Origin of the sequence: Edaphobacter modestus (assembly GCF_004217555.1) — a bacterium.
In the GTDB taxonomy this organism is placed as follows: domain Bacteria; phylum Acidobacteriota; class Terriglobia; order Terriglobales; family Acidobacteriaceae; genus Edaphobacter; species Edaphobacter modestus.
On record NZ_SHKW01000007.1, the window covers coordinates 173,015 to 288,357 of the forward strand.

Here is a 115,343-nt window from a genome sequence, read left to right on the forward strand (position 1 = left end):
CCCCCTGATGTTTATCCGACTATCGAAGATAGCAACAGTTCCGCCCATATCACTCTCCTGAGGGAGATGATACTTATCAGAGAGCTGGAGCAAAGGTCACTAGATCTGAGCACTGCTTCACCTCCAACTGTTGTGGGCTCTGTACACCTGTGCGCTGGTCAGGAAGCGGTTCCGGTTGGAACACTTGCCGGCCTTGGAACTGCTGATCAAATCGTTGCGACATATCGTGGCCATGGATGGGCGCTATCGTCTGGTTTGTCTCTAGTCGAGCTCATGGGTGAGATTTGTCACCGAACCATTGGCATTAACCAAGGCCGCGGAGGATCAGCGTACATGATGGCCCCAGAAAGGCGCTTCATCGGAGAAAATTCCATTGTGGGCGCCGGCCTTCCCATTGCTTGCGGCGTAGCCTTGTCAAATCTGGCTTATAAGAATGGGAGGGTAGTTGCAGTTTCTCTTGGCGATGGAGCATTCAATCAAGGAGCGACTCATGAGGGTATCGCATTCGCCGCAGCGAAGAATCTCCCGGTCCTTATTATCTGCGAAAACAATCGTTGGTCAGAGCTGACCCCTTCCTCTTTGACTTTCAAAGTAGACCGTATAGCCCAGAGAGCAAATGGGTACGGAATTCAGGGTGTAACTATCGATGGGACAGATCCAGTAGTTGTACGCGACACGGTGATACAGGCTGCGGGGTGGGCTCGAGAGAATCGCGGCCCTGTGCTGATTGAATGTCGAGTACCCCGCTTGTGGGGCCACTACAACCGAGATATCGAACACTACCGGCCAAAGGAAGATCGTGACGAAGCAAGGGCCCGAGATCCGATTGTTCAATTTTCTAATAAGTTGCTCGGTGCAGGTTTGATTAGTCAAAATACTTTGACCGAATTGTCCATCGGTGTAAAGAACGAGATGGACGAAGCCGTAGCGATAGTTCTCAACTCGCCCATTCCCGATCCTGCAAGTGCAGCCAGACATGTTTGGGCCTTGCCAAATCCCACCTCTGTCCCTGATAGAGCACCTGAGCTCAAACAGAGCTATGGTTCAAAGACAGCTAGCTATATTCAAGCGGTAAACGAGGCACTCTCAAGGGAATTGGAAACTCGCCCGGAAGTAGTCATATTTGGTGAAGATGTTGGATTCGCTGGTGGCATCTTCGGAGCTTCAAGAGGACTTCAGAAACGTTATGGCATTGAACGCGTTTTTGACACGCCTATCTCAGAGAGCGCGATTCTCGGCTCCGCGGTAGGTGCTGCAATGATGGGAATGAAACCGATTGTAGAAATCATGTGGGCTGACTTTCTGCTCGTCGCGTTAGATCAAATCATCAATCAAGCTGCGAATGTTCGTTATATTACCGGTGGCCGGGCGGGTGCTCCCATCGTCGTCCGTACTCAACAAGGAGCGACGCTCGGATCGTGCGCCCAGCATTCACAATGTTTGGAGGCTGTTCTGGCACATATTCCGGGGCTGAGAATTGCTATACCGGCAACGCCGCAGGACGCATACGATCTTTTACGTTCAGCAGTCGCATCACCAGATCCTTGTATCATTTTCGAGTCGAGAGCACTGTATCAAACAACGAGCATGGTTTCTTTTTCAGATGAAATAGAGCCTATCGGTATATCTCGCCTGCGTAAATCTGGCCGTGACGTGATGATCATCACATGGGGAACAATGCTTTCCGTGGCATTGGGTGCCGCCGAAAGACTCGTAGAAGAAGGTGTCGACGCCGGAGTTCTCGATTTACGCTGGTTATGCCCTTTGGACACTAAAGCGCTGCGTATAGCTGTCGAAGAGGCAAACGGAAAGGCAGTCGTTGTACATGAGGCAAATCGCACAGGTGGCTTCGGAGCCGAGATCGTAGCGACACTTCACGAGTTATTCGATAATAACATTCATCTTGACGTGGTTAGGGTTGCCACTCCAGACGTGAGAATCCCTGCCGCGCCCAATCTACAGCGGGAACTTATACCAACAATCGATGACGTCGTTAGAGTAGTCCGTCAACTGCTTGTCTCAACACAGAGTCGCGTTTGACTCTATTAGGTGATTGTATGGAGTTTTTAGTATTCATGGAGCTTACAAAAACGATTGAAGGTGGTAGCAAGAAGGAAGTTGTCTTGCGTGAACAAGAAAGGTTGCGGAGCCGTCAGCTTTCCGAAAAAGGCGTTCTACTCCGCCTCTGGCGAGTACCAGGACGCCGAGCAAACTGGGGAATCTGGAATGCTAACAGTTGCGATGAACTTCACGATGCAATCGTGTCCTTACCTCTGTTCCACTACATGACGATTACTGTACATCCTTTGGCATCGCACCCTAACGATCCCATACCTTTGTATTCAGGAGCAGGAAAATGAGGTCTATAGAGAAGCTATTCCGACTTGAAGACAAGGTGGCTCTAGTTACAGGGGGCTATGGTGGCATCGGAGAGGCTGTTTGTGAAGGAATGGCACTGGCTGGAGCTAAGGTGGCCGTAGCTGGACATAACGGTCAGCGTGCAGCCGCATGCGCGAAGTCTCTTTCAGATCAAGGCTACGATGCTTGGTCAACCAACTTCGAAGCGACCTCGGTTTCTGAAACACAAAGAATGGTAGATCAAACGATTTCCCGGTTCGGTCGTCTAGACATTCTCGTGAATTGTGTCGGCCTAAATCGTGAAGAGAAGGCCGGACAGGTTACAGAAGAGATGTTCGACTATGTCTATAGCGTTAATCTGAAAAGTGCCATGTTTCAGGCGCAGGCTGCTGCTAACTACATGATTCAGCAGGGCGGCGGACGGCAGATTCACCTTGGTTCTGTTCGTTCGGTTCTTGCTTTACGTGGTCGTGGCTATGCTGCATACTGCGCCGCCAAAGGCGGTCTGATTACTTTGTGCCGGCAGTTATCAGCCGAGTGGGCATCCGACAACATCACTGTTAATGTAGTCGCTCCTACGTTCATCCGCACTGAACAAGTGGGCAGGATGCTTGCCGATCCAGTATTTTCCTCAAAGCTAGTCGAGCGAATACCCCTCGGGCGGATTGGCGAACCGACGGATGTTATGAGCGCGGTCCTCTTCCTCGCATCTCCAGCCTCCAGCTTTATTACTGGCCACACCCTCTATCTGGACGGAGGACTCACAGTAACACAATAAATTCAAATCACTGGGAAAGGTTCAACACGGGAACTATTCTGATGCCTACAAAGTTTATAGATTTGAGCATGGCAGTACACAACGAGATGATAACTTTTCCGCGAGTCGTCCGACCTGCTCTCGTCATGTATGAGACTTGGAAGGGATTTGCCGAACGTATCGGGGCTGCTGAGCACGGTATTGATTCGCTAACAGCGCACTACATGGTAGTGTTGGGCGATCACATTGGGACCCATATGGATTCACTTCGTCACATGCGAGAAGATGCACCTGGGCCTGAGGCGATACCGCTTGAATACTGCTACGGCGACGGTGTTTGCCTTGACTTTCGACACCTTCCGAAGGGAGCTGGCATAAGTGTTGGAGACGTTCTTGAGGCGTTAACCAGGATCGATTACACGCTGAAACCTCTTGACATCGTCTTAATTCATACGGGCGCAGGGAAAATACAGGATAGCGACAGGTATCTCACTGATCATGTCGGAATGACCGGAGAGGCTACAATCTGGTTGCTGGATCAAGGTATCAAGATGATGGGCATCGATGCTGTCACTTTTGACCCTCCTATTTGGGCTATGTTTGAACGTAAGAAGTTCTGGGAAGCTCATCGGGTTATGAATACGCGCGAATATTATCACCTCGAAAATCTTACAAATCTCGACCAACTTCCGAGTCACGGATTCACACTTAGTTTGTTTCCCGTCAAATGGGTTAACACTACAGGCGCTCCGGTAAGGGCTGTTGCCATTCTTAATCAATAGGTCAGCCGTTAGAGGACATAGCTTGCTATCAGAAATACGGTGATATCGGGAGATCGAATGCAATTCCTTTCCATTTCGCGCCCTCACAGAAGTTTTACTGAAAGCCAGTACCTGGAGTTAGTCGATGCCGAAGGCAGACAAGCTCGAACACTCTATACAAATGGCACGATTAGACAGCTATGGCATCGTATGGACGCTCCGGGTGTTTGCATTCTATGGGAAGCAAATGATGCTAAAGATGTCAAGGAGATGCTAGATGCCCTTCCATTTGCGAAAGCAGGAATCGTCGAATTTACGGTAATTCCTCTCAAGCCGTACAAAGGTTTCGGATCGTGATGATTAGCTGTAGTGCAAGGTAGAGGTTCGCTGAGCATGTGTCGAAAACCAAGAGCTAGGAGCCAAGTATGCACGAAGTACCGAATCGTCGAAGATTAGTGAAGCAGTTAGCCATGGGAACGATCGCCGGATTAGTTGGAGGTCCAAAAAGCGTATTCGCTCGGAAGCACGCCAGCTCAAATCAAAAGCTGAAGATTGGTCACACATGCATAACCTGGGGCACCTTTCCCCGTACAGGCGCCGACACGACTCTTGAAACAGCATTGAAGGACATCTCAGCTGAAGGCTTTTGGTCTTTTGAGACATTTCCGGAAGTTCTGGACAGCTGGGATCGGAGAGGTACGCTGACGCCACTTCTTGAAAAATATCCGGTGCCGTTGCGGTCCGGCTACATAACACCTAACCTTATTGATTCGACGCTCAGAAAAGACGAAATTGCCCGCGTAATTCGGCTGTCGAAAATCGTTCAAAAGCTTGGCGGAACTTTCGTTGTTCTGGCACCAAACAGCGTAAAGCGCGATTCCTACTCTTTCAAGGAAAACCAATCGAATATCGTAGCGGCTTTGAATGATTATGCTAGTGCTGTCGTGGATCTCGGTCTAGGCACCGGTCTTCATCAGCACACCGGAACCTGTATTGAAAGCCGCGATGAAGTCTACGCAGTGATGAACGCGGTCGACACCAAAAATCTGAAATTCGCCCCCGATGTCGGGCAACTACAGAAGGGCGGTGCTGACGCTGCGCAAGTGGTGAAAGACTTCCTACCGCTCGTTAAGCATATGCACTTGAAAGACTACAAAGGTTGGGATGCCTATGTTGGATACTGTCCATTAGGTATGGGCACTGTAGATATAGAAGCAATCCTAAATATGGTCGAAAGCGGCGGCCAACAGCCGGACATTCTGGTTGAGCTTGATCCCTCGAAAGATGAGCCGATGGCACCCTTGCAAACCGTACAAAAGACCAAAACTTATTTGCAAAAGCTAGGTTACGCATTTCGATCATAATTCTCCGGAATAGGAAAGAGATCTATGTACAAGAAAGCCGTACGTTTTCTTAGCTTACTCTGTTCTATAGTTGTTGTTACTTCATCGATAAGCACAATAAATACTATCTCTGCCAAGTCACACAAAGAAACCTACTCCAACTGGAGTGACTACGGTGGCTCAGCTGATTCGATGCAGTATTCAGCTATTAAGCAAATTAATAAGAGCAATGTAGGTCAACTCAAGTTGGCATGGTTTATGCCAGCTCCAGGTCCAGTCGGCAGGTTTTCATTTAATCCACTTGTCGTGGATGGAGTGATGTACGTAGTTGGTAAAGACATGGGAATCTATGCGCTGGATGGAGAGACTGGGAAGCAGATCTGGGTGCATGAGGTAAAAGGAGGTCAGCCAACGAATCGAGGATTCAATTGGTGGTCCTCAAAAGATGGCAGAGATCGTCGGTTGATCTTTGCAGTCGATGGATACATGCAAGAATTGGATTTGAAAACTGGTTTACCAATCGAGTCATTTGGCGATCATGGCAAAGTGAACCTGCGTGAAGGACTTGGGCGTGATCCTGCCAGCATTGGGGAGATTCAAAACGGTACTCCGGGGCGTGTGTTCGACAACCTAATTATCCTCGGTTCGGCGCCAGGAGAAATGTACGGCTCGCCTCCAGGTGACTTACGAGCATACGATGTCCTGACTGGAAATATCGTATGGACATTCCACACTGTCCCGCATCCCGGCGAATTCGGGTATGACACGATGCCCCCGGACGCTTGGAAATACGTTGGTGGTAACAATACATGGGGCGAAATTTCCATCGACGAGGAGCGGGGGATTGCCTATTTCCCACTTGGTTCGCCTACTTACGATCTTTATGGTGCTGATCGCAAAGGTGCTGATCTTTTTGGTGATTGCTTGTTGGCACTTGATGCTCGGACCGGGAAACGATTATGGCATTTCCAACTCGTACATCATGACCTTTGGGATTACGACCCAACTGCCGCGCCAAAACTTCTAACTGTACGTCACGACGGAACGATGACCGATGTCGTGGCACTTGCTGGTAAGACAGGATTCCTCTATGTTTTCGACCGTGTAACTGGGAAGCCACTCTGGCCAATCGAGGAGAGGGCCGTTCCGAAGTCCGACATGCCGGACGAAGAATCGTGGCCGACGCAACCGTTTCCGACTGCGCCGCAACCTTTTGCCCGCCAGCAGTTCACCGTGAAAGATATCAATCCTTATCTCGATTCGATCGAAAAAGAGCGTATCCATGATCTAGTCACCAATGCCCGCAACGAGGGAATTTTTACCCCGGTCACTGATAAGGGCAACCAGATTTCAGTTCCTGGTGAATTTGGTGGGGTGAATCAGGGAAGCACAGCTGCAGACCCATCGACAGGAATGATGTATGTCAAAGCGTATGATCTGCCCACCATTCACGCTATGACAAAGACGCCACCGATCAAAGCAAAAAGCGTGACTGGAGGAACACCGGAGCAGAGGGGTTATGGTCTGTATACGAAGAATTGCATAGGTTGTCACGGGCCGAACCGCGAACGAATTACATTTCCGAAACAAATCGATGTGAACCGCTTTACCACCGTCCTCCGGAGTGGAAACGGAGAAATGCCTGCATTTTCTGAAACCACTCTGAAGCCCGAAGATGTAACCTTCCTCGCAGCATATTTAACGGATCCTGTCGCTGGAGAAGCGGCCGCTGTCGCATCAGTCCGGAAAGCCTCGGCTCCTGCAGGCCCAGCACCGGAAGGGCAAACACGGTACTACGGTCCGTTTGGAAATATTTTTCGCACCAATAATGGACTTCCCGCATTCAGCCCTCCATGGTCCTCCATCGTGGCTTACGACCTTAATGATGGGTCTATCAAGTGGAGACGCCCTATTGGGACGACCCCTGGTCTCGCCGAAAAAGGTATTACGGACACGGGGAGCTCTCTGGCAATTCGAAATGGTCCGGTGGTTACAGCTGGTGGCCTAATCATCATCGGGACTGGGCCAGATCGTATGGTACACGCTCTCGATAAAGATACGGGTCGCACTCTGTGGGAGACCGAATTGGATGCAAATCCCGATGGGATTCCAGCGATCTATGAAGCTGGTGGAAACGAATACATCGCCTTTTATGCGTCCGTAGACGGAAAGCCTCAATCAGTATCTTACAAACCTGGCAAAGCAGGCACGCAAGGTTACTACGTCTTTTCGTTATCCCGAGCGCCGTCTACTTCGCATTGATTCAGCTTGCTGTGATTCTCCAACGTGGAAAGTGGAAATTCCAGTCGATGTCATACCGTATCACGGAGTCAATTTCTATGAAGCTTTCAGGCAAAGTTGCCCTTATTACCGGAGGGGGTCAAGGGATAGGGAGAGGAATCGCCGAGGTGTTCGCGGAGGAAGGTGCTGACGTTGCTTTGAACGATATAGATATCACGACAACGGCTGTGAATGATGTCGTGGAGTGGATTCGTTCTAGAGGAAGAAGATCGAAGCCATTTCAAGCAGATGTCGCCAATCGCCTTGAAGTAGAGGTGATGTTCGAGCAGGCGTGGAGAGAATTCGGACACATCGACATATTAGTTAACAACGCTGGTATAGAAACTATAGTTCCCTTCCTCGATCTCACGGATGAACAATGGACTCGGGTCACAGATGTTGATTTGCGCGGTCCATGGCTTTGTTCTCAAGTGTTCTGCAAACGTGCCGTCGCCGAAAATCGAAAGGGTAACATTGTGAACATTGGCTCAATTCAAGCGGCGAAAGTTCTTCCTGGAAGAACACATTATGCCCCAGCGAAACTTGGCATTGAGGCTATGACTCGTAATATATCCGCTGAGATGACGCCGCTAGGGATACGCGTGAACTGTGTTCATCCTGGCTTCATTGCGACAAATATGACCGCATGGATACTCAATAACCCGCAAATTCTTCCCGACATTCTGAAACAAATTTCCTCAGCGCGACCAGGCCAACCCCGAGAAATCGGAACCGCAGCCGCGTTCTTTGCCTCCGAAGAGGCAAGCTACATAACTGGACAGTCGATTCATGTAGATGGCGGGTGGGCTCTTAAATGAGCACATGTTCGCAGTTGATTTGTCAGAGAAATGATCATTCTAAAGAGTTCGGAAAGGAACAAATCATGGTTAAGATAGCTCGGCTCACACTTGCCGCAACCGCAATGTGCGCCATCTCGTCGATACATCTGGTTAGTGCAGCGCAGACTCCGCAAGGGACAAAGTCGGTGCGACAGGGGCAAATTCGCTCATCAATTAATCATTTGCTCGGATGGCGTGTTGGAATACCGTCGAATGCTTTCCGGTCGCTTAGCTTCTCTGAAGCAGCCGCTTTAGCCGACGCGCTAGGACTCTCAAGCATCGAGGGCGTTAGTAGCCAGAAAGTGAGTCCGCAGACCAATAAGAATCTCAATTTCGACCTGACATCTGAAGACATATCTGTAGTTAAAGAGAGGCTCGTTGAATTGAATCTCAAAATGCCGGCTTACCGCGTTGAATCCATACCGGCAGACGAAGGGTCGGCCCATAAACTCTTCGCATTCGCAAAAGAGATGGGTGTGGAAACAATCATTGCGAACACGGTGCCGGCGGAATTGAGTGCAATCGATAAACTTTCGGTGGAAACGGGCATCAATGTGGCTATTGATAGTTCGAGCGATCCTCAAGCTTTAATGAAGGCCATTGGCAACGCAACTCCGCGGATAGGTGTAAATGCCAATTTGGCCAAATGGATGGAAAACGGAGTTCGTCCCATTGAGGGGCTAAGCATTATCAAAGATCGATTGATGGCTGTTGAGGTCCGGGACCGTAATGCTCTCGGGCCAAATGGCCGTGATGTTCCATTAGGCACAGGGGTCGCAGGTCTGGAACAGTTTTTTCTGCAGATCGCGAAGCAAGAACCTCCCCCTCAAGAGGAGCCGGGGAAATGTGTCAATTGTAGCCGGCCTTATGGTGGCACCAAACCGTTGTTCATTTCACTTGAAGTTGACCCATGGCAGATTATCACCACTAGGGAACCACAAAGCGGGACTTCGGGAAATGTCTTTTCAGATCTGTGGTGTTCGGCAGAAAACTTCGAGAAAGTTGTTCGTCCGGCTATGGGATTCCGCGTCGAGCAAGATGCCCTGTTGATTCCCATCACGCCGACAGATCGGATCCCGAGCGATGTGAAAGCGAAGATTGAGGCCGCCCTGCCTAAGAAGCCGCTCGTAACACCAAAGAAACCACGAAAACTTCTCGTTATCGATGTGGCTCCAGCTGGTGCCTACTATCATGACACGGCAGCCCACGCAAACTTCGCGATTAGCAAGCTGTCTACTTCTACTGGAGCGTTCGAGGCTGTATTCAACAATGATCTGAATAACCTAAAGTACCCCAATATACTCCAATACGACGCCGTCTTCCTTAATAGTGGAGACGGTCCAGTATTTTCCGATCCAGACGTAATGAACGGCCTGATTCGTTTCGTACATGAGGGCGGCGGGTTAGCCGGCCTCCATGGAGCAAGCTATGCGTCGCCAGACGTTCCTGAATTTGGGGAGTTAATAGGTGCTCAAACCGGACCTCACCACGTTGAGAAGGCAACCTTGAAAATTGATGATCCTAACAGTCCATTGACGAAACAATTTTCCACTAGTCCACTAACAGCTGATCTCGGAGGAAAAGGCTTTGTGTACACAGATGAGTTTTATCATTTCCTTCCCTCTGGACCTTATTCCCGAGAGAAGCTGCACGTTCTGCTTAGCATTGACGCTGACAAGACGGACTTGAGTCCATGGCGCGTCCGACCTGATAAAGATTATGGGCTTGTCTGGATCAAAAGCTATGGTCATGGCCGAGTGTTTAACTGCGCGATGGGACATACTCCAACTCTTTTCGAGACACCCGCACTCGCCCAGATGATGTTCGCTGCAATTCAATTTGTGTTGGGTGACCTTCCGGCAGACACGACGCCCAGTGCAATGCTGGCTACTAAATAAAATCTCAGGTCGACGTTTATTGGTTTATTGAGAGTATGAGCCTCGACGATAGCCGAGGCTCATACTCGAGCTTTCGCTAAGATCAGCAATTGTCGTCCGGCTCGTGTTGAACCTGAGATCCTTCCCTCGAACGGAAAATCATCTTTCAAAAGCGCTCTGGACGGCCGTGACTGAATTCCATCCAGCTCGCTGCAGTGCCCTACTCCCGGCGGAAAGGGATATCTTCTTCTTCGTTAGCCTTAAATGAGGTAGTCAACTTTTGACCTTGCAATAAGAGCCGCGGGTGATTATCTAACATTTGTCATCTTGCACAAATGTAGATAATCTATCAATAAGATTTACTATTATCATATAGTGATAAAAACGCATCATCCTTTGTCCAATAGCTCACTAAAGGAGGGACAAGGGCTCCCAGAGAGCGACATGCCAAGAAAAGGGCGGGCTTTAGTGCAAGGATCGGAATGCAGTATATCCAATTGGAGGAACTGAAAGTGCGTGCAGAATCCTTCGATTCTCCAGCCGAGAATCCAAAAGAAAACGAACCAAAGCCGAGGATTCAGTCTGCGGAGCGGACTGTTTCGGTTCTACTTGCCGTAGCCGAAAGCTCCAATGGTCTTAAAACTAAGGAGATCATGCACCAGGTTGGGCTCTCTCGGCAGGTAACATATCATCTCATTCATACGCTACTGACAACAGGGATCATTCGTAAGAATGACAACAGTCGTTATGTGCTTGGTCTTGCTGCACTTTCGATTGCAGAAGGTTTCCGTCGTCAATTGGACCCTCCAGAACATTTGGCTCCAAGGGTTCGTTCGATCGTTGCGGCCACTGGGGAAACGGCCTATGCCGGCGGCTGGGTTCATGACGAAATCGTGGCGCTTGCAACGGCTCGGGGAGAATCACCAGTGGGAGCCGCCGAAATTCCTCAAGGATTCAGCGGACACGCACATGCACGGGCGTCAGGAAAACTGCTTCTCGCGTTGGCAGATCCCAAGGTATGTGAAGAATACCTCGCTAGCCATCCTCTGGAAGCGAGGACAAGAAAAACCATCACGAAATACAGGAAGCTCATGGAGGAGTTTGCGCAAATTCGGAAGCAAGGCTATGCCCTTGATAACGAGGAATTCAATGAAGGTCTACGTTGTCTGGCTGTGCCCGTTGAAGGCCTCGCCGGCCGATTTGCGTTGGGAATTTCTGTGCCTAGTGGCCGTTTTGAAGCAAACTTCAAGCGTTACCTAGAAGTATTGTTCAACGCCGCGAAGATAAAAGGCTAACGAAGTCAGTTGCGATAGGGTATGAGACGCATTCATCTCCTGGCGAGTTGAAGATTCTCGCTTCGACCATTGATTTTCTTTCGGTCCAAATTATGCAGATGGGTTTGCCGGATGCCAAAGTCGCGTGGAAGTAGTAGCTTCATATCCTTTCCCCTTTGGAAAGCTGACTAGCTCAAATTGCATCCCCCAAGGCGACAAAAAATAGATCCAGGTCTGACCGGCATTCGGCCCAGATGTTCTGATCGTCGGTTCCCCTAAAAGCCGAACGTTTTTAGACAAGAGATACTTAACCGCCGCATCAAAATCGTCGACGTAGAAAGCCAGATGATGACCTCCTACGTCGCTATTCTTCGGTTGGACCAGGTTTTGGTCGGGCGACTCATACTGAAATACTTCGAAGTTTGGCCCGTATTTGCACCGGAAGAAGCGCAATCTCTGCATGACAGTTCCGGGGGAAACATTGAGGTGGGTGTTCATCCAGGTGTCATCTGAGATAAAAGGTCCAAGTTCGAACACGTATTCGCAGCCAATAACATCTGTGAAAAAAGAGGTCGCTTCCTCTAGATCAGGGACTGTGAAACCAACATGTTCCGTCCCCCGAAGACCTGGCAAGCCCGATGAAGGTGAATGAACCAATTGGGCTCTCCTTAATAGCCCCGAGATCGTTATGAATCTCAGAGAAGTCTAAAAATATTCTGTTCAATGGCCGGTAAAATGTATCACAATATGATTACTATATCAAATAGTACATCATTAATTGATGATTTGAGCGGTGACAATTGAAATGAATATTTCCAAAATATTAGTCGCTGAATGTTCTATACCTCTGCCGCGGGTCCTTCGCCTTGGCGCAGTCGAGATCCGCACAAGAGACTATGTCGTCATTCGGATTGAAACTGAGGAGGGGCCAGCAGGAGAAGCGATCGGCTACCCTCGTGGAACACCACTCTTTGAAACCTTAAACGGTATGGGTCGCCGCATCCTTGGCAAGGATGTGCAGATGAGAAGGCGCGTTATGTCTGATCTTGAACATTCAAACATCCCGGCAAGGGCCGCACTCACCCGCGGACTAAGTTTGATTGATATTGCTCTTTGGGATATTGCATGCAAAAGTGCGGCGCAACCGCTCTTTCAATACGTGGGTGGCCTTAGGACATCCACTGAGACGACACAAGTGGCTGGCTACTATATCGATCAACGTTCCATCTCCGAAGTCGTTGATGAGATCGGTCATTTGCAAGACGAAGGTTGTAGCAGGGTAAAGATCATGCTCAAAGGAGATGACTCAAAGTTCGACGTTAAATATGCGGAGGCGGCAGCCCAGAAAATGCCAGGTCGTGTTGCAGCGGATGCACATTGGAGTTGGACTACTTTGACCGAGGCTCGGAGAACATCCCGTTATCTCGACTGCCTTGGATTAGATTTTCTTGAAGATCCTTTCCCTGCGTCCGATTGGCGCCTGACTCACGAATTGCGCCGTGACATGGTGACCCCAATTGCTGCAGGCGAAGATGTCTTCGGTGCACAAACGATTTCAGATTTAGTAGCCGGTATAGACATCTTGCGCGTCGATGCCACGACGATGGGAGGGATTACCGGCGCGATCGAAGCAATTAGCCTGGCGGCCGGCAGAGGAAGAACGGTCCTACCTCATGTTTTCTGGCCACTTCATGTACATTTGGCCAGTGCCTTTCCCACTGTAGAGGGAGTTGAGGTAATTCCTATAACTTATGGTGCAGATCCGCTGGACCGCCTGCTTACGCACATGCCTGTCACTAAGGACGGGAGAATGATCCCAAATGAGCAGCCGGGTGTAGGAATCCACATCCGATGGGATGCCGTAGAGCAGCTTTCCAGTCGCCACGCCGTCATAGCCTAAGGTCTACTAAGTCGGTTATTTAAAGTAGTAGCGATTCTTTCAGCTCCGTACAAGCGAGTGTGGTCTAATGGGTGCCGTTAGCTACCTATCTCAAAGGAGCCCACATTGGCCTGATCGGCCCCGGTAATTCTGAGCCAGTTGCGATGTTAGTCTTCGGCAAAATCTGAAGGGAGATTTTGCATGAAGAAGAAGCGCTTTTCAGTGGAGCAGATTGTGGCCGTGCTGAAGCAGGCAGAACTGGGCGTGCCTGTGGCGGAGGTGATTCGCAAGGTTGGGATCAGCGAGCAGACCTTTTATCGATGGAAGAAGCAATACGTTGGCATGGAGACCGATCAGGCTCGGCAGATGAAGCAACTGCAGGAAGAGAACAGCCGGTTGAAACAACTGGTTGCAGATCTGAGCCTGGATAAGACGATGCTGCAGGATGTGCTCAGAAAAAAGTTCTGTAGCCCTCGGGACGCCGTCCGATGGTCGATCATTTACGCGACCGGTATCGGGCGAGCGAGCGCATGCCTGCCGGGTTCTTCTGATGGTGCGAGGCACGTATCGCTATCAGAGTCATCAGGAACCCTGGACGGAGTTGCGGATGCGGATACGCGAGATCGCACAGAGCAGAGTGCGTTACGGGTACCGCAAGATCCGCGTACTGCTGAACCGCGAGGGCTGGGCTGTTGGGAAGCATCTGGTGTATCGGCTGTATAAGGAAGAGGGCTTGGCCTTGAAGAAGCGGCCACAGCGCAAGAGAAAAGCGGTACGGCACCGGGAAGAACGCTTCGTCGCGACAGCGCCCAACCAGGCATGGAGCGTCGACTTCGTGGCCGATCAGTTGCACGATGGCACACGCTTCCGCGCCTTGACGATCCTCGATGTTTACACGCGGGAAGGCGTTGCTATCGAAGCTGGCCAGAGCTTGAAAGGAGAAGATGTGGTGCGAGTGCTAAACCGAGTAAAACAGCAACGTGGAGTGCCGAAGTTCTTGTTCTGCGACAACGGAAGCGAGTTCACCAGTCAAGCCATGGACCTATGGGCCTACCAGAATGGAATGAAGATCGACTTCTCCCGCCCTGGCAAGCCGACCGACAACGCGTACGTGGAATCGTTCAACGGAACCTTCCGAGCCGAGTGCTTGAATGCCCACTGGTTTGGGACGCTGGCCGAAGCAAAAACGGCTGATCGAGGAATGGCGTCAGGAATACAATGAGAGTCGTCCTCACCGATCTCTCGGTGAACGAACGCCGAGCGAGTTCGCCAGTGAGTACGCGGCTAGCCGCGTACTCACTGCAACCTAAACCAGCCGAAGACTAACTCTAGGCTTGGTACAGAAATCCTGGTCCGATCATCGAGAAGCTTTGAAAAGAGAGTTTCGGCAGAGTAATATTGCGGGACTGTTTAGAACTATTGGTTATTGAGCGCCAAATGCCCGTTCCCCAAAACGCCGCCTCAAATCAGCGAGGCGCACCCTGTTTCCACATGGAACGTCTACGTGTCCGACGCAGAGCGCCGCTCGATCAGGTTGTTACCACCATTCAGTGGTGGGAGCGAGCTGTTTCTGTTGCGATCTTCACCACGGTTATAGCTGGCTTGTCCGGCTGCCGGCAGAAACCAACCAATGGTGTGAACATAGCCAATGGTCAGTTACATCTGGACTTTAATCAGGATGTTCAGCCCATTCTGGCTAGTTCCTGTTTCAGTTGCCATGGACCGGATCCTGCAGCACGTAAAGCTGGGTTGCGACTTGACCTTGAGGAATCAGCTTTTCGTAAACGCCCAGGAAAACCTGACGCGATCGTTCCGGGTGATCCGGAGAAGAGCGAACTCATTAGGAGAATCGAATCGACCGACCCGCATCATTTGATGCCGCAGTCTTCCGAGGGCGAGGCGAAACCGATGAAGCCGCAAGAGATCGCGATACTGAAACAATGGGTTGCCGAGGGAGCCCATTACAAGCCCCATTGGGCCTTTGACGCTCCCGTGGTTACAGCTCCACTTAAACATGACGCATCCTGGGCAAAAACACCCATCGACGACTACATCCTTGGGCGGCTTGAAAAAGAAAGCCTGCACCCATCGCCCGAAGCTGACAAGGCAACGCTGATTCGTCGTGTCACTCTTGACCTCACCGGCCTTCTTCCGACACCACAGCAGGTACGCGATTATGTACAGGACAACTCTGCATATGAACAACTAGTCGATCGGCTACTTGCCAGTCCGTCGTTTGGTGAACAACGAGCACGTTACTGGATGGACTATGCTCGCTACGCGGACACTTACGGTCTGCACTTCGACAATAGCCGCTATCTCTGGCCCTATCGCGACTACGTCATCAAGGCGTTCAACACAAATGTGCCCTTTGACCGATTTGTGAAGGAGCAGATCGCTGGCGATCTCATGCCCGCAAAGGATATCGACACTCTGATTGCCAGCGGGTATGTGCGCGCGGGCGTCAGCTCCAACGAGGGAGGGACGATTCCGGAGGAACTCCGAGTCAACCTTGCGCGAGAGCGCGCCGAAGCCTACGGAGGGGCTTTTCTTGGGCTAACTGTTGGATGCGCCGTTTGCCACGACCATAAGTACGATCCGACTACGCAGAAGGACTTCTATCGGCTGAGCGCTTTCTTCAACAATATTAACGAGCTTCCATTCAACGGCGACCGTCCGGATTGGGCTCCAGTCGTTCATATTCCGAAATCTCAAAATGTCGAAGCGTTTAACCGAGTGTTGTCGAAGAGATCCGAGCTCGCAACGGCTTTGCAACAGGAGCAGATGCAGGCGGCCTCACGTATTAAACAGTGGCTGGAGTCCCGGCAGAACACTCCGCAGCCAGTTTCCACGGAAGGCTTGAAGCTGCGGCTTCGCCTTGATGAGGGTGGCGGTGACGTGCTGAAGAACGTCGCTCCGAATGCGAATCCCGGAACATTCTCTCTGGGCAAATCAAAACCGCTGTGGGGGGAGACGACGTGGCTGTGGCCAGATTTTCGCATGGACACCAGCGCTCATGTGGATCTCGGCCAGACTGGAGACTTCGAGTGGAGCCAGAGGTTCTCAAGCGGTGGTTGGTTCATGATCCGTTCGACACCCAATTTTCCGGCGGCGAAGATTAATGGTTCTCTTTTTTCGAAGATGGACATAACGAAGATGAATCGCGGCTGGGATCTGGCGGCCGATCAAGGTGTCATCAGTGTAGACCTGGTCAACAGTGCGGCGAACATTGACCCTGTATTCTCTAAGCCAACGAAGGCCAAGTCGAAGCCTGATAAAAAGCCTGCGATCAAGAAGGTCTCGAACGAACTAGCTCCCATACAGTGGCCAGTCATCCGAGGGCGTGCGATCAGGGTTTCCACTGCAGACAGGGTTCTGAAGGACGGGCAGTGGCAACATATTTTCTTCACTTACGATGGTTCCGGCAAAGCCTCCGGCATAAGAATCTATGTGAATGGTGAGCCTGTGCCTACTAAGGTCATCTCCGACACCCTGGATCATTCGAGCATTGAAACAACTGTTCCGATGCAATTCGGGTGGAGATATCCGAATGCAAGACCCGCCAAAGAGACGAGGTATCAGGACTTCCGCTTGTACGCGAGAGATCTGAATCCGCAGGAGGCAAAACGTCTCCCATACGAAGATGAAGTCGCAGCGATCACTCGCAAGCCGCCAGTGGCGTGGAACCGCGACCAGTGGCACACAGTCACCATGTTCTATTTCAACGAAATCAACGCGTCGACAAAGGTGATGGAGAAGCAGATCGCAGACCTGGACCTTGAACTAGGGAAGCTCTCGGAGGGTGGCGAAGTTTCCATCGTGTCTCAAGAGAAAGATACCGTAGCCTACGCCGATGTTCTCGATCGCGGTATCTATTCTGCAAGGAAGGAAAGGGTCGAGGCGGATACGCCTCACTTCCTTCCTCCTTTGCCGGCAGACAAGCCACATAATCGATTGGCGTTGGCGGAGTGGACGGTAAGTGAGAATAATCCGCTTACCGCTCGAGTTACCGTCAACCGAATGTGGACCGAGCTGTTTGGAATAGGGCTAGTGGAAACGACTGAGGACTTCGGCATCATGGGGCAGAGGCCATCCAATCCTCAATTGCTCGATTGGCTTGCTGTTGAGTTCCGCCGTAGTGGGTGGAATGTCAAGCAAATGTACAAGCTGATGGTGATGTCGGCAGTATATCGCCAGAGTGCGAAGTCAACGCCGGAGCAACTTGCAAAAGATCCCCGTAACCTGCTGTTGGCACACGGTCCGCGCTTTCGTATGGATGCGGAGATGCTTCGCGATATTGCACTTCAATCCAGCGGTCTTTTGGTTAATAAAATAGGCGGCCCGAGCGTGAAGCCATATCAGCCTGAGAATGTTTGGGAATCCGTCGGCTATCCCAGCAGCGACACGACCCACTACACACAAGAGCACGGCGATGCCTTGTATCGTCGCAGTCTCTACACCTACTGGAAGCGGATGGCGATGGAGCCGGATATGGACGCATTCGATGCTCCTACCCGGGATACAGTTTGCACGCGTCGTCAGAGGACCAATACTCCGCTGCAGGCTCTCGTAACTATGAACGGAATTCAGTACATCGAAGCATCGCGAATGTTGGCGGAACGCGTTCTCGTTGAGGGCGGAAGAGACACTAAACAGAGGATTGATTATCTCGGCCAGATTTTACTGGCGCACGATCCTTCGCCTGAGGTGGAGACTACTTTGGAAGAGTCACTGAAACAGATGGAGCATCACTACGCGGCGAATCCAAAAGCGGCCAGAGATTTGGTAGCAGTTGGCGAGCGCGCAGCAAAATCAGCGATTGCCGTGCCTGAACTGGCTGCCTGGACGATGTTGGTGAACGAAACCTTGAATCTCGACGAGACTTTGAACAAGTAAGATGACCAATTCGCGACTGCATGAGTTACCACAATTCGTTGCGAGGAAAGCATTATGAAACAGCATCCTTTTTGCACTGATCCAGAGCATGGCCCGACAATTATGGATCTTCCAATCGTGGAGGGTATCAAGCGAGAGTGGGCTGAGTTACAGACGCGACGCCATTTCCTCGGAAGGGCCGGCAAGGTATTGGGATGGGCTGCCTGCGCGAGTCTGCTTGGTGACAGGGCGGTGACCGGTGTAGCACAGGTAGCAGGACCAGCTATTCCTTCGCGAGAATCTCTGAAGCTGCCCCACTTTGCTCCGAAGGCGCAGCGAGCGATCTATCTTTTCATGTCAGGGGCACCGCCGCAGATGGATTTACTGGACTATAAGCCGGGTCTTGCAAAGCTGTACGACAAGGACATTCCTGATTCTGTGCGTGGAACGCAGCAACTTACAGGCATGACGGCCGGGCAAGCACGCTTCCCCATTGCGCCGTCCCATTGGGCCTTCAAACAATATGGCAAGACGGGAACGTGGGTTAGCGATCTTTTGCCCTATACAGCAAAGGTTGTCGACGATCTGACCATCATCAAATCGATGAATACGGACGCCATCAATCACGAACCTGCGATCATGCTCTTGAACACCGGAAACATGAATGCGGGAAAGCCGTGCCTAGGGTCATGGCTGTCGTATGGACTTGGCAGCATGAATGACAATCTGCCGACGTTCATGGTCCTGCTGAGCAAGACCAATCCGAAGGAAAACAATCAACCGGTCTCCTCTCGTCTTTGGAGCAGCGGTTTCCTGTCATCCGAATATTCCGGGGTGGGCTTGCGGTCTGCCGGGGATCCTGTCCTCTACCTGAGTGATCCCCGAGGAGTCGACCGCGAGGTTCGCCGCAACATGCTTGATGCCGTCAATAAGATCAACTTGAAAACGTATCAGGAACTGGGTGATCCTGAAACTAACTCGCGCATCTCGCAGTATGAGATGGCATATCGTATGCAAGCCTCCGTACCGGAGCTAACCGACATGAGCAAGGAACCTCAGTCAACATGGGATCTGTACGGACCAGATGCTAAGGAACCGGGAACCTTTGCCTACAATTGCCTGATGTCGCGCCGCATGGCGGAGCGTGGTGTCCGATTCACGCAAATCTATAAGCGAGGATGGGATGTCCACTCCGATGTTACAGGTGTCCTCCCCGTGCTCTGTCAGGAGACTGATCGTGGATGCTATGCACTGATCACTGATCTAAAACAGCGAGGACTCCTTGACGATACCTTGGTGGTTTGGGGTGCAGAGTTCGGCCGAACTGTATACAGTCAAGGTGGTCTCTCGCCAACCAACTACGGCCGCGACCATCATCCGCGCTGCTTTACAACCTGGATGGCAGGTGGCGGGGTAAAGCCAGGTATCTCGTACGGAGAGACGGACGACTTCAGCTACAACGTGGTGAAGGATCCTGTTCACGTAAGAGATTTCAACGCCACCCTTCTTCATTGCCTCGGCATCGATCACAACAAACTGACTTATAAAGTTCAAGGACTGGATCAGAAATTAACTGGAACGACTCCGGCCTACGTAGTCCCTGGACTGCTTGCATAGTGAATTCAGGAGATAGTGTGAGCATGGTTGCCAAGATCACCGCATCTACCAAGCTTCTTGACCTCATAGCCGTGTTTAACTTGAACCCAGTATCAACTCGGTGGCACCGATACCAATAACCTGCGACAGATCTTGGTCAGAGCCACGTGAACTGGTCAAGATCGGGGAAGGCGAAGTCTGGAGCACTCTCCTATGCCCCCTTCATTCTTACCATGAATATTGAATCGGATCGGGATCTGGACATCCAGCTTCAGGTGGCACCAAGCAGGTTGTTCTTCTCTCGCCCGACCCTTCTTCAAACTAGTAACGAGATGAGTCCAAAGGAGATCTAAATAGAACGGCGTTCCAATTTAGTGATGCGGCCTGTCTTATTCCAGTCAGATACATAAATATTTGCGTTGCTGTCGATGTAGCAGCCGTGTGCGGCACTGAAGACGGTGGCTCCAATACTGCTGGGTTCGAGCCTATAACTGGCCCATTGTGACTTGTCAGGGTTGTCACCGAGGAATGCGACAGGCACATTGTTCTTATCGAGGATCGTGACGCGGCCTTGCAGCTCCGAAACTATCGCGTTGTCCCCGTGAAAGCTGACCTGGCAAGGACGGCGCATATGCTGAGTTACATGTCCCACAAATCCCCCGTCAAAGTCGAAGTGGCTGAGCCGAAGATTTTCGCGGTCGCATACGATAAGTAGCGGCTGATCATAGCGCATATCTACAGCGAGACCATGACTACAGTTGCACAATCCGTCGCCATCTCCTTTACCAGCGAAGCTGGACTTGTAGTTTCCTTGCTTATCGAAACGGAAGATCCTTGAATCGCCATAACCGTTAGCAATAAAGATTGAACCGTCTGGACCGGGCACAGCCGAGGTGATACGCCACTCGTTAGAGGCTTTGAAACCTGCCTCTTTGGGAGCCGTAATCTTTTGCAGGATCGAACCATCTGTTTTCATCTTGAGAAACAGCCAGTTCTCTTTCGGAGTTCCCTTTTGCACTACGGTGTAGATGACTTCATTTCCGTCCTCAACGGTATATTGCATCGAGTGAACTTCGGGATAATCCGTGGCGATCTGGCGGATTAGAGTTCCATCCGCAGAGTAGACAATGATCCCTGTGTCGCTCTGCGTGCTGATATAGATGTTTCCATCCTTATCGCTGGTAATGGCACCGTGAGTTCCGCCAAACTTCTTCCCTTCGGGTAGCATTCCCCAATGAGGAACGAGATCATAGGTCCATTCGCCGTTGCCCGTACTAAGGCGTGCAGAGTTGGTGGATGCGTTTTTCGACTGTGCTTGCATCTTTGCGCCGCCCGTGACTACTGCAAGAGTAGAGGCTGCTCCAAAAGAGCAGAACGCGCGGCGGTTCACCATAAAACCCTTTGAACCCATCTGAGGGTGCATGGAGTGATCTCCTTATTTGATTGGACTGCTTGAGGGTTGCGCAGGCGTATTGAAAGCGTAGATATGCAGCAAGGGTTGTACCGACGCGAACTGATCGAGCGCCTGGTGTGTCACGCGCGTGCTGCTCAGATTGAGGTAACGGAGTTCATGGAGAACCGCTAACTTCTGTAAATCTCGACCGGTGATTGAGGTATCTTCAAGGTGAATCGCGCGTGCATGGTTGAATTTTGCAAGAGAAGCGAAGCATGCATCCGTCACTTTCGTATGCCCCAGTTCAACGTTCACGATATAAGGAGCGAACGGTTCAAGTCTGGCCAAGTCGGAGTCGCCAAATTTGGGCGCTACATCAATCGTGCGCAGAATAAGCCCGTCCGCAGCTTTACTCGAGACGCGGTCAAGGCGAATGCCCAGAGTCTTCTCTATCTGGATCATTTGAGGCGTGAGAGCGTTGTAGTCACCTACCTGAGGGATACGCTCCGCTGCACCGGGTGCGCGTACTTCCATCCCTGGCAGGGCAGTCGCTTTGGGCGAAGCACCCTGCTGGATCCACCCCTTGATCCATGCAATATCTTTGGCAGCCAAGGGCTTTCCTTCCGACGGCATGAATTTAGGGTGATCCGCCGGTAGGGTGATCCTCGTGAGCAGCAAGCTCTTCTCTGCATGCCCCGGACTGACGACTTCGCCATCGTTGCCGCCGTCCATCACATGAGCATAGTTATCCAATTGCAATCCACCCTTGATCTTTGACCCGCTGTGACAGGAGAGGCAGTTGGAATCCAGGATTGGTTGAACCCGCATCGCATACACGGATGCCGGATCGACCGGTGGATAGTTTTTTTGCGGTTGTAGCCGCTTAATGAATGCCGGCGCAAACTCCGTGAGATACGTCTTGCCGTAAATGAGCGAACCGCCTTGATGGCCCGTCCATGCGGTCAAGATAAGAACTACGATCAGTGATGCTGGGTAGACCCAGCCAACTCTTCCCATAGCCCACGACGGACGGATGAGAGCGCACCAGATCACCCCAAGGCAGAGAAATAGACCGCCCCACATATGTATTCGAACTGCATCCGGTGAGAATCCACCGCCATGAGCCAGTAGCATCCCGAAGACGACCGCTCCTGCGCTACACAGCACGGCGCAACCAAGCACAACTGATGCAGCTTCGCGCCATGCCGAGCGAAATCGTCCACCGAACTCAAGCACAGGGAGCAGCAAAATCAGGCCGATCGGGAGATGCACGACAAGCGGATGAAACCTGCCTAGAAATTGCTGCCAGCTGCCGTGTGTCTGACCGTCGGGTGAGAGGAGCCATGGCAACGACAGCAACGCCAAGGCCAGCAGTACACCAGTAACCCAGTAACTCTTTCGCAAGGCTGCGAACGACAGCCCCCGTGATCTTGTTTTCGGGTCCCTTTGAGTCACAAAGCTCATGCAAAGAGCTCGTCGACGACCCTCGCCGGGGTGGTCCCTGTTAGTTTCTGGTCGAGCCCTTGCGACTTAAACGTCAGCTTATTGTGATCTATTCCAAGGCTATGCAGAATTGTCGCATTGAAGTCGCGAACCGGAACCGAGTCTTTCACCACGTTGTAGCTGAAGTCGTCTGTCTCTCCAAAGGTAATGCCCGGTCGAATACCGCCGCCTGCCATCCAGGTTGTGAAGCAGCGCGGATGATGGTCGCGTCCGTAGTCCTCTTTGGACAGACCACCTTGACTGTAGACGGTGCGACCGAACTCCCCTGACCATATGACGAGTGTGTCGTCCAACAACCCACGCTGCTTCAAGTCTGTGACCAGCGCATAGGCACCGCGATCGGTCTCCTGGCACAACATCGGGAGTAAGCCAACCGCGTGCGCGTGTACATCCCACCCCCGTTTGTAGATCTGCGTAAAGCGCACTCCACGTTCTGCCATGCGACGGGCCATCAGGCAATTGTTCGCAAAGGTGCCGGGAATCTTTGCCTCCGGTCCGTATAAGTCCCAGGTAGTCCTGGGTTCCCTGCTCAGATCGGTTAGCTCTGGCACTGATGTCTGCATACGAAATGCCATCTCGTACTGAGATATACGGGTGTTCGTCTCTGGATCACCCAGGTCCTGGTAGGTTTCGCGATTTAGTTCATTGACGGCATCCAACATCTTACGTCGCGTAGCGGTGTCTACTCCTCCGGGGTTGTTAAGGTAAAGTACGGGGTCCCCGGCGGATCGCAGACTCACACCTGCGTGCTCCGAAGGAAGAAAGCCGCTGCTCCAAAGTCGTGAGGAGGTCGGCTGATTGTTCTCTTCCTCGTTCTTCTTGCTCATCATCACCATAAAGGTAGGCAGATTGTTGTTCATGCTGCCGAGGCCATATGAGAGCCACGCGCCAAGACAGGGTTTACCAGTATTCATGTTGCCGGTATTCATCAGCATGATAGCCGGCTCGTGATTGATGGCATCTGTATTGGTTGAGCGGATGATGGCAATGTCATCGACCATGCGAGCGGTATAAGGCAGCAGATCGCTGATCCATGCACCCTGCTTGCCGTACTGGCTAAAATTCCAGTGAGAGGGAGCAACGGGAAAGCGGGCCTGCCCGGAGCTCATACCCAAAAGGCTGTTGTAGTCACTAACTGGCAGCATGTCGCCGGCGATCTGCTCCTTTACAAAGCGATCGAAAGGCCGATTATCGTTGAAGGCCCTGATCAGATAATCGCGATACGGCCATATCATCCGAAAATTATCCCAGTGCAAACCGTGAGTATCTGAGTATCGGGCGTAATCGAGCCAGGATCGGGCACGCTGCTCTCCATATTGGGGGCTCGCAAGCAAACGATCTGCAACCGTTTCATATGCCTTCGGACTGCTGTCTTTCTCGAATCCATTGACCTCTGTCGTCGTAGGAAGCAGCCCTGTCAAGTCCAGTGTCACGCGGCGAATGAGAGTCGCCTTGTCTGCCTCCACCGAAGGATGCATGCTTTGCGAATCGAGCTTTGCCAACACTAATAGATCTACGGGCGTTTTGCTCCAGCCAGCATCTTTGACCTTAGGAATCGCTGGCCGCGATGGGGCGTCGAACGCCCAATGTGGCTCATAGTGAGCTCCCTCTGAGATCCACTCTTTCAAGATTGCGACCTCCTCTGTCTTCATGGGCTTCGCTTCGCCTTCGGCTGTCTGGGGCATCAGGTGGTGAGGGTCCTTCGATTCGATGCGAGCGATCATCTCGCTCAACTCCGGATGGCCGGGAACGATGGCATCCTTCTTGCCAGATCTCTTCTTGAGGGCCGTCTCTTCGAGGTCGAGTCTAATCCCGCCTTGCGATTACCCGGATCGGGACCATGGCAGCTAAAGCAGTTGGCTGCGAGGATTGGTTGAACATTGGCATTGAAGCTGAGACTCGAACTATTCCGTTGGTTGGAATTCTTGCGTTTTTCGTCAAAACACCCAGACTCCACTACACACACGGCTGAGAGACTTAACACTCCCAACAAGCAGAAAAACTGTTTGATTCTATCTCTACCAATTACGAAAGAACTGCGCACCAAAAGCATGAGCACCACCCTCACGTGAGCACATTACACTGCGCATTTGTCGGTTGCCAATGCCTTTCTGGTCTCTAAATTAATTTCAAGAGGTGAAATTGTAAAAATGACGGGAACCTGACGAACAAACCACCGGTAGAAAACGTGCTTATTTGTCGACGGCCAGTCCGCATCTTAGTTCTCTAAGTATAGAGACGTCGTCTTATGGAAAGCTACCGACAAACCATGCCGACACCGATCCCTGTTACATGCACGCCTGTTTTTGAGGCAGGTTCAGGTCTATCCGTACGATGCGCCCGTTTGCACGAATGAAGGCATTCAACGGCTCTGTTGCATTAACTGGCGCACAGGCCCTTACAGATGCTGCAGATCAGGCAGCAACATCGAACAGCTTGTGATCGAGTGCGGCGGCCAGTTGTGCATCGTCTTTAGTGCCTTGCCCAGGAAGCGGTGTGCCGCGCGTGTTACGGCGGTCCACAGCATGAAGTCGATCAACCGGCCATGCTTGTCGGGCTCTGTTGCATTAACTTTTTTGGCTACGACCTGTAGCGGTCGGACCATGACTAGTCACTCCACTCCTTGTATGCTGATCGCCTAATTTCGAGTTAATGCAACAGTGCCCTTTGCTCTCGGCCTAACCGTCTTGACAGGTCTAGTTTGCGGATTAGCGCCTGCATTCGCAGCCATACGGACCAGCGTAAACGAAACCCTGAAGGAGGGTGGAAGAACCGGCACTCCGGGTAGTGGACACGGGAGGCTGCGTTCAACGCTCGTTGTTGCGGAGATCGCCGTCGCACTGGTTCTGCTAACGGCTTCCGGGCTGCTATTGCGTAGCTTTGAGAAGATGCGCCAGGTCGATCTTGGATTTCGGGTGGACCACACGCTCTCTGCGTTTTATATCCTCCCACAGAAGCGATATGCCATTCAGTCCGCAGTCTATAACTTTACTGACAACTTGATGCGGAATCTACGACACTTACCGGGAGTCAAAGCCGCAGGCATATCTTCCTCATTGCCTGCTGCAGGTGATGGCGGAGGGATCGCAATCACCGTGGAGGGATATGTCCCTCAGAAAGGCGCGGGACTGAATATGGCGAAGGTATCGCTGATGCAGGGCGATCCCTTCCAGGCGCTCGGAATCCGCTTGCTGCGAGGGCGATTTTTCACTGAATCAGACAAGTCAGATTCTCAACTAGTTGCGATCGTGAACCGGAAGTTGGCCGAACATTTCTGGCCCGGTCAGGACCCTATAGGAAAACGGCTGCGCCGCGGCATGCCCGAGACTCCGACTCCCTGGTTGACGGTAGTGGGCATAGTGGATGACGTAAAGCTCGGAGCAGCCGATGGCGGAACTGCAGAACAGTTTTATCAACCTGTAACCCAGCAAGTCGTCTCAGAAGGGGCTTTTGCCTCGGCTGGTGAGTTGACCGCAACCTACGGATACATCGTATTGCACACTGACATCCCCCCCGAGCAATTAGAGAACTCGCTTCGAGCGGCAGTACGAGATGTCGATCCTCAGCTCCCCCTTATACAGATGCAGACGATGGAACACGTGATCTCGGGTAGCGAAGCTCCACGCTTGTTCAACACCGTCCTGATTTCAGCCTTTGCGATGGTTGCATTACTGCTCGCAGTACTGGGGATTTACAGTGTAATCGCATTTTCGATTGCCTTGCGGGAGCAAGAGATGGCGATCCGTATGGCGCTCGGCTGTCAGCGCCAGGGTGTACTCCACCTTGTTCTTATCTCCGCCGCGAAGCTCGGTGCTATTGGATGTCTCGTAGGGCTCCTTGCCGCAGCAGGTGTATCTCACCTCTTGCGTTCTTTCCTTTTTGGGGTCAGCCCTTTCGATCCACTTGTGCTAATGCTTTCTGCCGTCGCCATGCTGTCGTTTGCGCTCGCAGCATCTGCCCTTCCCGCGACCCGAGCAACGAAGATAGACCCGATGATCGCCTTGCGGGGCGACTAGGAGCATCGCGCCGAAAACATAACCCAATGACTCGTCGTGAAGAGGAGGAAATCTTGGCGCACCATGCGAACCGTCCGCAGCGGATGGCGATTATAGATTGCAGGCTCAATCGTCAGAGCTTCGTTCGACTGGCGGCAACTTTCGCCTCCTAACCCGAATCCTCACCCAGATCGAACGAGTGCTCGACGTAAATCAACTTCACACAGTTTCGACTGAGGTCGTCGAGGCCGCACGAGACAGTTTGGTAATCGGTCAAGGATGATCTATCAGACCGCCACGCGCCAAATAGCTTGCAAAGATCTACGCCAGATAATTTTCCAAGCTACAGGATAGCGACCCCCTAGTGTGAGTGCATCCGCGAACCACGAGCTTACGACCTCGGGTGAGTCTGAGGAGATATCCAGAAGCGTCTCGCTTCGTTCGAGTTGCTGATGCGCAAGAATCGCCGTCATGAATCATGAGATTATTTCTCTTCTGCATCTGCCGATTAAAGGTGAACACACAACCGGTTACCACGAGCAGGATCGCGGCGACGGCGGTCAAAGACCACACTCGCATCAGCGAAGAGTTCCGCTGGACGATCCTGGGCCCACTTCCGGCGCGCGCAGCATCCTGCAACTTCAAAGTCACGGCGTTACGGAGAGAATCCGGCGCAGACACCGAGGAGCGAGCTCCGCGGATGTACGCGGACTGAGCTTTCGCTTCCTCAAGCGCAATGGAGCAGGTTAAACAATGCTCCACATGCGCCAAGAGATCGTCTCTCCTCTTCCTGCATGAGCTCTCCATCGACATAGGGCTGAATCCTAGTTTGATTCTCATTGCGAGCGCCTGCCTTGATATGAACTGTTTCCGCCCGCTCCGACGGAAGACAGGGAGAAAACCAAGCCCACCACCACATCCGCCACCCACGATCTCGAGATTGAACTGTACGAATAGACTTCTGACGACGGGTCACCTTTGCCGAAGAGGGTGCGCTGTCAGCATGAATCTCACGAACCTCATGAGCCATGGTGACAGCGCGCTCTCTTTACTAGGCAAAACCTGGCCAGATGGGCAACTTGATTGCATCTAAGACAGACCCTGGTATGTTTTTAGAACAGGTACTTCACCGCGAGCTGCAGTTCGCGGTTGTTGATTTTCGTCGAAGAGATCTGGCCGAACGCTGCCGCTCCAAACGAAGAGTTCGGATTGGAGAACTGCGGAGTGTTCAAGGCATTGAACGCCTCGAATCGCACTTGTAGATTATGGCTTTCAGCATAAGGCATCGCGAAGTTCTTCATCACGGACAGGTTCACCGTCTTCACTCCAGTGCCGATTAGGTAGTTCCTCGGCGTCGTACCAAAGGCGTACCCACTCAACGCGAAGGCGTTTCGGTTGTACCAGCCGTTGATCGCCGATTTATTCGCAATGTATGGGCTGACCCCCTGGACCAGACTCGGTCTCTGCCATGGATTATCGACATTCTGACTGTCTGTGCTTTGCGTCACGTTCACCGGGCTTCCGCTGGCCAGGCCTATCAAACCGTTTAGCGTCCATCCGTTCACGCCGTAGCCAGCCAGCTTATTCTGCGAGAAGTCTGGCAGACGATACACATAAGCCAACACAAAATTATGTCGCTGGTCGTTCGTTCCCGAAGCCCACTCATGCGGATTGCGAACATCCTGGCAGGTGCATCCTCCTGCATTGGTCGAATTGCCCTGGTTGTCGAACATGTGTGACCACACGTACGAGACCGTTATATTCGACCTGGCGTTCACCCTCCACTCCAGGTGCTCCTGAAGCGCGTTGTAGTTCGATGCTCCTGTGAAGTCGAGGGCACGAATACGTGCAAACGTCGGGTATGGTCTCCGCGTCTGAATCGTCCCCGGCCCCGGAGGTGGCGAATTGAAATATTGGATGCTCGTATCGAGATCCGTGCCCTTGGTGCCTACATACGACGTAGCCAGCACTGCGCGTCCAAACTGCTGCTCGATCGTCGCGTTCCACGTCTGTATCATCGCATCCGGCCTGCGCCTGTCCGCCGGCATCGTCACCACGTTGAAGAACGGTGGATTAGGATACAGCGATGCCGGAACCGGAGTCTGGATTATTGCCACCGGCCCAAGCGTCGGATTCGTGATCGTCAGGCTTCCCGCCGTCGGAGGATTCAACTGCAGGATATTGATGTTGTCGAACTGCCCACCGTAGTAAGTAATGCCGTAGCCGCCTCGGATGACCATCGTAGGAGTTGCGCTGTACGCAAAGCCAACGCGAGGCGCGATGTCCTTATGGGTGATCGCCCAGATGTTGTTGAGTCGCTGTCCGGGAGCAGGAGTCAGCACCGGAGGGTTCTGACTGAAGTCCAACGTACGCGAGACATTGTTTGTATCTACAGGCGGAGCATAAATCTCATACCGGATACCCAAGTTCAGTGTCAGCTTGTCGTTCATTCTGTAATTGTCCTGAAAGTACTCCGCCGTCCTCCACTGCCGAGCCGCCGTAATCGGCACCCCCTCCGGGGTAACGGAAGTGCGTGGAACCCCCAGCATAAAGTCCGCCGGAGCAAATCCCGTCATATCGCCGGTAAAGCTCTGCTGTCCGAACGGAGTGTTGTTCGTCGTTGCATTGCCCGCCACCTTGCGAATATCCGCGCCGAAGAGCAATGTGTGCTTGCCCTTGGTCAGCGTTACGTTGTCGGCAAACATAAACGTTCTGCTGTAGTCGAGGTTCGAAGCTGCACGCGAATCGCCCATCCCGAGGAAGCCCGAGATCGTCAGCAGCGGAAAACCTTCCTCGTTCGATGTCAGCGGGCGTCCGTTCGGCCCGCCAACAAGGAATCCGTTAATTCCCAACGACTCGATTGTGAAGCCCGTTCCAGTCCGTACGCTCAACTGTTTCACGTGCTCCAGATTCACACCCGCTCGAGCCTCGTTCACCAGCGCAGGCGAGAAGACATGGATATACTGCAGCGCTGCGTTGTGCATCGGATATGTTCCCGTGTAGCGGAAGTTCGGGTTCGTATCCGTGTTCGGAAAGTCACGCATGCCATAGATGTAATGAACCACGATTGAGTTCTTGTCGTTGAACTTGTGATCCACTCGACCAATGTACTGATTGTTCGACTGGTTGCCGATGCTTACACCTGAGTAGTTCTGCCCGCCAGCAAACGCCCCGTTCGGCAGCGGCATATATGTGTTGATGATGTTCTGCGCTACCGCATTCAACGGGATTTGTTTGTTTGCATAAGTTCCGCCCGTATACGGATTTTTCAGCGTCCCCGAGTACGCGGAAAAGTCGCCATTGCGTTGCGCCGGTGTCAGCACGTTCGCCAGCGAAGGCACTTCAGCAATCGAACGCAATCCCTCATAGCTGACAAAGAAGAACGTCTTGTTGCGATAGATCGGTCCACCCAGCGTTGCGCCAAACTGATTCTGCTTTAGCACGTTATTTTTCAGCGGAGCCACACGGAAGTAGTTCCTCGCATCGACAGCATCATTGCGTATGAACTCGAATGCACTTCCATGAAAGGCATTCGTTCCGCTCTTCAGTTGCACGTTGATGTTCGTGCCTGCGGAGAAACCATACTCAGCCGAAAAGTTTCCTGTCTGCACACGAAATTCTTCAATCGCATCCACGGAGGGATAGCTGTTCACATAGGCCGACCGGGTATTCGTCATCACGATGCCGTCCACCTGCACTGCGCCCCAGTCTGCGCGTCCGCTGTTCGATGCAATCGTGGAACCGGCAGTCGACGACGAGTGGTTGTCCGGGTTCGAAACCCTCACACCCGGAGTCAAAACCGCGAGATCGTTAAACTTTCGGCCATTTAACGGCAGGTTTACCGTACGATTTGTGTCTACGGTTGCTCCAAGAGTTGCGTTCTCGCTCTGCAGTAAAGCCTGCGTAGCGCTGACATCCACCGACTGCTGCGTTCCGCTCAGTGACATCGGAATGTCGAGGTGAATCTGTTGCGAAAGCGCAAGCTGAATTCCACTGCGTACCGTCGGTGCAAAGCCAGGCGCGTTCACCGTTACCGTGTAACGTCCGGGAACCAGGTACTGAACGCGATACTGTCCATCGCCAGTGGTCGTCACAGACTTTTCCTGACCGGTTGCCTCGGCTCGCACGATTACGGTCGCATTGGGGATTACCGATCCTTGGGGGTCCATCACCGATCCAAGAATCGAAGTATCGACCGTCTGTCCGAAAAGGGCCGAGCAAGAGAGGAAAGAGAGTACAACAAAGGCACAGCCGAGCAACTTTCGCATAACACCCTCCAGAAAATGGGTAGCGGCGGCCATCAGGTACACGAAGGACGCGCCCGAGATACTGCGTTGAGTTGTAGGTCGTAACGTGGGGATTTGAGAGATTCTGATGGGATTAGAACGCAGGATTCGTAACCGTGCCTATGGCATTTGTCTTACAGAATCGCGAAAAACGCTCCTGCACTGTTCAACATTACCTTTACCACTAGGGTGCCGCCGAAGTGATTTAGAACCTAGTTGATTCTCCTGGTAGAGATGTCCATTAGGCAGGCGCCACAATCACAATCGCAACAATCCCCTAAGTCACGCAGGTGAGCGAGATAGCCTGGTACGAGCAATTGGCCAGATGTACACATTCGTCGGCGCATTGCTTCAGCTGTTCAGAACGGGGGCCTGATGACGACCGACTTGCCCGCGGATCCATCCGGTCAATCGTTTTCGGCAATAACTCCAAGTGCCGATTCGAACTTGTTCGGGCGCGAGGACTTTCGCTACGAACCCGATACCAATACCTATATCTGCCCCGGTGAAAAGACGCTCCGACGAAAGAAGATCCATCGAAAAGATCGCTACATCGTTTATGAGGCTGCGGCCAGCGACTGCGGTATATCTTCGCTGAAACCGCGCTGCACGCAGGCTCAGAAGCGCAGCGTATCTCGACACCTGTACGAAGAAGCGTTAAACCGGATGCAGGAGCGAGTGACGCCTGCAGCAATGAGACTACGCCGATGTACTGTCGAGCATCCCTTCGCAACCATCAAGTACCGCATCTTCGGACACAGTGGACAACAGTACCCGATGGCGGAGGCCTTCGGGCAAGAGATAACGATGCTCTACGAGGCCCGCGAGCAGCAACACGAGGCGAGGCATCTGCAAAGTTCTCTTTCTCCCCGAAGGGGACCGAAGTTATCGAACCTATCTCTTGAGCGATTCCGAAGCTCAACCAGGTACCAGAACCGTCCCGCCGCCGCCGACATCGCTTTCTGTGTCGCCGCTTTTGCCAATGGCATGACCGAGGACCGGATCGGATGTGCCCTTGAAGACGATTACCTCTCCCGCGATCCCAGCCCTTCCAAGCGAGCTGCCTACATCCGAGAACCATGGAGAAGGCGAGGAGATGGGCCGGGCAAGGAGCATCGATGTCGCGATTCGCCTTACAGCGAAACCCTCCCTCTATTGGTAAAGAGCTCTTTGAAGGCCTGATCTGGGACCGTTGATGCGTGTTGAAACTGTCTATTTTCTACGGCTCGTTGGACAAAATGGCAGCTCTGCAAATCGACCCGGTTCCAAAGCTGCATGCCCGTCACGATGACGACGCATACTCACAGTATCGATTTCTCGGTAAACGGTCGGGTGTCAGAAATGAGTTCATCGAGCGCACTCTTGCTCCCGAATAGATAACGAAGGCTTCGTAGACTGCAAGTTGTGACGCACTTCTCATCTGTCTGAACCGTTTTTTTTCAGATCACGCAGGCAGTCATTTGCAAGCTACGGGTCGAGCCCCATCGTTCCCATCGCCAACAATGTGCTCAGTTCATCCGCAAACTGAGGTTCGTCAAGCGATCCCCAGCGTTCCCATCGAAGTTCGCTCTCGACGGTCTCGAAGATAGCGCAGGACGGAAGACTTAGTTCGTGTCTGGACGGGAAGAGAATGCCATCGGGCTTCTCAGGATGTCTTCGGAGTGCGTCGGACCATGCTTGTGCCACCGCATACGAACCGGTGCAGATTCGGCCGTCGAGTCCCAGCCTCATCTGGCCGCCTTTAGCGAACAAATCGATAAATCGCAGCGGACGTTGAGGATAGATCAGCGCGACTGGGCGTTCGCGCAGCTCTTTTATAGAGACGCTGGTTCTTCCAACTCTTGCATGAATGTCTCTACAAAGGCGCCTGCCAGCACTGGTGATGCATACAACACCCCGCAGTCGCCACTGGCGGAGTCAAACCTATAGTTCAGTGTCTTGCCGAAGAACATCGGACTCTTGTGCTTTTCCCGATAGATGCGAAAGAGTGGACCGTTGAGTGAGGTAATGATAGGTGTGCGCATGTCTATCGCTGCCGATGGCAGCGGTAGATCCCCTGGCCTGGTCAGTGGTGTTGAAGTCAAGCTGCCCCGTGTTCTCCAAGCGACCGTGCCGCCTTCAGCACATCCTCATATTCGCCAGCTCGCATAACCTCCAGAGGAGACTTCCCGTCTAGACGGATATTTCCATTAACAAAGAAGGACAATTTCCGCCACTCATCCTGATTGTGAAGTGCTGCCAACACCTCCTCGAGGTGAGGAACAGTACGGTTTCCTTCGATCTGCCAGGCTGGAAAGACGAACCGGTTTCCAAGCTCGAGCGCCAACAACGTCCCGGCCTTGCGGCGCTTATCTACCGACTGTCTTTGGATACCAAGGAGATTGCCTACCTCCTCCGGCCCAAGAACGCCTCCTTCGGCCTCCAGCAGTTCCTTCCGCATTCTCTGCCCACGGAGCTTTGCTTCCGCCAGAGGGTCCTGTTTCAAAAGCGAATTGAGCACGCTCGGTTGCTGGAGGGCCGAGAGCAGCACTTCCGTGTCTGTGGGGGCTGAGGCTGCTTCTACCAATACCGATGAATCAAGTGTGGCCAACAAATGGTCAACCGCCCGTGTCGCTCGCGCTTGGAAGATCGCGTGCTCTTTTGTCGCAAACATGCCGACGTTCATCTGGATCTCTTTTCTCCACGAGGTGGCATTACCTACAGAGACTCTCTCTGTTTTTGGAGGGATTGCACCGGAGCTCATGAACTTTCCGGACGCCACCGAACGTTTTAGGCCCTGCCCGGAGGCCCTAATCCCGGCCTTTGGCTTGTTCGCTCTCAGTGTCTTGTCCATTTTGGTTTACCTCTTACATGTAATTGTACTCCTCGTAATAAGTAAACCTAGTCTGAAACATATGGAAATGCAGCGATGGACTTTTCCGGCCTGCGGCTCTTTCCTGGGCTTCCCCCATTGGGGTCACAACCCTAAATTGTCGTTCACCGCTACGGCGATCTCCTGATCCGAGCCCAAGTACCTCTCGGTCGTTTGGATGGACGAGTGTCCCAGCAGGAATTTGATCTGCTCGAGATTCCCGCCATTCTTCCGGCATAATTTGGCACAGGTCCGGCGGAGATCGTGGGCCCGAAGTGCTCGATCCTTTGATCTTGGAGCGGTCCGGGACGGTGAGCAGCTCCTTGGCCTGCTCCCGTGTGAGCCAGTACCCCACCCTGATTCCCTTCTGGAAGAGGTTGGGCACGCCGGCGAGGTTGGCGGCCTCTTCCGCGCCGATGATTCCATTGCGCTACGCCTCGCCGATTAGTTGCGAACGGCAGACAAACGAACGTTCACGGTGGAGGCGCTCAGCTTCTTCTCCAACATGGCGGCACGGTACTCCATCAAAAGTGCGCGAGATAACGGTTGCTTTCGCTCCTCGCACAACGCGAAGACCTCATCCAGGGCCTTGGCATAGTTGCGTTTGGAGTGTTCTGATACAACAGAGTTCAGCCATCTCCCGTAGCTCCCGAAATGCAGCAGTGCGATTGAGCTGCGATTCCACCGCTGAAGGGATTAAGGCCAGGGATTCTGTCATATGAGCACGTCGGTTGGTTTCAATTTATGGCGACCAAGCGTGCTAAAGGGCAAATGAGTGTTCAAGATCCAATTTGGCAATGGGCCATTGCCAAATTGACCGGACCTGACGATCCATCGTTTCCCACTGACACGGAACGCTTTATTCCACATCGGGCACTTCCTTCCGCAAGGCTTCTATCTCCGACCGTAGCTTGTGGACGACCTCCTGTAGGTCCTCTACCGTGGGAAGTTCCTCACGCATGGGCGCCGGTAGCTCGCGGGTCACGCGATACGTTGAGACGCCGATCGGCTGATTGATGGTCTCAAGAGCGAATTCCACGATGGGACCGCTCCGGCTCTCGCAAAGGAGAACTCCGATGCTCGGCCCTTCGACTGGCGTTCGCATCGTGCCGTTCACCGCAAGGTAGAAGCCAAGCTTGCCGGCATGTTCTGGCTGGAAAGCCCCCACTTTCAGCTCGATGGCGGTTGTCGTTGCCGATCTTCGTGCAAGGCTTGAATTGGTGCAAAAAAGCCTCCAACTCCCCTCCGGCTACACCGAACTCCTCCAGGAGCTCAAAACACGCATCCGTGGTGCCCAGGTCCGGGCCGCCTTCGCCGTTACCCGGGAGTTGGTGCTACTGTACTGGTCGATCGGCCAGGAGATCAGCCGGAGATTCGACCGGGAAGACTGGGGCGGAAAGATCATCGACCGGCTATCAAAGGACCTGCAGGCCGAGTTTCCGGGTGTCGAGGGCTTCAGTCCCCGTAACCTTCGTTATATGAGGACTTCGCGGAGGCTTGGCCGGACCAGCCAATTTTGCAGCAGCTTGCTGCAAAATTGCCGTGGGGTCACCACATGGTCCTCCTCGACCGCGTGAAGGAGGGCGAGGCTAGGGAATGGTATCTCCGCGGCGCCCTGCAGAACGGCTGGAGCCGGAATGTCCTAGTCCACATGATCTCCGGCCAACTTCACGAGAGGGAAGGAAAGGCACTGACCAACTTCCACCGAGAGCTGCCCACTCCAGAGTCCGATCTGGCGGAGCAGACCCTCAAAGATCCCTACAACTTCGATTTTCTGACTGTGACGGCGGCGGCGAAGGAGCGGGAGATCGAGCGGGGTCTCTTGACCCATCTTCGCGACCTTCTCCTTCGTGGGGAGCCAAGTCCCGTTAGTAGTGGACGGCCCAGACCTTCTACATCGATCTGCTCTTCTACCATGTCCGACTGCACCGATAGATATTTCGTGTTCGATAGATAAAGATTTACTGGTAAATTGGGCGGACGGCAAGGCGTCTTTTGCGATCGAAACACTATCCATATATCTATTCAGGAAAGTATGCGGGCGTGTTCTTGAGCGATCGCATCTTAATAGATCATGTCAGTTAAATACGGCCGCTGGGAGAAGGATGGAATGGTTCACTACTCGAGGCGTCATTTCCTAAAAACCGGGCTCATCGCGGGCGCGCTTGTCGGCACCGGAGAGATGCCGCTTAGAGCAGATCGCAAAACGGCAACGGATTGGGTCACCCTGGGAAGATCCAACGTAAAGGTGACTCGGCTCGCGTTTGGGACAGGAAGTTTTAGCGGCCAAGTACAGCGAGATCTTGGACAAGCTCAGTTCACGAGGCTGGTACGTTACGCCCACGAGCGCGGCATTCGGTTTTTCGAGACTGCTGAATCGTACGGGGAGATGCACAGAATGCTTGGGGTGGCTTTGAAGGGGGTTCCGCGAGACAGTTATCAGCTTATGTCGAAGGTGACTACACGTGAAGGCGTGGACCCACAAAAGAAAATCGACGAGTTGCGAAAACTCGCGAATACCGAATATTTCGACGTGATGTTACTTCACTGGCAGCACACTGCGACATGGCCAACAGATACTAGCCGATGGCAAGATGGAATTCTCGATGCTCAATTGAAAACGGCTGTGGTCAGCCACGGCGCGTCGGTTCACGGTCTTCCTGCATTACGCAAAGTCCCGGGAAACAAGTGGCTCGACATCGCGATGATCCGGGTGAATCATAATGGCACCAGGATGGATGCGGAGGACTACAACACGAACGGCCTGGGCAATGTGAACGAAGTCGTTAGGCATGTAAAGCAGGTTCAAAAAGAAGGTATGGGCGTAGTCAGCATGAAACTAGTGGGCGAGGGTACATTCGATCGGGAGGACCGTCAAGCAGCGATGAGATTTGCTTTTAGGAACGCCGGTGTCGACTGCGTCACGGTTGGCTATAAGAACACAGCCGAGATCGACGAAGCAATCGAGAACCTGAATCTCGCACTCGTATAGCAGACGGGTTTGCCTAGCTCTGCTTCGACTTGTTCATACGCTTAGTCCTTACGTGCGTTCCTTGCGGTCCCCTGGTCAGACGAAACAAATGTGCAGCAGCCTTGCTGCACATTTGTCCGGGGCTACCATCCGGGGCTACCATATGGTCTGCCGGACCGTATCAAGGAGCCCACTCAGAGGGAATGGGTACGCGGCCCGCTCTCGAGTCTGGCTGAAGCCGCAACAATTCCTGGTTCTCCAGATCAAGAGTGGTCTGCACGAGAGGGAAGTGAAGGCGCTTACTAACTCTGAGAGTCAATGCGAATACGCCCAGCTATTCCCTTTCCTTGGAAATCATCCTAAACTCTTCCAAGGAGCGACGATGCCAAGACCCATCTCATGGCTTGCTCGACTACACGAAATCCGACGAGCCGTCGCCTTGTCCGTCCGTTCCCACTATGAGCGTAAGGACATCGAGTCGCTCTTCCACGTACAGCCCCGCACCGCGCAACTCTTACTGGAGATGCTGCCAACCACAGCCATCGGCCGGTCGCGGCTCGTGGAACGGCAAGTACTTGCTGACTTCCTCGATCGCATCCATAAGGCGGATGATCCTTCTGCGGAACTGGATCTCATCCGTGCCCAGGGCGGGGGAGTCTCACGCAAGAAGTTCCGCACCCTCGTTCGCCGTGATGTTGAACCAATACAGGTCGATTCCCTGCCCGCAAATATCGAATTCATTCCCGGACAGATGAGTGTGAGCTTTCGCACGATCGAGGATCTCGCCCAGTCAATGTATAGCCTCGCTCGCGCGATCGAGACGGACGGCGACGAGTTGGCAAGGAGATACGAGGTTCAAGAGATCGCAGATGACGGCAGACCTAATCGATCCGAGATCGAGGCTATGCTGCAGGAGCTTTCCAATCTGGAGGCCACTCGCAGCAGGGGTGCTACTCCCCTGCCGCATCCAACAGCTTCGTAATGGCGTCCTGATAGATCGGTTTCTATCGATCAGTGTAGCCGAGCCTCCGCTTTAGAACCTTCAGTTCTGGCAGATGCGGCGATATTTGTCTCTTCGCGGCGTGTCGTCGATATCGCAAGTTGCATTCTCAGCCTCAGCAAGCCAACAACACCAAAGCTGACAAAAAGGAAAGCTGAGCTGTCTTTCCGCAATAAGCAGTGAACTGCCGCTCCGCCGGTATTACCTCGTATGTTATCGACGAAAACGCACATCATATATAGCTATAGCCGGATCTCTCCATCGCCTCCGGAAAAGCCCCATTGGATCTCCTCCGGCCCCTTGCTTGAACGTAATCCTTTAGTTGCAATATTACTTGTATCTTATTGTGAATATTAGCTATAAGTTCATTCGTATTTATGATCAGGACGGAAAACACAAGACGAACTTCGCTTCCCGTCCCCCACTGTCCCCGGTGCCTGCGGCAGCGAGGCTCGCCGCTCGCCATGCCAATCGCATACGGCTGCTTGCTGACTGAGACCTGTTTGTCGAGTATTTAGGACGGCTTCCGATCGGGCGTTGAACGTCGAGTAGGTTATCTTTGGAGTCTTGGACCACGCCGGAATTAGGCCTCAGAGCATCAGCTATATCTGCCGCTTCCCTTCGTCGTCCTTGACGATCACTGACTGGCTCGAATGCGGAGTCAGGTTGAATGTCAGAGGAAGTTGGGGACCTTCCCGGACCTGTAAATATTCGGTGAGCGTCTGCTTGCCCCAGGATCTCTCGTATCGACCACACATCCCTTGCCCTCCTATTCCCGCGGGATGAACTGATAATTTCTGCGCGCGTCAGCCCAGCTGCGCGGCGATGCCCGCTCTGATTCTCGTCGACTCTTTACCGTCAAGGCCAACCTGAAAAAACCATCTCTCTCCTATTGGGGAAATTTTGGAGATTCTGGTCCTCAAAGGGATGGATCTTGCTGCAGGTCGTTAAGATCTGGCAATTCATTAGACTGATCCATTTGCTTGCACTCGTTGTTAGTTTGTCGAGTATGGCGTGAGGCCGGCGAACAGCTCATCCAGGCTGACCCAGATTCCCGCCCTTGGAACTTCAAGGGTATGTGCCGAGGTCCATAGATTCTTTCACACACCACTGTCCACTTCGAGTTTTGGGGTCGATGATGCAGACAGTGTGGACTCCCATATCACGGTAGTCGGCCGCACGTGCCTTCGTGTCACTGTAGCTGTCGTCCGGTGACAGAATCTCGACCACAAGAACCTTGGGGCTCAACAAATACATCAGGATGCATCTTGGGGAGCACCAAGGCGAGATCGGATCCAAACCATGCTGCTAAAGGCGCCTGAAGGCGCGCGTGCTCATACTTGCCCACGTTTCTCTCCACCAGTTCGCCGTCGACATAGTCCCGATCGGGCCGGTAGCTCGTACGCAGGGTATTCCGTCATCGTAATGTGAACTGACGTCGCCATAAAGCACCCCGAGTCTAGCACTGAATAGATTAGACAGAGCACACATATTTTCAAGTAGTTAGCTGTAAAACCTCAACCTTATCATGTCTCCTTTTAGGTTAAATATTAGCCATAACAAGCTGAATTAGTTCCACTTATTATCCAAACAAATGCGGGATCGCTCCCGGCTCCTCATCTTCCAGAATCGTCGCTAGGATCGGGTTGAGAGCTTGGATTAGCAACTGGGTCTGCTCTATCCCTTTGATCTTTGCGGCTTTCTTGAGACGCCGCTTGAAAGCAACTGGCGATCTGAATGAAGTCGTAACCAGCACAGGATTTCGAGGCTTCATCGGTAGAGCCTCTTCTGCCGCGATTGAGTCAAGGACTAGGGTCGTAAAGTCCACAGCCAGCTGTTGTCTATTCTCCGCCATTGCTGCACTATACACCGATTCGGGCGCAATGATAAGTACAATACATACAGCCCAGCTGTACAGCTAACTTCTCAAACTCGCGGCTATCAGCAAGAAACCAATTCCATGAAATAAGCACTGGAGCTGTACAGCGTGTATGTACACTTCTAACGCGGTTATAGGTTAGGTATGCGGTATAACTAACTAATTTATATACGTTTACTGTGTAGGTCCTTGATCGAATTAGTCGAGGAGAAAGTGTGTTTCACTTCCCTACCTCGAATACACGCGGCAAACCAATTATCCAACTATGGTCGTACCACTTGTGGCGGGGTATGTATATTTATTCGCTGGAAATGTATAGAGTCTCCGCTGTGGAATTCCTGTGTGCCACTGTGGATCGGCACAGCATTCGATCGGGCCTGTTATTCACCGACCTTGCCTCAACATGAAGATTTATGCGCTAAATGAATGATTACATTAGACTTGTATTGACCGCAGTTCCGCGTAGGAGTTTGCACAGGTTTGAAGTCAATTCCCTGCCCAGACCGCAGTTCCCGGTAAAACCTAACCGCAGTTCCGCGTAGCCTATATGTAGCTTTCGGAATTATTTGGCGTAGTGTTTCGGAATTATATGGCGTAATGTCTTTGACATGCGAGAACTTGGCGAAGTGCCTGAGGAAACTCGGGAGCTTGCGATGTCACGGTTTCGGTTGATTCAGCCACATCTCGAGAAGAATCAGCCCCTGCAAACCGTAGCAGCTGACGGAAAGGTACCGTTCCGGACTGCGCAGCGGTGGGTGAGCCAATACCGCAAATTCGGATTGATAGCGCTTGTACGCAAGACAAGGGCTGACCGTGGTGCCCGCAGGGTGATCTCGCCGAAACTTAAGGCAGCCATAGAAGCGCTCGCCTTGAAGAGTCCTCCTCTACCGGTCCGGTCAATCTGGCGACAGATTCGGCAATTTGCGGAGACAATCGGTGAGCCCCCACCTCGCTACGGACTCGTTTACGATCTCATCCGTGAAATCCCAGTTGGACTGCTTACCCTCGCCCACCGTGGAGGAAAGACGTACAGCGAAAAATTCGACCTGGTTCACCGACGGGAAGCGCCGCGACCAAACGCTATCTGGCAAGCCGATCATGCACAATTGGGGATCCGCCTGGTAAGAGAGGCTGGTCAGATCGCCAAGCCCTGGTTGACCGTCGTCATCGATGACTATAGTCGGGCTGTTGCTGGATACTTCCTCGGCTTTGATTCTCCCTCCTCGACACGAACCGCTCTCGCCCTTCGACAAGCGATCTGGCGAAAGGGCCATCCACATTGGCAGGTATGCGGCATCCCCGATGTGCTTTATACGGACAATGGCTCGGACTTCAAATCAAAGCACATCGAGCAGGTCGCTGTCGATCTCAAGATCCAGCTCGTGTTCTCAACACCAGGGAAGCCGCAAGGGCGTGGCCGCATCGAGCGCTTCTTCCGAACCGTCAACGAAATGTTTCTTTGCGAGCTTGACGGATTCGGAAAGAAAAGGCGACGCAAACCAAACCTCTCCATTGAGCAACTTGACGAACTCTTCCGGATATTCCTTTTTGAGACCTACCATCGACAACCCAGCACTGCTGCAAGGACGGCTCCCTCGGTGCGCTGGGAGGAAGGTGGATTTCTGCCTCGCATGCCCGAGTCTCTCGAACAGCTTGATTTGCTGCTCATGCAAGCGGTGAGCGCTCGGAAGGTGCGTCGCGATGGCATTTACCTTCACGGTCTGCGGTATCTTTCCTTGGTTCTGGCCGCGTACGTGGGTGAAGATGTGACCGTTCGGTACGATCCCCGTGACATGGGAGAGATTCGTGTTTTCTACAAGGATCGCTTTCTTTGTTCTGCGGTTTCCGCGGAGCTGGCAGGAGAGACCATTTCTCTCCGAGACATCACTCGAGCGCGCGACCAGCGTCGTCGCGAACTCAAAACGATCCTCCACGATCGGCAACGGGTCGTCGATTCGCTTCTGCAATTAAAAAAAGGGACGAGTTCTGAGGAGATCCATGCAAAAGCAGCCGCCGCACCCCCATCCAAAGTCCGCATCAAAAGGTACCGCAACGAGTGACGGCGTATTCGTCGAGACCATTGAACACCGCAGATTTGTCGAATTTTGCGATGCATGCCGCAATTTTCGCTACATCGGTCTGTGCTACGGGCCCCCAGGTATTGGCAAAACTCTCTCTGCTGTTCGCTACAGTCGCGCGGATCAAATTCAACCAAGAGATGCGTGGACAAATGAAGTGAAAGACAATCGTCCAACAGTGCTCTACACGACCTCTGTGGTCAATACCCCCTCCAGGGTCGCCATCGACATCTCGATGGCGAAAGAGCGAGTCAGAAACATCCTCCTGGATCCAATCCTGCAAGAAGCCAGGATTGTTCTTGACGAGATCAGACTCAAAGACGAGAAAAGACGAAGGGACATCATAGACAAACCGGGTTGCTCTCCGGAGAACCTCCTGCAGTCGATCCCACCTACTTTGAGACATACAAGCACTATCAAGCGAGACAGCGAGCGGTCTCGGACCCGACAACTTTGATCCTGGTGGATGAGGCTGATCGCCTCCACATGAATAGTCTCGAACAGATGCGATCGATCTTCGATCAGGGTACCGCCGGTGGTGCTGATCGGCATGCCGGGCATCGAAAAGCGTATCGCCCGCTTTCCTCAGTTCTATTCCCGCATCGGATTCGTCCACGAATTTCGGCCTCTGGATGCAAACCAGGTCCAGGAACTCCTTGCGCGGTGCTGGGCGCCGGCGGGTATCAAGCTCCCTGATGGGCCGCTCTCCCCAGAAGTTGTCGCAAGCCTCATACGCATGACCGGAGGAAACTTCAGGCTGCTGACCCGACTTCTAACGCAGATCGAACGAGTTCTCAGTGTGAATGACCTTCACCATGTCTCTGTCGAGGTCGTTGAAGCGGCACGGGACAGTCTGGTGATCGGGACAAACTGACCGAGCGTACGCCAATTATTCCCGAAACACACGCCAAATAATTCCGAAACTCGGCGCCATTTAAAGCTGAAAGCTACACGCGCAGGTCGGCGGGCCTTTGGGCCTTGCAGCTGTGCTTGACCCCTTGTAGCTGTGCTCGACCTTTGACCTCTTCGGAGCGGAACCGACGCCAGACCCCATGCAAGGTGAACTCAGGTGAGAAAGCCGCCTAAAGCATTTTCCCTGAAGCTCTATCCGGCAGAACAATACGCTTCGCAAACGGTTGTCGTTCCACGGCTTCGATTGCTCATCGGCTTCCATCGAAAGAGTTTCTGAAACCAAGAGGCGACTATTGGAGTAAACTTCTGAAGCGAGGCAGGTCTCCCGTTCCATCCTATGAATCTTTCTCTCCAAGAATAAAGCGCCGGCGGATATAATTTCGCCACGGGGCTCGAACAGAACTCTTGGGAGTTCCGATGGAACGAGCTTGAAAAACAGCTCCGAAGTCGAAACCGTATGTCTGACGTGGCTTACTTTCTGAGAGAAGGCCTATGCCGAGTTCTTCAAGCATTCCACCGGGAGTTTCCGCTTCGCTGCGTTCCGCCCCCTCGAACAGAGCTCAGGGTGTTGTCGCCCGTCAAAACTCTTCCCGGTCGATGGCTCCGCCCGCCTATCGTGCCCCCAAAGATCTCTCGAAGATACCGGCGCCGTCGGCAGTCCAGCGATACCGGAACCTGGCAGGCGTACAGCAGGTCCGGCCCGCCCATTTCGACGCGCCCGTAAATCGTCCTTCCAGCAACTTGCCCGCGGGAGCTCCTCCCGTCTATCGGCCGCAACCACTACGCGTCACCGCGCAGACGGGCTCGGTTCAAACGAAGAGTGGGGTGAAGAAAGCTCCGCCCGCGTACAGGCCCTTGGAGCAAGGGAGAACGGCTCAGCCGGCACGCACGTATGCCGGCGTTAGACCGCCGGTCGCCGGCAATCTCGCATCGCCTGCATTCCGTGGATTGTCCGGAGCATCTGGCGCGCCTCCTGTTTACCGGCCGCAACCACCTCGCGCCGGAGTCCAGGCGAAATCCGCTCCAGGGCAGGGTGGATCGAAAGCCCCTCCGGTCTACCGGCCTATTCAGCAGGGGAGAACGGCTCAGCCGGCAGGTCTGAATGCCGGCCGAGGACCTTTCCTCACGAACCCCTCGAGGCTGCGCAGTGCTGCGCCTCCTGTCTATCGACCCGGAGCCGCTGGGATCCCCCTGCAAACCAAGAAAGGTTCTCTGCAGGCCCAGCCCAACGGTTGTGCACGACCGGGGTCGGCGCCCGCGATGGGCAACGCGGGAACCGCCACCGCGCAAGGGCTTGGGAGCCATCCGCAGACGCGGGTGACGCCTCGCCTCCCAGACGGGACGATTCAACCACTCATGGGTATGGAGCTGGAGTTACCGATCGTGGTGTTGACCGATCAGGAAGACAAGCTCGTGCTCAAGGTTCCATTCCTGAGGGGCAACGATTTCAAAGTAGAGGCGGACCACTCGCACCGGTTTGGAGAGGCCATCACGAACGGCAAGGGAAACATCAAGGACCCTACGATCGTAGAGATCGTGATGGATCCCTTCGACGAGCATCGCGACGACGCTGAGGATGGGATCTGGTTTTTCAAAGACGATGTGCAGAAGTTTATCGCCGGGGTCGAGAGGCTGACGCAGAATCGCACTCGGCCGGCCACCGTAGGGGAGTTGGCCCTGGAGCTCGGGCTTCGAGTCGAGAATGGCGCGAAGGATTATTTGATCGGTGTCCCCAGCACCAAACCTGCTGCCGACCCTGACAAGGCTTTAGTGCATTTCACCATCGGCATCGGCCAATCCAGAATTGGAGAGGCGTCGAAATGGATTCGGGACAACTCGCGCGAGAACGAGGCGTCAAAGCTGGTGCAAACGTTGTCCACGTCGTTCCGCGAGGCACTGACCGGGTTCATGGCGCAGAGCGGACTCTCCGAGCAGCATCAGACGCTCGCCCTGAACTTTTATTTCATGGCTTACAACAATGCGAAGGCGTTGGATGTTTGGAAGAGTGGGAAGTTCGACAACCTTGGTGTGAGAAAGAACTATACCTATATGCTCTCGCGTGTCGCGTTCACCTCCGTGCTCGCGAGCCTGCCGGGGCCGGTGAAGACATTCATACGCGACTGCGCAGACCAGATGATTCTGGCGATATACAAAGATTTCGAGACCAAGGAAGGGTTGGAGTATTTTGGCGAGATCCTGAAGGGGAAGGCCAAAGCACAGTCCGCGTATTTTGGCGGCATGAAGGAACTGGGGACAGAGATGGTTGGTCCTCCAGGACACAAGGAAGTCGGGATACCGATGGAACTACGTGCTATCGGGACCAGTCGCCAGAGCACCGAGGAGTGGTCTCAGAACGCCGAGAAGCTGATTCGCGCATCGAAGGCACAATTCGCCCCGCCGTTGCGGCTTCCGGACTTTCCAGATCTTCCACCTGTTGATTTCGGGCCACCTCTACCCCCAGGTCTGGGCCTCCCTCCCCCACCCCCGCCGAGGTTGGTGCAGCCTCCCCCCAACAACCTCGGCAACCAGGGACCGCCTCCAATCGTGAACCTACCGGACCTCTGGTAGACGGGCCGTTCCATAGTGATAGAAGGTACCCTTCGGCACCTGAGCCGTGTCGAGAATTTCCTTTATCCCGGTGGCGTAATACCCATTTCGATGCATAAGCTGCAAACCCGTTTCAATGAGGTTATCTCGTGTAGACTTCATACCCATCATCTTCTCCACGGGACCATCAAGTGCTAAGCCCGCCATAGGTACTTGAACAATAATCTAGTGGTGGCAATTCAGATCGTCAGGAGAAAGTCTACCTGCGAAGGCATGTCATTGTGTATCTATGCGCAACTGTACAGAAGCATAGAGTAGGAGGCAGTAAGTATCTCTTGCCTCGCTGTGTTAGCAACCGGCTCGAGTAGTGTCTTCCCAGGATGGTTGCTTATATCTCAAAGCACCTACCAGGCAGTTCGTTTCCGAGGGTGGATGAACTTTCCGCTCGGGCCGTCGTGACCGATGAGAGCAAGATCAACGCTGGTCTTCGCTCCATCGACAATCTCCATCTGGGCGTGCTGCGTGCCCAACTCGATCTTTACCCATCCCGGATGGGCCGCGTTGACCTTAATGTTAGCAGACTGCAGTTCAGCCGCCAGGTGAACGGTGAACTGATTCAGCGCCGTCTTCGATGCGTTAGTTCCTGGCTTGCCCCCGTGTTTTCGAGGAGAGCATGAATCCTAAGTTTTCGGCAGAAATGGGCCTGCCCCACGCATTCTCACCCGATTCGCAGCTGGTACGCCAAATAATTAGCACAGAAGTGTGCCAGATAATTTGTCAAACAACACACATGGAGTTGCCCAGCCGCGCCGTTGGTAAACATAGAGAACGGTATCGATGTCGCGCTTGCGCGGGCTGTACTGGAAAGCCTGCTGCGATGGGCGCATCGCCGCTCTGAGTTGCTAAATCTTATCGAACACTGCCCGCCGTGTCCGGCACACGACCTGCACAAACGCACGCAGCGTAGATGAGTTTCCTCTCGCAGTGAAAGCTGTCAATAAAAAGCGTAAACTTCATGAGTTCTGTTGCATTACGAGCATGTCGTAGTCTGGAGTCGTGTTCGCCACGCGTACATTGGATGCTACTAGGCACGATCCTTGTTTTGACACAAACTGATTGCATTACCTGAAGGTGTCGTCGTGGTGACTTGGCGAGAGATTAAACAATCCACGCTCCCTGAGCCAGATCAAATCCTTTGGCGAGAGACAACCGGTTCATCTTCGTCCGATTACTACGAGGATCTCCACATCACGCGTGACGCTTCACCCATCGAAATTAAGACCGCTTATCGCAGGCTTGCATTGAAGTATCATCCGGATCTCAACCGCCCTTCTGCGATGGAGTTGGCAGCAACTCGAATGAGGCACTTGAATCTCGCTTATCAGGTACTCAGTTCCCCGGATCGGCGTAAGGCCTATGATCGCTCAATCGCCTGAGCCGGTAACATCTTTCCGTCCAATTGCCAGTAACGAGCGCTTCAGCAGGCAAAGCCAAATACACGGATGGTCGCAGGAGGTGCTCTCCCGAGCAAAATTGCTCGTCGCAGGTTGTGGGGCTCTCGGGAACGAGACACTCAAGAATCTTGCCCTGCTGGGTATCGGAACCGTGGGAATGATCGACTTCGATTCAATCGAAGTGATTAATTTGTCGCGCTCCGTCCTCTTTCGCAAGACCGATGTGGGACAGCCAAAGGCACACGTTGCTGCATCACGTCTGGCCGAAATTCACCCCGAGATGCAAGTTACTCCAATGCACCTGGATCTCACATCGGAGTTGGGCGCGGGCACGATTTCCGATTACGATCTCGTCCTCGGCTGCTTGGACAATATCGAGGCTCGTTGGCACCTTAATCGACTCTGCCATGCAGCAAGTGTTCCCTGGATCGACGCCGGGATAGAAGCTTCCGCGGGACAGATCGCTTACTTCGATGCTCTTAATGGCCCTTGCTACGAGTGCAGCATGTCCTCCTCTATGTGGCAGCGACTCAATGAAAGGCGCTCGTGCCTGCTACCCGCTCAGCAGCGGGCCGTTCCGCGTAACATCGCAACCACATCCATCATCAGCTCGCTCGTTGCAGCCTTGCAGGTACAGGAAGCCGTGTCGCAGCTGCACCATCGCTTCGCTCCACCCCAAACCCAGTCAAAGTGGTCCGTTCTCCGAAGCGGCGATCGCATCACAACGAGGCTCGCGCCTTACTCGATCTCCGTACTGCATAGCCGGCGAAATGATGTATGTCTTGCGCATCACGACACTTCGATTGCAATCTTTGACCTCGAAGTGTCACCAAGCCAGATTTCGGTCGAACAGATTTTGACATACACGAATATGGATGCGGTCGAACTTGACTGGGATATCGCGATCGCCCTCGAGTGTCCAACCTGTGGGACAAATCCCGTCTGCCTTCCATCGTTTCGGGTCGTTGCCTCCGATCTGAATTGTCCGGTTTGTTGTGATCCGCGTCGGCCGGAGTGGCAGAGTCGCATCACTCGTGGATCCAGGCTCGCGACTCGAACTCTTGCCGACCTCGGAATTCCGCCGCGCTCCTACCTCTCACTCGTTACTAACAATGAACATCGCCTCCATTGCCGTCTTCAGAAGACGAATAGGATGAGAGCCTGAGTATGACCGTGGACACCATCACCATCACGATAAGCCTCTACGACGGCAGCCGTCGTGCCGAGGTGACCCTTCCCATCAGTATGTCGGTCGGAGATCTCATGGACCAGTGTTCGCGGCGCTGGTCGCTCCCGCATGCCACCTTTGTCTTCCGGCTCATCGGCTCCGATGAGCTCCTGCTCGAAGGCGAGTCTCTGCGGCTTGCCGGCGTTCGCGATGGTGCCGAACTCCAGATCTATCCCATCCTAGAAGGTGGCTAATCCTATGCATCCCGTTCGCCGTCGACGTCTTTTGAGCGATTTCGCCGCCGTTCAGCGGCTTGCTACAGCGTCCGAAGGTCGCATCGTTGTGCAGTCCGCTTCAGGTGATCCGCCTGATTCCTATGTCCTGGGCTTTCATTGCCGAAGCCTTTCCGAGCTGAGTCCCCGCGGTCCAGTCTTCACCGATCATCATCATGTCAAGCTGCAATGCCTGGCCGCTTATCCCGCACAACCGCCGTATGCCACTATGCTAACCCCTGTCGTGCACCCGCACATTTGGCCTAACCGCGTCCTATGCCTGGGCTCATGGAAGCCACATGAGAAACTCGACAGCCTTGTCCAGCGTATTGGCTCCATCCTCTGCTACGACCCGACCGCAATCAACTGGCGCAGCGTAGCCGACGACGATGCCGCCGCCTGGGCTCGTACCCATCAGAACCTGTTCCCTCTCGACCATCCCTTCCCTTCCGTCGCTACGCTCACCTGCGATCATGTCTGATAAGCCCGAACGTGACGCCATCCAATGGCGAGAACTTCCTGGCTTCTCTTCTGCCGCGACCGATCTCCCATCCGTTCCGATCGTAAAAGTTGCTCAGGCTGTCCTGAGATCCGTTCAAGACCACCTGAATGGGGATATCACGATCGAACGGATGGGCTTACTCCTCGGGTATGTCGAGCAGCAAGTCGGCGCACCGCTCATCGTCAACATCCTGGCCTCGCATCCGCTTCACTCACTATCTGCATCTTCCACCCATGTCGCCATGCTCCGCGATCAGTGGCCATCCGCATGGCGCCACTTCACCCCCGTCAAGCCAGATATACAACTCCTAGGCTGGTATCACAGCCACCCAGGGCACGGTATCTTTCTCTCCACAACAGACCTCAACACCCAAGCCCTGTGGTTTCGCCAGCAATGGCATGTCGCGCTTGTCTACGATCCGATCTCCTCTACCCTTGGTGCGTTCTGTGGTCCGCAAGGTTGCAGAACACCAATCCTAGCGACAGACTCCAACGATCGGTAAAAAAATCATTACAGATCCGCAATGGACGCACCGTCCCGAAAGATTCTCCGCAATCCACTCGACGCTCTCCTGTCGGTACCCTACCCCGCACCTACAGGTGTGAATCTCCTCACCCATGGAAAATGGAACCCCGTCGATCGGGTCGGCATAAATATCTTCATTGCTCGCCTGATCCAGCAACGAAAGGACCATAGATGGTTCTTCAGCATTCACTTTTGCGAAACGCTCCTGCTGGACCGCCGTCTGAGGTGCGTTCGCAGGCTCGACCAACACTGTTGCAAAATCGGTGATTGTGTCATCTTCATTCGAAGCGCCAGCTCGAGCCTGTGCCGTTCGCACGATTCGCATTGCGAACCATAGCGCCAGTACCAGCAACAACAGATCGACTGCCAGCATCACCGAAATCACACTATCACCTGATTTAGGCAGTAGCCTCAGAGACGCTTCCCCGATCGGCGGGCGAAGCGATCTACATTACCATTCTCATCATGTTCCGCTGCGCTATTGCACACAAGTACCGATGTGGTATCTCCCCTAATTGTTGTATTCCTCCAAATTGACGGCCTCATAGGGCCGGACTATAGTCAGGTTCGATCAATCATGCGTCGCTCTCGCCTCTTCTTCACGCTCGTGGGCCTGTTCTGTGGCGCGTGCGTCGTGGGATGTTCTTCAATCAGGAAGGTGAGCCACCTGAGCGGACAGATCACTCTGGATGCTATGGTCGCCCCCGACGCCAATCAGAACATGCCCGTAGCGGTCGATCTCCTCATCGTCGACGATAAAAAAACTCTTGCTGAAGTCTCAGCATTCACCGCCCAGGCCTGGTTCGACAAACGGACGACATACCTCCGTATGCATCCGACCACCGTGCACGTATCTTCGTGGGAGTGGATCCCCGGCCAGCAGTTGGCATCAATCAAAATTCCTCAAACTGCAGTCGCCGATGGCATCCTTCTCTTCGCCAATTACTCTACTGCTGGTGACCACAACGCCGTTCTTCCCAAGAACGGTACTATACGCATCGAGTTCGGTCCAAAGGACTTCAAGATCCTTTCCAATTCAAACTGAACATTCACAGGAGCACTCCGCACGTGTCGCAACAGACGCCCCTCAGCACGATCCCTGACGCTATCCTCTGGCATGAAGGCATGCTCCTGCGCCCAGAGCACTTCGAGCAGATGACCTCGCGACAGGAGTTGCTTCTCCAGCATCATGCATCCTCTGCCCCATTCGCCTGGGGTATCTCCCGCATGCTCGTTGACGAGGCAGCACTGTTGCATGGACGCTTTTCTTTGCTCCAACTCGACGCCCGCATGCCCGACGGCCTCATCATCCACCTCTCACGGGCCGACGATCCCGACCAGAGCTCGCAACCCTCAATCGATCTGGCCGCCCTGAACGTGAGCTTCCAGCAGCAGCCTTTCCTGGTTTACCTCGCCGTCGTCGCGCTCCAGCCCGGCGTCTTGGCCGCGTCCGATCTTCGCGCTGTTGCCGTTGCTTCTGCGGACGAAGTGCTCCGTCAAGGAGGAGCCTCGTTGCCCGAGGAGGGCGAAGAGGAAGAGCATCTTCCCATTCCGCGGCTTCGTCCCCGTTTCCATCTCATCGCCTCACAACAGGGCATCTCATCCAAGTACATCAGCATGCCTATCGCAAGGCTAGGTCTCCGCAACGGCGTCTGGGTCCTAGACGAGCAGTACATTCCACCCGCCGATCGAGTGATCTCCGATTCGCCTCTCGCCCGAGGCTGTGCAGAGACCATTCGCCGGGTGCGCGAACTCGCGATCTTCACCCATGATCGTTTTCGAGCCATGTCGGCCAAAGAGCGCGGAGAGCGACAGCACGAACTAACCACTGTGCGCAGCCTCGTTGCTTCCCTTCCTCACTGCGAAGCACTCCTAGCAGCTGGCTGTGTTCATCCCTTCTCGCTCTATCTCGACTTCTGCTCGCTCGCAGGACACATTTCCGGACTCTCTGCGCAACCCATTCCACCCACCTTTCGCCCCTACAACCACAACGATCCTGCCCTCAGCTTCGCCGAACTGGACCTCTACATCAACCAGGTGCTCGCCGAGGGCGACTTGCGACAGTATCTAGGCGTCCCTCTCACTTTTAGCCAGAACGTTTTTTCCGTTCACTTCACGCCGGAGTGGTCCGGTCGCCGCCTCATCCTCGCCCTCCGAGCCTCCGGCAATAACGACGCCGGAGCAGTCGCCTGGTGCGACAGCGCTCTGATAGGCTCACGGAAGTTCCAACAGGGTATGCGCGAACGCCGCGTGCTCGGTGCCGAACGCACTCGCCTTAGCTCCGAACCTGGTCTCTTTGCTGGATCTGGAGTGATCCTCTATCACATTCACGAAAACCACGATTATCTTATGCCAGGTGAGCCTCTCGATCTGGCCACTGCCACCTCAATACTCCCAACCGATATTCCGGTGGAGATAACGCTATATATTCGGCAGATCTCAAACTAATCCTTCCTTCCAGAGCAATAAGGCCTTGAGATCCATGTACTCGATTGAAAATTCCGTGCTTCTCATGCAGTTTCGCCAGTTTTGTAGCGAACTCATGCGCTTGAAAGCACTGGTCGAGAAGTCGTACCCCGTGGACGACGCTCGGCCTATAACTCCCAACGCCGCGCTCGACTCACACATCGACGAGGTCCGTCAAAGCCTACTTACCCTGCTCGAACAGCAGGCACAGCGCACCAGCGACATTGGTGGAACCATTGGCTTCGGCATCTTTCGCGAGGCCGAGTACGTTATGGCCACACTGGCCGACGAGACCCTCCTCAACGCACGGTGGTCTGGCCGCGAACAATGGTCCCTCCTGGAAGAGGAGTTGTTCCATTCCCACGCCTCCGGCGATCTCTTCTTCAGTAAGCTGGATCGCCTTCTCACCAGCGGCTCCGCCACCAACGACCTGGCCATGATCTACTTCCAGGCGCTTGCTCTCGACTTCAAAGGACGTTACCGCAACTCCGATCCCCGCCGCCAGATCGACCGTTATCGCCGACAGCTCTTTCTCAAAATCTACGGTCAGCCCGTTAGCGAACTTAAGCCCCAACCGGTCTTTCTCCAGACCTACGAGTCGACCGTCATCGAAGATGAGACTCGTCACATCCCCAGCTCTCACCTCTGGTGGTTCGTAGTCGCAGGAGTGCTTGCCGTGTGGATCGTCGCCTCCAGCCTGCTCTGGGTCGATCTCGAAGCCGGCATCTCCGCTCGCGTCGAACGGATTCAGGCCGCGGCGCGAACCTCGGGAGCGACCACCCGATGATGACGGCATTCATCCTCGCCACACCCGGGGTCATCCCCCTTCTCTGGGGCTGCCTCGTCCTGCTGCTTCTCTTCCTCCTTGTGCTCATCATCTATATTGGATGGCGCGCCCGGAGAGCTGCAGCCCCTAGACCGGCGCTGAGCGCCGACCCGACTGCCTCGGCCACTGCTGACTCCGATGACGTTACCCCTGCGTTGGCTTCGGAGCTCCCCGCGGCCTTCTCCGGCGCAATCGACATTCTGCGCGCCCGTGCGCACGGCCAGGACATTCGTTACACGCTGCCCTGGTTCCTCCTGCTCGGCCCAGCTGGTGCGGGTAAGAGTAGCCTTATCTCTGACTCCAGCCTCTCTAACCAAGTCGACGAACAGATACAACTCGAACATAGCGCTGGCTTCACCTGGAGTTTCTTTGATAGCGGAATCGTAATTGATGTCGGAGGCTGGGCTCTGTCCTCCGGAGTCGAATCCGCCTCCGCGTGGCGTCGTCTGCTTCGTCTCTTCCTCAATCATCGCCCTGCTCGTCCCCTCGACGGCATTCTCCTCGCCATACCTGCCAGCGATCTGACTGGCCCCAAAGCTCTCTCTCACGCAGCTCTGGTTGAACGTGGAGCTCTCATTCAGCAGCGCTTGAAGCAGATTACTCAAACGCTGTCCTTTCAGCTCCCGATCTACATCATTCTCACCAAATGCGATGCTATCCCCGGCTTTAGCGAGTTCACCGCAGAACTTATACCGGAGGAGCTGCAACAGATCTTCGGCTGGTCCAAGCCCCAGAATGACTCCATCGCGTTTCACCCGGAGTGGGTCGATGAGGGCATCGACTCCATGCGAGTCTCTCTCGAGCGCAAGCAGGGAGAACTATTCGCCCTCAACGAGCCTGGCCCTGGCCGCGATGCCATGTTCTTCTTTCCTGGCGAACTGTTCAGCCTGAGCCCCAACCTGCGTCTTCTACTAAGCCGTGCCATGCGTGGCAACGACCATACCCCACCACCTCTGCTTCGCGGTATCTACTGCTGCGGCTCGATGGACTTTCAGCCACCCGCCTCCACGGCCAGTCCCCATCTCATACCGGTCTCCGTGCCCGTCGGCGTTCACGGACGCGATACATCCAATAGCCAACCAGCGAATTATTCCTGGGCTGCACACCAGATTGAATCCTGGTTGCGGTCCGACCTGCAGATTGCTTTCGTCCAAGACCTCTTCCTGAAAAGGATCTTCGCTGAAAAGGGTCTCGCCACCCCTCTTGCCAGGCACTTCGCCAGTCGTGACCACACACGCACGATCCTGCAAATCGTTAGCGCGACCATCGCGGCCGTCCTGACTATCGGCACGGCCTTTGCCTATCACCGCCTCAGTGTCGATCAGCAGCATCTCGTTCCTCTGCTTGATACCATCCAGACCGATCTTCAGATTCCCCCTCGCATGGGGGACGATGCATTCACGACCGGACGGCACGCCGGAGCCGAAACCTTGATCCACGCCATGGCCGGCTTCAAGACCGAAGGATTCCGCTCCGTCTTTATCCCGGCCTCTTGGTTCAACGACGTCAATACTTCCATCCGCTTGGCGATGATCCCTGCTTTCCGCGTCCTGATACTCGAGCGCTTCCATCAGGGCCTCGAAGCTCGAATGCGTCAACTCTCTGATCCCTATCGCCTTCCTCTGCCGAATATCCCCGGCATCTCCCCAAATCACATTGCGCCCCCGACAGAATCCCTTAGTCAGATTCCCGAATACCTGCAGATGCAGGCCTTCATCCAGCAAACGTCACAGCTGCAGCAGTTCGTCTCCATCTACGACAAGCTCAGCAAACACGACTCCGGATTGCCGGTTAGCTCGATCATCGATCTGGACGGATACCTTCAGCATCGACGCTCCGCGGTCTCCGACAGCGAGGTATCCAATCCCTACTTCAATCAGGCCGTTCACGATGCTGACTGGATTCCTCTTTACTTCGACGACGAGACACGCCGTAAGCTTTCCGTCAAAGGCTTAAGTCTCGCTCAAAACCTATGTGATGCCTGGATCGAACATAATCCAACACGCACGGTCTCAGAACAGCTGGCCGGTCATATCAAGACGCTCTCTCTCCCCTCCCGGCACTCCTATCAGGAGCTGTCTGAGACCCGTGCCTCTTTCTCTTCCACTATCCGCACATACAACGCACCTGACCTGCAGTGGGCAGGAGCTGAAGATTTCATCATGCCGGCCAGTCTGGCTGCCGTGACCGTCATTCCATTTGCCAACAATGCGCTCTTCACCTCCACGCTCCGCGATGAAGCGTCCGCGTACGCCACCGAAAGTTTTGCCCGATTTGCATCCGCAACAGATGAGATAGCCACGTCCCTTACCGGCAACCTCGTAGAAGTGGACGATGGCAAGCTGGGGCTGAGCGATGACGCGCAAAAGATGCAGGTAGCACTTGAAAATCTCATGAGCCTAAGTTTTATGTCGAACTACACGTACGCTGGCGATTCCCTCTCCAACCCGTCCCCGCCGCGCTCGTTCACGTGGAACAAATCCTCGCTTGAAGCCGCTGCCACCCTTCCTTCAATTTACCAGCGCTATCTCAACGAAGATCTCGATCAGGCGCCCGTGTCTCTCCGTTCAGCCTTCAGTCGCATCGCCTCTGAACAACTCTCGCATACGCTAGAACTCGCACTCGACCAGGCCATGCAGCCGGCTCGCCCTATAGGCAACAGCGCTCGTTTTTCCGACCTCAATCAACGTGCGCAGGCTTTCGCCGACGTGGCCGGAACCATCACCTCTTTGGCCGCCGTCCTTCAGCAATCTAACCTACACGCTCCGTTGGTCCAGCTTACTCAGTCTTCGGTCAACGAGGCGGGCGACCTTTTGCTCGCCTTCGACCGGACCCTCGATGCAGAACGGCCTTATGGCGTCTCCACCGATGCCTTCAGGCGCTGGACGGCCGATGGCAAACCCTCCGCGCAGATCTTCGATGCTTCTACCCCCGACGCCATCGACGCCTACTTGGCAGCCCAACGTAACACCGTTGAAGAACTGACTGCCTCCGCCGCTCCCTTGGTTGACTTTCTCCGCTCAAGTCGTGTTTCTCTTCCTCCGCGCATCAGCCGAGTACTCTCCCGTTGGCAAGGGCTGATCAGTGCCGTCGACCATTACAAAGCAAAGCGTCCAGGCAACTCTCTACAACTCCTCGAGGACTTCATTGCCACAGGCGCCGACAAGTTCGCGGCGTCGCGGTCCTGTGATGCAGGCCGCTTTTCTACTGCACGTCAGACCGACTACTTCTCGCTCGAAAATGCGCAGTTCCGTAGCGCGCTCGTTCTCCGCTGCCAGGCCATCTACTCCGAAAGCTTCAACCGCAGCTACAGCCAGCTTGCAGCCCGCTTTAACCGTGATCTCGCTGGTCGCTTCCCCTTCGCGACGCTCGAGTCCTCAAGCCTGCTTGAGGCAGATCCCGAGTTCGTAGCCGGTGTCTTCGGCCAGCATGACGCCTTCGGCGATCTCCTGTCCACCACCGCGGATACCCCCCTTGAAGCCCACATCTTTCTCTCTGAGTTACAGGCCACGCGTCCTTGGTTCACCACTCTGCTCAGCACCGCAACCTCCGGACAACCACCCTCGCTCGACATCCTGCCCGCGTTTCGGGTCAACCGCGAGCAGGAGATTGCCGGCAACCAAATCATCGACTGGTCCCTTCAGGTTGGCGCCGACGTTATCCACGCCTCCGATGCCGAGCGCAAACTTCATTGGAACGTGGGTGACCCAGTGCGGCTTTCTCTCCGTTGGGCTAAGGACGCGCCCTATCTGCCGGCCCCTGCATCCAGTCAACCACATTCAGGGTATGACCTTATTGTCTTCGGCGACACCATCACATACGCATTCAAGGATAGCTGGTCACTACTCCGTATGATTCGCACCTTTGCTCCGTCCATGAGAAAGAACGACAGGCCTAATTCAACCGAGCCGTTTACATTGGCTCTTTCAATCCCGGAAATACCCGCCTCTGCCAACAGTGCAAGATTGCAACCCGTTGCCACCAGCCGTGCTCTGGTCTTCCTTCGCCTCCTCCTCTCCACCCCGGGAGAGAAACAAAATATACAGAGTGACTTCTTTCCCGTAGCCGCTCCCTCTCTTACTCCTCCAACCACATTGAGCGGAAACAGCTTCTCCTCACCGTCAGGAGCGACGTTGAATCGACAGGGGGGAAATGGGCGATGACGAATCTTATCTACGACCGTGAACTTCTGATGCGGCCCATTACCCCTGACGCCCCTGCTGGCGAGTCGCTCCGTTACGACCCTGTCTACGACAGAATCTCCACCGCCCGCCGGCAGGAGGCCGCACTATCGCAGGGAGTCTGGCAGCGCGCCACGCAGCAGGCTGACTGGAACCTTGTCGAAGAACTGTGTCGTAGTGCTCTTGCCACGCGTTCCAAGGACCTGCAGATTGCTGTATGGCTTGCCGAAGCCTGGTTATACCTTTTTGGTCTGCCTGGTTTTATCAGCGGATGCAGTCTTATCGAAGACCTGCACGAACTCTACCTCGTAGAGTTGATCCCATCATCCGAGTCGGCCCGGCAGGCTCTCGAAGGCGGCACTCCTCTCCCTCTCGACAGTGCCGACCCAGCGATTGAACACCGTCTTAACATCCTGCAGTGGATGAACGACAAGTTCTCGATAGCAATTAAACTTCGTCCTCTCACTGCGCCCATCGAGGGCGCCGAAGTTCCGGCGGTCTCTCTCGCCGATATCGAAACAGCGCAGCATAGCCAACGGGCTGCGCGACGCCAGGGGACTCCACATGACGTCCCCTCCGGGGATGCTCATCTTGCTCGGAGCATCCAACTTACTCCGCCTGAATTTATCGCCCAGACGTGGAACGAGCTCCAGCACGCAATCGAGAGCATCGACCAGCTCGGCTCCGCGCTGGACCGCTACTACGGCCCCGCGTCTAGTAGCCTCCTCCGCATTCGGTCAGTACTCCACGAGATGTCCGTGGCAATAGCTTCGGCCGTTCCTGAAATCGATCCACAACCACACGAGGAGACCATTACCTCGCTTGAAACCGGCAGTGACCTACTGCCTGCCGTTCACAAGCCGTCAGCGTCAGTGAACTTTGACAGCGGTGCAAGCATTCAAACTCGCGAAGAGGCCTACGAGGCCCTCGTCCAAATCGCCAATTTTCTCGCTCGCCTCGAGCCGCACAGCCCGGTCCCCTATCTCCTCCATCGCGCCATCGCCTGGGGAGGCATGAGCCTGAAGGAGCTTCTCCCGGAGCTGTTGCACGACCAAGCTGCATTGAAAGATGTAGGGCATCTGCTTCGTTTTGAGGGAGCCGACGCACATTCGATCGACAAATAGCCCACGGAGGAAGTCATGGCAGAAAGTACGCAACATAAGCTCGACCGCGTTCGACCCCCCAGAGTTCAGATCACCTACGACGTTGAAATTGGCGGAGCCATTCAGAAAAAGGAACTGCCTTTAGTCGTTGGCATCATGTCTGATCTCACCGGCGCAACCGTCAACGCTGTCCCACTCAAAGATCGCAAATTTGTCGAAATCGACCGCGACAACTTTAACGAGGTCATGAAGTCTCTTGCCCCAACGGCCTCCATCTCGGTGGCAAATCACATCGACAAGAATGCCTCTTCGCTGCCCGTCTCGCTCAGCTTCCAGACTATCGAGGATTTCACCCCTGCCAATCTGGTCGAGCAGGTCGAAGGTCTTCGCAAGCTCCTCGCGTCGCGCCGTCGCCTTAACGATCTCCTTGCCAAGCTCGACGGCAACGACGCATTGAACTCCGTCCTGCTCGACGTTGTTGCCAAACCGGAAGAACTGAAGCAGCTCAAAGCCAGCAACACAGCCGAAGAGGAGGTCACCAATGGCTAACACGCCCGAAACCGATACCACTACTGTTCCGGTCACCGTCATGGATCGGGTCATTGACCAGGGCCGCATCATCCGCGACGATTCACAGCGTCCCTACGCCATGACCCTCGTGTCCGAGTATGCTACCCAGGTGCTCGATGAGGGCATGACTGTCAACAAGCAAAGCGCCCTTGCCGGTATCAAACAGCGCATCGCCGAGATCGACCAGACCGTCAGCGATCAGCTCAACGCCATCATGCACTCCGAAGCCTTCCAGGCGCTGGAGGCAGCATGGCGCGGCCTGCACTATCTCGTCATGAACTCCGAGACCGGCACCATGCTTAAGCTGCGCCTGCTCAGCGCCTCAAAGAAAGAACTCCTCGCCGATCTCGAAAAGGCCACCGAGTTCGATCAAAGCGCGCTCTTCAAGAAGATCTACGAAGAGGAGTACGGCACCTTCGGAGGCAACCCCTTCAGCGTTCTCGTTGGCGACTACCACTTCGGTCGCAGCCCACAGGACGTCGCCATGCTGGAGCAAATCTCGCACGTCGCTGCAGCCGCCCATGCCCCCTTCCTCACCGCCGCCAACCCCGCACTGTTCGATATGGACAGCTTCACTGAGCTCTCGGTCCCTCGCGATCTGGCGAAACAGTTTGAGTCCACCGAACTCATCAAGTGGCGCTCCTTCCGCGACTCCGAAGACTCGCGCTACGTTACTCTCACCCTTCCCCGCGTTCTGCTTCGGCTACCGTACGGTCCTAAAACCGTACCTGTCGACGAGTTCGATTTCGTAGAGGACGTCGACGGGAAGGACCACAGCAAATATCTATGGGGAAACTCTGCGTACGCACTCGCCCAGCGCATCACAGATGCCTTCGCCAAGTACAAGTGGTGCGCCGCCATTCGCGGCGTCGAAGGTGGCGGGCTGATTGAAGGGCTTCCCGCACACGTATTCGAGACGGATGACGGGGACCTCGCACTTAAGTGTCCTACGGAGATCTCAATTACCGACCGTCGCGAAAATGAACTGAACAACCTCGGCTTCCTCGCCATTTGTCACCGCAAGAACAGCGATCAGGCAGCCTTCTTCGGCGGCCAGACGACAAACAAACCCAAGGTTTACAACACCAGCGAGGCTAACGCGAACGCGCGCATCTCCAGCATGCTTCCCTACATCCTTGCATCCTCACGCTTCGCCCATTACCTCAAGGTCATCATGCGCGATAAGATTGGCAGCTTTATGACCAAAGAAAACGTCCAGAAGTACCTCAACACATGGCTCTCCGACTACATCCTCCTCAACGACAACGCACCTCAGAACGTCAAAGCCGCCTACCCGCTCCGCGAGGGTCGTGTAGACGTCTTCGACATCCCCGGAAAACCGGGCAGCTACACTGCGGTCGTTTTCCTCAAGCCTCACTTCCAGCTCGACGAACTGACCGTCTCTATCCGTCTGGTCGCTGAGCTTCCAGCTCCCGCAGCCTAGCTCACCCATTAGCCGACCTTGCTTCGTAAAGCGGGTCGGCGTCCCCACCATTTGCAAATCAATGCTTGATCATTAGGAGCATCCATGGACGTACTCATTCTCGACTGCGGCACCATCAACGGCGAATGCACCCTCACCGACTTTGCCCAAAAGATCGAAATCCTCTCATATAGCCACGGTGTCGCCCAGCAGATCACCGGAGACCAAAGCAACCAGAAACGTACCTCAGGCAAGCCAAACCACCAGGATTTTACCATCACCAAATACCTCGATCTGGCCACCGCCAGCCTGATCAACTGCTGCAACCAGGCCACAATCCTGCCCACCGTCAAGCTCATCATCGGCCAAAACGAGGGCGGCAAGGTCAACCAGTACATGAGCTACACCCTGACCAATGCTCTGGTCTCTTCTGTCTCAGTCGGCGGCGGCGGCGGCGGCAAACCGCAGGAGACCGTAACGTTCAACTACACCTCCATCAGCTGGGACTACAAGGTTCAGACTGCTGACGCGGGTGACAAGGGAGTGGGTGGCGCCAAGTGGAATCTCGCCACCAACGCGACCGCTTGAGCATCCAGCCAAAACCCGTTCTAGGCCTCCGGGTACCGCTCTTCGACCGTCTGGTCGACAGCACCCCGGAGGTGCAGAACGAACATAATCCTCTCCGTATCTATAGCAAGGCAGCGCTCTTTGACTCCATCGCGCGCGATCTCAGCCGCCTGCTCAACACTCGGAGCAACCGACCCGCAAACACCGTTCACCTCACCGTGCTCGACTATGGCATTCCCGACTTCTCCCATATCTCTGCCGACGACGAACTCGCCCAACGGCCTTTCGTCGAAACGATCCGCCAAGCCATTCAACACTTTGAACCTCGTCTCGAAGAGGTCACAATTGCCTTCGTGCGCGAACCTCGCAACTCGCTCCAGCTCTTGGCTTCCATCTCCGGCAAAGTCCGCCTTGGCAACCACACCGAACCGATCACCTTCTCTGTCCTTCGCCAAGGTAGTCACGGAGAAGTAGAAGTCATTGCTCCCGAGATTCTTCCCTTTGACCCACATGGATGACCGCTTTGCAGCCCTCGCCGCTTTTCGCGAGGAGCTCGATTACCTCCGTATCGCTGGCCAGAACTTCGCCCGCCAGCACCCCAAGATCGCCGAGCGCCTCGAACTCTCACGCGACGGCTCCTCTGACTCACACGTCGAGCGCCTCATCGAGTCCTTCGCCTTCCTCACGTCCCGCATCCAACGTCGCCTGGACAGCGAATTCTCCGAATTTACTACCGCCCTTCTGGGTCTGCTCTATCCCAACCTGGTCAATCCTGTCCCACCGATGACGATCGCCCGTATCGTCATCGACCCTGCTCGCGGCAAGCTGACCACTGGCTACACCGTCCCGCGCCATGCGGAATTCTTCGCCCAAACAACTAACGGTCTCACCTGCCGCTTCCGCACCTCCTACCCAACAACGCTTTGGCCCTTGCAGGTCGTCGAAGCAGATTTCGTCCCAAAGGCCCGATACGACTTCCTCGACGCCAGCGCTCAAACCTCCAGCGTTCTGCGTCTCCGTCTCGAATCCCGCGGCGCTACCTTCTCCGACCTCGAACTCTCCAGCCTGCGCTTCCATCTCAACGGAGCCAGCTATATCACAGGCACACTCTACCAACTGCTCTTTCGCCACTGCACTGGTATCGTCCTACACGACCGGATCACCAACCGATTCGTCTCCCTTCCGCTCTCTAACCTCAAACCCGTAGGTTTCGGCCCAGACGACGACGTTATCCCGAATCCCGAGCAGTCCCATCCTGCTTACCGCGTCCTTCAGGAGTATTTCTGGCTTCCCGAAAAGTTCCTCTTCTTTGATCTCTCTGGCCTCAATCGCAATCCCTCTATCGTTGACCTAGACATCTTCTTACTTTTCGACACCACGCCTCGCCACAACATTCCGGTGACACTCGACACCTTCTCCCTTGGCTGCACCCCAGTCGTCAACCTCTTTCGGCGAACCAGCGAACCCATCCGCCTCGATCACACTCGTACCGACTACCGCATTGTTCCCGATGCTCGCCGCGATCCTACCACCGAGGTCCACTCAATCATCGCTGTCTCCTCCACCTCCGATCCGGCAGACGATAGCCGACGCCTGCGCCCCTTCTACAGCACCGCAGGCAGTACCTCCGCCGGAGATTCCTTCTGGTACGCGCGCCGTATCCTCACCGAGCGCGCCGGTCTCTCTGGAACCGACGTGCTGCTCTCCTTCGTCGATCTCGCTTTCAATCCAAACCTTCCACCTGCCGAAACGGTCTTTGCCCATCTACTCTGCACCAACCGCAACCTCGCCTCGCAGTTGCCTGAGAACGCCCGTCTGCAGACCGAGGAGCCCGGGCCGATCTCCTACATCCATTGCCTATTCAAGCCAACTCCCAGTGGCTACCCTCCGCTAGGCGGGTCTAGCCGTTGGGCACTCATCTCGAATCTCAGCCTCAACCAATTGTCTCTCTCAAACGACCCCGCCTCCCTCGAAGCCTTCAAGAAGATCCTCTCCCTCTACAGCCTCTCCAACTCTCCCGCCACCCAGCGCCAGATCGACAGCATCGAAAAAATGACCGTCCGTAAGGTAACCCGCCGCCGTGACACTCACCCCTGGAAGAGCTTCCAACAGGGCCACGAGGTCACACTCCACTTTGCCTCAGAATCATTGGCAGAGAGCATGCATCTCTTCGGGACTGTGCTGCAGGAGATTCTCAGCCTTTATGCAGGCATCAACTCCTTCGTTATCGCCCGAACCAGTGGAGAAGAGCGCCTACGCTAAGAATGTTTCTTATTAGTTAAAGAGAGACCACCGGATGTCGTTCCGCTCATAGCAAAGCCTGGGCATCAACTCATAGAGGACGCACCACAACAATCAATCGACAGCCGAGCCCCTCATTTGCGAAAGTGTCGACAAATAGGCAAGAGCAAGCTGGCTAATTCGGGGCCATTTAGCCATAGATATTCGTCCCGACCTTTGAATTCAGCACGTACGCAAGGTTAACGCCCTTGGTTAAGCCGCTCTTCAGCTTTCCGGTTCCATCTCGAAATGGATTTGCTCCGTAGGCCGTGTAAAAACCGACCCACGGCTCGCGCCAGCGCTCGAACAACTTGTTTTCGCATTTGCTGGAGCTGACGAACGTACCGCCCTTCTTCGTTATCATTGCCCATGCAGCCCACCAGCACTCGGCGCAATGTGCAATATCGCTCCCCACGGCCAAGTTCACATCATGCGGCGTGTGTCCGTTTAAATGAGAAAAGATCGCATGCTGAATGTATTCGTTAACCTCGGCATGCGCATTGCTGGCTAGCAACGTGGGTCTAACCTTTCCGATCTTCCCCACCATCGCCTTAGTATTACTTGGAAACGAATACTCCATTCCCGTAACCGGAGGCTCCCACAGCTTCACAACGCTTTGCTTGGCCTTCGCGACATACCCCGTCGCTCCGTTCTGCATCACGTTGAGCGTCATATCTCCTTGAGAGTATGAAACTGCAAAGACCCGCGACCCCGAAAAAGGAATGTGCTTCCCTTTGAACTCATCCCCCAGATCCATCGCCCAGTCGTCTACTGCTTCCGCCAAATCATTATCGACTCTGATGCTCGGCGGTTCGATGTCATCAGGGTCGTGCACAAAGTCTGAAAAATGCTTGAAGCCTTCAAATTCGAAGGTCTTGGCGTCTCCGATCAACTCCTTCGCCCGCTTGTAACGACTCCCATGTGTGGTGCACTGTAAGTCATTCTGCAACTTATCCAGCAGCTTCACAGCGGTCGCCGAACCGGTACTTGGACCGACGATCGCACCGCCTTTGAGTTGAACCTTTGCTTGAATCAGGCCGAGACGCGACTGCACAGCAAATGGCGGTAACTGTCGCGCAACTACTGCGTGCTTACCCTGTACCGGCGCCGCCGCGACGGGACGATACATTAGCGGAGCGCCCATCCTATCCTGTATAGGGCTGCTTGGATTTATCTGCACCGAACCTGCACGTCGATCCCTTCCCATTGCTGGCTGGAAGACGGATGGAGCTTTCATCTTCCCCTGCAATGGCAATGTTGTTTGCGGTCGATAAACAGGCGGAGCCCCATAGGCTCGCATCGTGTTGCCGATGGCCTGCAAAGCCGATTCGCTGGGTTGCCCGGTTTGGAATGCCTGCAGCTTCGCCTGCCTATGCGCGCCCTTCATAATCTGATCATGCGTAAAAAACTGATCGACCGGCAATCCTGCCTGCTCCGCATGGTCTGCATCCGGCCGATAGTTCCCGCTGCCATTGCTCCACCAGTCCAGCTTCCCGTTATTGAAGTAAGCCTCGCCCGCATACAACACCGGCCGCCCCTCTGCCAACACTGGATGCCGAAACCGCTGGTGCATCAGCGTCTCGCCGCTGGTCAGCTTCACAAACGTGAACCTGGCGTTCGGCACATACTGCCCGTGCTCTTTGCCCCGTCGCATCCGGTAGTTATCTGCAAAACTGCTAAGGGAGAAGATCTGATCGCGATCCACCGGGACTGCCGCCGAAGGGTTCAGGTTCGGATAAACGCGAGCCTGTCCAATTAGCCCCAACTGAAATGATCCTCTCAAAGCAAATAGGGAAAGTCTGCAACGAATTCTACAGAATCCATTGATGCTCTGCGGCAAAATAAGTGCTCTCAAGTTATAGTTCGGAAGTACAATTACGGCTGAATATGGTCACCCCACCCAAACCATACCGACCAAGCTATGCAACGCCCTTCGGCTTCGCACGTCCCCTTTCAAGTCGAGCCGTGCAGGGTATGTTCCTCAGCAGGCCAAACCCATTCCCTCGTCGTCCCGGCACTGCGGCTCAAGCCAAGCCAAACATCTCCCGCCCCGGCGTCGAATCCTTTCAGGTTGAGCTAAGACCCAAGTCGGGTGGGTGGCCTCTACCACGCGATGTTCAGGCCAAAATGGAGAGCGCTCTCGGCAGCAGCTTCTCAGACGTCCGTATCCATGTCGGTTCCGAAGCATCCTCAATTGGGGCTCTCGCCTTCACCTGGGGTTCGGAGATTCACTTCGCCCCTGGGCAGTACAACCCACACACACCACACGGCCAGTTTCTCCTTGGCCATGAGCTTCAACATGTCGTGCAGCAACGTGCCGGACGCGTCTCAAATCCCTTCGGCTCGGGTGTGGCCGTTGTGCAAGATCATGCCCTCGAATCCGAGGCTGATCGCATGGGCCACATCGCCGCCAACTGGCGTCCACCCAGCAACTAGCCGAAGCCCACCATAAATGACCTCCTTCGGCTGGCGTGAAAGCCCCTCAATTCGTCAATGGCTCTTTACTGAGCCCTACCGCTTCGAGTTTATTCAAGCTGTTCGGCTCCTCGAACAGTTCACCCCCTCGACACCTCTCGCGCTCGGCCCCGACCCCAGCAAGGAGGCGGTCCAACTGCGCTCTCACGTCGGCTTCGACTTCGCCCCCAGTGAACTCCGCACCTTCCTCCCCCCGCAAGACTCGCGACATCCCCCCGAGCTGGTCGTCAACCTTTACTCCCTCGCCGGTGGTGCGTCCCCACTTCCTGACTGGGTCGCCGAGCTTCTTCAGGCCCAAGCTCGTAACCGCGACCATGCCCTTCGCGACTTCTTCGACATCTTCCACCACCGCCTTCTGTCGCTCCTCTACCGCGTCCACTTGCACCATCGTTCCTGGCTCGAACCAATCCAACCACAGAATGCGCAAACCGGAGCTGATGTTCCCACCACACGCCGCTCCCGCAATAAAATGTCCCAGTACCTCTTGGCGTTCTCTGGTCTCGGCCTTCAGGAACTTCAGAATCGGCTCTCCATCCCTGACGAAGAACTCCTCCCCTACGCAGGCCTCTTCTGGCAGCGTCCACGCTCCCTGGTCGGCCTCGAACGCATCCTTGAACACGCCTTGGAGATTCCCGTCGCTAGCCGCAGTCTTCTCGGTTCATGGAATCGAATCGAACCCGAAGATCGGACGCGTCTTGGCGTTCGCTGCTCCTCCAAGCGACGCTCGCTTCCTTTGCGCAGCCGCAATAACGCCCTGGGCCGCACCTTAGTGCTTGGCACTCGCACCTGGAATCCCCAAGGCCGCTTCGACCTCATCCTGGGTCCGCTCTCTTTCGCGGAATTCCAGAAACTTCTTCCCGGAGGACCCACCAACCGCCGCCTCATCGCCCTCGTCCATTTCTACGCCGGCGACGTGCTTGAAGTGCATACACACCTGCGCCTCAGTGCTGCAGATGTACCCGTAAGCCGCCTCGGTCGCTCCCGTCTGGGGTGGACCTCTTGGCTAAAGACCAGACATCTCACTCAAGCCCCGACCGTCACGCTGCGACATCCCTAGGCGAAACGTCCAGTCCAATACAATCGCATCAACCACGATTCGGGATCCAAATCTCATGCCCCTCGACGTCTCGATCACCACTCCGATCAGCGACACGCTCACGCTTGTGTCCCTCGAAGGAGAGGACGGCCTGTCCACCACCTTCTCCTTCCGGCTGGAACTCTCATCTTCAAATTCCTCCCTAGACCTCACCCAAGCGCTCACTCAGGCCATCGCGGTCACCTTCAACCTGCCCGGCGGTCAATCACAGTTCCTTCACGGCATCGTTACATCCTTTGGCCAGGGCGCTCAGTCCGAAAACGGTTCCACCACCTACTTTGCCCGTATTGAGCCCTGGTTTGCTCTTTTACGTATGAACACCAACCAGCGCATCTTTCAGAACCAGACGGTGCCTAGCATCATCACCCAGGTCTTCAGTGATCTAGGTTTGTCGGACTACAAAAACTCCCTGACTGCCACCTACGCCGCTCGCGACTACTGTGTGCAATACGGCGAAACGACCTTCGACTTCCTCTCCCGCCTCATGGAGAGCGAGGGCATCTTCTACTTCTTTATCCACACCGCCAGCGCACACACCCTCGTCTTGGCCGACGACGCCAGCGCTTTTCCTGCGCTACCCGGTATCGACACTATCAACTTCAGCCAGACCGGCCGCACTTGGGAGACCATCGACGCCATGATTGAGGGCAGCCTCGAGCAACAGCTGACCCCGATCAAAGTCTCTTCTGACGACTTCAACTTCATTACTCCCACCACCGACCTTTTCGCCGTCTCCGAAGGATCCGGTGGCGGCACCTTCGCAAGTGTCCTATCTGTCTACCAGTATCCCGGCCTCTTCACGGCTAAATCCGACGGCGAAACCATCACCAGCCTTCAACTCACCAGTTCCGAGGTCGACCAGCGGCAGCTCCGCGGCACCAGCATGTGCCGTGCCTTTCAGGCCGGCGCAAAATTTACCCTCGCTGGCCACTTCAACGCCACCGCCAATACTGCATACGTCCTCCGCTCCGTCGGTCACCAACTTGAGGTCTCGACAGCTCGCTACAGAAACCGCTTTATTGCCTTCCCCGCTTCCACTCCCTTCCGGCCCCCAAGAGTGACCCCACACTCGATCATCCGTGGAGCCCAGACAGCCATCGTTGTGGGTAAGAGCGGTGAAGAGATCTGGACAGACCAGTATGGACGCGTCAAGGTCAAGTTTCACTGGGATCAGTCAGCCGCACAAGACGAGACCAGCTCTTGCTGGATTCGCGTTGCGCAGCCATGGGCAGGACAGCAGTGGGGGGGCTTTTTCCTTCCCCGAATCGGTCAGGAAGTCATCGTCAGCTTTCTGGACGGCAACCCAGACCGTCCCATCATCACGGGCTCGGTTTATAACGGCCAACAAACCACGCCGTACGGCCTTCCAGACGAACAGACCAAGTCCACCATCAAGAGCAGTTCATCCAAGGGCGGCTCCGGCTTCAACGAAATCCGCTTCGATGACAAACAGGGCTCCGAGGAGGTCTTTCTGCAAGCGCAGAAGGACATGAACGTCAACATTCTCGGCGATCAGGCAATCACTGTCGCCAATAACCGTAAGGTCACCGTCACTTCGCAGGATGAATCCCTAACCGTCTCCCAGGGCAACCGTACAGTGGACATCACTCAGGGCAACGAAACCCACACTGTAGGCGGCAAACGCAGCCTTACCGTCAGCGGCGATGAGACTCATACTAACAGCGGCAAATTCAGCCATACCGTTAGCAGCGACTACGTCCTTAACATCAGCGGTGATCTCAAAATCCAAGTCTCGGGCGCTATCAGCATCCAATCCGGCACAACCTTCGACATCGAAGCCGGAACTGCGCTGACCAACAAATCCGGTACCTCCATGACCAACGAAGCCCAGACGTCGATCTCCAGCAAAGCAAACTCTCAGCACTCCGTCGAAAGCTCCGGCATCCTGGAGCTCAAAGGATCCTTGGTAAAGATCAACTCATAACCTCCACTACAAACTGTCATTGACTGAAGAAATTGAACTTTAGAAGGAGAGGCCACATGGCACAACTCGTCTGCATGGGTGCCCTGCTGCAGTGCAGCTTCGGCGCCGCTCCCGCTCCACTTTCAGTACTACCTGTCAATGGTGTCCTCACCAACACTCCCGCTGCCACCGTCGCAGATTCGGTGCCCATGATCAACATCCCTTCCTTCGCCATGTGCTCCTCTCCAACAAACCCCACCGTAATCGCGGCTACCGCTGCGGCACTTGGAGTCCTCACGCCAATGCCTTGCGTCCCGGCCACCCCAGCGCCCTGGTTACCCGGAGCACCAACCGTTTTGATCGGCAATATGCCCGCGCTCGACGACCAATCCAAACTGATGTGCACCTGGGGCGGTGTCATCCAGATCAATTCGCCCGGACAAGCCACTGTTGCAGTACCCTGATCTTACTGCCGTCCACCTTCCGGCCGGAGCACCCCCCGATGAGCTACGATTTCAGCTTCGAAAAAAAGAACGCGGTAATCCTTACCTCATGCGTCCTCCTCATCGCCGTGCTACTCGTTTTGGCGGGCTTTCTTCTAGGTATCCGGTCTAGCTCATCCAACGCCTCGGCATCCAAGCCACAACCTGTCCCTCCTGTGCAGGCGCGTAGCGTGGAGAAACCGAACCCTCTGCCATCTCCACCCACCCCCCTTGACGTAAGCCCCTCAGAGCCATTGCCCGCAAGCGCACCGCTGCAAATCGAGAAACCATCGCCGGATCATAGTCACAAGTCACATCCGTCACCGCAGTTCAGCCTCCAAATCGGCGCCTTTCGCAGTAAGCAGAACGCTGAAGCGAGGGTTAAGATCCTCAAAGATCAGGGAGTCGCAGCTACCATCATGAGCATAAGGGACGCACTCGGAACCACTTGGTTTGCCGTCCGTACCGGCGCCTACTCCGACCTGCCGTCTGCCACCAAAGCAGCACAAGCGATGAGCGCAACGACCAACGAGTTCGTCATCGTACGTCCAGCTCAATCCCTTTAGCAAGAACTCATGCCTTCACCTCACGATCACCACTTCCCTTGCAAGCAGCTTCGCGAACTCAATCACCATTGGGTGCTAAGCGCCTCGGAACCTTTGCCTCGCAGACATTGGCCGAGCGCTACGACGCTGACCGCAGCGCAGCGGACTGGAGGAGGTTTGGACGGCTTCCCGGTTTCACGAACTGCAAACCCAAATACAGAAAGTCGGACGGCCTCTTCCCTTTCGTGCGCTTTTTGAGATTATTGGACGTAGATATTTTTGGAGTTATTTGTCGTACCGTAGCCTCTGGAAATGACGATCGCTTCATTAACTAACGCTCACGACGGCGCGATAGGTGTCTGTTTTTTTCAGCAAGATGGAGTCGGAAGGCACGATCAAAGCAAGGGATCTCGATACCTTGCCGTTGTGCCACGTTGCGCCGAAATATCTACGACAAATATCTTCCCAAGCTACACACTTCTTGTAGACCGAAACATCATCGAACACTGTCCGTGACCTTTGGCTATAGCCAGTACATGAACTATGTCAAATAGGCAGATCTTCTATTCACCTTCCGTCACCTGCTCTTCTATCCACTCTTCTAACTTTCGCTGAAGCTCCTCTTTGCTGGGAAGATAAAGCTGGTATTCACGGGCATGAATATTGGCGTCTTTTGGTAGTGTGATTTCTACAAGCGCAGTGTTCTTTTTTTTGCACATGACGATGCCAATCGTCGAGTTCTCACCATCGGACTTGACGAAGCGATCGAAGTAGTTGACGTACATCTGCATCTGACCCAAATCTTGATGCGTCAGCTTCCCTATTTTTAGGTCGATGAGTACGTAGCATTTCAGCAGCCGATTGTAGAGAACCAAATCGATAAAAAAGTGCTCTTCATCGAAGGTGAAGCGCTTTTGACGTGCTTCGAAGAGAAAGCCTTTGCCTAATTCAAGCAGGAAGTGTTGCACATTCTCGACGATCGCCGCTTCGAGATCGGATTCAGAGTAGACGGCCTTGCTCTCGAGTCCAAGGAACTCTAAGACGTAGGGCTCCTTAAGGATATCCTGTGGTCTCGAAACTCCGTGCCCCTGATGGGCCAGCTCGCGGATTCCCTTCTTATTTCGACTGAGTGCAAGTCGTTCGTACAGGCCAGAGTTGAATTGGCGCTTCAGATCCCGAAGAGTCCAGTTCTGCTGCGTGGCCTCGATCTCATAGAATTTGCGCTCTTGCTCATTTAGTCCCAAGAGGAACACATAATGAGACCAGCTCAGAGCAAAGGGTTGCTCTGCAGCTGGCGTAACGGACCGCCCAGACAGTGTCTGGGCAGTTCGAGAAGGTGCACGTTGCTCCGGCTCACCGAATCGCCCAGACACTGTCTGGGCAATCTGAGGGTCTCGACCCGGATAAGCAATGTAGAAGCGGCGCATGTACTCGAGATTGCTCTTTGAGAAGCCATTGCCGAACTCCGTGGTCAGTCGAGCAGCCAGCTCTCGGATCACTTCCTTTGCCATACTGCGCCCGGTCCGCGCCACCCTGTTCTTCCTCCACAATGCGGCGACCGATCTCATAGTTTGTGTGAACTTGTAAGAGATTGAGTCCCCGGGCCGCGGCTCCGCGAGCCGAAAGGACGAGCTGGCGGATACCATCGTAGAGCTCGATTGAATCAGCTTTCGCCATGAATAAAGTATAGGTTCGTAATTCGTTCGGTCCGTCAGCAGAGGTAAACAGGAATCAACATCTCCAATCCGGCGAAGCTACAGTCCTAAATTATCGTTCACCGCCACTGCGATCTCCTGATCGGAGCCCAGGTATCTCTCGGTCGTCTGGATCGACGAGTGCCCTAGCAGAAACTTGATCTGTTCGAGATCCCCGCCATTCTTACGGCAGAGCTTGGCGCAGGTGCGACGAAGATCGTGGGCGCCGAAGTGCTCGATCCCGATTTGCTTCGATGACTGTTCAACTATTGACCAGACCGCCCAGTCGCTCAAGGTGTCGCGATTGATCTTCCCGCTCTTAGAGACCGATCGGAGCAGCCGGCCATCTTTAATCTCAGCCACGGTCATCCAGACATCGATTCCCTTCTTCACCCAGATCGGGATGGCCACCGTTCGAATTCGCCGGCCCTTGCCTTCGAGGTCTGCCAAGACCCACCGACCCTCTCTTTGCTGGATAGTCGTGACGTCGAGCTCGGCTAGTTCATTCCGCCTGAGGGCGCAGCCGACCAAAAGAGACAGAATCACATAGTCGCGCTTCCCTTTCAGGGTCGAGCGATCGGGGACGGTCAGGAGATCTTTCGCCTGCTCCCGGGTCAGCCAGTTTCCCAGCCGAGTTCCCCTCTGCCGGATGTTCGGGATGTCGGTCAGGCTCGCAGCCTCCTCCTGGCCGATCATCCTGGCGCGGCGAGCTTCGCCGACCATCTTCCGAACCGCCGAGAGCCGGACATTAATAGTAGAGGGGGACAAAGATTCCAGGGTCGACCTCCACTCCATTAAGAGCCTCGTTGGTCATGAAATGAGTTTACCCCTGACAATATACATTGTCGTGGGCTTATAATGAACATTATAAAAGACTTAGATATTGTCAGGGACGAGGGGCCCCGGTCACACCGCATTGGAGTTCCCATGACGATCGGAACCTGTTCCACTGGCTGCTGCTGATTTCAGAAATTCATAATTACGACCCGACATGACTAACCACGGTTGTGGAATCCTCTACTAAGCCGCGAGGTAAAGGCAGGCGGGAAATCCCCGTTCATGCTGGGTGACAGAAACATCATAAAGCGGCCAAAAACACCATAAGCTGGCCAACCCTATCCGTTTCTTTTTCAATACCCCGCACTTGCGGCGAGCCGTCAATGAAACACCATAAAGTGGCCAAAACACCAGTTTGACGCAATATGCTGGCCAAGACTTCGGCGGGCACCCGCATCGCCCTCGAACTTTCCGGAAACAGGACTCCTCAGGCAGTTCGGTTTCACCTTTCCGACAAGCCGGTTAAACGGCCACTTGCGGACTGTGGTTGTTCCCCCCTGTACGACATCTGCCGAGACGGATCGTTCCTAGGCCCAGGAGCATTCACAGCCGATGTGTTGATCAGAGGATCGTTCGCGATGGTCTTCTAAACGTAGAAGCCCTTCCATCCAGGTGCTCGAATCGGTGGGTCGGCTCTCGTACTTGCTTGATCAAGCGGAGACGCCCACCGTATTCGGCCCTGATGTCGCCTCGCCGCGATCAATCGCGACTGCGAGTAATCTCCCATAGAAACCAGGTGCGGCGTTCCGTTTCATCGGTCCAGGTCTCGATCAGGCTCGCCGTGGCCACGTCGTTGTGTTTCCCGCAAACCTCATGGGCGGCACGCATGAATCCCGTTAGGAGGCGACTATCCGCGGTGAGCTCTTCGAGCATGCTTTGGGGCGCGACAAACTCTTCGTTGTTGTCCTGCAAGCGCTGATGCTGCGAAATGTCGCCGATCGATCGAATCGTCATGCCCCCGATCTTGCGCACCCGCTCCGCGATCGCGTCGGTCATAGCGAAGATTTGCTCCCCATGCTCGTCCAAGAGCAAGTGGTAGTCCCGGAAATGACGACCGCTCATGTGCCAATGGAAATTCTTGGTCTTAAGATAGAGAGCAAAGACATCGGCGAGCAATCGGCGTAAAGCCTGAGATATTTCTGCTACGCCTGCCGCCGAAAGATCCGTCGGTGTTTCAAGCCCCCATTCTTCTCTCTCCTTCAACTGTTTGACATTCTTGGACACCATCTCATCCTCCTCCTAAAATTTGTAAAGTTGCACTCTGCCCCTGCAGTCTGGCAAATATTGGAACCCTCGAACCAAACTGCCATCGCGCGAATCGCGGCGGCGGCCAATGCGGCGTGGCATTCGCGCCGCCGCGCCACAATCGGCTATTTCTGAAGAAATACGAGAACCTCCTGATTGATGACATCTGCATGTGTAGTGCATAGCCCGTGGGGGGCGTCGGCGATCACTTTCAGGGTTGCATTCTTGACAATCTTTGCGCTCACTCTTCCCGAATCATCGATCGGCACGATCTGATCGGCATTTCCCTGAATCACAAGCGTTGGGACATCGATCTTCTTGAGATCTTCAGTTTGATCTGTTTCGGAAAAAGCTTTGATGCAGTCGTGCGCACCAATGATCGAGGATTGCATCCCCTGCAACCAGAATGCTTCCCGAACTCCCTCGGAGACTTTTGCTCCGGGTTTGTTGTAGCCATAAAACGGAAGACTCAGGTCTCTAAAAAACTGAGAACGGTCGTTGACGACACCGGTGCGGATATCATCGAAAACCGATAGCGGCAAACCGCCTGGATTCTTCTCCGTCTTGAGCATCAGCGGGGGAACGGCGGCAATCAGAACGACCTTAGCTACACGCTTCTGCCCATTCCGCGCGACGTAGCGGACAACCTCGCCTCCGCCGGTGGAATGGCCGACCATCATTGCATCTTTAATATCAAGGTGATTCATCAGCTCAGCAAGATCGTCAGCGTATTGATCCATATCGTTGCCTTGCCAAGTTTGGCCAGAGCGCCCGTGGCCTCGACGATCATGGGCGATGACACGATAACCTCGCTGTCCGAGAAATAACATTTGTGCGTCCCAGGCATCGGCACTCAAAGGCCATCCGTGAGAGAAGGTGACGACCGGTCCCGCTCCCCAGTCCTTGTAGTAGATTGAGGTTCCATCTTTCGTAGTGAACGTGTTCATTCTCTTTTCTCCTTCTCTGCTTTTGATTAGTTGAAGACGGACAGCACGCTCAGGCGAGAGCCGACTAGTTCTCAAGAGGCGGCAGGAATGTACGGGAAGATCCTCGACGGCAGATGTACAGCTTCACCGAGCGTCCGTCCTGGCTAATCGTCTTTTCAACCGTGGTCACGCCGGACATGTCGACCGGCGTCTTATTCTGCAGCCCGGTGAGGATTTCCTGCGGCTTTGGCTGGGGCAGTGTCCAAAACGGACTGGTGTCCTTGTTGAGATCTGCCAAAAAAGCTCTCACTTGTGGATCGATTCGAGGATCTGTTGCCGCGTTCGGCGCTTGCGCTGAGGCTACTTGAGTCATAACAATAATCCCTCCTAGGGCTAATGTGGCTAACGTACTGGAACGTTTCATTGACTTTCTCCTTCGGACTTCGGTTGGTTCCATCTGGCGCGACCCCCTGCACTAATCGCCTCGAGACTTTCTTGCTTCCGCTTGTTCGCGGAACATCCACTCTCTGACATAAGGCGAACAGTGCAGCACTGAGAGACCCTCCGCGCGACACGCGTTGAGAAAGCGCACGCCTTCGACATCGACATGATCCACCTCCTCCAAGTCCAAAACGACTCGTGGTCCACTGCGCTCGATCTCGGCCTTCACCTGGTCGAGGTGTTCGTACCGCAACTCCCCGCTCAGTCGAATCCGTGTTCTGCGCTTGCCAGAAACCCGTTCAATCCTCAGCGTCATGGATCCCCGCATCCGAAGCCCACCCTTGCGGATGCAACTGCTGGGCCATTGTTAACTCGTTGAATAGCTGCAATTTAGAGAAGCCGCAGATGTCCAATTTTGAGCAAATGGTGATCGCTGAGCAAATCGGGGGATGGATTAGGTAGGTTGCGGAGAGAACCAGCTAGACGGTTGAAACTTTGAACTGATATTTGTCGATTCCCAGGCGCTTGATTTTTGCCTCGAGGGTCGCTCTCGGGAGCTCAAGTTTGGCTGCAGCCCCCGTTGGCCCTGAGATTCTGCCGCGGCTTTCCGCGAGTGCGGCTTCGATCATTTCTTTTTCTTGCCTAAGCAGCGCACCACTAAATGCAACCGTCGAACTTGCGATGTGATGCGGCTTACGCTTAAGCCAGGTCTCATCTACTGAAAAACTATCGCCGTCGCTCAGGATGACGGCCCGCTCAATTACATTTTGTAACTCGCGAACATTCCCAGGCCAGTTGTATGCCTGGAGCAGTTTAACGGTTCTTTTATCGATTGTTCTGAACTTCTTTCCAGCCTTTTTCGCAAAGCGATCAATAAAATATTCAACCAGCAAAGGGATATCCGCCGCTCGCTCCCGCAAGGACGGCATCTCAATCGGAACGACATGCAGCCTGTACAGGAGATCTTGCCGAAACTTACCTTCAGCAACAAGTAGGTCCAAGTTTCGATGAGTAGCCGCCACCACTCTTGCGTCAACAGGAATCGGTTTGTCGCTGCCGATACGTTCGATTTCACGTTCCTGCAGCACTCGCAATAGTGCGACTTGGATCTCCGGGGGCACGTCGCCGACTTCGTCCAGAAAAATCGTCCCTCCATTTGCGGACTCAAAACGCCCCAGGCGCCGCTGTGTCGCACCAGTGAAGGCACCTTTTTCGTGGCCGAAGAGCTCTGAAGCAATCAACGATGGCGGGATTGCGGCGCAGTTCACAGCAATAAATGCCCGCCCGGCGCGCATCGATCGTTTATGGATGGCGCGCGCGATCAACTCCTTTCCCGTACCTGTTTCGCCCAGGATCAGAACCGTCGAATCGGAACGCGCCACCTTGTCCACTTGATGCAGAATTTTTGATAACGCTTTGGAAGAACCGACGATGTCCTCAAACATGGAGTCGCGGTCGATTTGTTCTCGCAACGCGACGTTTTCGTTGCGCGTCCTCTCTTCAACTCGGACGCGATCATCAATGTCAGTTGCTGTCGCGTACCAGCGAATGACCCGTCCCCGATCGTCAAGCAGCGGATTGTATTGAATGAGAAACCACCGGTACTGTCCATCTTTACGCCGAATTCTTTGCTCGTTTTTGAATGGCGCAACGCCGAGTAGTCCCTTTCGGCGCTCATCCTGCAGTCGTGCAACATCCTCCTGATGAAAACTTCGTGCGCTAGAATCCGGCGACATCGTCTCTTCGATCGTTAGCCCCGTGTAATCCAGCATTGTCTGATTCGCATAAAGAACAGTGCCGTCCGTGCTCAGTACGCCGATCATCTGGGGAATGACATCGACAATCTGGCGGATGGCCAGGGCGTTGTCGGCCATCACACGCATGATCGTTGCAGAGATCAGTTTGGCGACCGAGTCCAGGAAGTCTCGATAGGCACGATCCGCAGTCCTGCGGGGACTAATGCCCGCAATGAGTAGTGCGGCCGGCACCTTGTAGTTGACTAGAGTGATCGGCACAACCAACCCGCATTGAGGCGATTCGTTCCATTGCCCTCCCGGCAAAGGCCCAAATTTCTCCTCCAAATCGTCAACCTGCTGGACCGAGTTTGTGTTAACCGCCCGAGCGAGTGGCCAGGCCGCACGCGGCTCCGGGGCGGTGAAATCAACGATCTGCGGACTCGCCGTTCCTCCTGGGTCCAGGCCGACGCAGGCTGCCAATTTGGCCCGTTCCAGGTCTTTGTCCACAGCGTAAAGTAACGCGAATGGTAGGTCGTAGCGGTTTTTGCCGAACACATCACCCGCAATTCGGCATGCCTCTTCAATCTCTTTAGCGTCATCGGAACGGGCCACAAGGTCTCGGAGCGTTCGGAGGCGCCGTTCGGCAACTACACGATCTGTTGTGTTGTCGACCAGCGACAACGAACCGCCAACTTTGCCGGCTTCGAGTTCGATGGGGTTAAAGGATACGGTGTAATACCTCTCTTCGAGGTATCCCCCGCGACGATAGAAGTGGAGCAAATCGTTCGACACGGCGGCTTGGCCAGTGGTTAGTACGTTCTCCATTGTCGATTCGATCGCGGGCCGCAATTCGGGCCACGACTCGAAGAGTGGTCGGCCAAGCGCCTTTGGGTGCTTATCACCGATGAGCGGAATAAACGCATCGTTATAGAGGACAAGAAGATCCGGCCATCCCCAGTGGATGATCATGGGGAGACGGGACCTCGCGCAAAGACTTACGGTCGATCGCAACGCCTGCTGCCACCCGAAGATTGGGCCGAGAGGCGTAGCTGACCAATCGTGCAACCGGATGCGCTCACCCAACTCACCGCCGCCAGCCAGAAAATCGCTTTCTGGCGGTTCTCGATCCTGTCCGGAACCATGCTCTGCTGTCATCGCCCCAGGATTATAGTCCCGTTGCGCGACTCCGCAGGGCCCTAGTGTACGAGCGAACGAACCGGGACATAGCAAGGAAAAATGGACGACCTCAACGCCTACGCACGGAATTCGCACTGGCAAACGGGCGTCAGTTCAGCGATCTCACGAGCCATTTGTCATAGCCGCATTCTCAACGAGCGAAATAATCGCGAATTCACTTAGTGAGAAGTCGCCCAACACGGACAGTTGACCTTCCCCATTGAACTGTTGACTTCAGACCGGGCTCATTGAGCAAAGTCGCAGCGATCAAGTCCGTGCCTAATATTCTCTTTGGAACGTGTAACACGCACCCTCAGGGGACGATGTAAGCACCATTTACAATGGTTGGCAGGAGGCTCTTTTGCCCGTCAAAAAGGCTAAAGTCCTGCGTAAGGCGAAAGGCGAATACCACCACGGCGACCTGAAGACCAGTCTCAAGCAGGCGGCGCTTCGTCTTGTGAGAGATCGGGGCCCGAGAGGTTTTTCACTGAACGAGGCGTCGCGGCTCGCCGGTGTCTCGGTTGCCGCGCCTTATCGTCATTTCGACGATAAGGATGCGTTGCTCGCAGAGATCGTCCGCGATGGATATGAGCTTCTTGAGCGCGAAATACGCAAATCCGTTGAAAAGGTTGGCAACCTTCGAGAACAGATTGTCGAGTCTGGAATGGCTTATTTGCGCTATGCGCGAAACCATGCGGATTACTTCAGTGTGATGTTTCAGTCTGGCCTCGACAGATCTAAATATCCCGAAATCGAGCGCTCGGCAAGGGCCGGTTTCGGAGTGATTGTTGGTCTCGCGCAGCAGTATGAACGCACGCCGGAACTCGCAGAGTTGCGTGCGGTCTCCGCCTGGGCGCTTGTACATGGACTGGCAGGACTCGAGCAGGACGGCGCGCTTAGCAACGCCGCCGGTAAGAGCCGAACTTTGGAACAGTTCCGGCCGATCCTCGAGCGCTTTGTGGACCAGCCCTACAACTGACCTAAAAGACCCTGTGAAGTTTTCTGCATCCGGAGAATAGTCACATCCATCGAATTCAATGTTAGCGGCATTAACATAAAATTTTTACGAGAAGATGATATGTATCATACTAAAGTGAAGCGGATTACGACCATTGCTTCCTCGGAGGGCGGTATGTCCTCGTCTGAACCTGGGCTTCCACCTCAGATTCAAATCAATACCGGGATGGGCCCTTGCGCACTTCTCAACGAGTTCTTCGAGCAAGTGCCGGAGGCCATCGTATTCGTCGACGGAAGGCGTCGCGTAGTGCGGGCAAACCAGGAATTTGTCCGCATGTTCGGTTACGCGCCGGAGGAGATCATCGGTACGCTTCTCTCGTCGCTCATTGTTCCTCCGGACCTTCGCGATGAAGCCGACCAGTTAACTGCATCAATGTCTCAGACAGAGACCGTTTGCAGCGAGTCCGTGTGCGTGCGCAAAGGGGGGCAGCGATTCGAGACTCATCTCCTGGAAGGACCTCTCTGCATCTCCGGCCAAGTGGCGTTCAAGTACATCGTCTTTCGCGAGATCGCCGATCGTGAACAGATTGGCAATGCGCAGGCGGAACCCGAACGAGACCGTCTCGAACATGTATTTCATGAGAGAGATCGTCTTCGATTGCTGCTGGATCTCAACAACCGAGTCGCCGCCCATTGTGGACTTCGCCAGGTCTTTCAAGCCATTTCAAGTGAGCTTCGACGCCTGTTCAAATGCGAGTGCGTCGGGTTGGCATTACCGGACGCGTCTGATGAGACGTTGCGCCAGCATTTGATTGACTTCCCCGAAGGTAAGGGGCACTTCAAGGAAGGCACGATCTTTCCTGTTGAGGGATCGGCCGCCGGCCTTGCATATCGCAGGACCAAAGCAGTGGTGCTCAATAGCTTCTCAGAGGTGAAAGCCAATTGGAATTCAGAGGCATTCAGAACTTTCTCCACCATCGTCCAAAAGGAAGGGACAGAGTCCGGTTGCTTTCTCCCTTTGATGAGCGAGGGGCGAGCATTGGGTGTGCTGCAGTTGATCAGTCGACGGGAATATGCTTTTGCGGGGCAAGATGTTGAGTTTCTCGACCAGGTGGCAAACCAGATTGCGATCACTCTGAAAAATGCCCTGAAATACGACGAGGTGACTGCGGCCAATAGCCGGTTAGCCGAAGCGGAAGAGCGATCACGGAATGAAAGTCTGGCGTTGCGGGAACAGATCGAGCGCACCTCGATGTTCGAGGACATCGTGGGATCCTCCCCAGCATTGCGCAGTGTGCTCTCCCAAGTTGGCAAGGTGGCGCCGTCAGATTCCACCGTATTAATTCTTGGTGAAACGGGTACGGGCAAGGAGTTGATTGCGCGTGCCATTCACAAGCGATCGATGCGCGCCAAGCGAGCATTTATTGCCGTGAACTGCTCTGCAATCCCGCCATCGTTGATCGCTTCAGAGCTCTTTGGCCACGAAAAGGGCGCCTTCACCGGTGCGACACAACGGCGTCTGGGGCGCTTTGAGGCTGCCGATGGGGGAACGATCTTTCTCGATGAAGTCGGCGACGTTCCGCCGGAGATACAAGTCGCATTGTTGCGAGTGCTGCAAGAGCGTGAAATCGAACGCGTCGGCAGCGACAAGCCTATCCCTGTTCAACTAAGAGTAGTGGCGGCTACTCATCGAGATTTAAATCAACTTGTTGCCGAAGGCAAGTTCCGGCAAGATCTCCTGTACAGGCTCAACGTCGTGCCGATTAACGTGCCGTCGTTGCGAGAACGAACAGAGGACATCCCATTGCTGGTCGAGTATTTTGTCGATCGCTACGGGAAGAAATCGGGAAAGAAGTTTAAAACAATCGATAGAGAAACTCTCAAACTGTTTCAAGAGTACAACTGGCCAGGGAACATTCGTGAACTTCAGAATGTAATTGAGAGGGCCGTCATCCTGAGCGAGGAAGACACATTTCTTGTGGACGAGACCTGGCTCAAGCGCGAGCAGCCGGAGGTTGCAGGTCCAACTGGCGCACTGAATGGCGCGCTGCTCAAGCAGGAGAAGGAGATGATCGAAGCCGCACTCGCAGACAGTTGCGGCTGTATTTCGGGGCCTATGGGGGCTGCAACGAAACTGAAGCTCCCGAGGGCGACCCTGGAAGCTAAGATCAAGCGCCTGGGAATCGACAAATACAGATTCAAAGTTCAACCATCCAAGTGATTCGCTCTGTTCCCAACAGCTGATTGCTCATCGAACACCATTTGCTCAAAATTGAGCAATTGCGAATCGCCTAAGTCCAATTTTCCCAATGATTGAAAATGGCCACGTAGTTGCATTAGCCAGCGTGAGTTACGGACCCAGTGATCCCATGACGCTGAAGATTGAACGGATTTCTGGTAAGCGCGGCACGCGAATTCGGCTGAGCGGGGAGTTGCGATGCGACCACCTCGATCAGGTGAGAGCCGAGATCGCATGCGGCAGACCACGAGTTGTGTTGGATCTCGAAGCAGTGGACCTTGTCGATCTCAAAGGAATTCGCTTTCTCAACGCTTGTCGAGCAGAGGGCATCTCTGTGTTGCACTGTTCGCCGTACATCAGAGAGTGGATGTTCCGTGAACAGGGCAGTTGAATTCTGAAGGAGAGGCAGCATGTATCACGCAATTGTGAAGCGGATCGCCAGGAAGAACTTTGAACGGGTAAACCAGAAGGACTTCGACGCCTTGGTCAAGGACTGCGTCCTCGACATTCATCATCGCTTTTACGGGTCTCACGCCCTGAGCGGTGAACGCCATGACCGTGAGGCAGTTCGCCGCTGGTTCGAGCGTCTCGGACGCCTGGGCCCTGGACTCACTCTTACTGTCCATGACGTCTGGGTGAAGGGTCTGCCCCATGACACCACGATCATCATGCGATGGTCCGCAAAAGACACCCTTATCGACGGTTCTCCTTACAGGAATCATGGCGTACACATCCTCAAAATGCGTTGGTTCAAGATTGTCGATATCGACGCGTATGAGGATTCTCAGGCTGTAACAGAGAATCTCAAACTTCAGGCAGCCCATGGGATACAAGAAGCTGCGGAGCCACCGATCGTAAGCTGATGCCCCTCGAGCACGGCTGCCGATCGCGGTCTCATTCCCTCGAAGACAGCCAAGGCATCGACAATGCCGCACCCAAGTTTGCCTGGCGCAGTTTCGTTTCTGTGCGCAACCTCAACGGGGCCTGATAGCTCTCGCCCCTCACCTCCACACACCACTACGAAGGAGAACAGCATTTATGCAACTGACCGGCAACACTATTCTCATCACCGGAGGCGGCTCGGGCATCGGTCGCGGCCTCGCGGAAGCCTTTCACAAGCTCGGAAACAAGGTCATCATCGCGGGGCGCAGGAAGGACGTTCTGGACCAGACGACCAGCGCTAACCCCGGAATGAGTTCGATTCCCCTGGACATTGATGATCCAGCAACCATCCTTTCTTTCGCGAAGAAGATTGTCGCCGAGCATCCTGCGCTCAATGTGTTGATCAACAATTCGGGTATTATGCGTCTTGAAGACCTGGTCAACCACCCCGAAGACCTGTCGGTGCCCGAGGCCACCATCACCACAAACCTGCAGGGTCCCATCCGTCTGACCTCGGCCCTACTACCTCATCTCACAAAGCAGAGCCACCCGGTCATCATGAACGTGACGTCTGGATTGGCGTTCGCACCATTGGCTTTTGCACCTGTGTATTCGGCGACCAAGGTCGCACTTCACTCCTGGACAGAGTCGCTCCGCTACCAATTGGGCAGGACGGGAATACAGGTCATCGAACTGGTGCCACCCTATCTTCAGACCGAGCTTACCGGTTCTCGTCAAGCAAGCGATCCGATGGCGATGCCGCTCAACGACTTCATCGCGGAGTCGATGCAGATTCTCCAGTCCCAGCCCGAGGTCGCGGAAGTCCTCGTCGAAAATGTCAAGCCGCAGCGCTTTGCCGCTGAAAGTGGAACCGAGGGCTACAACGCCTTGGTAAAGAGCTTCAACGATGCAGTTGCCAAGATGATGTCGGCATAAACAAGGAGGTGACAGCAGCTATGCGATCAATCAAAAAAACCGATGTTCCTGAACCTGACACAAGCCAAATCCAGGAAATGTCGCGTCGGAGGATTCTAGTTGGCGGTGCAGTCATGGTCGCTGGGATGAGCCTGCCCCCGGCCGCTTCGGCTCTTTCGTCAGTCTTCCGATCCGATTCCACAAACATAAAGGGGAAAAGCATGTCGCATCATCTTGACTCACCAATCGCTCGCCAGGACGTTCGCCTCGACATCACCGATCTCTACGTATTCCGTGGGGAGACTGGTACTGCATTCGTGATCAACGTCTGCCACTCCATCGCGAAGCCCCCAATTCCCGGATATCATCCGGAAGGCATGTACGAGTTCAAGGTGGATCTCAACGGCGATGCTGTCGAAGAGGTCACCTATCGCCTCACGTTCGAAGAGCGCGATGCACAGGGAAAGCAGAAATACACCATTCGGCGCATTAGTGGTAAAGATGCTGTCGATCCGCACGCAGCCGGTACGGTCGAGGCACAGGGAGTAACGGATGAGACCATAACCGCGCCGTCAGGTCTGCGTGCCTGGGCCGGCCACGCCGGTGACCCATTCTGGATTGAGCCAGATGTACTCCATGCCGTAGGTCACGCGTTCGAAGATGGAACCAAGGTGGATCTCACCGGTTGGAATCCGAGCAAAGCGCACAACTTGTTTGCCGGTCAGACGGTCTATGCCATTGTGTTGGAAGTACCCGATACCGAACTGCTCGCCGATGCAGGCAACAACCGGAAGATCGGTGTATGGGCGGTGGCTACACTCGCAACGGATGCAGGCGGATGGCGCTCGATCAACCGTGTCGGACTTCCGATGATGCCTCCGCTGTTCGCTCAGTACGACGAAGATTTCGGCAATCGCCTCAATGCCGGACATCCTTCTGAAGACTTCGCAACCTACGGAGCACACGTTACCAAGTCCATCGGAGCCGTGGTTGCGGCATACGGTACGGCTGAAGATCCCCACGCATACGCCGAGAAGATCGCGCATCGCATGTTCCCCAACATGCTTCCTTACACTGTTGGCACGCAGGCATCGCTCGGCTTTGTCGAGTGGAACGGACGCTCGCTCACGGACAACGCACCTAATGTCATGTTCTCCACTGCCGCAAACACTCCTATCCAACTTGGGATTGGTAAGGAGTCGGTCACGTCGAAGCCGCGCAAGACGTTCCCCTACGTTCCAATCGCGGTATAGGAATCGATCGACTGGGTTGAGGCCAAGCCCAGTCGATCAACCCTCCTCCGGTTGACCAATTTACAGCCGGAGTCCAAATCCAAAATTTATCTCGACGATGCCCTCTGGCAATGGCCGCGCCAGGACATTCTGCATGCGACAACCATCATGATCGAGTCCAGTACACAACCCGCGACATCCGCTGCAATTCAACAGGCCGAGGAGCGCCTGCAAACTCTGCTGCCGGGTATCTACCGTGGCGGTACAGACGAGGTGAGTCCCGTTTCGATGGGCTCGGCCCCGCTGGCGTTCGATATAGACGGGAACGTTGAATGGGACCGCATGTGGGGCTCGTTCTGTGACCTCGCCATGGCAGGTGGGCCGCCGCACAAGGGCAAGCTACTGGAGCCGGGCACGCAGGAGTCGATCATGGCGGAGCCAGTGAAGTACGCCAAGGTCTGCGACGAAATTGTTCGCGGCATCGCACTGGCTGCCCGCTTGCAGGCAGGGCCGTTCTCCACGCAGGGCTGGCTGCGCGTCGCCTGCAAAAGTCACACCATGGCCGAGTGGCTGCTGCGCGCGATCACCATGGAGAACATCTCCGTGCGCCTCGAAGACGGCGCGATTCTGTTGCCGGCCGGACCTGCCTTCCGCATGGAGAAAGAGATCAAGAACGTCATCACCGTGGCCGCAAAGACTACCCACTATTGGAGTGGCCACCTGATACGGCTCCAGCAACTGGGGATCGCAAACCTTTTCAATCAGCTCGAGAGCGAAGCTCCGTTGCTCCAGCCCGCATGGTGCCCCGGCTCGGAGAATGCTGACGTCCGCGAACGCATTCAACGAGCGCTCGAAGACGCGACGGGCCTTTGGACCACGGACCACAGCTATGCGGACTGGATCGGGCTGGATTGTTGCAGCGTCCCATCAGCGGTCACCACCATGCGGCGCCTCGTGGCGAGCAACATTTTATGTCGGCGGGAGGAGACTGCGATCTTCCTCCCATTGAATCCCGCCGCCGATGCTAATGGCGAACGCCTCGCATGCTTGGTTGCGGAACTTCTAGCCCGAGATGCATAGCTGCCCACTTCTTTGGACGAGGGCGTGATGCCGGACCGGAGCGGATGTTCTGTCTCTCGATTGCACGTTGCCCTCCGCGATAGGTGGGCGTCCCCATCACCAAGCCGCCCATGAACACCAACCTAAAGAAGCTATTTTTATGGATATAAATAACACGAAATCTAGATTGATGTTAGTTACGTTGCTGATCACAGCGTTTGCGCTGACCGCAACGGCGCAATCCACTATTGCTAGAGTCGGGGGTACCGTGCTCGACCCTGCCGGGTTTTCTTTGGCTGGAGCGCAGGTGGAGTTCGATTACTCTTCCGGCGCAAGGCTGTCTACGACAACCGGAAGTGACGGCGAATTTGCACGTTCACTGCCCGCGTGGGGGGCATACACGGTTCACGTGGAGGCAACGGGATTTGCGACCACTACGCAGCAGCTCGATTTGAGTGCTTCGACGGGAAATCTGACACTACGCCTGGAACGCGTGGCTTCGCCTTCTCAGGACGTGATTGTTTCGACAGATGTGGGACAAATTTCCTTAGACTCTCCCGATCCTTCACAAAAGGTGATGGTGCGCGAAGAGTTGCTGGATGCCAACCCAGGAAGACCCGGAGCACCCATCTCCATTCCGGGCATGCCCATTGAGACCGCCGCCGGAGGTATCAAGGCCCCTCAATACTTTGTGCCAGGCGTAGCTGGCGATCATGGAGAACCGATTGCTCAGTACGTTGCAGTCGGCAACTATCTGGCTTCGAACAATCTCTCCGCCAACGCGCACGGAAATGGCTATGCCGATCCCAATATCTACGTCTCGGCGGTGCTGGGCAGCGTCGGCACTGACGGCGGTGCCTTCAATGTGTTGGAAGGCAATCACTCATTAAATCTGGCGGCCATCTATAGTCCACGGCCTCAGGTGAGGCGCTTCATCACTCTTACCGGCGACTATCGGGACATCGATTTGAGTGCGGGTTTATCCCCTGTTGATCCGGCGAAGAAGGCATGGATCGCAATTGAAGCCAACTATGGCAATGGTTTGATGCGCACTCTAGAACATCGCCAGCAATACAAGTGGAACGCGATGCGTGTCTTCGATCCCGGAAATCACGAGATCGCCCTGCTCAGCATTGGTTACTACGGACATTCCCACGAGGGGAACCTCGTGCCGATAGGATATGGCGTGCAGGTGAATGACACCATCGACCCTCGACAACAAGACCAGACGCATACAGGAATTCTGGCCGCGAATGACATCTGGAAGATAGGGGCACGCGATGAGCTTTCTTCCTCTGGTTTCTTCCGCACCTATAATCTCACCCTGTTCTCCAACTTCGGTGAGGGGCTGATCCGGCAGAGTGAGTTCCGCACGGTGGAGGGCGCAGAAGTGCGCGAATCTCATAAGTTCACTTCATGGTTGGAAGTGTTGAGCGGCCTTGACTACAACGAAGATGACATTCGCCGCGACAACCTGGATCACTATCTCTCTGCCGATCCCCATGTCCTTGGTCCGTTTCTCAAGGTACTCGCAAACGACATCACGATACGCGAAGTGGCCCCATTTGTGGCCGTGCGCGGAGACCTTGGACCCCATGTTCAGTTCTATGCTGGCCTGCGACATGAGCAAATCGAGATGAACAACACCGATATGATTAAACCATCGCAGTCGTATGACGCTTGGCGGCGCTTCGAGAACCCAAAGGCGACAGTGGCCTGGACGCCCGGGACCGGTCCGGCACACTGGCTGCCTTCAGCATCGTTCAGTATCGGGCAGGCTTTCTTTACCCAGGATCCACGCATCAGCGCGGCAGAGGGTTCGACACCCGAAGCGGATGTTCTGGCCTCACCATTTGAACGCTCTCACTCGGAACAACTGGTCCTTGAAAAGGAAGTCGGCAGGACTGACGTACGTGTTACATTCGGACGCACGACGACGACGGCTACACTCGCCAAGATTGATCCCGACAATGGTCTCGCCGAAGATGAAGGTCCCGGCACTCTCAAATATCTCACTGCAAGCGTGCGGCATCAGTTCAACTTCGGCATGATACAGACGATCTTCTCGAAGGCAGATGCTCGTGATGATGACACCGGCCTTCCTACGCTGGAAGCCCCTCGCACTATCTTTGACGCTCTCACAACTCTGGACAAGCTACCTTTCGGCCTGCATGGTCGAGCCGAGTACGAATATGTGGGACACAAACTGCTGGACGTGGGCAATCCGGATCACCCGGAGCAGTACGAAGCGATCCCTGTCGGGGAAACGCGCATTGCTTTGGTACGTCCCTTTATGGACGGTCGATTGCAACTTGGCGTGAATGGAATGATCGCACGCGGCTATACCGGCCAGACAACAGAAACATTCGCTCCCGGCTGGAAGATTGGCGATTCACCGCCCGCTTGTGCTGCAGGCGTGGATGGAATAGCCAATAACTTCAACTGTGGCACCGTAGAGCGAGCCGTTGGCATTCGCATGGTGTCATGGGTGGGCGGGTCGATCTCCTGGAGATTTGGCAATGGGAACTGACTTAGATCAATGCGGCCATAGACGATGTCTATTGAGGGGCGGATCAATATCGCTGCTGGAGTTGAAATGCGCAATTTGTTGAACGATGCTTCCCGCAATGTCCGAGCCAAGATAGCCGGCATTTACGGAATTCTGCTGGTATTCAATGCAGGGGCGTGGCTCTGGGCCGTTGTCGCGTTTCGCCACTATCCCCTTCTTCTCGGAGCGGCATTCCTCGCTTACAGTTTTGGGTTGCGACACGCCGTTGACGCCGATCATATCGCGGCGATAGACAATGTAACGCGCAAGCTGATGCAGGAAGGCAAGCAGCCAGTTGCGGTCGGCTTCATGTTTTCGCTTGGACATTCGACCATCGTTCTCATCGGATCAGCGGCAATCGCGTCATCAGCGCTCGCACTGCAACACCGTGTGGACGCCTTCCGAACTATCGGCGAATCCATCGGAACAATAGTGTCTACCGTTTTCTTGTTCGGCATCGCGTTTGTGAACCTGATGGTTCTACGGTCGGTTTACCGTGTTTTCACGAGCGTGCGCGAAGGATCGCCCTATGTCGAGGAAGACCTGAATCTGCTTCTGGCAGATCGCGGGTTCCTGTCACGTCTCTTCCGACCGATGTTAGCTATGATCCGGCAGAGCTGGCATATGTATCCGCTAGGACTTCTGTTTGGACTAGGGTTCGATACGGCTACAGAGATCGGACTCTTGAGCATCTCCGCGACGGAAGCCTCGAAGGGGCTGCCGGTGATGTCCACGCTTGTTTTCCCGGCTCTTTTCGCAGCAGGCATGTCGCTTGTAGATACAACCGACAATATCCTCATGTTGGGGGCGTACGGTTGGGCATTTGTGAAGCCCGTCCGCAAGCACTACAACATGACGATTACGCTTGTCTCGGTGGTCGTTGCGCTGGTCGTTGGGGGCATCGAGGCTCTAGCTCTGTTCGCCGGCCGGTTCCACTTCAGCGGAATGTTTTGGGACACTGTGCGGAAGGTCAACGACAACTTTGGAATGCTCGGGTACTTGATCATCGGGTTGTTTGTGTTGAGTTGGATCCTATCGATTGCCTACTATAAGTGGCAACGATTTGATGATCTTGAGATACAGACGTGAACTGTAGTCTCGTATTGAGCATTGCGCCGAGGCTGAACAGGAGCTCGCCCCGCAAATTGGTAGCGAAGATCGCTACTCGAGTTCTGCGTTCGGTGAAAGTTAGTGAACTCAAACAGATATATCGGAATAATTGCCCTGCGTGATACCGCAGACCATCCCGGAGGAAGCGCACCGCAGCAATGACCATGAACGAAATCAGGACACAACCTATGGCATCCGCCGCTATCCAAAAGGTTGAGGAGCGCCTACAGACGCTGCTGCCCAGTATCTACCGTGACCGAACAGATGAAATACAGCCCTTGTCGATGGGCTCGGCACCGCTAGCATTCGATGTGGACGGCAACGTCGCATGGGACCGCATCTGGGACTCGTTCTGTGACCTCGCTATGGCAGGGGGCCCCCGCACAAGGGAAACTGCTGGAACGCGGCACGCCGGAGCAGATCCTCGCAGAGCCCGTCCGTTACGCCGAGGTCTGCGAGGAGATCGTGCGCGGCATCGAACTCGCGGCGCGCTCGAAGGCGACACCATCCTCCTCGCCCGGCTGGATGCGCGTTCAATGCAGCAACCACACAATGGCGGAGTGGCTGCTACGCGCGATCACCATGGAGAACATCTCCGTGCGCCTCGAAGAGGGCGAGATCCTGCTGCCCGCAGGGACTGCCTTTCGCGTGGAAAAGGAGATCAAGAACGTCATCACCGTGACCGCCAAGACGACCCACTACTGGTGCGGCCGCCTGATACGCCTCCAGCAGATTGGAGTCGCGAACCTCTTCTACCAGCTCGGCAGCGAAGCTCCGCTTCTCCAACCTGTATGGGAAGCCAGCGCGGAGATTGCTGACGCCCGCGAACGCATCGAGCGTGCGCTCGAAGACGCGACTGGCCTCCGGACCACGAAAAACAGCTACGCAAACTGGATCGGCCTGGAACTGCGGCGGCATCTCGCCAGCGATCACCACAATGCGCCGCCTCGTGGCAGGCAATATCCTCTACCGCCGCGAAGAGACCGCGATCTTTCTCCCCTGAACCCCATCACCGATCCCGACGGCGCACGCCTCGCACACTCGGTCTCGGAGCTTCTCGCCCGGGACGCATAGCCAGAAGGGAGGTCGTATCGGTGTGCGGTCGTTGCTCTCGCAACTTCGCTCAATACAGCAGGACTGTAAGAGCCCGTTGGAGGAGCGGGTCACTCGCAAGCCCGATGCGCTAGACTTCAAGCCATATGGCCACGCGCAAGAGAAAAGTCGGTTCCTATGCAACAGAGTTGGTCAAGAAGGCGGGCGAAGCCATGTTGACCGCGGTTCAGATCTACAACAACCCCCAGATCGACTTCAAATCGGAACTCTTCATCGTGACCACGGTGGTTGCCTGGACCTATCTGTTGCACGCTCACTACCGAAAAACGGGGGTGGAGTACCGGCAGACCGACCCCTTGATGAGTGGTAAGAGGCGGCGCTTTCTGCGTACGAAGTATGGTGCCGTTCGACACTGGAGCCTTGAACAGTGTCTCTAAAGCAAGGACTGTTCTGTAGAAAAGGGCGTAATCACCAAACCTCATGTTCCTGATCGGGATCAGGCATGAGATCGAGCACCAGATGACGAGCCGCATCGACGAACAGCTAAGCGCAAAGTTCATGGCATGCGCCCTCAACTTCAGCTCCGCCATCAAGAAGCTATTCGACAAGAGGTATTCGCTTGAAAACGAACAGGCATTCAGTATCCAGTTCTCCTCGATCGACGAGACAACCACCAAAGCCCTCATGGCTGAGGTTGATCTCCCTCAGCACATCAAGTCATTCGTAGTACAGTTCGAGACCGGAATGACGCAGGAGGATTTTGACGATCCTCGCTTCTCCTACCGGGTAGCGCTAGTCAAGAAGCTGAACAACAACAAGAACACCGCTGACCGAGTACTGCAGATTGTTCCAGACGGAAGCCATGCCGCCAATGCGATGAACGAAGTCATCCTTAAAGAAACCGAGGGGCACAAGTCACGTCCCAGCACCATCGTCAAACAGATGAAAGCCGAAGGCTATTCGCGGTTCGGGATTACCCAGCACACCGATCTTTGGCGCGAGAAGGAAGCCAAGAACCCAAAACACCGATATGGAGTCGACCTAGAAGGAACTTGGATGTGGTACGACTCGTGGGTTGCGGTCGTCAGGAAGCATTGCCAGGACCACGAAGCTCGGTACAAGCCGACGGCATCGATCTTCGCAGCCGAGGAAGCTGCGACTGCCAAGATAGCTTAGAAGGGTGCTGGCGAGGGTGCTGAAGCCAGAGTTCTGATGCTGATCGGTGCCGAGGCCAAGGATGATGACGAGTTCAGCTCCATGCAGATCTGCGGGGGTCCGGCGTGGCCCGCAACCGAGCCGTCGTGACGTCGAACGGCACAGCGCGTTTCTCCGCCTCGCTGATCCAAATGGCTGTCGCCACATCACGTCGCGAGGATCGCCGTACTTGATGCAAAACAGCCCTGGATTGTAAGAACCGTAACTTTAGTCATGTCAAATTATTGCCGATCACTGTCAGTTTTGGCGCTAGCGCTCGCGTTGAGAGGAACCGCGATAATTGACATGTGGAAACGCAAGAGAGTTCAACGACCCCTCCCCAAATGACCCGTTGTTGAATCCCATGACATAGCCGTCCCCCATTCGAAGGACCTTTTCAAACACGCGCTTCTCGACTCCTGTCATGTCAGCCATGCCGCAATTCCTCTGATGGCGGGCTGCCCAACCCTCCTCTTGCACTTGCCGCCTCCGCTGGCGTGGGCCAGGGCCAAGGCGTGTTTGTTAGCAAACACAGCACAACCATTCAAAAACGGAGGAACGACCCGATGAGTAACACGACAGCAAATCCTTACCGCATTAGCTTGACCGAAATGCTGAAACAAGAAGGACGCACCTTTGAGGCTATGGCCGAAGAGGTGATGTTGGGTATTGGGGAGCAACGGAACAGAAAACTCGCTTAAGGATTCATGCCACCTCGACCCTCGATCGGACGGGCTCCGGAGCGGCCGTAACCGGGGGATGGCAACGATTCGCGACAGACTGGGCCACATGACCGGAACTCAAAGGTTGGGGTCGATCCAATACTTGCTTATCAGGGCTACTCGTCGCCCTATCTCTCAAGCACCTTTCTGCCTGCTAAGAGCCGATCAGAAGCGAGAACCATTCGCAATGGCAAGCATCGTTATTATCGTCGGGCACGGACGCTCCAACCACCCAAGTATTCGCTTGCCCAAGAGCGAACTAACCTAGCAAAATGCTAGACGTGTGGAGGTAGGTATGGACCGATTCAACAGAATAACGCTTGCTGTTTTTCTTCCGTGCGTTGTAGTCCTTTGCGGCTGTCAGCATCTGGCTGTCCATGACACACGGAGTTTACTTGACCCCAATGTTGAGCGGTCAGAGGTCCTCGGCTTAGTGGCCGGTTTTGGAACACCTTTGCCGCTTTGCCGGATTTGATCGCGATGCTCAGGCGTCGATCCACTTCGGGCATGAACCCACGCATGGCGGCCATCATGGGCGTCTTTCAGATTCTCTGGGTCTACTACGGTTTATTGATTAATTCGCGGCCGGTCATTATATGGAACGTGATCGCGGTGTTGGTCAATTTTCTGAGCGTCGGCTTATACTTCTATTTCGACCATAAAGAAAAAGCCTTAAACAGAGCTGTAAAGCAACACCCATAAGTGACCATTCCGGATGGACCTATTGAATTTTCATCCGTTTTAACAGTTGCCTGCCGTGGATGGTTATAGAGACCATCTGAGGTCATTGGTAACGCAAGTTGCTTCTCACTCTTGGTTGCGCGCAGACTTCTGTCACTTGTTACCAAATGTCCAACTGAGTCCCGAACTGGAGCCGTAGTCGCTGCCGGAAAGGTTATTTGGCGGCCGGCTGTCCCAGTTGCCGTAGAACGAGACATTCCACGACAGATTACCAGTGAGCTTGATGTAATAGGTCGCGTTCGCGTTGAATTTCACCCGACCGGGCTCGGAGATAGCCGGCAAAAGAGCAGCGCTTAGGTTCGCGTTGGTTTTATTGAACCGGAAGAATTGCAGCTTTGCTGCGATGAGGCCAGCCGCCAGGCTTTGCGGGGCAATATTTTGAGCATAATCCGTGTTCTGCCCGCCAAAGCCGGCGAGCACTGAGATGCGCGCTGCGTTGGTGTTCGTTAGGTAACGTCCCATACCACCACCGAAGGTGCCTTGCCGGATGATCCCCTGTTCCGTACTCTGCAGGAAAATGCCAAGGCCCTCATCGAACCAATTGTTCCAGCGCATGAGGTGCAAGACATCGACGTCCAGCTGGTTTCGGGTTGATGCAGACGTGCCGGTGCTCGCGGACAAGGTGGAGCTGAAGCTGGCTCCCGCGGCCCAGCGTTCTCGGGGGTATGTGACCTGCGACCCTAAGCTATATTGAGTTGACTGGTTGCCTTTCGAGTAGATGATTCCCGTATTAACGTTGCCGTTGAACCGCTGGAAGAACTTTGCCGAGGTAACGTCCATTTCAACGATCCGCGAACTGTCGATCACTGCTTCTTTTCCCGACGTTTGCGCTACCGCAATCTCCACGGGTCGGCCCCCCGGAGTATTCGTGGTTTTAAGGGGTCCCTGTGTGCACACCAGCATTGAGTCCTTTGATCTCGCCCGTGAGGTGATCGCCATTCTTCATGACAATTACGTCGGTGCTTTCTCGCGCAAAAGAGGGACGTAGTCAGAAGAAATGCACAACTCAGCATGACGGCCGAGTTCATAACCGGTTTTGTCTTCATGATGTTTTGCCCTCTATCGTGATAAGTCTTGGCTACGGGTGAATCGGTCCTTGGTTAAACATCGGCGATGCCCCAAGACCGTAAGCCGGTTTCAATGAAGTCGCTGGCTCGACGGACGCTGCGTGCGATACTCTGACATCATGCGCGGCCACATCGTCCTGAATCCGCTTTTCGCCCCCCTCTTCTAACGCTTTATTATTCTGCCTATTGCAGGCGGAAGCCGATTCAATCCCGATAGCTTAGCCGCATCCCCCGCAAACGCCACGGAGTCTCTTGGACGCTCCGCGACCCAAAAACCAAGCCGCCTAAGCGATGAGCGAACGACGCGGATCTGGCCGTAGTGGGCCGGGATGATGAAGGTTTGCACCTGATCCGGCGCATCAACACATCTGTCGTCTGTCCAGGCAGACGTACTTGCAAATGACTCCAGCCTGACTGAACCATCTTGTTCGGGTGATCCTGAGCGGTCTTTACTCGATGACATGCACAGCAAAGGCTCTGGAGGTTAGGTGCCATGCGGATCGGTTCGACGTGATCAACATCCTGCGCTGGTGTTGCCCGTCCATCTTGTACACAGAGCTGGCAAAGATACCTATCTCGCTTGAGTGCCTCGGCTTTGATCCGTTTCCAGGCTGAGTCATAACCGCGACTCGCTGGTGATCCACGCCACCGTTCGCGCTGCTGTTGCTCAGCGGCTCGATGGTCGTCACACCAACCTGAGTCGGTGCGGTTCGGATAGCCCGAAACCAACAATCGAGCCGAGAGGCTGAGAGATTCCTCTGACTAACTCAGCTTAGGTTCATTTCCTCGATGCACAAAAATCAGAGCCCACAACTCCTTGCGGCCGAACACGCGGCCAATCTCTCTGAACCCGAAGAACGGTAATAGCACGACAAAACACATCACACCCACCGACAAGAGGCCCTTTAGACTTCCTCCCAATATCGGCGGAAAGCTTTCCGCGATAGTACGCCCATGCCACACTCCCACCAGGATGCTCTCTACAATGTGAAAGCAAATGAGCACCACTGTGAAGATGAAGCACTTGTGCAGTATTGGATAGATCAGTGGCCAATCCTTGAACCGCGTTCCCAGGCTAAAGTGCTCACCGAGGAGCAGTACTTTTGCAAAAATGAACGCGTTGATAATCGCAAAGGCGTGCTCCGGATAGTCCAGGTGTTGCTCGGCCAGGATGATGCTCTTGTGGATCGACAGTAATCCAAACACTACCCAGAGATAGAGGAAGATCACGAGAAAGCGCTTGAGTTCGTCGGAAACTCTCTGTTTCAAATGGCGCCGCTGAGGAAGTGGAACGCTTTCTCCCATGGGATCTCCTCTGATACTGTTGCGGAGAATATTTCTTAGTGACTCAGGCAGAATTTCCGCTTTAGATCAAATCAGATCTGACGAGAGCCTAACTTCGTGACAACCCAAAGCACCGGCAGAGAACGCCGCATTGAAGAAGTCAGGGTCTTCATGAATGGTAAGGAATACTACCCTCACCCGACATTGACTTGCCTGAAGGAACGACGCGACTGAAGTCCATCCATGACCAGCAGCAAAATATCCGTCACCAACAGGTCGGGATCGTAGAAAGATACCCCCAGCCGCATGACCGTTTCCAACTGTTGCGACAATTTCGAATTCCTCGCCGAGTTCGCTGCGTCTTGCCAGCATCGCCTGATGATCGACAGCCAGAAAAACTCGCATCTTTGGCACAGTTCACCTTCGCATGCCTATGCTTAAGACTATCCTTTGCTTGCGGGGTGTTGACTACTGTCACTTGCGACAGTAGTCAACGAGGATCTCGTCCATAGCCATTTTGGAAGGGAATCTTTATACTCACGGCCTCACTATTCGTTGTGCTGATCCCCTTTTCTGCTTCAATGAGCTGCGGCATGTCGTCGGTGAAAGGTTCGTGGACGCTTTTCCCGACCGCGGCATCTGCTGAACCTGCCCACCTCAGGGGGCTTAAAACGGGCCTCGAAGAATGATTTACGAGAGAGGTTGCTCGACCCGCCTCTGCGTCGCCGCGCGCTCGATTTCAGCGTTGATCACCCCTCCGACCAGGTACGCCAATCCTGTCACATAAAGCCAGAGCAAGAGAATCATGACCGCTCCTAGTGATCCGTACGAAGCGCTGTAGGTATTAAAGTAGTGCAAGTAAAATGCGGAACAGGACCGAGGCGAGTAGCCACAGAAGGCAACTAAATGCCGCACCTGGGGTCATCCACTGCCAACGGCGTCGCTCCTTCAAATTGGGGCCGGAATAATAAATCAAGGAGCAGGATATAGAAACGAACAGGATGGCAAGCGGCCATTGAATGGCCTTCCAAGCAAAGACGACAACCGGGTGCAATTCCAGTCCCGTGCCTATCCAGCCGACAAAATGGTTGCCCGCCAGTACCATGAACAACGCTGTGAGAACAAGGATGGCGATCACCACTGTCAATCCCAGTGCTATGGTGCGAACTTTGAACCAGGCCCGAGCCTCGGGGACGTGGTAACTCAGGTTCAGAGCGGAAATCATGGACTGTACGCCGCTGGAAGCGCTCCAGAGCGCTGCAACAATACCAAACGTCAGCTTTCTGCCGCTAGCATGAGCAGCCAGCTCATTGGTGATATGGCGCAAGAGTTGGAACGCCGAGGGTGGAATTAGCTCTGCAAAATATGATTCTAAAACGTTTTGAAGTTCGACTCTATGTGAGGCGAACAGACCAAACAAAGTCATCAATAGCAGAATCAATGGGAAGAGAGCGAATAAGAAATAGAATGCCAGCTCGGATGTCCGTCCGAAAATATTGCTCGCCCTGATCTCCTCAAAAACATTGTGAACAAGTTGCCAAGGAGTCAGACCTCCCAGACTCCAAAGAGAATTGACTTGCTTCGCGGTGGTAGGCTGTTGTTTTGCCATTGACGCTGCCTGAGGTTCTTTGGCTCGCATTCTATTTAAGGCCTTGTACGGCAGTCGAAACAAGTCGGCGTTTTGCGACCCCTTTAGCGGCGACACGTATCCTCAAACATCCGTGTGCTTGGTTTTGGATCAAGTGTGGCTTCCTGCAGCGATCCCCTTAGTACTGGAGTCAAGCCACCGAGGGTTCGAGCCGAACTTTCTGGATTGTCCGGTGGCCCGGCAAGGTACGTTCTCGGAGCCCCTTGCGTGGCTTTCTATTTTTTGAAAACCAGCGGGGGACCGCTGACGCGCTTCGCATGGATGTCGACATCCACTTCAACGCGGTTTGCGATCCTGATGAACGGAATGCCGCTATTCATCCCGTAGTCCTTGCGATCAAAGGCCATCATCCCCTTGATCTCGCCTGAGCCTGTGCCCTCCCTGACACCGTCAGCGACAGGGTCTCGGATTTCGAGACTCCGCGTATCGTGAAAGTGCCTGGTATGTCAAAGGTGTTTGGACCGGTCGGAACAACTTTTGTCGAATGGAACGTGATCAACGGATCATGCTGGGCGTCGAAGAAGTCTTTGCCCTTCAGTTTGCCGTCCTTCATGCCGCTTCCGGTATCTACGCTGGCCGCCTGAGCCTTGATGTCCAGGACGCCCGTCGTGACATCCGGAGATGTAAACGTTAGAGAGGCGTCCCATTTGTCGAATTTGCCGGCTATCTCGACCGAAGCCTTCACAGAGAACTTAACCGCACTATCTTCCTGCGTAATTGCGAAACGGGCGTTTGCGCGGCCTAGCTGTTTAGTCCCGGCATTTGGTGGTGCATACTTTTCCAGCGAGTGGAAGGAGGCACTATGGGACAGGTTTTGCACCGGAGCGCCACAACGACAGCGGCGGTCCGTCGAGCGTTACAACATAGTCAAGAGAGCCTGAGGACGCTGGCTCGTCGGCATGGCATCAACCCGAAGACGGTTGTGAAGTGGAGGAAACGGGACTCGACCGCAGATTACCCGAGGTGGACGGCGACAGGCCGAAGCGCAGGAAGTACGAGAGCTACCCCATCGGCTTCTTCCACATCGATCTGGCCGAGGTGCGCACCGCCGAGGGCAAACTCTATCTCTTCGTGGCCATCGATCGAACTTCCAAGTTGGCTGTGGTCGAACTCGTGGAGAAGGCCGACATGCGAGCTGCCGCCACCTCCTGGAAGCACTCATCGCGGCTGTTCCTTACCGTATCCACACAGTGCTCACCGACAATGGCATCCAGTTCGCCGACCTTCCGAAGAATCGCCAGGGGCCAACCGCCCGCTTCCGCGGCCATCCCTTCGATCTATCTCGTCTTCATGTTTCTTCCTCTTTCTTGATCGGTAACATCCCGAATATCTATCAAATAGCCGTAAGAAGCCCTAATCCTAATAACTGGGCCCTCTCAACTCGTCTCGATTCCCATGAAGGACGCCGACATCGTACGTGCACTTATCTCACTCGCTCCCACCAGGGCACTTATGAAGGCGGGAGCAGTTTATAAACTCGGTATCACTCCGACTACTGGCGAAAGTGACAGGTGTTTCTCCAGATGACTGATCTCGGGGCATTGCCTTGGGGACAGCGCAAACACGTCGTCCGCCCTCTCGATAGCCGCTGCAACCATGACGAACACCTGGCTGAGATTCATGGGCGTTTATTCGGACTGACGATCTCCGCGCCGCGCTGAGACGCTCTACCTGGCACCTTCAATCAGGCTGCATGGGAATATGGCGTCGCGTGCTGGGCGTCAATCCCATCCCTGAGCTGCATCGGCGTCCGATCCTGTGCCCCCGAATCGGTCGACGTGGATCCGGACTACGAGCGCTTCTTGGCTTGTCGTTCATGATGAAACACTACCTCTTCCGACCAACGATTTCATGAAACTTCACGGCTTCCCACCGAAAGAAGCTGAACAGTGGTTTCTGATTCAGCTTGTCTCATCGAAGTTCCTATAAAATCTGGTTTCCGCCAAGTTCGAGGGCGGTGCGGACCCAGAATGCGAAGACGGCAGCTCGTAAAGCGCCGTTTGCGCATCGCCAATACGCAAACTCACGGTTCTTTTCGCTCGCTTTGTCCAACGGGCAGGGCTTTCAGGTGATCGGATCCGATCAAGGGTTGCTGCCCGCTCCAGTTGAGGTGAAGCGTCTTGTACTAGCGCGGCGGAGCGCACAGACATTGTCGTGGATTTCAGCCATGTGCGCGGTGAACGTGTGCAATTGGTGAGCGATCGTCTGGATCTGATGCAGTTTCGAGTGAGCAGTAAGTCGCTGGAAGACACATCCCAGGTCCCAGCAGTCCTGAGTCCGGTCGTGCGTATTGCGGAGTCCGAGGCGATGCGCAATCGCGAGATGACGCTGAACCAGTTTGACAGCGACAATGGCGAGCCAATGGTGATGCTGCTTAATCGCAAACATTGGGCCGACCCAGTAACGGAGATAGTGAAGCTGGGATCCACCGAGATCTGGACGCTTGTGAATCTGACGGAGGATGCGCATCCAATTCACCTACACATGGTTCGCTTCCAGATTCTCGACAGGCAAAGCTTTGCAGATTATGAATATCTCGCAAACGATAAGATTCTGCCGACGGGCGAGCGCATCCCTCCGTCACCGCATGAACGCGGTTGGAAGGACGTTGTCCAATGTCCACCGTATGCAACTACCCGGATCATTGTCCCGTTCCAAGGATATGCAGGACGCTATGTGTGGCACTGTCACATCCTGGAACATGAGGCGAATGACATGATGCGGCCGTATGAAGTTATCTCTTAGTTCACTGGGACTCAATCCATCAATCAAATGCTCGAAGGCCTTCGTCCGGCGGATTGGGGTAGTAGAGCCGCCCTTGAGGCGTAAAGCTTCGATCGTAGATGAGCAGAGGCAACTCATACGGTTCTCCTTTGTTGCTCTGAGAGACTGTTGGCCCGAGGTCGCTAGTCTTGGGCGGAGCAGTCTGAGCAGAGGCCGCCAAGACCGTTCCCATTAAAAATGTCGACGTCAAAAACATATCAAGTCTATGAGTACAGAACTTGCTCCTCTGCGGTCGTTATTGAACGACCAGCGTAACCATGGTGGTGTGCTGCAAGGTTGTACTCGCCCCGCCGGTGGCAGTTGCAGTAACAGTAATCGTGTAGGTCTGCGGGTCCTGCACGAAGAAGCCGCCACTGCCGCAGCCAGTTAGCCCAAGTGTTGCCGCGCCCACGATCAATGCAACGAGTACACTGAGCACCGTGCGCGGAATCCGTGCAAACCTCGCTCGGAGACGCCGGTTTCGGAAAAGTGGCAGTAAGCAGATCGCCGAGCTCAGGGGAAGCAGAGGAGTCGATCGAGGCAATGAGGGTGGTGAGGTTACAACGTGGGACGCCACTGTCTTGATTGCCAGACTAAATGCGGTAGCTGCAGAACCCGAAGGAATGCTTGCAGGAGTAAAAATCGCTGTCGCTCCAGCCGGCAGGCCCGAAGCCGTCAGCGTAATTGGAGCGTTCAGGGGGCCATCCTGCGGCTGCAACGAAAAGTTGAAGGTCGCCGTTTGTCCAGGATTGACGGATTGGGTCGTCGCTCCGGTCGCGGTAAAGGTGAAGTCGTTAATCGGCGGCGGCATAATCGTGAGTACAAAGACGCTGCTTGTGATGGGCGGGTTCAGCGAATCGCCTTTATAACTGGCCACAAGGCGATGTAGCCCAGGTAACAGTCCTGCAGTACTGATCGTCGCCAAATTGCCCGTCAGAGTTGCAGAACCGACTGAGGTTGAACCGGTGGTAATGTCCAACAGGTCGACCTGGCCCGTCGCAGTCTGTCCCGCGTTGCTGAAGCTCACCGTCAGCGCGCCGCTTCCCCAAGCCACGGTAGATAGGCCGCTGATCGTAAGGGTTTCGGAGAGTCCGGTGCCTGAATTCAGGCCCGAAATGGTGTGGCCTACACCATCGAGGCCGACTGCGCGAATCAGTTGGTTGTTTGTATCGGAGAACGCAAAGACGCCAGGGGCCTCAACCGTGGGGGCCCGGGGTGTATCGAGGATTGCGTTGACCGCTGGACCGCCATCGCCCGCAAAGCCCTGCGAACCATTCCCCGCTACCGAGGTTATGTTTCCGGTACTCGCAATCATACGAATGCGGTGATTATCGCTGTCTGCGACATAGATGTTGCCCTGCGCATCGACACTCAGGCCGCGCGGTCGTGCCAGCGAAGCGCCAGCCGCTGCACCGCCATCACCAGCATAAGCTTTGCTGAAATTACCGGCCAGCGTCGAGATAGTGCCCGAGGTGTCGACGACACGCACACGCTGATTGTGCGTGTCTCCGATATAAATCTTGCCCACCCCATCGACCGCTACACCATTTGGAGAATCAATTCCTGCGGCGGTCGCTGCACCGCCATCGCCGGAGAAGGCCTGTTCGCCACTGCCGGCAACCGTAGTAATCGTGGCTCCAATGATCTTGCGGATGCGATGGTTGTCTGTATCGGCGATGAACAAATTGCCATTTGCGTCGAGCGCCAGTGCAGTCGGGTTGCTCAGTCGCGCCAAGAGAGCGGGACCGCTATCTCCGGAGAAGCCGGCACTACCGGTCCCGGCGATCGTAGTAATCGTTCCGTTACTTACCATGCGGACACGCTGATTGTGCGTGTCTGCAATATAGATATTTCCAGCGGTGTCGACTGCTACACCTGCGGGAGAATCGAGCAGCGCACGAGTGGCCGGTCCACTATCTCCGGAAAAACCCTGTTCCCCCGTTCCCGCCACCGTGGTCACGATACCTGCCACATCGACCTTGCGAATGACGTTATCGTTTAAGTCCGCAATATAGAGATTGCCAGCAACGTCATAGGCGATTTGTGCCGGAGCCGCCAGGGGCGCCGCGATTGCCTGCACATTGTTCGCGGGTCCGCTCTGCGCCAGCGCTCTGAAATTGCCAAACGCCAGTCCCATGGCAAGCTCTACCATCAATAGACCAAGTACCGAGCACTTCACACGCGACTGTTGCCGCAGTATCACACTTGTCCTTACCATCTGTGGCATAAGCGCCTTATCAGACTGCATACCATTCGTTGTACTTTTCAAACTTTTGTCCCATTCCAGGCCATCTGAGTGCGAAGCCTATCTTCGTCCACTGCCCTGAACCCGAGCCGCCGATAGAGCCTTTCAGCCGCGCTCCCCTTCAAGACCTGCAACCTCATCTTCCAGTCCTGCTCTGTGCATTCGCGCTGTAACTGCTGAATCACCTGCGTTCCGAATCCCTGCCTCTGCTTTTCGGCCACGATCGCGATATCGACCAGACACAATCCACCTGCCGCGCGATCCACCAGGACTCTACCGATGGGATTTCCGCTATCGGCGCAGATAATCTCGTCCACAGCCATCGGATAAGTCGTCCTGTAGCTTGCCTGGCGAAGCCTGAATTGCATCTGCACAAACACTTCGTGCTGCAACGCATCCATCCCGGAGTGGATCAGCTCATCAGCCCGCGTCTGCGCATAAAGTTCCAGCAAAAACGCTTCATCCGCGATGCTCGCCGACCGTAGATGATAAATAGCTCTCCGCATTTGAATTGCTGCTGTCATGAGATTCGTATTGACCTGGATACCCAATGCAGAAGTGTGCCGGCGGTTTGCTCCTCCGGCACACTTTCCGATTATTGACGCGATGGAAAGATCCCCTCGAGGGCGATGATGAAGTTGACGCATAGAAACGGCTGGATATTGCTGTGCGGTTGGCTGCCACCGGTAAGGGTGATTGTCGCGGGAGCAAGAGTTCCTGTCGGCGAAACTCCCCCTGAGGAAGTAGCAATATAGTTGGAGACGGCGACCGGAGCTCGGAGCGATCCAGAGTTCCCTTGCGCCAAAAGGGCATTGGTTGGGTCAGCGACCGATCCTGACTGATTGCTGACCGACACCAGATGATTGTGCTGAGGGATCTCGGTGATGAGCAGGGTCACGGCCTCACTGCCAGAAGATTCTCCGATGGTGTATGGGCTGAGACCAGGCCCTGTGCCCTGGTGAATGGGAACGCGACTTTGCAGATTTGGCAGGGCAAACGTTGTTACGCCGTCCCCGCCATAGTAAGTTCCGAGCAGTGAAAACAACGCCTGGTTCTGGCTGATAGGCAGCAATTGCCCATTACACAAAGCCCATCCTCTGGCCGCGAAGTTCCAGCCAACCATCCTGATCTCACCTAGAAACGGCTCCGCCATGATCTGTATCCCTCTCGTTCGTTGATACTTCGTTCTGATTCTTCATGCTGAATCACCGTCAAGGTGCTGCAGCAGCCAATTTGCACAACCTGAAAAAAACCCTCTCGGAAACTGCAACAGAACATCTGTTGGTCTTGCTGAATTGCATTCCCATCCCGGACAGGTAAGGCTGCTTGTCTCTTCCTGCTCCGGCTGGTCCTCAGTTCTTGCCCGATCCCCGATAGGCTGGACCGTTGTTACTGGCAAATCAGGCCGACAGTGATTTTATTGAACGGATTGATGTTGGTTTCGGAGAAGACAACGCTGATGCTGTCGCCTCCAGATACGGCGAAGGTATGAGTCTGGTCCTGGCAGCTCGATCCGTTGCCGTTCGTAGTCACGGGGCAGGTCATCGCTGTAGCAACGCCATTTTTGTAGACCGTGAGCGTCGTAATATCCGCGCCCGGAGCGGAGTAGTTATTGACCCCAACCTTAAGAGCGCTCATCGTACAGGCCAATGGCATGGCCGCAAAGTTAGTTGCAAGGGTAGTGTTTGGCGCTATATTGGCGCCAGAGTAAAGGGGTGAGATGTAATAGGTTCCGGAGCTTCCAGGATTTACAAACTCCATGACATAGGAAATAGCGTTAACTCCGAGGCCATTGGCACCTGCAGGTCCAGCCGGCCCGGTAGAGCCCGTAGCCCCCGTTGGGCCACTTGGTCCCGTAGCACCATTTGTCCCATTCGTGCCATTAGTCCCAGCCTGAGCGAGAAGTCCCCATTTCACATTGCTGATATCCGGCTGGAAGCCAAGGTTGCCGGATGCCAGCGAGATATAGCTGGAGCCATTGAAGGAGACCGCATCACCCAACGCATACGTCGTTGCGTTGCTCCATGTGCCTTGGAAGCTGACTGGGGGACCCTGCGGACCAGTTGCGCCGGTCGCGCCTGTAGCACCAGTGGATCCAGCAGGTCCCGTTGCTCCTGCCGGACCGGTCGCGCCAGGCGCACCGGCAGGCCCTATCGGGCCGATAGCTCCGATAGGGCCCACTGCGCCCTGTTGGGCCAGCAACGACCACTGAGCCGGATTTGCATTTGGTTGATTACCAATGTTGCCGCTCACTAGCGAGATATAGCTGGAGCCATTGAAGGAGACCGCATCACCCAACGCATACGTCGTTGCGTTGCTCCATGTGCCTTGGAAGCTGACTGGGGGACCCTGCGGACCAGTTGCGCCGGTCGCGCCTGTAGCACCAGTGGATCCAGCAGGTCCCGTTGCTCCTGCCGGACCGGTCGCGCCAGGCGCACCGGCAGGCCCTATCGGGCCGATAGCTCCGATAGGGCCCACTGCGCCCTGTTGGGCCAGCAACGACCATTGAGCCGGATTTGCATTTGGTTGATTACCAATGTTGCCGCTCACTAGCGAGATATAGCTGGAGCCATTGAAGGAGACCGCATCACCCAACGCATACGTCGTTGCGTTGCTCCATGTGCCTTGGAAGCTGACTGGGGGACCCTGCGGACCAGTTGCGCCGGTCGCGCCTGTAGCACCAGTGGATCCAGCAGGTCCCGTTGCTCCTGCCGGACCGGTCGCGCCAGGCGCACCGGCGGGTCCTATGGGACCGATAGGCCCTACCGCGCCGGGCAGCCCTTGAACTCCTTGTATGCCTTGTGGCCCGGCGGGGCCAGCAACACCCGGGGAGCCTTGATTGACCAACGTTACATCAAGCTGTGCCATATGGCCGGTCTCATCATTCTCCTTGCTGTCGAGAAGAACATTGGCCCCACCCGATGCCAGTGCCAAACCACTATTTGAGGCTGGCGTGTCAAGCCATGCCTTCACCTGAGCCGTCACATCCACCGAGATGAATTGTCCAGCCTGCGTCACGTTGACACTGGCAATCGAACCTCCGGTCGTCGGAGCCCCTGCGGCCGTCACGCTGTATTCGCCCCATCCTGCCGTGACTGGCGAAACCGTCACTGCACCTGGAGCGTTCACCCGATTCACAAAAACCGTCAGCGTGGCGTGAGATACCTGTGCCGAAGTCGATCCTGCAGGCAACGACGCCAGGTCAAACTGCAGGAAGGTGACGTTCCCATTCCCAACATAAAGGTTCGAAAGCGCACCATAGTTAACTGACGCATGAGCGGAGTTCACGCTCGCATCGCCACTCAAAGTCACATCCGAGGCAGAGGCTTCGTGGCTGCTGAAAAGCAATAAGCCAAGACAGAGAGCCAGCTGCATGAATTGAAATCGCTTCAAAATACACACTCCTAAGTGAGCACAACCATGATGGACAGAAAGGTTAACGTGTCGTCACAGAGAACCTGCAGAAAAGAGAAACCACAAGAGTCAGATCCACGCTCGGAGAATCTAACGATGTCCTCAAGGACAAGTCAAAAAATGCTTAGCAAGGCTATAACTAATCCAGCGCCTTTTCCGTACAACTTTCGGGTGGGTGTACACAGTGAGCAAGTACCCTATGGGACGCTTCTGTGTTTGGTTTTCGGAAGTTATCAAGACTGAACTTGTTGACGACTTCGCGGAAGTCTAGCAATTGGAAACACTCAGCAACAGAGCCCTCAGGGGTGGGATCAGAAATGTGAAGTTGCCGAAATCCCCGTTTTCCGTGAGGTTCGTTTCGCGAGCCTATCTATACGTTTAGAAGACAGTTGAAGACGGATATCAGACCTCAAAACGCAGCGCGTGCTTGCTTGATTATGTCTGCGATGGCCACTTGTAGCGTGGCGCAATTACTGTCCGGATTGGCGGAATTAGTGTCCGAACTTGGCGCAATTGTCTATATAGGCCATACCTAGGAGCTTGTTGAAATAGCTAGAGCTGACTCCTTTACTGATGAGGTTTTGGGTTGATGCAGGGGAGTTGGGTTGTTTATGACGGCTGGCTGGCGGATTCTGCGGCATGTTTTCTTGCCGGGTTGAAGACTCAACCGGCCTTCAGGCGCACTGCTGCTGTGGGTCCTGCTGAGTATGGCTTTGGATGAGCCTTGGCAGACGCAGCAGGTTATGTGCGGCGCAGCTGAAGACGAAGATCCAGTCGACCTTGGCGAGTCCTCGCACCTTCAGCTGGTCGAGCGGACCGGTCTGCTTCAACCAGCCAAATGTCTTCTCCACGAGCCAGCGGCGGCTGAGGCTGAGCGCATAGCCGGCGTGCCGGGTGGTCCTGCCATCGAGGTTCGAGCGGCGTCCCTTGTCGTTCTTCTGCACATGTGCGGTGACGTTGAGGGCGCGGGCTCCGGCGATGAAGTCCTTCGCGTCGTAGGCCTTGTCGGCACCAACCGTGATGCGCCGCGAGCTGTTCTTCTGCCGCTCGTCGAGCATCAGCAGGGCGGCGTCGCGCTCGGCATGGCCGTCGGCCTGGGTCGCCATCGCGGCGGCGATCAGGCCGTTGCGGTTCTCCACCAGCGCATGGCCCAGGTACGCGAGCTTCGACTCCTTGCCATAGCTCTTCTTGTAGAGCCGCGCCTCCGGATCGGTAGTCGATTGATGGGTCTCGTTCGACCTCTTCTGCCCACGGAAGTTAGTGCCGTCGCCATCATCGGAGCCATCCTTCGGCCGGAAGCTCTTCTGCGATGCCCAGGCCTGGATCAGCGTGCCGTCCACGGTGAAGTGCTCGTCACTCATGAAGCGCTTCGCCAGCACGTTCACCTCGGCGAAGAACCGCTGCGCCACGTCCGACGTCAGCAGCCGGTCGCGGTTCTTGGAAAACACGGCATGGTTCCACACCGCGTCGTCCATGCCCAGGCCGACGAACCAGCGGAACAGCAGGTTGTAGTTCAGCTGCTCGACTAACTGGCGCTCCGAACGCACCGAATAAAACGCCTGCAACAACAGCGCCCGCAGCACATACTCGGGCGCAATCGAAGGACGGCCTGATGCCGAATATAGCGCATCGAAATCCTCGTTCAGCGACACCAGAACTGCATCCGTCAACTTGCGAATCTCGCGCAAAGGATGATCCTGTGGAACCCGCTGCTCCAACGTCACACAACTGAACATCTCACCCTGAACCCGCTCGTCGCCACGCATACAACAGAGACGGACCAACACCCAGATCAGACGAAGCCAGAACCTATTTCAACAAGCTCCTAGAGGTGTAAAGTCGCTGAAGACAACTCTCAAGTCGGCCTCCTCGAATAGCTCGCTAAGCTTCGGAAAGTAGCAGTTTGCAGCAGTCCAGTAATTCCGGGGAGGATCGTGCCACGCTCGATTATTTCGTAGCTTCGCATTAGGCACTTCCGTCAGTCGCCAAACGTGGTCTTCCTCTTTACCAATGGAGATACGCAACCCTGCATCCTCGCGGCAAGTCGCGCCACACCTCACTCCATCCGCAGCGCCTCCAGCGGCTCAATCGCCGAAGCCCGCCGCGCCGGAAAGTAACTTGCCAGCACCGCCGCCACCACCATCGCGCCGCACGCCGCAGCAAGCGCCGTCGCCGTACTCCACGACACAGCAGAGGCTCCTGCACCGGCCGTGTACATGCTACTGTCCAGCAGCGAGCGCAGAAGTCGAGGCAGCATAAGGCTGGCTCCGGTGCCTACCACCAACCCCACCATCGTCAGTAACAATCCACGCCGCAGTATAAAGCCCAGAATCCTCGCGCGTGTAGCCCCCAGCGCAATTCGCATGCCGATCTCCCGCGTGCGCTCCGACACCTGGTAGCTCAGCAGGCCGAACAGCCCGATCACCGTCAGCGCCAGCGCAAACCCCGCAAACACCGTCACCAGGGATGAGAAGAACTTCGGCCGCGCCAGCGAATGGTCGATGATCGCCTGCATCGTCGTATAGCGCGAGACCGGAATCCCGGCATCCGCCTCCCGAATCGCGGCCTCAACGCCGGCAGCCATATCAACATCCGCCGCGCTGCGAATCGCAAAGCTGGTGCGAAACCATCCGTTCAGCGACTTCATCGTCGTGTCAGGCTGCTGCTGAAACGCCTCGTAGATCAGCAGCGCCGGCGGCTCAGCCAGCGAGTGCGAGCGCGCATCGCCTACCACCCCCACCACCACCGGCGGGCCCACCACCTTGTCGCGTAACGCATCGATATGCTCGCCGATTGCAGACCTTCCCGGCCACAGCTTCTTCGCGAACGCCTCGCTCACCACCACCGCCGTAGGGCCGCCCGCTTTGTCCGTGTCAGCAATATCGCGGCCCGCCAGCAGCGGTGTGCCCACGGCAGCAAAATACCCCGGCGTCACGAGCCGAAGCTCCACGATGTACAACTTCTGCTCTTTGCCCGTTGGAGGGATCGCGATATTCAACCCACGGTCCAGGAGAAGCCCATTGATGGCGGCCACATGCTTCACGCCCGGCTCACGCTCCAGCCTTCCCAGCACCTTGTCGATGAACTGCGTCGTCGCCAGCGTCGAAGCATAGCCTGAGCCCTTCAGGTTCACCTGCGCCACCGTCAGATGCTCCGGCTGTACTCCCGAAGGCGTTGCGCGCAGCCGCAGAAACACCGCCAGCAGCAGCGAAGCCGCGGACAGCAACACCACCGCAATCGCCGTCTGCGAGACCAGCAACACCTTGCTCATACGGCCGTCCGCCGCCGACGCTCCCACGCTATGCCCCGCCTTCAGATTGGCGGCCGTGTTGCGCCGCAGCACTATCCACGACGGAGCCAGCCCGCACACCAGCGTTACCGCAAACACCAGCAGCGGCGTCAGCCACGCAGTCGCGGCCATGCTCGCGCCCGCACGCAGAATCGGAACCGGAGAGCTCGCCAACAGCATGCGTAACATGGGCACCGACGCCGCAATGCCCAGCGCCGAGCCGCACATCGCCAGCAGAAAACTCTCCGCCAGCAGCAACCGCACCACCGCACCCCGCGACGCTCCCAGCGCACCGCGCAGCGCAATCTCTTTCTGCCTCCGGCACGCCCGCGCCGCATTCAACCCCGCGAGATTCAGGCACGCCACCAGCAACACCGCCACCACCGCGGCCGTCAGCGTAACGATGCTCGAGCGAACATTGCTCACCATCACCTGCCTGAGCGGCCATACGATGAATACAGGCAATTCCTTCGAAACCGTCAGCCAATCCTTCAGATAAGGAAACTTCTGATAGAGCGGCTTATCCAACGTGGCCACCTCCTCCTGCGCCTGCGCCACCGTCACCCCATCCCGCAGCCGCGCAATCATGTTGTAGTTCTTGCCCGGATATCCCGGATTCTTCTCATCGAGCTTCAGCGGCTGCCACACATCGGCCACCGCACTCAGCGACCGCGGATCGTCACTGCCGAACGCCATGCTCTCCGGCATTACGCCCGCAATCACGAAGCTCTCGCCATTCAGGTGGACCACGCGATCCACCACGCCGCGATCCCCGCCGAACATCTTCTGCCACAACCCATAGCTCAGGATGATGGCCTTCGGTCCAGTCGCGCGGTCCTCATCCGCCGTAAAGTTCCGTCCCACCACCGGCGCTACGCCAAGCGTCGGAAAGAAGTTGTGATCGACCGCCTGCACCGCCACCTGCACCGCTCCCTGTGCGTTGTCATTACCCACCGCAAGGTTCGCGCCCGACGTCGTATCGACGTACACCGCCGTTGACTTTAACGACCGCGCATGCTCGACAAGAAAGTCCGCCGTCGCGCCCGTCTGCTCATCGTTAGCCGGCTGCCCCGGCTGCGTAAACGCCACCCCCACCAGCCGGTCTTGCTGCGGATACGGCAACGGAGCCAGTAGCACCGTGCGTACAAGGCTCACCATCGTGATCGTCGCGCCGATCGCAAGCGCCAGCGTCACCAGCGCCGTCAGCGTGTACACCGGCGAGCGCCTCAACTGCCGCAGCGCAAAGCGCATGTCGCGCACAACATCATCCACAAGCCGCACGCCGCGCCCATCGCGAACCTGCTGCCGCACCTGCTCCGCGCCGCCAAAAGATAAACGGGCACGACGCATCGCCTCAGCTTCAGGCACGCCCGCACGGCGATGCTTCTCCGCCTCACGCTCCAGGTGATACGCCAGCTCTTCGTCCAACTCGCCGTCGAACCTCTCGCGGCCCAGCAACACCCGCAGCCGATACAGCAGATCGTTACCCATGCACCCGCTCCTTAAGTCGTACGGAGAATCTCGCTCACCGCGACCGCCAACCGGTTCCAGTCGCTCGCCTCAAGCGCAAGCTGCTTGCTGCCCTTCGCCGTCAGCTCGTAGAACTTCGCCCTGCGGCTGTTCTCGCTGATCGCCCACTGTGCCTTGATCCATCCGCGCCGCTCCAGACGGTGCAGCGCCGGATACAGCGACCCCTGCTGCACCTGGATCGCATCTCGCGACCTCTGTTGCAGCCGCTCCGAGATCCCCCACCCATGCATCGGCTGGAGCTCAAGCGTCTTCAGGATCAGCAGGTCCAGCGTCCCCTGCGGCAGGTCCAATCTCTTCTCGCCCATCACAAACATCTCCCCTATCACTTCGACAACAGCAACCTAACAGAGCGTGCTGTCGAAGTGCAAGGGGAATAAATTGTGGAAGAAAGAGGGGGCGCGCGATCAAACGATCGCGCACACGATGCAATGCCTGCAGATCCAGCTGGTCGTCTGTTTTGATCGGAACAAATCGCATGTTCTCCCGATCCACAGCCTCAGCAATGGCTTCCGCATCCAGGAAGTCGTTCTTGTTCGACTTCACGAATGGCTTCACGAACTGGGCCGGGATCAGCTTCACATCGTGGCCTTGTTCTCGTAAAGTACGGCCCAGGAAGTGCGCCCCGGAACAGGCCTCCATCCCAATCAAAGAGATCTGCAGATTAGCGGTGAAGGTGATGAGCTGCTTCTAGGCGAACTTCTTCCGCAATAGGACTTTCCCAGCTGAGCTCAGAGCTACAAGGTGAAACGTGGTCTTGCCAAGATCGATACCAACCGAATGTATCTCCATGTCGATGACCCTCCTTCAATCTGCCTATAAGATCCTCATCACCAGGTTGAGGTTTAAGCGGCGGATCTCAGTAACCCCGTTTTACGTGCACTACAAGAGGACAATGATTACTTCCGTATTGCCGACCACCCGGAAACGCAGAAGGCCCCATATTTACGGCTCAATGGGCCCACGTTCCGTAAGCAACAACTGAGAATCGCAATTGTCGAAAATTGGATGGTTCAGCCGCGACAGGGATCAATCCAAGAGAGGCGATCAGCTACAGAATCGTATCGTTTCATACTTTTACTTCATATAGATTTCTCCTGCGCTGCCGATAAACAGCAGTACAGGAGACTGCGACCTAGCCTCCCCCAACGGTGACGTGGAAGCGGCTGCCCAACTGTCCGTGAGACTGGGACGATTGGTTCTGCGGACAGAAGAAGGTTACGTGTTAATCGGCATTTATAGCAGCTGGCTGGTCCTGGTCTCGTTATTCGTGGCAATGTTTGCCTCCTACACGGCACTGGATATGGCCGGGCGCATCACGGCGTCCCAAACGCGATTTGCCGCGTGCTCGTGGCTAGGCGGTGGCTCATTCGCGATGGGGCTAGGTATTTGGTCGATGCACTTCATCGGCATGCTTGCCTATAAGCTGCCGGTCCCAATGGGCTATGACGTCCGAATCACTTCATTGTCTCTGCTCATTGCAATTGCCTCCTCAGGCTTTGCCCTCTGGCTGGTTTCGCAGAATGAGCTTTCATGGCGGCGTCTGGGCGCTGGCGCGGTGCTGATGGGCAGCGGCGTGGCAGCGATGCACTATACCGGCATGGCTGCCATGCGCATGAGCCCTGGAATTCAGTACACGCCCTGGTTATTCGCCCTCTCCATTTTTATCGCGATCGGTGCCTCAGGCGCCGCTCTATGGATCGCGTTCCATCTGCGCCGGCACTCTTCGCGCGTTAGGCTGCTGCGCGCGGGCGCAGCAATAGTGATGGGCATTGCCATCGCCGGCATGCATTACACAGGGATGGCAGCCGCGCATTTTCCGACGGGCAGCGCTTGCGGTGCAGCGCACGCGGGAGCGGATCACGGATGGCTTGCGATTCTCGTTACCATCAGTACGCTGGGGTGTTTGTCGGTCACGCTGATGATCTCTGTACTCGATCTCCGCTTGGAATCCCGCACAGCGGTCCTTTCGACGTCCCTGGCCAGTGCTAACGAGGAACTCACTTACCTCGCCTTGCACGATAACCTCACCAAGTTGCCGAATCGCCTCTTGCTAGAAGATCGACTGAATCAGGCAGTTCAAACCGCGAAGCGTAAGAACACGCGTTTTTCCCTCATGTTCGTCGACCTGGACGGATTCAAATGCGTCAACGATGCCTACGGTCACCACATCGGCGACGCTCTCCTTGCGGAGGTAGCGTTGCGGATCCTCACGAACATTCGATCCAGCGACACGTTGGCAAGAATGGGCGGAGATGAATTTGTCCTTCTGACCCAGGCTCACGACCCGGCAGATGTGGCCGGAATCGGGGAGAAGCTGCTAACGGTTATCCGCCGCCCCTATGAAATAGACGGCCACGACTGCATGGTTTCCGCCAGTATCGGCATTTCTATTTTTGATGGCGACGACCAGCATCAGAACGAACTTCTGATGAATGCCGATGCCGCGATGTATCATGCAAAGTCGCTGGGGGGCGACCGCTATTGTTTCTTCGAACCGTCGATGAATGCCAACGCACAGCAACAGATGCAGCTGTTGCGCGATCTTCGTCTCGCACTGGAACGGCGCGAATTCTTGCTTCTCTACCAACCCAAGTTTGATGCTCTCACGATGGCTTTGACGGGTGTGGAGGCTTTGCTACGTTGGCAGCATCCGGAACGCGGGATGGTGCCACCGGATCAATTCATTCCCGCTGCTGAGAAGGCGGGCCTGATTGTACCCATAGGCGAGTGGGTGCTGGACGAAGCCTGCCGTCAAATGGCGCTGTGGCGGAATGCAGTAGAGGCCGACTGGACCGTGGCGGTAAATCTGTCAGCCGTGCAGTTCGCTCACTCGGGTCTGACTCAGCTGGTCGCGGCAACTTTGGCACGTCATGCACTCGAGCCGCGTTACCTGGTCCTGGAAGTGACCGAATCAACCGCGATGCGCGACGTTGACAGCAGTATGACGATTCTGAGGCAGCTCACTGAGATGGGTGTGCATATCTCTATCGACGATTTCGGTACAGGCTATTCGAGTCTCCTGTACTTGAAGAGGTTTCCAGCCAGCGAGCTCAAAATCGACCGCGGATTTGTTCGCGACCTGGCGAGAGACACTGAAGATGCGGCGATCATTTCTGCCATCGTCGCGCTTGGCCGCACGCTCAATCTCAATATTGTGGCGGAAGGAGTCGAGACTTCTGTGCAGCAGGAGTTTCTCACTCGTTTGGGCTGCACTTCTCTTCAAGGCTATCTGCTCGGTCGGCCTGTCGGTCCAGACCTGATAACTGAACCTGTTCCTCAGCTAACATCAACTGGTGAAGAATCGTCTCCTCGTGGATTGAGCCTTTGCAGATAACTGCCGGGTGACGGGCAACACAGAAGTTATATACAAGCGGCGTGTTTCCGCGGATCTGATCCCGCCCCGGCACGGCCGGATTACTTCCGCATCGCAGGCCACCCACCCGGAACTGGGATCAATATGGCGGTTCAATGACCGTATTGCGCGAATGGAAGCTGATGCGGCCGGCTCGAATTGTGTATTTCACCTGAGTGAACGTGAGCGGATCTCCAGTAGCCGGATCGGCGGAGAGAATAGCTAAATCAGCGTCCATTCCCGGCGCGATGCGACCCTCATGATCGGAAACGCCGAAACGCTCAGCAGGAGCGGCGGTCAGCATGGCTAAGGTCTGGCGAAAGCCTAGATGTGAGGTTTCAATAGGTTGTCCATCTGATCGAGAACTGGGAAGCTGAGTTTGTGAAGACTTGGCGACACAGGAGACCAGATGGACTACCACCAGAATGCCCGACTGACGGTGCACAGTCGAGAGCAGTTGGCGAACCGGGTTGTGGAGCAGAGATGCACGTGGAAGCAGGCCGCGGCCTGCTTCAACGTGAGCGCGAAGACAGCGGCCAAGTGGGTGCGCCGGTATCGTGAGTTCGGCGCGCCGCCCGCGCAATCAGCTTGCGATTGCTCAATGTCTGGACCGTCCCTGCGCTCTCGATGCCACGAAATGCGTTAATGTCTCCGATTGTCACCGGCTGTTTCAGCGCGATGATGGCCAAGGTCTCGAGCGCCTGGCTGGTGATCGGCTTGGCCACCCACGCCGGGACTGCCCTACGGATGCGCTCGGCGAACTGGGGCTTCACCTCCAGTCGTCCTCCGTGAGTGCGATGCCGTACCTGCACACCTCGGTCGGCGGCATGGAGATCCGCCTCGTACTCCTGCAACGCCTCTTCCATATCCTGCTGGCTGGCGTCCAACGCCTGGGCGAGGACTTGCACCGTCACCGGGCGATCCACGGCGATCAAGATGGCCTCGAGACCGGCTTTCAGCTCCCAACGTTCCATACTTCCCGAGCTCCTCTCGATCCAACTGCACTCCGCAACACTACAAAAAAATCCTATAGACCCAGCTTACCCGCCGCCGCCTGCTTGTCCTCGCGATCGGCGCGAGCGTAGCGCCGAACCATGGCGTTCGAGATATGCCCGGTCTGTTTCATGATCTGCCCATCCGGTACTCCGTTGCCGGAGGCCTCGGTTACGAATCCGGCGCGCAGAGAGTGTCCGCCATAGTCCTGCGCGCCGGCGATCTTTGCCTTCCGCACCGGCTGCTTCACCAGCCGCCCGACGGAGTTTGAGTGCACCCCTGTCCGACCTTCCCGTATGGCCGGCGCTGCGAAACACACAACCGTCCTGAATCCGGGCGATCTTGAGCCAATTCTCGAGCGCGCGAGCACCTGGCAGGTACGATCATGTTCGCCCCAGAGGATCTCCACTTCCCTGCCCTTCGCCTCCTGGTCGGTCATGGAGTGGGGCAGCTTGATTGTGATCCCCTTACAGTGCCAGGTCAGATCCTTATACTGCATGGCCGCCAGCTCGGAGCGGTGCAGCGCGCCGGCAAAGCCGATCAGCAGCAGCGCCTTATCTAGCGCGGCAGCGATGCTTTATCTGTTCTTCCTATACCCGGAGAATTGATTCAATTCGAGGTTCTACAGGGGTCGATAGTTAAACACGTCTTCACGTAGACACGTATACACGGCAAGACCGACTCGCAACATCGAACCTGTCGAGCCGCATCCACTCTGCCGAGGAAGAGAACTAACCACAAGAATGGGACTGGTTTGAGACGGAGGACGACAGCTAGAGCGTGCCGACCACACCCTGGTGTGCTGTTTCTAAAGTTCGTTCACAAAAAGCGGGCAAGCGAATCGAGGATTTGGTCAGCGGTTTTGTGCCAGACGAAAGGCTTTGGGGTCCTGATTGTGTTTTTGAATGAAGCTGCGAATTGCAGTTTCCAGTTCCTTGGTGGAGCGATGGACGCCGCGTCGCAGCTGCTTGTCGGTGAGTGCGGCGAACCATCCTTTCACCAGGTTTAGCCAGCTTGCCGAAGTAGGCGTGAAGTGGAGATGGAAACGCGGCCTTTGGCGAGCCAGTTGCGGATCAGCGCGGTCTTGTGGGTCCCGTAGTTGTCCAAAATCAGGTGAATATCCAACTCCGCGGGGACGTTTTCTTCGATGGTGTCGAGGAAGTTGCGAAACTCCTCTGAGCTATGACGATGTCGCGTATGTCCGATGACCTTTCCTGTCTTCGCATCGAGCGCCGCGAACAGGCTTGTCGTTCCGTGACGCACATAATCATGGGTGCGCCGTTCGATCTGTCCCGGACGCATCGGCAACAAGGGGGCGGTGCGGTCCAGCGCCTCAATCTCACTCTTTTCATCGACACACAGGATCAGGGCGTGGTCTGGCGGCGCCAAATACAAGCAGACGATGTCCCGCACCTTGTCGATGAACAGCGGGTCCTTGGATAACTTGAAGGTCTCGGAGCGATGCGGAGCCAGGGAAAAAGCACGCCAGATGCGGTGAATCGAGAGTGACTTAATCCCACCTTCTTGGCCAACGCCCCTGTGGACCAGTATGTGGCATCGCCCGGAGTAGACTCCAGCGTAAGTGCCATGACGCGTTCCACCTCCTTGTCACGAAGTTTCCGCGAGGTGCCAGGGCGGGGCTCATCCACCAGACCATCCAACCTCTGATCGAAATAGCGCTGCCGCCATTTGCCAACCGTGTGCAGAGTTACAGATAACTGCCGAGAGATCGCGGTGTTACTGCGGCCTTCCGCCGCCAGCAGGACCACCCGAGAGCGCATCGCAAGCGCCTGTGCGGTCTTGGGCCGCTTGCTCCAAGCAACAAGCTGAGCCTGCTCTTCGGCGGTTACGAAAAGTGGCGCGAGGGTACGACCCTTCGGCATCGCAGTTCCTCCCACCCCATCCGAGGTCGTCCCCATCTCTATTTATGACATTTAT

101 protein-coding genes and 8 pseudogenes (1 of these 109 cut by a window edge) are annotated in these 115,343 nt (G+C 55.0%); 62 read left to right on the forward strand and 47 right to left on the reverse strand.

What is annotated here, in order from left to right; translation table 11 throughout:
• From BDD14_RS29810 to BDD14_RS29855, 10 genes are all read left to right on the forward strand, one after another.
• Nucleotides 1-2,040 carry the 3' portion of an alpha-ketoacid dehydrogenase subunit alpha/beta gene (locus BDD14_RS29810; protein ID WP_130424990.1) on the forward strand. It extends 9 nt beyond the left edge of the window, so the window shows 2,040 of its 2,049 coding nt (coding positions 10-2,049); the start codon falls outside the window, past its left edge; its stop codon occupies nucleotides 2,038-2,040.
• 17 nt (nucleotides 2,041-2,057) lie between these two features.
• On the forward strand, nucleotides 2,058-2,360 hold the full coding sequence (locus BDD14_RS29815) for a muconolactone Delta-isomerase (protein WP_130424992.1): 303 nt from the start codon (nucleotides 2,058-2,060) through the stop codon (nucleotides 2,358-2,360).
• The gene (locus BDD14_RS29820; RefSeq protein ID WP_130424994.1) at nucleotides 2,357-3,136 is read left to right on the forward strand and encodes an SDR family NAD(P)-dependent oxidoreductase; all 780 of its coding nucleotides are present in this window, start codon (nucleotides 2,357-2,359) and stop codon (nucleotides 3,134-3,136) included. The genes BDD14_RS29815 and BDD14_RS29820 overlap by 4 nt, the downstream gene beginning before the upstream one ends.
• A 41-nt stretch (nucleotides 3,137-3,177) precedes the next feature.
• The gene (locus BDD14_RS29825; protein ID WP_130424996.1) at nucleotides 3,178-3,897 is read left to right on the forward strand and encodes a cyclase family protein; all 720 of its coding nucleotides are present in this window, start codon (nucleotides 3,178-3,180) and stop codon (nucleotides 3,895-3,897) included.
• A gap of 57 nt (nucleotides 3,898-3,954) precedes the next feature.
• Nucleotides 3,955-4,233: a muconolactone Delta-isomerase family protein gene (locus tag BDD14_RS29830; RefSeq protein WP_130424998.1), complete on the forward strand. Its 279-nt coding sequence runs from the start codon at nucleotides 3,955-3,957 to the stop codon at nucleotides 4,231-4,233.
• Nucleotides 4,234-4,301: 68 nt separating this feature from the next.
• Nucleotides 4,302-5,240: a sugar phosphate isomerase/epimerase family protein gene (locus BDD14_RS29835; RefSeq protein ID WP_130425000.1), complete on the forward strand. Its 939-nt coding sequence runs from the start codon at nucleotides 4,302-4,304 to the stop codon at nucleotides 5,238-5,240.
• 24 nt (nucleotides 5,241-5,264) lie between these two features.
• On the forward strand, nucleotides 5,265-7,481 hold the full coding sequence (locus BDD14_RS29840; RefSeq protein WP_130425002.1) for an outer membrane protein assembly factor BamB family protein: 2,217 nt from the start codon (nucleotides 5,265-5,267) through the stop codon (nucleotides 7,479-7,481).
• Between the two features lie 77 nt (nucleotides 7,482-7,558).
• The gene (locus BDD14_RS29845; protein ID WP_165420413.1) at nucleotides 7,559-8,317 is read left to right on the forward strand and encodes an SDR family NAD(P)-dependent oxidoreductase; all 759 of its coding nucleotides are present in this window, start codon (nucleotides 7,559-7,561) and stop codon (nucleotides 8,315-8,317) included.
• Nucleotides 8,318-8,382: 65 nt separating this feature from the next.
• The gene (locus tag BDD14_RS29850; RefSeq protein WP_165420414.1) at nucleotides 8,383-10,236 is read left to right on the forward strand and encodes a ThuA domain-containing protein; all 1,854 of its coding nucleotides are present in this window, start codon (nucleotides 8,383-8,385) and stop codon (nucleotides 10,234-10,236) included.
• 461 nt (nucleotides 10,237-10,697) lie between these two features.
• Entirely contained in the window at nucleotides 10,698-11,510 is an 813-nt protein-coding gene (locus BDD14_RS29855; protein WP_130425009.1) for an IclR family transcriptional regulator, read from the forward strand.
• A 90-nt stretch (nucleotides 11,511-11,600) separates the two neighbouring features.
• Here BDD14_RS29855 and BDD14_RS29860 read toward each other — a convergent pair whose 3' ends face one another.
• On the reverse strand, nucleotides 11,601-12,146 hold the full coding sequence (locus BDD14_RS29860) for a VOC family protein (protein ID WP_130425011.1): 546 nt from the start codon (nucleotides 12,144-12,146) through the stop codon (nucleotides 11,601-11,603).
• A 148-nt stretch (nucleotides 12,147-12,294) separates the two neighbouring features.
• Between BDD14_RS29860 and BDD14_RS29865 the strand changes: the two genes are divergently transcribed.
• The 4 genes and pseudogenes from BDD14_RS29865 (at nucleotide 12,295) to BDD14_RS29880 (ending at nucleotide 19,860) form a co-directional block, all read left to right on the forward strand.
• The gene (locus BDD14_RS29865) at nucleotides 12,295-13,389 is read left to right on the forward strand and encodes a mandelate racemase/muconate lactonizing enzyme family protein (protein WP_165420415.1); all 1,095 of its coding nucleotides are present in this window, start codon (nucleotides 12,295-12,297) and stop codon (nucleotides 13,387-13,389) included.
• Between the two features lie 180 nt (nucleotides 13,390-13,569).
• A pseudogene (locus BDD14_RS29870) lies at nucleotides 13,570-14,678 on the forward strand (IS3 family transposase).
• Nucleotides 14,679-14,859: 181 nt separating this feature from the next.
• Nucleotides 14,860-18,264, forward strand: coding sequence for a DUF1553 domain-containing protein (locus BDD14_RS29875; RefSeq protein ID WP_165420416.1), 3,405 nt, complete (start codon nucleotides 14,860-14,862; stop codon nucleotides 18,262-18,264).
• A 54-nt stretch (nucleotides 18,265-18,318) separates the two neighbouring features.
• Complete coding sequence (locus BDD14_RS29880; protein WP_207231939.1) at nucleotides 18,319-19,860, forward strand: DUF1501 domain-containing protein; 1,542 nt, start codon at nucleotides 18,319-18,321, stop codon at nucleotides 19,858-19,860.
• Between the two features lie 328 nt (nucleotides 19,861-20,188).
• Here the strand turns inward: BDD14_RS29880 and BDD14_RS29885 are convergent, their stop codons facing one another.
• The 4 genes from BDD14_RS29885 to BDD14_RS29900 form a co-directional block, all read right to left on the reverse strand.
• Nucleotides 20,189-21,262, reverse strand: coding sequence for an NHL repeat-containing protein (locus tag BDD14_RS29885; RefSeq protein ID WP_130425017.1), 1,074 nt, complete (start codon nucleotides 21,260-21,262; stop codon nucleotides 20,189-20,191).
• A 12-nt stretch (nucleotides 21,263-21,274) separates the two neighbouring features.
• On the reverse strand, nucleotides 21,275-22,696 hold the full coding sequence (locus BDD14_RS29890) for a c-type cytochrome domain-containing protein (RefSeq protein ID WP_130425019.1): 1,422 nt from the start codon (nucleotides 22,694-22,696) through the stop codon (nucleotides 21,275-21,277).
• Nucleotides 22,693-24,546: a DUF1501 domain-containing protein gene (locus BDD14_RS29895; RefSeq protein WP_278045561.1), complete on the reverse strand. Its 1,854-nt coding sequence runs from the start codon at nucleotides 24,544-24,546 to the stop codon at nucleotides 22,693-22,695. The genes BDD14_RS29890 and BDD14_RS29895 overlap by 4 nt, the downstream gene beginning before the upstream one ends.
• Nucleotides 24,547-25,133: 587 nt before the next feature.
• Nucleotides 25,134-25,340, reverse strand: a complete 207-nt coding sequence (locus tag BDD14_RS29900) for a hypothetical protein (RefSeq protein WP_130425023.1) — start codon at nucleotides 25,338-25,340, stop codon at nucleotides 25,134-25,136.
• Nucleotides 25,341-25,395: 55 nt separating this feature from the next.
• On the opposite strand from BDD14_RS29900, the gene BDD14_RS29905 reads away from it, so the two are divergent.
• Both BDD14_RS29905 and BDD14_RS29910 read left to right on the forward strand, forming a co-directional pair.
• Nucleotides 25,396-26,751: an ABC transporter permease gene (locus BDD14_RS29905; RefSeq protein WP_130425025.1), complete on the forward strand. Its 1,356-nt coding sequence runs from the start codon at nucleotides 25,396-25,398 to the stop codon at nucleotides 26,749-26,751.
• A gap of 457 nt (nucleotides 26,752-27,208) precedes the next feature.
• Nucleotides 27,209-27,445, forward strand: a complete 237-nt coding sequence (locus BDD14_RS29910) for a hypothetical protein (protein ID WP_130425027.1) — start codon at nucleotides 27,209-27,211, stop codon at nucleotides 27,443-27,445.
• Nucleotides 27,446-27,842: 397 nt separating this feature from the next.
• Here BDD14_RS29910 and BDD14_RS29915 read toward each other — a convergent pair whose 3' ends face one another.
• Nucleotides 27,843-30,998: a TonB-dependent receptor gene (locus BDD14_RS29915; protein ID WP_130425029.1), complete on the reverse strand. Its 3,156-nt coding sequence runs from the start codon at nucleotides 30,996-30,998 to the stop codon at nucleotides 27,843-27,845.
• 393 nt (nucleotides 30,999-31,391) lie between these two features.
• Here BDD14_RS29915 and BDD14_RS29920 point away from each other — a divergent pair, with 393 nt between their 5' ends.
• Entirely contained in the window at nucleotides 31,392-32,198 is an 807-nt protein-coding gene (locus BDD14_RS29920) for a transposase (RefSeq protein ID WP_130425032.1), read from the forward strand.
• Between the two features lie 285 nt (nucleotides 32,199-32,483).
• Here BDD14_RS29920 and BDD14_RS29925 read toward each other — a convergent pair whose 3' ends face one another.
• The 6 genes from BDD14_RS29925 to BDD14_RS29945 form a co-directional block, all read right to left on the reverse strand.
• On the reverse strand, nucleotides 32,484-32,918 hold the full coding sequence (locus tag BDD14_RS29925) for an RES domain-containing protein (RefSeq protein ID WP_341273346.1): 435 nt from the start codon (nucleotides 32,916-32,918) through the stop codon (nucleotides 32,484-32,486).
• Complete coding sequence (locus BDD14_RS29930) at nucleotides 32,831-33,040, reverse strand: RES family NAD+ phosphorylase (RefSeq protein WP_130425036.1); 210 nt, start codon at nucleotides 33,038-33,040, stop codon at nucleotides 32,831-32,833. The genes BDD14_RS29925 and BDD14_RS29930 overlap by 88 nt, the downstream gene beginning before the upstream one ends.
• 56 nt (nucleotides 33,041-33,096) lie before the next feature.
• The gene (locus BDD14_RS29935; RefSeq protein WP_130425038.1) at nucleotides 33,097-33,681 is read right to left on the reverse strand and encodes a hypothetical protein; all 585 of its coding nucleotides are present in this window, start codon (nucleotides 33,679-33,681) and stop codon (nucleotides 33,097-33,099) included.
• 291 nt (nucleotides 33,682-33,972) lie between these two features.
• Nucleotides 33,973-34,293 carry a site-specific integrase gene (locus BDD14_RS33515; RefSeq protein WP_242618386.1) on the reverse strand — a complete coding sequence of 107 codons (321 nt, stop codon included), beginning with the start codon at nucleotides 34,291-34,293 and terminating at the stop codon, nucleotides 33,973-33,975.
• Nucleotides 34,294-34,311: 18 nt separating this feature from the next.
• Nucleotides 34,312-34,536, reverse strand: a complete 225-nt coding sequence (locus BDD14_RS34070; protein ID WP_341273347.1) for a site-specific integrase — start codon at nucleotides 34,534-34,536, stop codon at nucleotides 34,312-34,314.
• A gap of 190 nt (nucleotides 34,537-34,726) precedes the next feature.
• Nucleotides 34,727-35,047 (reverse strand): PDDEXK nuclease domain-containing protein, encoded by a 321-nt coding sequence (locus tag BDD14_RS29945; protein ID WP_130425040.1) that lies wholly within the window; start codon nucleotides 35,045-35,047, stop codon nucleotides 34,727-34,729.
• Between BDD14_RS29945 and BDD14_RS33525 the strand changes: the two are divergent.
• The 3 genes and pseudogenes from BDD14_RS33525 to BDD14_RS29960 all read left to right on the forward strand — a co-directional run bounded on the left by BDD14_RS33525 (nucleotide 35,046) and on the right by BDD14_RS29960 (nucleotide 37,820).
• A pseudogene (locus tag BDD14_RS33525) lies at nucleotides 35,046-35,824 on the forward strand (DUF1016 N-terminal domain-containing protein). The gene BDD14_RS29945 and the pseudogene BDD14_RS33525 sit on opposite strands and share 2 nt — an antisense overlap.
• A 117-nt stretch (nucleotides 35,825-35,941) precedes the next feature.
• Nucleotides 35,942-36,859 carry an aldo/keto reductase gene (locus tag BDD14_RS29955; protein ID WP_242618387.1) on the forward strand — a complete coding sequence of 306 codons (918 nt, stop codon included), beginning with the start codon at nucleotides 35,942-35,944 and terminating at the stop codon, nucleotides 36,857-36,859.
• Between the two features lie 361 nt (nucleotides 36,860-37,220).
• Nucleotides 37,221-37,820 carry a hypothetical protein gene (locus BDD14_RS29960; protein WP_130425042.1) on the forward strand — a complete coding sequence of 200 codons (600 nt, stop codon included), beginning with the start codon at nucleotides 37,221-37,223 and terminating at the stop codon, nucleotides 37,818-37,820.
• A gap of 620 nt (nucleotides 37,821-38,440) precedes the next feature.
• On the opposite strand, the gene BDD14_RS32190 is transcribed toward BDD14_RS29960, so the two are convergent.
• Together BDD14_RS32190 and BDD14_RS33530 are read right to left on the reverse strand one after the other, a co-directional pair.
• Nucleotides 38,441-38,596 (reverse strand): SOS response-associated peptidase, encoded by a 156-nt coding sequence (locus BDD14_RS32190; RefSeq protein WP_165420419.1) that lies wholly within the window; start codon nucleotides 38,594-38,596, stop codon nucleotides 38,441-38,443.
• A gap of 310 nt (nucleotides 38,597-38,906) precedes the next feature.
• A complete protein-coding gene (locus BDD14_RS33530; RefSeq protein ID WP_242618388.1) occupies nucleotides 38,907-39,095 on the reverse strand; it encodes a Uma2 family endonuclease in 189 nt (62 codons plus the stop codon).
• 1,275 nt (nucleotides 39,096-40,370) lie between these two features.
• On the opposite strand from BDD14_RS33530, the gene BDD14_RS29970 reads away from it, so the two are divergent.
• The 3 genes from BDD14_RS29970 (at nucleotide 40,371) to BDD14_RS29985 (ending at nucleotide 45,275) form a co-directional block, all read left to right on the forward strand.
• A complete protein-coding gene (locus BDD14_RS29970; RefSeq protein WP_165420402.1) occupies nucleotides 40,371-41,777 on the forward strand; it encodes a Mu transposase C-terminal domain-containing protein in 1,407 nt (468 codons plus the stop codon).
• Nucleotides 41,778-42,345: 568 nt separating this feature from the next.
• On the forward strand, nucleotides 42,346-42,669 hold the full coding sequence (locus tag BDD14_RS29980; protein ID WP_130417504.1) for a TniB family NTP-binding protein: 324 nt from the start codon (nucleotides 42,346-42,348) through the stop codon (nucleotides 42,667-42,669).
• 530 nt (nucleotides 42,670-43,199) lie between these two features.
• Nucleotides 43,200-45,275: a hypothetical protein gene (locus BDD14_RS29985; protein WP_130425044.1), complete on the forward strand. Its 2,076-nt coding sequence runs from the start codon at nucleotides 43,200-43,202 to the stop codon at nucleotides 45,273-45,275.
• Here the strand turns inward: BDD14_RS29985 and BDD14_RS29990 are convergent.
• Together BDD14_RS29990 and BDD14_RS29995 are read right to left on the reverse strand one after the other, a co-directional pair.
• Nucleotides 45,258-45,416 (reverse strand): TetR/AcrR family transcriptional regulator, encoded by a 159-nt coding sequence (locus BDD14_RS29990; RefSeq protein ID WP_242618389.1) that lies wholly within the window; start codon nucleotides 45,414-45,416, stop codon nucleotides 45,258-45,260. The two genes, BDD14_RS29985 and BDD14_RS29990, sit on opposite strands and share 18 nt — an antisense overlap.
• A 242-nt stretch (nucleotides 45,417-45,658) precedes the next feature.
• Nucleotides 45,659-45,874: a Rossmann-fold NAD(P)-binding domain-containing protein gene (locus tag BDD14_RS29995; protein WP_341273348.1), complete on the reverse strand. Its 216-nt coding sequence runs from the start codon at nucleotides 45,872-45,874 to the stop codon at nucleotides 45,659-45,661.
• Between the two features lie 522 nt (nucleotides 45,875-46,396).
• Here BDD14_RS29995 and BDD14_RS34910 point away from each other — a divergent pair.
• Genes BDD14_RS34910 through BDD14_RS30020 form a run of 5 tightly spaced genes read left to right on the forward strand, consistent with a single transcriptional unit; the run spans nucleotide 46,397 to nucleotide 49,152 of the window.
• On the forward strand, nucleotides 46,397-46,690 hold the full coding sequence (locus BDD14_RS34910) for a DnaJ domain-containing protein (protein ID WP_423201828.1): 294 nt from the start codon (nucleotides 46,397-46,399) through the stop codon (nucleotides 46,688-46,690).
• Nucleotides 46,671-47,873, forward strand: coding sequence for a HesA/MoeB/ThiF family protein (locus BDD14_RS30005; RefSeq protein WP_130425046.1), 1,203 nt, complete (start codon nucleotides 46,671-46,673; stop codon nucleotides 47,871-47,873). Before BDD14_RS34910 ends, BDD14_RS30005 begins: the two co-directional genes overlap by 20 nt.
• A 2-nt stretch (nucleotides 47,874-47,875) precedes the next feature.
• Nucleotides 47,876-48,130: a ubiquitin-like domain-containing protein gene (locus tag BDD14_RS30010; RefSeq protein WP_130425048.1), complete on the forward strand. Its 255-nt coding sequence runs from the start codon at nucleotides 47,876-47,878 to the stop codon at nucleotides 48,128-48,130.
• Between the two features lie 4 nt (nucleotides 48,131-48,134).
• Complete coding sequence (locus BDD14_RS30015) at nucleotides 48,135-48,629, forward strand: ubiquitin-conjugating enzyme family protein (protein WP_130425050.1); 495 nt, start codon at nucleotides 48,135-48,137, stop codon at nucleotides 48,627-48,629.
• Nucleotides 48,622-49,152 (forward strand): Mov34/MPN/PAD-1 family protein, encoded by a 531-nt coding sequence (locus BDD14_RS30020; protein ID WP_165420421.1) that lies wholly within the window; start codon nucleotides 48,622-48,624, stop codon nucleotides 49,150-49,152. The genes BDD14_RS30015 and BDD14_RS30020 overlap by 8 nt, the downstream gene beginning before the upstream one ends.
• On the opposite strand, the gene BDD14_RS30025 is transcribed toward BDD14_RS30020, so the two are convergent.
• Entirely contained in the window at nucleotides 49,126-49,560 is a 435-nt protein-coding gene (locus BDD14_RS30025) for a hypothetical protein (protein WP_130425054.1), read from the reverse strand. The two genes, BDD14_RS30020 and BDD14_RS30025, sit on opposite strands and share 27 nt — an antisense overlap.
• Before the next feature lie 192 nt (nucleotides 49,561-49,752).
• On the opposite strand from BDD14_RS30025, the gene BDD14_RS30030 reads away from it, so the two are divergent.
• From BDD14_RS30030 to tssF, 10 genes are all read left to right on the forward strand, one after another.
• Nucleotides 49,753-50,220, forward strand: coding sequence for a hypothetical protein (locus tag BDD14_RS30030; RefSeq protein WP_130425056.1), 468 nt, complete (start codon nucleotides 49,753-49,755; stop codon nucleotides 50,218-50,220).
• A 23-nt stretch (nucleotides 50,221-50,243) separates the two neighbouring features.
• Nucleotides 50,244-51,623 carry a type VI secretion system baseplate subunit TssK gene (tssK, locus tag BDD14_RS30035; RefSeq protein WP_130425058.1) on the forward strand — a complete coding sequence of 460 codons (1,380 nt, stop codon included), beginning with the start codon at nucleotides 50,244-50,246 and terminating at the stop codon, nucleotides 51,621-51,623.
• A 94-nt stretch (nucleotides 51,624-51,717) separates the two neighbouring features.
• Entirely contained in the window at nucleotides 51,718-52,428 is a 711-nt protein-coding gene (locus BDD14_RS30040; RefSeq protein ID WP_165420422.1) for a DotU family type IV/VI secretion system protein, read from the forward strand.
• On the forward strand, nucleotides 52,425-56,630 hold the full coding sequence (locus BDD14_RS30045) for a type VI secretion system protein (RefSeq protein ID WP_130425062.1): 4,206 nt from the start codon (nucleotides 52,425-52,427) through the stop codon (nucleotides 56,628-56,630). The genes BDD14_RS30040 and BDD14_RS30045 overlap by 4 nt, the downstream gene beginning before the upstream one ends.
• On the forward strand, nucleotides 56,627-57,772 hold the full coding sequence (locus BDD14_RS30050) for a type VI secretion system protein TssA (RefSeq protein WP_130425064.1): 1,146 nt from the start codon (nucleotides 56,627-56,629) through the stop codon (nucleotides 57,770-57,772). Before BDD14_RS30045 ends, BDD14_RS30050 begins: the two co-directional genes overlap by 4 nt.
• Nucleotides 57,773-57,787: 15 nt before the next feature.
• Nucleotides 57,788-58,300, forward strand: coding sequence for a type VI secretion system contractile sheath small subunit (gene tssB / locus BDD14_RS30055; protein WP_130425066.1), 513 nt, complete (start codon nucleotides 57,788-57,790; stop codon nucleotides 58,298-58,300).
• Nucleotides 58,293-59,765, forward strand: coding sequence for a type VI secretion system contractile sheath large subunit (gene tssC, locus BDD14_RS30060; protein WP_130425068.1), 1,473 nt, complete (start codon nucleotides 58,293-58,295; stop codon nucleotides 59,763-59,765). The genes tssB and tssC overlap by 8 nt, the downstream gene beginning before the upstream one ends.
• Before the next feature lie 84 nt (nucleotides 59,766-59,849).
• Entirely contained in the window at nucleotides 59,850-60,332 is a 483-nt protein-coding gene (locus BDD14_RS30065) for an Hcp family type VI secretion system effector (protein WP_130425070.1), read from the forward strand.
• Entirely contained in the window at nucleotides 60,329-60,829 is a 501-nt protein-coding gene (gene tssE / locus BDD14_RS30070; RefSeq protein WP_165420423.1) for a type VI secretion system baseplate subunit TssE, read from the forward strand. The genes BDD14_RS30065 and tssE overlap by 4 nt, the downstream gene beginning before the upstream one ends.
• The gene (gene tssF, locus BDD14_RS30075; RefSeq protein WP_242618398.1) at nucleotides 60,822-62,573 is read left to right on the forward strand and encodes a type VI secretion system baseplate subunit TssF; all 1,752 of its coding nucleotides are present in this window, start codon (nucleotides 60,822-60,824) and stop codon (nucleotides 62,571-62,573) included. Before tssE ends, tssF begins: the two co-directional genes overlap by 8 nt.
• 169 nt (nucleotides 62,574-62,742) lie before the next feature.
• On the opposite strand, the gene BDD14_RS30080 is transcribed toward tssF, so the two are convergent.
• Nucleotides 62,743-64,356: a hypothetical protein gene (locus BDD14_RS30080; protein WP_130425076.1), complete on the reverse strand. Its 1,614-nt coding sequence runs from the start codon at nucleotides 64,354-64,356 to the stop codon at nucleotides 62,743-62,745.
• A 209-nt stretch (nucleotides 64,357-64,565) separates the two neighbouring features.
• On the opposite strand from BDD14_RS30080, the gene BDD14_RS30085 reads away from it, so the two are divergent.
• From BDD14_RS30085 to BDD14_RS34915, 6 genes are read left to right on the forward strand one after another with little or no spacing between them, the layout of a single operon-like run.
• The gene (locus BDD14_RS30085) at nucleotides 64,566-65,027 is read left to right on the forward strand and encodes an eCIS core domain-containing protein (protein WP_207231943.1); all 462 of its coding nucleotides are present in this window, start codon (nucleotides 64,566-64,568) and stop codon (nucleotides 65,025-65,027) included.
• 16 nt (nucleotides 65,028-65,043) lie between these two features.
• Nucleotides 65,044-66,123, forward strand: a complete 1,080-nt coding sequence (gene tssG / locus BDD14_RS30090; protein ID WP_130425080.1) for a type VI secretion system baseplate subunit TssG — start codon at nucleotides 65,044-65,046, stop codon at nucleotides 66,121-66,123.
• A gap of 55 nt (nucleotides 66,124-66,178) precedes the next feature.
• Nucleotides 66,179-68,107 (forward strand): type VI secretion system Vgr family protein, encoded by a 1,929-nt coding sequence (locus BDD14_RS30095; RefSeq protein WP_130425082.1) that lies wholly within the window; start codon nucleotides 66,179-66,181, stop codon nucleotides 68,105-68,107.
• Between the two features lie 56 nt (nucleotides 68,108-68,163).
• A complete protein-coding gene (locus BDD14_RS30100; protein WP_130425084.1) occupies nucleotides 68,164-68,550 on the forward strand; it encodes a DUF4280 domain-containing protein in 387 nt (128 codons plus the stop codon).
• A 38-nt stretch (nucleotides 68,551-68,588) separates the two neighbouring features.
• Nucleotides 68,589-69,134, forward strand: a complete 546-nt coding sequence (locus BDD14_RS30105; protein ID WP_130425086.1) for an SPOR domain-containing protein — start codon at nucleotides 68,589-68,591, stop codon at nucleotides 69,132-69,134.
• Nucleotides 69,017-69,448, forward strand: a complete 432-nt coding sequence (locus BDD14_RS34915) for a DNA-primase RepB domain-containing protein (RefSeq protein ID WP_423201826.1) — start codon at nucleotides 69,017-69,019, stop codon at nucleotides 69,446-69,448. The genes BDD14_RS30105 and BDD14_RS34915 overlap by 118 nt, the downstream gene beginning before the upstream one ends.
• Nucleotides 69,449-69,676: 228 nt before the next feature.
• Here the strand turns inward: BDD14_RS34915 and BDD14_RS30115 are convergent, their stop codons facing one another.
• The 7 genes from BDD14_RS30115 to BDD14_RS30145 all read right to left on the reverse strand — a co-directional run bounded on the left by BDD14_RS30115 (nucleotide 69,677) and on the right by BDD14_RS30145 (nucleotide 76,961).
• Nucleotides 69,677-70,759 (reverse strand): PDDEXK nuclease domain-containing protein, encoded by a 1,083-nt coding sequence (locus tag BDD14_RS30115; protein WP_341273344.1) that lies wholly within the window; start codon nucleotides 70,757-70,759, stop codon nucleotides 69,677-69,679.
• A gap of 108 nt (nucleotides 70,760-70,867) precedes the next feature.
• Nucleotides 70,868-71,530 carry a tyrosine-type recombinase/integrase gene (locus BDD14_RS30120; protein ID WP_242618390.1) on the reverse strand — a complete coding sequence of 221 codons (663 nt, stop codon included), beginning with the start codon at nucleotides 71,528-71,530 and terminating at the stop codon, nucleotides 70,868-70,870.
• Between the two features lie 813 nt (nucleotides 71,531-72,343).
• Nucleotides 72,344-72,871 carry a Dps family protein gene (locus BDD14_RS30125; RefSeq protein ID WP_130425088.1) on the reverse strand — a complete coding sequence of 176 codons (528 nt, stop codon included), beginning with the start codon at nucleotides 72,869-72,871 and terminating at the stop codon, nucleotides 72,344-72,346.
• A gap of 143 nt (nucleotides 72,872-73,014) precedes the next feature.
• Complete coding sequence (locus BDD14_RS30130) at nucleotides 73,015-73,836, reverse strand: alpha/beta fold hydrolase (RefSeq protein WP_130425090.1); 822 nt, start codon at nucleotides 73,834-73,836, stop codon at nucleotides 73,015-73,017.
• Nucleotides 73,837-73,900: 64 nt separating this feature from the next.
• Nucleotides 73,901-74,239, reverse strand: a complete 339-nt coding sequence (locus BDD14_RS30135; RefSeq protein WP_207231945.1) for a hypothetical protein — start codon at nucleotides 74,237-74,239, stop codon at nucleotides 73,901-73,903.
• 51 nt (nucleotides 74,240-74,290) lie between these two features.
• Entirely contained in the window at nucleotides 74,291-74,572 is a 282-nt protein-coding gene (locus BDD14_RS30140) for an STAS domain-containing protein (RefSeq protein ID WP_165420424.1), read from the reverse strand.
• Between the two features lie 163 nt (nucleotides 74,573-74,735).
• The gene (locus BDD14_RS30145) at nucleotides 74,736-76,961 is read right to left on the reverse strand and encodes a sigma 54-interacting transcriptional regulator (protein WP_165420425.1); all 2,226 of its coding nucleotides are present in this window, start codon (nucleotides 76,959-76,961) and stop codon (nucleotides 74,736-74,738) included.
• 568 nt (nucleotides 76,962-77,529) lie between these two features.
• Between BDD14_RS30145 and BDD14_RS30150 the strand changes: the two genes are divergently transcribed.
• Both BDD14_RS30150 and BDD14_RS34920 read left to right on the forward strand, forming a co-directional pair.
• Nucleotides 77,530-78,147 carry a TetR/AcrR family transcriptional regulator gene (locus tag BDD14_RS30150; protein ID WP_130425096.1) on the forward strand — a complete coding sequence of 206 codons (618 nt, stop codon included), beginning with the start codon at nucleotides 77,530-77,532 and terminating at the stop codon, nucleotides 78,145-78,147.
• 204 nt (nucleotides 78,148-78,351) lie between these two features.
• A pseudogene (locus BDD14_RS34920) lies at nucleotides 78,352-78,654 on the forward strand (PAS domain-containing protein); the annotation flags it as partial.
• On the opposite strand, the gene BDD14_RS33540 reads toward BDD14_RS34920, so the two are convergent.
• Nucleotides 78,556-78,765: a hypothetical protein gene (locus BDD14_RS33540; RefSeq protein WP_242618391.1), complete on the reverse strand. Its 210-nt coding sequence runs from the start codon at nucleotides 78,763-78,765 to the stop codon at nucleotides 78,556-78,558. The pseudogene BDD14_RS34920 and the gene BDD14_RS33540 overlap by 99 nt on opposite strands.
• 18 nt (nucleotides 78,766-78,783) lie before the next feature.
• Between BDD14_RS33540 and BDD14_RS30155 the strand changes: the two genes are divergently transcribed.
• From BDD14_RS30155 to BDD14_RS30200, 10 genes are all read left to right on the forward strand, one after another.
• Nucleotides 78,784-80,346, forward strand: a complete 1,563-nt coding sequence (locus BDD14_RS30155) for a sigma-54-dependent Fis family transcriptional regulator (protein WP_242618392.1) — start codon at nucleotides 78,784-78,786, stop codon at nucleotides 80,344-80,346.
• A 428-nt stretch (nucleotides 80,347-80,774) separates the two neighbouring features.
• Nucleotides 80,775-81,227, forward strand: coding sequence for a nuclear transport factor 2 family protein (locus BDD14_RS30160; RefSeq protein ID WP_130425100.1), 453 nt, complete (start codon nucleotides 80,775-80,777; stop codon nucleotides 81,225-81,227).
• 175 nt (nucleotides 81,228-81,402) lie between these two features.
• Complete coding sequence (locus tag BDD14_RS30165; RefSeq protein WP_130425102.1) at nucleotides 81,403-82,182, forward strand: SDR family oxidoreductase; 780 nt, start codon at nucleotides 81,403-81,405, stop codon at nucleotides 82,180-82,182.
• A gap of 200 nt (nucleotides 82,183-82,382) precedes the next feature.
• Nucleotides 82,383-83,414 (forward strand): DUF4331 family protein, encoded by a 1,032-nt coding sequence (locus BDD14_RS30170; RefSeq protein ID WP_130425104.1) that lies wholly within the window; start codon nucleotides 82,383-82,385, stop codon nucleotides 83,412-83,414.
• A 51-nt stretch (nucleotides 83,415-83,465) separates the two neighbouring features.
• The gene (locus tag BDD14_RS30175; protein ID WP_130425106.1) at nucleotides 83,466-84,473 is read left to right on the forward strand and encodes a hypothetical protein; all 1,008 of its coding nucleotides are present in this window, start codon (nucleotides 83,466-83,468) and stop codon (nucleotides 84,471-84,473) included.
• A gap of 169 nt (nucleotides 84,474-84,642) precedes the next feature.
• Nucleotides 84,643-86,982 (forward strand): carboxypeptidase-like regulatory domain-containing protein, encoded by a 2,340-nt coding sequence (locus BDD14_RS30180; RefSeq protein WP_165420427.1) that lies wholly within the window; start codon nucleotides 84,643-84,645, stop codon nucleotides 86,980-86,982.
• 66 nt (nucleotides 86,983-87,048) lie between these two features.
• Entirely contained in the window at nucleotides 87,049-88,089 is a 1,041-nt protein-coding gene (locus tag BDD14_RS30185; RefSeq protein ID WP_130425110.1) for a HoxN/HupN/NixA family nickel/cobalt transporter, read from the forward strand.
• 375 nt (nucleotides 88,090-88,464) lie between these two features.
• Nucleotides 88,465-89,184 carry a hypothetical protein gene (locus tag BDD14_RS30190; protein WP_130425112.1) on the forward strand — a complete coding sequence of 240 codons (720 nt, stop codon included), beginning with the start codon at nucleotides 88,465-88,467 and terminating at the stop codon, nucleotides 89,182-89,184.
• A gap of 125 nt (nucleotides 89,185-89,309) precedes the next feature.
• On the forward strand, nucleotides 89,310-89,600 hold the full coding sequence (locus BDD14_RS30195; protein ID WP_130425114.1) for a DUF3644 domain-containing protein: 291 nt from the start codon (nucleotides 89,310-89,312) through the stop codon (nucleotides 89,598-89,600).
• Between the two features lie 43 nt (nucleotides 89,601-89,643).
• A complete protein-coding gene (locus BDD14_RS30200) occupies nucleotides 89,644-90,339 on the forward strand; it encodes a DUF3644 domain-containing protein (protein ID WP_341273345.1) in 696 nt (231 codons plus the stop codon).
• Nucleotides 90,340-90,627: 288 nt separating this feature from the next.
• On the opposite strand, the gene BDD14_RS32195 is transcribed toward BDD14_RS30200, so the two are convergent.
• Complete coding sequence (locus BDD14_RS32195) at nucleotides 90,628-90,792, reverse strand: hypothetical protein (RefSeq protein WP_165420429.1); 165 nt, start codon at nucleotides 90,790-90,792, stop codon at nucleotides 90,628-90,630.
• A gap of 131 nt (nucleotides 90,793-90,923) precedes the next feature.
• Between BDD14_RS32195 and BDD14_RS33950 the strand changes: the two genes are divergently transcribed.
• On the forward strand, nucleotides 90,924-91,058 hold the full coding sequence (locus tag BDD14_RS33950; RefSeq protein ID WP_278045559.1) for a hypothetical protein: 135 nt from the start codon (nucleotides 90,924-90,926) through the stop codon (nucleotides 91,056-91,058).
• 477 nt (nucleotides 91,059-91,535) lie between these two features.
• A pseudogene (locus BDD14_RS34925) lies at nucleotides 91,536-91,781 on the forward strand (SemiSWEET family sugar transporter); the annotation flags it as partial.
• Nucleotides 91,782-91,913: 132 nt separating this feature from the next.
• Here BDD14_RS34925 and BDD14_RS30210 read toward each other — a convergent pair.
• The 8 genes from BDD14_RS30210 to BDD14_RS30245 form a co-directional block, all read right to left on the reverse strand.
• The gene (locus BDD14_RS30210) at nucleotides 91,914-92,627 is read right to left on the reverse strand and encodes a DUF481 domain-containing protein (protein ID WP_242618393.1); all 714 of its coding nucleotides are present in this window, start codon (nucleotides 92,625-92,627) and stop codon (nucleotides 91,914-91,916) included.
• A gap of 464 nt (nucleotides 92,628-93,091) precedes the next feature.
• Nucleotides 93,092-93,619 (reverse strand): HNH endonuclease, encoded by a 528-nt coding sequence (locus BDD14_RS34930; protein ID WP_130425120.1) that lies wholly within the window; start codon nucleotides 93,617-93,619, stop codon nucleotides 93,092-93,094.
• A gap of 30 nt (nucleotides 93,620-93,649) precedes the next feature.
• On the reverse strand, nucleotides 93,650-94,192 hold the full coding sequence (locus BDD14_RS30220) for a hypothetical protein (RefSeq protein ID WP_130425122.1): 543 nt from the start codon (nucleotides 94,190-94,192) through the stop codon (nucleotides 93,650-93,652).
• 66 nt (nucleotides 94,193-94,258) lie between these two features.
• Nucleotides 94,259-94,576 carry a response regulator gene (locus BDD14_RS30225; protein ID WP_130425124.1) on the reverse strand — a complete coding sequence of 106 codons (318 nt, stop codon included), beginning with the start codon at nucleotides 94,574-94,576 and terminating at the stop codon, nucleotides 94,259-94,261.
• 285 nt (nucleotides 94,577-94,861) lie between these two features.
• The gene (locus BDD14_RS34935; protein ID WP_242618394.1) at nucleotides 94,862-94,978 is read right to left on the reverse strand and encodes a hypothetical protein; all 117 of its coding nucleotides are present in this window, start codon (nucleotides 94,976-94,978) and stop codon (nucleotides 94,862-94,864) included.
• A 37-nt stretch (nucleotides 94,979-95,015) separates the two neighbouring features.
• Nucleotides 95,016-95,780 (reverse strand): YihY/virulence factor BrkB family protein, encoded by a 765-nt coding sequence (locus BDD14_RS30235; protein WP_165420432.1) that lies wholly within the window; start codon nucleotides 95,778-95,780, stop codon nucleotides 95,016-95,018.
• Between the two features lie 254 nt (nucleotides 95,781-96,034).
• Complete coding sequence (locus tag BDD14_RS33545) at nucleotides 96,035-96,169, reverse strand: YceI family protein (RefSeq protein WP_130425130.1); 135 nt, start codon at nucleotides 96,167-96,169, stop codon at nucleotides 96,035-96,037.
• Entirely contained in the window at nucleotides 96,166-96,639 is a 474-nt protein-coding gene (locus tag BDD14_RS30245) for a YceI family protein (protein WP_130425132.1), read from the reverse strand. Before BDD14_RS30245 ends, BDD14_RS33545 begins: the two co-directional genes overlap by 4 nt.
• Between BDD14_RS30245 and BDD14_RS30250 the strand changes: the two are divergent.
• Both BDD14_RS30250 and BDD14_RS30255 read left to right on the forward strand, forming a co-directional pair.
• Nucleotides 96,622-97,057, forward strand: a pseudogene (locus BDD14_RS30250) (DDE-type integrase/transposase/recombinase); the annotation flags it as partial. The gene BDD14_RS30245 and the pseudogene BDD14_RS30250 overlap by 18 nt on opposite strands.
• Before the next feature lie 955 nt (nucleotides 97,058-98,012).
• Nucleotides 98,013-98,564 carry a multicopper oxidase domain-containing protein gene (locus BDD14_RS30255; RefSeq protein WP_130425134.1) on the forward strand — a complete coding sequence of 184 codons (552 nt, stop codon included), beginning with the start codon at nucleotides 98,013-98,015 and terminating at the stop codon, nucleotides 98,562-98,564.
• Nucleotides 98,565-98,838: 274 nt separating this feature from the next.
• Here the strand turns inward: BDD14_RS30255 and BDD14_RS30260 are convergent, their stop codons facing one another.
• The 8 genes and pseudogenes from BDD14_RS30260 to BDD14_RS34940 all read right to left on the reverse strand — a co-directional run.
• Complete coding sequence (locus BDD14_RS30260) at nucleotides 98,839-100,719, reverse strand: NHL domain-containing protein (RefSeq protein ID WP_165420433.1); 1,881 nt, start codon at nucleotides 100,717-100,719, stop codon at nucleotides 98,839-98,841.
• 128 nt (nucleotides 100,720-100,847) lie between these two features.
• A complete protein-coding gene (locus BDD14_RS30265; protein WP_165420434.1) occupies nucleotides 100,848-101,333 on the reverse strand; it encodes a GNAT family N-acetyltransferase in 486 nt (161 codons plus the stop codon).
• Between the two features lie 89 nt (nucleotides 101,334-101,422).
• On the reverse strand, nucleotides 101,423-101,980 hold the full coding sequence (locus BDD14_RS30270) for a phage tail protein (protein ID WP_130425140.1): 558 nt from the start codon (nucleotides 101,978-101,980) through the stop codon (nucleotides 101,423-101,425).
• Between the two features lie 236 nt (nucleotides 101,981-102,216).
• Nucleotides 102,217-104,220 (reverse strand): DNRLRE domain-containing protein, encoded by a 2,004-nt coding sequence (locus BDD14_RS30275; protein ID WP_130425142.1) that lies wholly within the window; start codon nucleotides 104,218-104,220, stop codon nucleotides 102,217-102,219.
• A gap of 695 nt (nucleotides 104,221-104,915) precedes the next feature.
• Nucleotides 104,916-106,007, reverse strand: a complete 1,092-nt coding sequence (locus tag BDD14_RS30280) for an IS5 family transposase (protein WP_130417184.1) — start codon at nucleotides 106,005-106,007, stop codon at nucleotides 104,916-104,918.
• A 290-nt stretch (nucleotides 106,008-106,297) separates the two neighbouring features.
• The gene (locus BDD14_RS30285) at nucleotides 106,298-109,021 is read right to left on the reverse strand and encodes an ADOP family duplicated permease (RefSeq protein ID WP_130425144.1); all 2,724 of its coding nucleotides are present in this window, start codon (nucleotides 109,019-109,021) and stop codon (nucleotides 106,298-106,300) included.
• A gap of 11 nt (nucleotides 109,022-109,032) precedes the next feature.
• On the reverse strand, nucleotides 109,033-109,365 hold the full coding sequence (locus tag BDD14_RS30290; RefSeq protein WP_130425146.1) for a PadR family transcriptional regulator: 333 nt from the start codon (nucleotides 109,363-109,365) through the stop codon (nucleotides 109,033-109,035).
• A 91-nt stretch (nucleotides 109,366-109,456) separates the two neighbouring features.
• Nucleotides 109,457-109,849, reverse strand: a pseudogene (locus BDD14_RS34940) (IS110 family transposase); the annotation flags it as partial.
• Between the two features lie 364 nt (nucleotides 109,850-110,213).
• Between BDD14_RS34940 and BDD14_RS30300 the strand changes: the two are divergent.
• Nucleotides 110,214-112,394: a putative bifunctional diguanylate cyclase/phosphodiesterase gene (locus BDD14_RS30300; protein WP_207231946.1), complete on the forward strand. Its 2,181-nt coding sequence runs from the start codon at nucleotides 110,214-110,216 to the stop codon at nucleotides 112,392-112,394.
• A gap of 118 nt (nucleotides 112,395-112,512) precedes the next feature.
• Here BDD14_RS30300 and BDD14_RS30305 read toward each other — a convergent pair whose 3' ends face one another.
• Nucleotides 112,513-112,893 carry an amidohydrolase family protein gene (locus BDD14_RS30305; RefSeq protein WP_242618402.1) on the reverse strand — a complete coding sequence of 127 codons (381 nt, stop codon included), beginning with the start codon at nucleotides 112,891-112,893 and terminating at the stop codon, nucleotides 112,513-112,515.
• On the opposite strand from BDD14_RS30305, the pseudogene BDD14_RS32200 reads away from it, so the two are divergent.
• Nucleotides 112,822-112,983, forward strand: a pseudogene (locus BDD14_RS32200) (leucine zipper domain-containing protein); the annotation flags it as partial. The gene BDD14_RS30305 and the pseudogene BDD14_RS32200 sit on opposite strands and share 72 nt — an antisense overlap.
• Here the strand turns inward: BDD14_RS32200 and scpB are convergent.
• From scpB to BDD14_RS30320, 3 genes and pseudogenes are all read right to left on the reverse strand, one after another.
• Complete coding sequence (scpB, locus tag BDD14_RS30310) at nucleotides 112,925-113,386, reverse strand: SMC-Scp complex subunit ScpB (protein ID WP_130425150.1); 462 nt, start codon at nucleotides 113,384-113,386, stop codon at nucleotides 112,925-112,927. The pseudogene BDD14_RS32200 and the gene scpB overlap by 59 nt on opposite strands.
• Nucleotides 113,387-113,439: 53 nt before the next feature.
• A complete protein-coding gene (locus tag BDD14_RS30315) occupies nucleotides 113,440-113,979 on the reverse strand; it encodes a tyrosine-type recombinase/integrase (RefSeq protein ID WP_130425152.1) in 540 nt (179 codons plus the stop codon).
• A 245-nt stretch (nucleotides 113,980-114,224) separates the two neighbouring features.
• A pseudogene (locus tag BDD14_RS30320) lies at nucleotides 114,225-115,288 on the reverse strand (IS630 family transposase).
• Nucleotides 115,289-115,343 lie beyond the last annotated feature (55 nt).

Coding starts and splice junctions, on each gene's coding strand:
- BDD14_RS29815 (WP_130424992.1), top strand. CDS start 2,058: ATGGAGTTTTTAGTATTCATGGAGCTTACAAAAACGATTGAAGGTGGT.
- BDD14_RS29820 (WP_130424994.1), top strand. CDS start 2,357: ATGAGGTCTATAGAGAAGCTATTCCGACTTGAAGACAAGGTGGCTCTA.
- BDD14_RS29825 (WP_130424996.1), top strand. CDS start 3,178: ATGCCTACAAAGTTTATAGATTTGAGCATGGCAGTACACAACGAGATG.
- BDD14_RS29830 (WP_130424998.1), top strand. CDS start 3,955: ATGCAATTCCTTTCCATTTCGCGCCCTCACAGAAGTTTTACTGAAAGC.
- BDD14_RS29835 (WP_130425000.1), top strand. CDS start 4,302: ATGCACGAAGTACCGAATCGTCGAAGATTAGTGAAGCAGTTAGCCATG.
- BDD14_RS29840 (WP_130425002.1), top strand. CDS start 5,265: ATGTACAAGAAAGCCGTACGTTTTCTTAGCTTACTCTGTTCTATAGTT.
- BDD14_RS29845 (WP_165420413.1), top strand. CDS start 7,559: ATGAAGCTTTCAGGCAAAGTTGCCCTTATTACCGGAGGGGGTCAAGGG.
- BDD14_RS29850 (WP_165420414.1), top strand. CDS start 8,383: ATGGTTAAGATAGCTCGGCTCACACTTGCCGCAACCGCAATGTGCGCC.
- BDD14_RS29855 (WP_130425009.1), top strand. CDS start 10,698: ATGCAGTATATCCAATTGGAGGAACTGAAAGTGCGTGCAGAATCCTTC.
- BDD14_RS29865 (WP_165420415.1), top strand. CDS start 12,295: ATGAATATTTCCAAAATATTAGTCGCTGAATGTTCTATACCTCTGCCG.
- BDD14_RS29875 (WP_165420416.1), top strand. CDS start 14,860: ATGGAACGTCTACGTGTCCGACGCAGAGCGCCGCTCGATCAGGTTGTT.
- BDD14_RS29880 (WP_207231939.1), top strand. CDS start 18,319: ATGAAACAGCATCCTTTTTGCACTGATCCAGAGCATGGCCCGACAATT.
- BDD14_RS29885 (WP_130425017.1), bottom strand. CDS start 21,262: ATGCACCCTCAGATGGGTTCAAAGGGTTTTATGGTGAACCGCCGCGCG.
- BDD14_RS29890 (WP_130425019.1), bottom strand. CDS start 22,696: ATGAGCTTTGTGACTCAAAGGGACCCGAAAACAAGATCACGGGGGCTG.
- BDD14_RS29900 (WP_130425023.1), bottom strand. CDS start 25,340: ATGGTCCGACCGCTACAGGTCGTAGCCAAAAAAGTTAATGCAACAGAG.
- BDD14_RS29910 (WP_130425027.1), top strand. CDS start 27,209: ATGAGATTATTTCTCTTCTGCATCTGCCGATTAAAGGTGAACACACAA.
- BDD14_RS29915 (WP_130425029.1), bottom strand. CDS start 30,998: ATGCGAAAGTTGCTCGGCTGTGCCTTTGTTGTACTCTCTTTCCTCTCT.
- BDD14_RS29920 (WP_130425032.1), top strand. CDS start 31,392: ATGACGACCGACTTGCCCGCGGATCCATCCGGTCAATCGTTTTCGGCA.
- BDD14_RS29930 (WP_130425036.1), bottom strand. CDS start 33,040: ATGCGCACACCTATCATTACCTCACTCAACGGTCCACTCTTTCGCATC.
- BDD14_RS29935 (WP_130425038.1), bottom strand. CDS start 33,681: ATGAACGTCGGCATGTTTGCGACAAAAGAGCACGCGATCTTCCAAGCG.
- BDD14_RS33515 (WP_242618386.1), bottom strand. CDS start 34,293: ATGGAATCATCGGCGCGGAAGAGGCCGCCAACCTCGCCGGCGTGCCCA.
- BDD14_RS29955 (WP_242618387.1), top strand. CDS start 35,942: ATGTCAGTTAAATACGGCCGCTGGGAGAAGGATGGAATGGTTCACTAC.
- BDD14_RS29960 (WP_130425042.1), top strand. CDS start 37,221: ATGCCAAGACCCATCTCATGGCTTGCTCGACTACACGAAATCCGACGA.
- BDD14_RS32190 (WP_165420419.1), bottom strand. CDS start 38,596: ATGTGTGGTCGATACGAGAGATCCTGGGGCAAGCAGACGCTCACCGAA.
- BDD14_RS33530 (WP_242618388.1), bottom strand. CDS start 39,095: ATGTATTTGTTGAGCCCCAAGGTTCTTGTGGTCGAGATTCTGTCACCG.
- BDD14_RS29970 (WP_165420402.1), top strand. CDS start 40,371: ATGTCACGGTTTCGGTTGATTCAGCCACATCTCGAGAAGAATCAGCCC.
- BDD14_RS29980 (WP_130417504.1), top strand. CDS start 42,346: ATGCCGGGCATCGAAAAGCGTATCGCCCGCTTTCCTCAGTTCTATTCC.
- BDD14_RS29985 (WP_130425044.1), top strand. CDS start 43,200: ATGCCGAGTTCTTCAAGCATTCCACCGGGAGTTTCCGCTTCGCTGCGT.
- BDD14_RS29990 (WP_242618389.1), bottom strand. CDS start 45,416: ATGAAGTCTACACGAGATAACCTCATTGAAACGGGTTTGCAGCTTATG.
- BDD14_RS30005 (WP_130425046.1), top strand. CDS start 46,671: ATGATCGCTCAATCGCCTGAGCCGGTAACATCTTTCCGTCCAATTGCC.
- BDD14_RS30010 (WP_130425048.1), top strand. CDS start 47,876: ATGACCGTGGACACCATCACCATCACGATAAGCCTCTACGACGGCAGC.
- BDD14_RS30015 (WP_130425050.1), top strand. CDS start 48,135: ATGCATCCCGTTCGCCGTCGACGTCTTTTGAGCGATTTCGCCGCCGTT.
- BDD14_RS30020 (WP_165420421.1), top strand. CDS start 48,622: ATGTCTGATAAGCCCGAACGTGACGCCATCCAATGGCGAGAACTTCCT.
- BDD14_RS30030 (WP_130425056.1), top strand. CDS start 49,753: ATGCGTCGCTCTCGCCTCTTCTTCACGCTCGTGGGCCTGTTCTGTGGC.
- BDD14_RS30040 (WP_165420422.1), top strand. CDS start 51,718: ATGCGCTTGAAAGCACTGGTCGAGAAGTCGTACCCCGTGGACGACGCT.
- BDD14_RS30045 (WP_130425062.1), top strand. CDS start 52,425: ATGATGACGGCATTCATCCTCGCCACACCCGGGGTCATCCCCCTTCTC.
- BDD14_RS30050 (WP_130425064.1), top strand. CDS start 56,627: ATGACGAATCTTATCTACGACCGTGAACTTCTGATGCGGCCCATTACC.
- tssB (WP_130425066.1), top strand. CDS start 57,788: ATGGCAGAAAGTACGCAACATAAGCTCGACCGCGTTCGACCCCCCAGA.
- tssC (WP_130425068.1), top strand. CDS start 58,293: ATGGCTAACACGCCCGAAACCGATACCACTACTGTTCCGGTCACCGTC.
- BDD14_RS30065 (WP_130425070.1), top strand. CDS start 59,850: ATGGACGTACTCATTCTCGACTGCGGCACCATCAACGGCGAATGCACC.
- tssF (WP_242618398.1), top strand. CDS start 60,822: ATGGATGACCGCTTTGCAGCCCTCGCCGCTTTTCGCGAGGAGCTCGAT.
- BDD14_RS30085 (WP_207231943.1), top strand. CDS start 64,566: ATGTTCCTCAGCAGGCCAAACCCATTCCCTCGTCGTCCCGGCACTGCG.
- tssG (WP_130425080.1), top strand. CDS start 65,044: ATGACCTCCTTCGGCTGGCGTGAAAGCCCCTCAATTCGTCAATGGCTC.
- BDD14_RS30095 (WP_130425082.1), top strand. CDS start 66,179: ATGCCCCTCGACGTCTCGATCACCACTCCGATCAGCGACACGCTCACG.
- BDD14_RS30100 (WP_130425084.1), top strand. CDS start 68,164: ATGGCACAACTCGTCTGCATGGGTGCCCTGCTGCAGTGCAGCTTCGGC.
- BDD14_RS30105 (WP_130425086.1), top strand. CDS start 68,589: ATGAGCTACGATTTCAGCTTCGAAAAAAAGAACGCGGTAATCCTTACC.
- BDD14_RS30115 (WP_341273344.1), bottom strand. CDS start 70,759: ATGGTATCCGCCAGCTCGTCCTTTCGGCTCGCGGAGCCGCGGCCCGGG.
- BDD14_RS30120 (WP_242618390.1), bottom strand. CDS start 71,530: ATGGTCGGCGAAGCTCGCCGCGCCAGGATGATCGGCCAGGAGGAGGCT.
- BDD14_RS30125 (WP_130425088.1), bottom strand. CDS start 72,871: ATGGTGTCCAAGAATGTCAAACAGTTGAAGGAGAGAGAAGAATGGGGG.
- BDD14_RS30130 (WP_130425090.1), bottom strand. CDS start 73,836: ATGAACACGTTCACTACGAAAGATGGAACCTCAATCTACTACAAGGAC.
- BDD14_RS30135 (WP_207231945.1), bottom strand. CDS start 74,239: ATGAAACGTTCCAGTACGTTAGCCACATTAGCCCTAGGAGGGATTATT.
- BDD14_RS30140 (WP_165420424.1), bottom strand. CDS start 74,572: ATGACGCTGAGGATTGAACGGGTTTCTGGCAAGCGCAGAACACGGATT.
- BDD14_RS30145 (WP_165420425.1), bottom strand. CDS start 76,961: ATGATCATCCACTGGGGATGGCCGGATCTTCTTGTCCTCTATAACGAT.
- BDD14_RS33540 (WP_242618391.1), bottom strand. CDS start 78,765: ATGAAATACATGTTCGAGACGGTCTCGTTCGGGTTCCGCCTGCGCATT.
- BDD14_RS30160 (WP_130425100.1), top strand. CDS start 80,775: ATGTATCACGCAATTGTGAAGCGGATCGCCAGGAAGAACTTTGAACGG.
- BDD14_RS30165 (WP_130425102.1), top strand. CDS start 81,403: ATGCAACTGACCGGCAACACTATTCTCATCACCGGAGGCGGCTCGGGC.
- BDD14_RS30170 (WP_130425104.1), top strand. CDS start 82,383: ATGTCGCATCATCTTGACTCACCAATCGCTCGCCAGGACGTTCGCCTC.
- BDD14_RS30180 (WP_165420427.1), top strand. CDS start 84,643: ATGTTAGTTACGTTGCTGATCACAGCGTTTGCGCTGACCGCAACGGCG.
- BDD14_RS30185 (WP_130425110.1), top strand. CDS start 87,049: ATGCGCAATTTGTTGAACGATGCTTCCCGCAATGTCCGAGCCAAGATA.
- BDD14_RS30195 (WP_130425114.1), top strand. CDS start 89,310: ATGGCCACGCGCAAGAGAAAAGTCGGTTCCTATGCAACAGAGTTGGTC.
- BDD14_RS30200 (WP_341273345.1), top strand. CDS start 89,644: ATGTTCCTGATCGGGATCAGGCATGAGATCGAGCACCAGATGACGAGC.
- BDD14_RS32195 (WP_165420429.1), bottom strand. CDS start 90,792: ATGGCTGACATGACAGGAGTCGAGAAGCGCGTGTTTGAAAAGGTCCTT.
- BDD14_RS33950 (WP_278045559.1), top strand. CDS start 90,924: ATGAGTAACACGACAGCAAATCCTTACCGCATTAGCTTGACCGAAATG.
- BDD14_RS30220 (WP_130425122.1), bottom strand. CDS start 94,192: ATGGGAGAAAGCGTTCCACTTCCTCAGCGGCGCCATTTGAAACAGAGA.
- BDD14_RS30225 (WP_130425124.1), bottom strand. CDS start 94,576: ATGCGAGTTTTTCTGGCTGTCGATCATCAGGCGATGCTGGCAAGACGC.
- BDD14_RS34935 (WP_242618394.1), bottom strand. CDS start 94,978: ATGATTCTCTTGCTCTGGCTTTATGTGACAGGATTGGCGTACCTGGTC.
- BDD14_RS30235 (WP_165420432.1), bottom strand. CDS start 95,780: ATGGCAAAACAACAGCCTACCACCGCGAAGCAAGTCAATTCTCTTTGG.
- BDD14_RS33545 (WP_130425130.1), bottom strand. CDS start 96,169: ATGATGGCCTTTGATCGCAAGGACTACGGGATGAATAGCGGCATTCCG.
- BDD14_RS30260 (WP_165420433.1), bottom strand. CDS start 100,719: ATGGGACTGGCGTTTGGCAATTTCAGAGCGCTGGCGCAGAGCGGACCC.
- BDD14_RS30265 (WP_165420434.1), bottom strand. CDS start 101,333: ATGCGGAGAGCTATTTATCATCTACGGTCGGCGAGCATCGCGGATGAA.
- BDD14_RS30270 (WP_130425140.1), bottom strand. CDS start 101,980: ATGGCGGAGCCGTTTCTAGGTGAGATCAGGATGGTTGGCTGGAACTTC.
- BDD14_RS30280 (WP_130417184.1), bottom strand. CDS start 106,007: ATGCGTGGCGACGAGCGGGTTCAGGGTGAGATGTTCAGTTGTGTGACG.
- BDD14_RS30285 (WP_130425144.1), bottom strand. CDS start 109,021: ATGGGTAACGATCTGCTGTATCGGCTGCGGGTGTTGCTGGGCCGCGAG.
- BDD14_RS30290 (WP_130425146.1), bottom strand. CDS start 109,365: ATGGGCGAGAAGAGATTGGACCTGCCGCAGGGGACGCTGGACCTGCTG.
- scpB (WP_130425150.1), bottom strand. CDS start 113,386: ATGGAACGTTGGGAGCTGAAAGCCGGTCTCGAGGCCATCTTGATCGCC.